General features: G+C 58.5%; 92 protein-coding genes, 1 tRNA gene, 2 rRNA genes and 2 riboswitches. Of the genes, 20 read left to right on the top strand and 75 right to left on the bottom strand.

The window, feature by feature from the left end; genetic code table 11:
• Together OS242_RS19400 and OS242_RS19395 are read left to right on the top strand one after the other, a co-directional pair.
• The coding region (locus tag OS242_RS19400) for a hypothetical protein (protein ID WP_267153355.1) at positions 1–448 on the top strand (448 nt) is incomplete at its 5' end.
• A 36-nt stretch (positions 449–484) separates the two neighbouring features.
• Positions 485–916: a hypothetical protein gene (locus OS242_RS19395; RefSeq protein ID WP_267153354.1), complete on the top strand. Its 432-nt coding sequence runs from the start codon at positions 485–487 to the stop codon at positions 914–916.
• A gap of 48 nt (positions 917–964) precedes the next feature.
• On the opposite strand, the gene OS242_RS19390 is transcribed toward OS242_RS19395, so the two are convergent.
• The gene (locus OS242_RS19390; RefSeq protein WP_267153353.1) at positions 965–1,864 is read right to left on the bottom strand and encodes an EamA family transporter; all 900 of its coding nucleotides are present in this window, start codon (positions 1,862–1,864) and stop codon (positions 965–967) included.
• 59 nt (positions 1,865–1,923) lie between these two features.
• Between OS242_RS19390 and OS242_RS19385 the strand changes: the two genes are divergently transcribed.
• Positions 1,924–2,412, top strand: coding sequence for a VanZ family protein (locus OS242_RS19385; RefSeq protein ID WP_267153352.1), 489 nt, complete (start codon positions 1,924–1,926; stop codon positions 2,410–2,412).
• Positions 2,413–2,438: 26 nt separating this feature from the next.
• On the opposite strand, the gene OS242_RS19380 is transcribed toward OS242_RS19385, so the two are convergent.
• Together OS242_RS19380 and OS242_RS19375 are read right to left on the bottom strand one after the other, a co-directional pair.
• Positions 2,439–3,353, bottom strand: a complete 915-nt coding sequence (locus OS242_RS19380) for an AlbA family DNA-binding domain-containing protein (protein WP_267153351.1) — start codon at positions 3,351–3,353, stop codon at positions 2,439–2,441.
• A 350-nt stretch (positions 3,354–3,703) separates the two neighbouring features.
• On the bottom strand, positions 3,704–5,011 hold the full coding sequence (locus OS242_RS19375) for a glucose-6-phosphate isomerase (RefSeq protein ID WP_407702135.1): 1,308 nt from the start codon (positions 5,009–5,011) through the stop codon (positions 3,704–3,706).
• A gap of 295 nt (positions 5,012–5,306) precedes the next feature.
• Between OS242_RS19375 and OS242_RS19370 the strand changes: the two genes are divergently transcribed.
• Both OS242_RS19370 and OS242_RS19365 read left to right on the top strand, forming a co-directional pair.
• Positions 5,307–7,724: a hypothetical protein gene (locus OS242_RS19370; protein WP_267153350.1), complete on the top strand. Its 2,418-nt coding sequence runs from the start codon at positions 5,307–5,309 to the stop codon at positions 7,722–7,724.
• 201 nt (positions 7,725–7,925) lie between these two features.
• Positions 7,926–10,655, top strand: coding sequence for a hypothetical protein (locus tag OS242_RS19365; protein ID WP_267153349.1), 2,730 nt, complete (start codon positions 7,926–7,928; stop codon positions 10,653–10,655).
• A 47-nt stretch (positions 10,656–10,702) separates the two neighbouring features.
• Here OS242_RS19365 and OS242_RS19360 read toward each other — a convergent pair whose 3' ends face one another.
• From OS242_RS19360 to OS242_RS19295, 14 genes are all read right to left on the bottom strand, one after another.
• Positions 10,703–12,628, bottom strand: coding sequence for a polysaccharide biosynthesis protein (locus OS242_RS19360; RefSeq protein ID WP_407702136.1), 1,926 nt, complete (start codon positions 12,626–12,628; stop codon positions 10,703–10,705).
• Between the two features lie 63 nt (positions 12,629–12,691).
• Positions 12,692–13,810 (bottom strand): DegT/DnrJ/EryC1/StrS family aminotransferase, encoded by a 1,119-nt coding sequence (locus OS242_RS19355; protein WP_267153347.1) that lies wholly within the window; start codon positions 13,808–13,810, stop codon positions 12,692–12,694.
• Positions 13,811–13,830: 20 nt separating this feature from the next.
• Positions 13,831–14,868: a lipid II:glycine glycyltransferase FemX gene (locus OS242_RS19350; protein ID WP_267153346.1), complete on the bottom strand. Its 1,038-nt coding sequence runs from the start codon at positions 14,866–14,868 to the stop codon at positions 13,831–13,833.
• Complete coding sequence (locus OS242_RS19345; protein ID WP_267153345.1) at positions 14,850–15,641, bottom strand: GNAT family N-acetyltransferase; 792 nt, start codon at positions 15,639–15,641, stop codon at positions 14,850–14,852. The genes OS242_RS19350 and OS242_RS19345 overlap by 19 nt, the downstream gene beginning before the upstream one ends.
• A complete protein-coding gene (locus OS242_RS19340) occupies positions 15,638–16,258 on the bottom strand; it encodes a sugar transferase (protein ID WP_267153344.1) in 621 nt (206 codons plus the stop codon). Before OS242_RS19340 ends, OS242_RS19345 begins: the two co-directional genes overlap by 4 nt.
• On the bottom strand, positions 16,236–17,429 hold the full coding sequence (locus OS242_RS19335) for a glycosyltransferase family 4 protein (protein ID WP_267153343.1): 1,194 nt from the start codon (positions 17,427–17,429) through the stop codon (positions 16,236–16,238). Before OS242_RS19335 ends, OS242_RS19340 begins: the two co-directional genes overlap by 23 nt.
• A gap of 4 nt (positions 17,430–17,433) precedes the next feature.
• Positions 17,434–18,711, bottom strand: a complete 1,278-nt coding sequence (locus OS242_RS19330; protein WP_267153342.1) for a nucleotide sugar dehydrogenase — start codon at positions 18,709–18,711, stop codon at positions 17,434–17,436.
• Position 18,712: 1 nt separating this feature from the next.
• Positions 18,713–19,735, bottom strand: coding sequence for an NAD-dependent epimerase (locus OS242_RS19325; RefSeq protein WP_267153341.1), 1,023 nt, complete (start codon positions 19,733–19,735; stop codon positions 18,713–18,715).
• Positions 19,723–21,681, bottom strand: coding sequence for an asparagine synthase (glutamine-hydrolyzing) (gene asnB / locus OS242_RS19320; protein WP_267153340.1), 1,959 nt, complete (start codon positions 21,679–21,681; stop codon positions 19,723–19,725). Before asnB ends, OS242_RS19325 begins: the two co-directional genes overlap by 13 nt.
• The gene (locus OS242_RS19315) at positions 21,669–22,838 is read right to left on the bottom strand and encodes a glycosyltransferase family 4 protein (protein WP_267153339.1); all 1,170 of its coding nucleotides are present in this window, start codon (positions 22,836–22,838) and stop codon (positions 21,669–21,671) included. Before OS242_RS19315 ends, asnB begins: the two co-directional genes overlap by 13 nt.
• Complete coding sequence (locus OS242_RS19310) at positions 22,839–24,248, bottom strand: O-antigen polymerase (protein ID WP_267153338.1); 1,410 nt, start codon at positions 24,246–24,248, stop codon at positions 22,839–22,841.
• 43 nt (positions 24,249–24,291) lie between these two features.
• The gene (locus OS242_RS19305; protein WP_267153337.1) at positions 24,292–25,419 is read right to left on the bottom strand and encodes a glycosyltransferase; all 1,128 of its coding nucleotides are present in this window, start codon (positions 25,417–25,419) and stop codon (positions 24,292–24,294) included.
• Positions 25,403–26,530, bottom strand: a complete 1,128-nt coding sequence (locus tag OS242_RS19300; protein ID WP_267153336.1) for a glycosyltransferase family 4 protein — start codon at positions 26,528–26,530, stop codon at positions 25,403–25,405. The genes OS242_RS19305 and OS242_RS19300 overlap by 17 nt, the downstream gene beginning before the upstream one ends.
• A gap of 28 nt (positions 26,531–26,558) precedes the next feature.
• A complete protein-coding gene (locus tag OS242_RS19295; protein ID WP_267153335.1) occupies positions 26,559–27,986 on the bottom strand; it encodes a flippase in 1,428 nt (475 codons plus the stop codon).
• Positions 27,987–28,542: 556 nt separating this feature from the next.
• Here OS242_RS19295 and OS242_RS19290 point away from each other — a divergent pair.
• Together OS242_RS19290 and OS242_RS19285 are read left to right on the top strand one after the other, a co-directional pair.
• Positions 28,543–29,643: a TIGR03943 family putative permease subunit gene (locus OS242_RS19290; RefSeq protein ID WP_267153334.1), complete on the top strand. Its 1,101-nt coding sequence runs from the start codon at positions 28,543–28,545 to the stop codon at positions 29,641–29,643.
• A gap of 18 nt (positions 29,644–29,661) precedes the next feature.
• Complete coding sequence (locus OS242_RS19285) at positions 29,662–30,609, top strand: permease (protein WP_267153333.1); 948 nt, start codon at positions 29,662–29,664, stop codon at positions 30,607–30,609.
• Between the two features lie 458 nt (positions 30,610–31,067).
• Here the strand turns inward: OS242_RS19285 and purD are convergent, their stop codons facing one another.
• The 10 genes from purD to purE form a co-directional block, all read right to left on the bottom strand.
• Complete coding sequence (gene purD, locus OS242_RS19280) at positions 31,068–32,333, bottom strand: phosphoribosylamine--glycine ligase (protein WP_267153332.1); 1,266 nt, start codon at positions 32,331–32,333, stop codon at positions 31,068–31,070.
• Positions 32,334–32,352: 19 nt separating this feature from the next.
• Positions 32,353–33,900 carry a bifunctional phosphoribosylaminoimidazolecarboxamide formyltransferase/IMP cyclohydrolase gene (purH, locus tag OS242_RS19275; RefSeq protein WP_267153358.1) on the bottom strand — a complete coding sequence of 516 codons (1,548 nt, stop codon included), beginning with the start codon at positions 33,898–33,900 and terminating at the stop codon, positions 32,353–32,355.
• Entirely contained in the window at positions 33,900–34,502 is a 603-nt protein-coding gene (purN, locus tag OS242_RS19270) for a phosphoribosylglycinamide formyltransferase (RefSeq protein WP_267153331.1), read from the bottom strand. Before purN ends, purH begins: the two co-directional genes overlap by 1 nt.
• A 15-nt stretch (positions 34,503–34,517) precedes the next feature.
• Positions 34,518–35,552, bottom strand: coding sequence for a phosphoribosylformylglycinamidine cyclo-ligase (gene purM, locus OS242_RS19265; protein WP_267153330.1), 1,035 nt, complete (start codon positions 35,550–35,552; stop codon positions 34,518–34,520).
• A gap of 21 nt (positions 35,553–35,573) precedes the next feature.
• Entirely contained in the window at positions 35,574–37,028 is a 1,455-nt protein-coding gene (gene purF, locus OS242_RS19260; RefSeq protein ID WP_267153329.1) for an amidophosphoribosyltransferase, read from the bottom strand.
• Complete coding sequence (gene purL, locus OS242_RS19255; RefSeq protein WP_407702134.1) at positions 37,013–39,325, bottom strand: phosphoribosylformylglycinamidine synthase subunit PurL; 2,313 nt, start codon at positions 39,323–39,325, stop codon at positions 37,013–37,015. The genes purF and purL overlap by 16 nt, the downstream gene beginning before the upstream one ends.
• Positions 39,246–39,926, bottom strand: a complete 681-nt coding sequence (gene purQ, locus OS242_RS19250; RefSeq protein ID WP_267153327.1) for a phosphoribosylformylglycinamidine synthase subunit PurQ — start codon at positions 39,924–39,926, stop codon at positions 39,246–39,248. Before purQ ends, purL begins: the two co-directional genes overlap by 80 nt.
• A gap of 3 nt (positions 39,927–39,929) precedes the next feature.
• Positions 39,930–40,178 (bottom strand): phosphoribosylformylglycinamidine synthase subunit PurS, encoded by a 249-nt coding sequence (gene purS, locus OS242_RS19245; RefSeq protein ID WP_267153326.1) that lies wholly within the window; start codon positions 40,176–40,178, stop codon positions 39,930–39,932.
• Complete coding sequence (purC, locus tag OS242_RS19240) at positions 40,175–40,891, bottom strand: phosphoribosylaminoimidazolesuccinocarboxamide synthase (RefSeq protein WP_267153357.1); 717 nt, start codon at positions 40,889–40,891, stop codon at positions 40,175–40,177. Before purC ends, purS begins: the two co-directional genes overlap by 4 nt.
• A gap of 140 nt (positions 40,892–41,031) precedes the next feature.
• On the bottom strand, positions 41,032–41,544 hold the full coding sequence (gene purE, locus OS242_RS19235; RefSeq protein ID WP_267153325.1) for a 5-(carboxyamino)imidazole ribonucleotide mutase: 513 nt from the start codon (positions 41,542–41,544) through the stop codon (positions 41,032–41,034).
• Between the two features lie 219 nt (positions 41,545–41,763).
• A riboswitch (purine riboswitch) is annotated at positions 41,764–41,863 on the bottom strand.
• Between the two features lie 180 nt (positions 41,864–42,043).
• Here purE and OS242_RS19230 point away from each other — a divergent pair.
• The 6 genes from OS242_RS19230 (at position 42,044) to OS242_RS19205 (ending at position 49,295) form a co-directional block, all read left to right on the top strand.
• The gene (locus OS242_RS19230; RefSeq protein ID WP_267153324.1) at positions 42,044–42,475 is read left to right on the top strand and encodes a hypothetical protein; all 432 of its coding nucleotides are present in this window, start codon (positions 42,044–42,046) and stop codon (positions 42,473–42,475) included.
• A gap of 356 nt (positions 42,476–42,831) precedes the next feature.
• The gene (locus tag OS242_RS19225) at positions 42,832–43,233 is read left to right on the top strand and encodes a hypothetical protein (protein ID WP_267153323.1); all 402 of its coding nucleotides are present in this window, start codon (positions 42,832–42,834) and stop codon (positions 43,231–43,233) included.
• A 129-nt stretch (positions 43,234–43,362) separates the two neighbouring features.
• On the top strand, positions 43,363–44,967 hold the full coding sequence (locus OS242_RS19220; RefSeq protein ID WP_267153322.1) for a gamma-glutamyltransferase family protein: 1,605 nt from the start codon (positions 43,363–43,365) through the stop codon (positions 44,965–44,967).
• A gap of 183 nt (positions 44,968–45,150) precedes the next feature.
• Positions 45,151–45,249, top strand: a complete 99-nt coding sequence (locus OS242_RS19215) for a putative holin-like toxin (protein WP_267153321.1) — start codon at positions 45,151–45,153, stop codon at positions 45,247–45,249.
• Between the two features lie 561 nt (positions 45,250–45,810).
• Positions 45,811–48,030, top strand: coding sequence for a B12-binding domain-containing radical SAM protein (locus tag OS242_RS19210; protein WP_267153320.1), 2,220 nt, complete (start codon positions 45,811–45,813; stop codon positions 48,028–48,030).
• Positions 48,027–49,295 (top strand): MFS transporter, encoded by a 1,269-nt coding sequence (locus OS242_RS19205; RefSeq protein ID WP_267153319.1) that lies wholly within the window; start codon positions 48,027–48,029, stop codon positions 49,293–49,295. Before OS242_RS19210 ends, OS242_RS19205 begins: the two co-directional genes overlap by 4 nt.
• Before the next feature lie 37 nt (positions 49,296–49,332).
• On the opposite strand, the gene OS242_RS19200 is transcribed toward OS242_RS19205, so the two are convergent.
• The 14 genes from OS242_RS19200 to OS242_RS19135 all read right to left on the bottom strand — a co-directional run bounded on the left by OS242_RS19200 (position 49,333) and on the right by OS242_RS19135 (position 68,112).
• Positions 49,333–50,724 carry an NCS2 family permease gene (locus OS242_RS19200; protein WP_267153356.1) on the bottom strand — a complete coding sequence of 464 codons (1,392 nt, stop codon included), beginning with the start codon at positions 50,722–50,724 and terminating at the stop codon, positions 49,333–49,335.
• Positions 50,725–50,778: 54 nt separating this feature from the next.
• Entirely contained in the window at positions 50,779–52,320 is a 1,542-nt protein-coding gene (gene guaA / locus OS242_RS19195; protein ID WP_407702133.1) for a glutamine-hydrolyzing GMP synthase, read from the bottom strand.
• 123 nt (positions 52,321–52,443) lie between these two features.
• Positions 52,444–52,543, bottom strand: a riboswitch (purine riboswitch).
• A 51-nt stretch (positions 52,544–52,594) separates the two neighbouring features.
• Entirely contained in the window at positions 52,595–54,766 is a 2,172-nt protein-coding gene (locus OS242_RS19190) for a DUF4129 domain-containing transglutaminase family protein (RefSeq protein ID WP_267153317.1), read from the bottom strand.
• The gene (locus OS242_RS19185; RefSeq protein ID WP_267153316.1) at positions 54,750–55,973 is read right to left on the bottom strand and encodes a DUF58 domain-containing protein; all 1,224 of its coding nucleotides are present in this window, start codon (positions 55,971–55,973) and stop codon (positions 54,750–54,752) included. Before OS242_RS19185 ends, OS242_RS19190 begins: the two co-directional genes overlap by 17 nt.
• Positions 55,974–55,987: 14 nt before the next feature.
• Positions 55,988–56,980, bottom strand: a complete 993-nt coding sequence (locus tag OS242_RS19180) for an AAA family ATPase (protein ID WP_267153315.1) — start codon at positions 56,978–56,980, stop codon at positions 55,988–55,990.
• Positions 56,981–57,434: 454 nt separating this feature from the next.
• Entirely contained in the window at positions 57,435–58,340 is a 906-nt protein-coding gene (locus OS242_RS19175; protein WP_267153314.1) for an EamA family transporter, read from the bottom strand.
• A gap of 118 nt (positions 58,341–58,458) precedes the next feature.
• A complete protein-coding gene (locus OS242_RS19170) occupies positions 58,459–59,469 on the bottom strand; it encodes a tripartite tricarboxylate transporter substrate binding protein (protein WP_267153313.1) in 1,011 nt (336 codons plus the stop codon).
• Between the two features lie 19 nt (positions 59,470–59,488).
• Complete coding sequence (locus tag OS242_RS19165) at positions 59,489–61,012, bottom strand: tripartite tricarboxylate transporter permease (RefSeq protein ID WP_267153312.1); 1,524 nt, start codon at positions 61,010–61,012, stop codon at positions 59,489–59,491.
• 28 nt (positions 61,013–61,040) lie between these two features.
• Positions 61,041–61,490 (bottom strand): tripartite tricarboxylate transporter TctB family protein, encoded by a 450-nt coding sequence (locus tag OS242_RS19160; RefSeq protein WP_267153311.1) that lies wholly within the window; start codon positions 61,488–61,490, stop codon positions 61,041–61,043.
• A 149-nt stretch (positions 61,491–61,639) separates the two neighbouring features.
• On the bottom strand, positions 61,640–62,710 hold the full coding sequence (locus OS242_RS19155; RefSeq protein ID WP_267153310.1) for a murein hydrolase activator EnvC family protein: 1,071 nt from the start codon (positions 62,708–62,710) through the stop codon (positions 61,640–61,642).
• A 222-nt stretch (positions 62,711–62,932) separates the two neighbouring features.
• On the bottom strand, positions 62,933–64,642 hold the full coding sequence (locus OS242_RS19150) for an RNA polymerase sigma factor (protein WP_267153309.1): 1,710 nt from the start codon (positions 64,640–64,642) through the stop codon (positions 62,933–62,935).
• 305 nt (positions 64,643–64,947) lie between these two features.
• Positions 64,948–66,582, bottom strand: a complete 1,635-nt coding sequence (gene groL, locus OS242_RS19145) for a chaperonin GroEL (RefSeq protein ID WP_267153308.1) — start codon at positions 66,580–66,582, stop codon at positions 64,948–64,950.
• Positions 66,583–66,661: 79 nt separating this feature from the next.
• Positions 66,662–66,946: a co-chaperone GroES gene (gene groES, locus OS242_RS19140; RefSeq protein WP_267153307.1), complete on the bottom strand. Its 285-nt coding sequence runs from the start codon at positions 66,944–66,946 to the stop codon at positions 66,662–66,664.
• 299 nt (positions 66,947–67,245) lie between these two features.
• A complete protein-coding gene (locus OS242_RS19135) occupies positions 67,246–68,112 on the bottom strand; it encodes a DUF4230 domain-containing protein (protein WP_267153306.1) in 867 nt (288 codons plus the stop codon).
• A gap of 168 nt (positions 68,113–68,280) precedes the next feature.
• Here OS242_RS19135 and OS242_RS19130 point away from each other — a divergent pair, with 168 nt between their 5' ends.
• Positions 68,281–69,306 carry a DUF4003 family protein gene (locus OS242_RS19130; protein ID WP_267153305.1) on the top strand — a complete coding sequence of 342 codons (1,026 nt, stop codon included), beginning with the start codon at positions 68,281–68,283 and terminating at the stop codon, positions 69,304–69,306.
• 50 nt (positions 69,307–69,356) lie between these two features.
• On the opposite strand, the gene tatC is transcribed toward OS242_RS19130, so the two are convergent.
• From tatC to mobA, 7 genes are read right to left on the bottom strand one after another with little or no spacing between them, the layout of a single operon-like run.
• Positions 69,357–70,139: a twin-arginine translocase subunit TatC gene (tatC, locus tag OS242_RS19125; RefSeq protein WP_267153304.1), complete on the bottom strand. Its 783-nt coding sequence runs from the start codon at positions 70,137–70,139 to the stop codon at positions 69,357–69,359.
• A 36-nt stretch (positions 70,140–70,175) separates the two neighbouring features.
• Complete coding sequence (locus tag OS242_RS19120; protein WP_267153303.1) at positions 70,176–70,376, bottom strand: twin-arginine translocase TatA/TatE family subunit; 201 nt, start codon at positions 70,374–70,376, stop codon at positions 70,176–70,178.
• A gap of 44 nt (positions 70,377–70,420) precedes the next feature.
• The gene (mobB, locus tag OS242_RS19115) at positions 70,421–70,945 is read right to left on the bottom strand and encodes a molybdopterin-guanine dinucleotide biosynthesis protein B (RefSeq protein ID WP_267153302.1); all 525 of its coding nucleotides are present in this window, start codon (positions 70,943–70,945) and stop codon (positions 70,421–70,423) included.
• Positions 70,942–72,180: a molybdopterin molybdotransferase MoeA gene (locus OS242_RS19110; RefSeq protein WP_267153301.1), complete on the bottom strand. Its 1,239-nt coding sequence runs from the start codon at positions 72,178–72,180 to the stop codon at positions 70,942–70,944. The genes mobB and OS242_RS19110 overlap by 4 nt, the downstream gene beginning before the upstream one ends.
• Positions 72,181–73,155 carry a molybdopterin-binding protein gene (locus OS242_RS19105; protein WP_267153300.1) on the bottom strand — a complete coding sequence of 325 codons (975 nt, stop codon included), beginning with the start codon at positions 73,153–73,155 and terminating at the stop codon, positions 72,181–72,183.
• A gap of 43 nt (positions 73,156–73,198) precedes the next feature.
• The gene (locus tag OS242_RS19100; RefSeq protein WP_267153299.1) at positions 73,199–73,699 is read right to left on the bottom strand and encodes a hypothetical protein; all 501 of its coding nucleotides are present in this window, start codon (positions 73,697–73,699) and stop codon (positions 73,199–73,201) included.
• 3 nt (positions 73,700–73,702) lie between these two features.
• Positions 73,703–74,320 carry a molybdenum cofactor guanylyltransferase gene (gene mobA, locus OS242_RS19095; RefSeq protein ID WP_267153298.1) on the bottom strand — a complete coding sequence of 206 codons (618 nt, stop codon included), beginning with the start codon at positions 74,318–74,320 and terminating at the stop codon, positions 73,703–73,705.
• A 159-nt stretch (positions 74,321–74,479) separates the two neighbouring features.
• Between mobA and OS242_RS19090 the strand changes: the two genes are divergently transcribed.
• Positions 74,480–75,607 (top strand): GGDEF domain-containing protein, encoded by a 1,128-nt coding sequence (locus OS242_RS19090; protein WP_267153297.1) that lies wholly within the window; start codon positions 74,480–74,482, stop codon positions 75,605–75,607.
• Positions 75,608–75,732: 125 nt separating this feature from the next.
• On the opposite strand, the gene OS242_RS19085 is transcribed toward OS242_RS19090, so the two are convergent.
• Both OS242_RS19085 and OS242_RS19080 read right to left on the bottom strand, forming a co-directional pair.
• On the bottom strand, positions 75,733–76,302 hold the full coding sequence (locus OS242_RS19085; protein WP_267153296.1) for a 5-formyltetrahydrofolate cyclo-ligase: 570 nt from the start codon (positions 76,300–76,302) through the stop codon (positions 75,733–75,735).
• A gap of 57 nt (positions 76,303–76,359) precedes the next feature.
• A complete protein-coding gene (locus tag OS242_RS19080; RefSeq protein ID WP_267153295.1) occupies positions 76,360–77,232 on the bottom strand; it encodes a phosphatase PAP2 family protein in 873 nt (290 codons plus the stop codon).
• 154 nt (positions 77,233–77,386) lie between these two features.
• On the opposite strand from OS242_RS19080, the gene OS242_RS19075 reads away from it, so the two are divergent.
• Together OS242_RS19075 and OS242_RS19070 are read left to right on the top strand one after the other, a co-directional pair.
• Complete coding sequence (locus OS242_RS19075; protein WP_267153294.1) at positions 77,387–79,348, top strand: ABC-F family ATP-binding cassette domain-containing protein; 1,962 nt, start codon at positions 77,387–77,389, stop codon at positions 79,346–79,348.
• A gap of 219 nt (positions 79,349–79,567) precedes the next feature.
• Positions 79,568–81,043, top strand: coding sequence for a methyl-accepting chemotaxis protein (locus tag OS242_RS19070; protein ID WP_267153293.1), 1,476 nt, complete (start codon positions 79,568–79,570; stop codon positions 81,041–81,043).
• A gap of 47 nt (positions 81,044–81,090) precedes the next feature.
• Here OS242_RS19070 and OS242_RS19065 read toward each other — a convergent pair whose 3' ends face one another.
• Positions 81,091–82,764 (bottom strand): thiamine pyrophosphate-binding protein, encoded by a 1,674-nt coding sequence (locus tag OS242_RS19065; protein ID WP_267153292.1) that lies wholly within the window; start codon positions 82,762–82,764, stop codon positions 81,091–81,093.
• Between the two features lie 96 nt (positions 82,765–82,860).
• Between OS242_RS19065 and OS242_RS19060 the strand changes: the two genes are divergently transcribed.
• Positions 82,861–83,190: a hypothetical protein gene (locus OS242_RS19060; protein WP_267153291.1), complete on the top strand. Its 330-nt coding sequence runs from the start codon at positions 82,861–82,863 to the stop codon at positions 83,188–83,190.
• Positions 83,191–83,306: 116 nt separating this feature from the next.
• Here OS242_RS19060 and OS242_RS19055 read toward each other — a convergent pair whose 3' ends face one another.
• The 3 genes from OS242_RS19055 to OS242_RS19045 all read right to left on the bottom strand — a co-directional run bounded on the left by OS242_RS19055 (position 83,307) and on the right by OS242_RS19045 (position 86,929).
• Positions 83,307–84,551 carry a stalk domain-containing protein gene (locus tag OS242_RS19055; protein ID WP_267153290.1) on the bottom strand — a complete coding sequence of 415 codons (1,245 nt, stop codon included), beginning with the start codon at positions 84,549–84,551 and terminating at the stop codon, positions 83,307–83,309.
• A 146-nt stretch (positions 84,552–84,697) separates the two neighbouring features.
• Positions 84,698–85,618 carry a M23 family metallopeptidase gene (locus OS242_RS19050; RefSeq protein WP_267153289.1) on the bottom strand — a complete coding sequence of 307 codons (921 nt, stop codon included), beginning with the start codon at positions 85,616–85,618 and terminating at the stop codon, positions 84,698–84,700.
• A gap of 18 nt (positions 85,619–85,636) precedes the next feature.
• Positions 85,637–86,929, bottom strand: a complete 1,293-nt coding sequence (locus tag OS242_RS19045) for a TolB-like translocation protein (protein ID WP_267153288.1) — start codon at positions 86,927–86,929, stop codon at positions 85,637–85,639.
• A 330-nt stretch (positions 86,930–87,259) separates the two neighbouring features.
• On the opposite strand from OS242_RS19045, the gene OS242_RS19040 reads away from it, so the two are divergent.
• A complete protein-coding gene (locus OS242_RS19040; protein WP_267153287.1) occupies positions 87,260–87,364 on the top strand; it encodes a putative holin-like toxin in 105 nt (34 codons plus the stop codon).
• Positions 87,365–87,536: 172 nt separating this feature from the next.
• On the opposite strand, the gene lepB is transcribed toward OS242_RS19040, so the two are convergent.
• Positions 87,537–88,070, bottom strand: coding sequence for a signal peptidase I (gene lepB, locus OS242_RS19035; protein WP_267153286.1), 534 nt, complete (start codon positions 88,068–88,070; stop codon positions 87,537–87,539).
• Between the two features lie 191 nt (positions 88,071–88,261).
• Here lepB and OS242_RS19030 point away from each other — a divergent pair, with 191 nt between their 5' ends.
• Entirely contained in the window at positions 88,262–88,684 is a 423-nt protein-coding gene (locus tag OS242_RS19030; RefSeq protein ID WP_267153285.1) for an RDD family protein, read from the top strand.
• A 66-nt stretch (positions 88,685–88,750) separates the two neighbouring features.
• On the opposite strand, the gene OS242_RS19025 is transcribed toward OS242_RS19030, so the two are convergent.
• The 20 genes from OS242_RS19025 to OS242_RS18930 form a co-directional block, all read right to left on the bottom strand.
• A complete protein-coding gene (locus tag OS242_RS19025) occupies positions 88,751–89,668 on the bottom strand; it encodes an ABC transporter permease (RefSeq protein ID WP_267153284.1) in 918 nt (305 codons plus the stop codon).
• A 10-nt stretch (positions 89,669–89,678) separates the two neighbouring features.
• Positions 89,679–90,605, bottom strand: a complete 927-nt coding sequence (locus OS242_RS19020; RefSeq protein ID WP_267153283.1) for an ABC transporter permease subunit — start codon at positions 90,603–90,605, stop codon at positions 89,679–89,681.
• The gene (locus tag OS242_RS19015) at positions 90,602–91,579 is read right to left on the bottom strand and encodes an ABC transporter ATP-binding protein (RefSeq protein WP_267153282.1); all 978 of its coding nucleotides are present in this window, start codon (positions 91,577–91,579) and stop codon (positions 90,602–90,604) included. Before OS242_RS19015 ends, OS242_RS19020 begins: the two co-directional genes overlap by 4 nt.
• Complete coding sequence (locus OS242_RS19010; RefSeq protein ID WP_267153281.1) at positions 91,576–92,589, bottom strand: ABC transporter ATP-binding protein; 1,014 nt, start codon at positions 92,587–92,589, stop codon at positions 91,576–91,578. Before OS242_RS19010 ends, OS242_RS19015 begins: the two co-directional genes overlap by 4 nt.
• Before the next feature lie 304 nt (positions 92,590–92,893).
• Positions 92,894–93,181 carry a hypothetical protein gene (locus OS242_RS19005; RefSeq protein ID WP_267153280.1) on the bottom strand — a complete coding sequence of 96 codons (288 nt, stop codon included), beginning with the start codon at positions 93,179–93,181 and terminating at the stop codon, positions 92,894–92,896.
• The gene (locus OS242_RS19000) at positions 93,165–93,923 is read right to left on the bottom strand and encodes a nucleotidyltransferase family protein (protein ID WP_267153279.1); all 759 of its coding nucleotides are present in this window, start codon (positions 93,921–93,923) and stop codon (positions 93,165–93,167) included. Before OS242_RS19000 ends, OS242_RS19005 begins: the two co-directional genes overlap by 17 nt.
• A gap of 8 nt (positions 93,924–93,931) precedes the next feature.
• Positions 93,932–94,837: a pentapeptide repeat-containing protein gene (locus tag OS242_RS18995; RefSeq protein WP_267153278.1), complete on the bottom strand. Its 906-nt coding sequence runs from the start codon at positions 94,835–94,837 to the stop codon at positions 93,932–93,934.
• Between the two features lie 138 nt (positions 94,838–94,975).
• Entirely contained in the window at positions 94,976–96,130 is a 1,155-nt protein-coding gene (locus OS242_RS18990; protein ID WP_267153277.1) for an aspartate aminotransferase family protein, read from the bottom strand.
• On the bottom strand, positions 96,127–96,930 hold the full coding sequence (gene argB / locus OS242_RS18985; protein ID WP_267153276.1) for an acetylglutamate kinase: 804 nt from the start codon (positions 96,928–96,930) through the stop codon (positions 96,127–96,129). Before argB ends, OS242_RS18990 begins: the two co-directional genes overlap by 4 nt.
• 11 nt (positions 96,931–96,941) lie before the next feature.
• Positions 96,942–98,171 carry a bifunctional glutamate N-acetyltransferase/amino-acid acetyltransferase ArgJ gene (gene argJ / locus OS242_RS18980; RefSeq protein ID WP_267153275.1) on the bottom strand — a complete coding sequence of 410 codons (1,230 nt, stop codon included), beginning with the start codon at positions 98,169–98,171 and terminating at the stop codon, positions 96,942–96,944.
• A gap of 19 nt (positions 98,172–98,190) precedes the next feature.
• On the bottom strand, positions 98,191–99,231 hold the full coding sequence (argC, locus tag OS242_RS18975) for an N-acetyl-gamma-glutamyl-phosphate reductase (RefSeq protein WP_267153274.1): 1,041 nt from the start codon (positions 99,229–99,231) through the stop codon (positions 98,191–98,193).
• A 117-nt stretch (positions 99,232–99,348) separates the two neighbouring features.
• Positions 99,349–100,089, bottom strand: coding sequence for an oxygen-insensitive NADPH nitroreductase (gene nfsA, locus OS242_RS18970; protein WP_267153273.1), 741 nt, complete (start codon positions 100,087–100,089; stop codon positions 99,349–99,351).
• A gap of 563 nt (positions 100,090–100,652) precedes the next feature.
• Positions 100,653–101,750, bottom strand: coding sequence for an ATP-binding protein (locus OS242_RS18965; protein ID WP_267153272.1), 1,098 nt, complete (start codon positions 101,748–101,750; stop codon positions 100,653–100,655).
• A gap of 300 nt (positions 101,751–102,050) precedes the next feature.
• The gene (locus OS242_RS18960; RefSeq protein WP_267153271.1) at positions 102,051–102,800 is read right to left on the bottom strand and encodes a VanW family protein; all 750 of its coding nucleotides are present in this window, start codon (positions 102,798–102,800) and stop codon (positions 102,051–102,053) included.
• A gap of 205 nt (positions 102,801–103,005) precedes the next feature.
• Positions 103,006–103,488 (bottom strand): cupredoxin domain-containing protein, encoded by a 483-nt coding sequence (locus tag OS242_RS18955; protein ID WP_267153270.1) that lies wholly within the window; start codon positions 103,486–103,488, stop codon positions 103,006–103,008.
• A 167-nt stretch (positions 103,489–103,655) separates the two neighbouring features.
• A complete protein-coding gene (gene tkt, locus OS242_RS18950; protein WP_267153269.1) occupies positions 103,656–105,674 on the bottom strand; it encodes a transketolase in 2,019 nt (672 codons plus the stop codon).
• Between the two features lie 66 nt (positions 105,675–105,740).
• Positions 105,741–106,625, bottom strand: coding sequence for a YitT family protein (locus tag OS242_RS18945; protein WP_267153268.1), 885 nt, complete (start codon positions 106,623–106,625; stop codon positions 105,741–105,743).
• Positions 106,626–106,781: 156 nt separating this feature from the next.
• Positions 106,782–106,868: transfer RNA gene (locus OS242_RS18940), tRNA-Leu, on the bottom strand.
• A 24-nt stretch (positions 106,869–106,892) separates the two neighbouring features.
• Positions 106,893–107,009: ribosomal RNA gene (gene rrf, locus OS242_RS18935) — 5S ribosomal RNA — on the bottom strand.
• A gap of 213 nt (positions 107,010–107,222) precedes the next feature.
• Positions 107,223–107,347: ribosomal RNA gene (locus tag OS242_RS18930) — 23S ribosomal RNA — on the bottom strand; the annotation flags it as partial.

The raw sequence follows: 107,347 nt of genomic DNA, 5'->3' as shown, positions 1-107,347 counted from the left end.
AGGCACGCCGCCAGCGTTCGTCCTGAGCCAGGATCAAACTCTCAATAAAAGTTTGGTTCATAGCGAACTGAATCGCTGGCTCGAAAATCGATCTCGTAACACTCGTTTAGTTTTCAAGGATCAATCATTGCTTGCATTTCCATCATTGCCCGAGGCAACGTTGTTTAGACTATCACATCAAAAGTTCATTGTCAACCCGCCAGTTTCAATCTTCTCTCGCGGCGACAGAAGTAATCTTACCACGCCCGCCTCCCGCCCTCAACCACGCCCCTCAAACAAATCAAAACAAAATACCGCCGCTCCTCTCGCCCATCCCACACAGCCACCCCCTTTCCCTCGATCTCTCCCTTATACACTCCTTCCCCGTCTCACCCTTTCACAAATTCCCATCATTCGAAAAAGACTTTCTCTCAAACAGTCTGACAAGCTCCTTTTTTGTCAAAACTAGCAAACATCCGACTCAAAAGGAGTGAAAACAACAAGAATGAAACGGCACACCCTGATTCTCAGCACAGCCGCCCTCGCAGCCGGTCTGCTCACCGGATGCGAAGAGCAACAGATCACCCCGACCGAGCAACCGGCCGCTCCCTCCCAAGCGGAGACGCCGGCCAGCGTCGATCTTTCAGCAAAACCGACGCTGAAGATGGACGTCGACGTGGCAGGCACCACCGCCACCGTACGCTTTGAAACGACTTCCTTCAAACTGTCGCCCGAGCACTACAGCGGCGCGCACATCCCCGGCGAAGGGCATATCCACCTGTTCGTCGACGGTTCTCCAAGCCGCATCGGCGTTAAAGAACACACGCACGAACTCACAGGTCTCGCCAAAGGCAAGCACACGTTGGAGGCCTCCCTGCACACCAACAACCACCAAGCCTACAACGTGCAGGACCAAATCGAATTTGAAATCAAATAGCACAAAAAGAACCCCGCCGACCTAAAGCCGCACGGGGTTCTGCTGTCCCTATCTCGCTTCCGCTTCCCGGCGTCGCGATCGCAGTTTGATCTCCGACACTGCGATCCCGAGCAGGATCAACAAGATCCCCGCCCACTGCACCGGAAACACCGCTTCACCCAAAATCAGCGCGGCTGCCACGACCGCCACCGGCAGCTCGATCGAGCCGAGCACACCGGCCAACGCGCCGCCCACTTTGGGGATCCCGATATTAAAGAACACCTGCGGGATCACCTGTCCGAGCGCCCCGATGATCAGTGCCCAGATCCACAGCCCTTCACCGAGCGCCCCGTTCCACAGAAACGTCGGCGGGAAGACAAAGAACACCGCCACCGTAGACGCCGTCCCGATCACCGACGCGTTCACCCACGGCGACACGTCGGTCTTTACATAACTGTAAAAGTACAAGAACAAGGAATACGTAATCGACGACAAAAACCCGAGAATCAACCCGGTCGCCGACACCTCGCTCCAATCGGCGGCAAACAGATCCACCGCGCATACCGTCCCGATCAGCACCAGCGCCAACGCGGTCCATTTCGCTGGAGTGGGTTTCGTGCGCGTCACGAGATAATCGATCAGCATCACCACCCAAGCAAACTGGAACAATAAAACGATGCCAAGCGACGCCGGCAGATCAGAAAGTGACACATAATAAAACACGCTCGTCCCCGTCGACAGCAATCCAAGTCCGATCAGCAGCCCGAGACTTCGAAGCGTCAATCTTCGAAAATGGGACAGCCGAGTCAACGCGAACAGCCACAGCACCACCGTCGCCATCACATACTGGCTGCTCGTCACATCACTTGGCGTAAATCCGGCCTCATACGCCATCTTCACAATCGGCGAGATCAGACCGTAACTGGCCCCGCCGATCAACACAAACAACACCGCCATCCAACGATTCATATCCACCATCCGTTCCATTCTGCTAGAATAATAGAATCCCTGTACGAGGAGGAATGTCCGTGCGTTTACTGGTTTTTTGGATGATCGTCATCTTTTCCCTCTCCGCCATCCCGGACATGAAGATCTTGTACTGGCAGTACTGGCTCGAAAACGAGCACAACCTCTTCATCTCCGACATCGACTGGAAGTTGGTCTTATCATTTAACAATCCCTTCTTTACCATTCCCGCTCCGAGCACACTCTTGCAACTCGACACCTTTTTGCACAAACTGGCCCACCTGATCTTCTACTTCATCCTCGGCTGGCTGGCCTACCGCTATGCCCGCACCGTCAAAAAGGCATTCTGGATCTGCATCTCCTATGCCCTCATTGACGAACTGCACCAAGCGGTCACACCCGGCCGCTACGCTCGCATCTCCGACGTGCTCATCGACATCGTCGCCGCCTGCTTGGCGATCCGGCTCTATCACTGGTTTACCGCACCGGGTCGCTCCAACCGTGCCTCGAAGCGTTTTGTACCGCACAAAGAAACCCGCTCCGCAAAATAGCCGGAGTCGGGTTTTTCTGCTTTCTCCTATAGAAGCCCGAGAGTCGCCGCGGTGCTGGTGCCGATGCGGCGTTTGATGTACAGTTCGGCCAGATCGTACGGATCATCGACCCACACCGATTGATTATTTTGTTTCACCGCGACACGACGCCGCGTTTGACCGCTGCCAAACGACTCCAGCACCGCAAACATCGTGTGCCCGACCGGCACGTAGATATGCAGCACTTTGCGCCCGTTCGCCGCCGTGATCACGCGCATTTCCGGGAACGGGGAGAGCAACGGATAGACCCGTTGATGAAGCAACGAGGAGATCGCGAGCAGATAGCGGTCTTCATTGCCGTAGCGGGCGATCTCATGATTGATCCCGACGATCTCTTTGTCGTTGGAGATGCCGAGATACAGATTTCCGTTGTTCGTGTTGGCGAACGCCACCACCGACTTCAGGATCTTTTCCTTCGCTTGCAAAAAATCGAGCTTGAACTCGATCTCATGATTTTCATCCACCGCCATCGCCCGGTAGACATTGTCCTCGCGACCGAGATAATGATAGCGGGAAATGGCTTGCAGGCGGTAGGTGTACGACTCAAACACATCCGGGTCGAGCACGAGATCTTTCAATTTAAATCGTGCTTCCTGCCACAGCCGATCGACCGTCCCATGAAAACACATATCAAAGTGGACCTTGCGACCGAGGGCATGGATATCGAAACCGACGGCGCAGGAACGGGGGACAGGCACATAGGCAGGGCCCTCCACTTCAAAAACACCCGCAAGAATCAGGTGATCGAAATACACGCGGGGCATCGTCATCTTTTTGCGAATGCGCTCCTTAAAGAGCGGCAGACCCTCTCGTTCCACTTCGTGGAAGAGACGTACCTGTACCTCTTCGTCGTCGGCAGCTTGGAGCACTGCGACGAACCGACAATCCAGCAGCCGATTCATAAATCCACCCCAAATTCCCTCTCATTACCCCCAGTATACGCCTACCCCCACCAAAAAGGAACAGCCCCTCATTCCACTAGTAAAGTGCTACAACCCTACTAAAACAAAGCCCGCCGCCTACCCCACCATCAAAGTGCTACAACCCCACTCAAACAAAGCCCGTCGCCTACCCCACCATCAAAGTGCTACAACCCCCACTGAAATAGCGTCCGCCACTCAGACAGGGTCAGGGGGGGGGGCGATACCTTTTCGCGTGAGATAGGAGCGCCAGCGACTTCGCGAACAAGAAAAGGTATCGCACCCCTGGCCCGGCCGCCAGAAGCACAATACCTTTGCATACTTTCCCTGCTTTAGTACCCTTCTTTCCCCAACAACCTAAACATATTCCGCTTATAAGCCTCCACCCCTGGCTGATCAAACGGATTCACTTCCAACAGATACCCGCTGATCGCACACGCCTTCTCAAAGAAGTAGAACAAATGCCCGACCATCTTCTCATTCAACTCCGGGATCTCCAAAACAAAGTTCGGCACCCCGCCATCCTGATGCGCTTCCAACGTCCCGAGCATCGCTTGTTTGTTCACATAATCGATCGACTTGCCCGCAATATAATTCAACCCGTCCAGATCTTGCTCCAGCGACGGAATGTTCAATTCATAACCGGAATCTTCCACAAACAGCACCGTCTCAAACAAATGCCGCTCACCTTCTTGAATGTACTGCCCCATCGAATGCAGATCGGTCGTAAACTGCACCGACGCCGGATAAATCCCCTTGCCCTCTTTCCCTTCGCTCTCACCAAACAGCTGCTTCCACCACTCCGCAAACGTCGCAAAGCGCGGCTCATACGACACCAGCAGCTCGACCTTCTTGCCTTGACGATACAGCGCGTTCCGGTACGCCGCATATTGGTAGCACGTGTTTTCCTCCAGCTTTGGATTGCTGTACAGGTCGCTCGCTTCCTTCGCCCCTTCGAGCATCTCCGCGATATCAAGACCTGCCACCGCCATCGGCAACAGCCCGACCGGCGTCAACACCGAATAGCGTCCGCCGATGTCGTCCGGGATCACAAACGTCGTGTACCCTTCCGTATCTGCCAACGTCCGCAACGCGCCTTTGTTCGCATCGGTCGTCGCGTAGATCCGGCGGCCTGCCTCCTCCGCACCGTACTTGCGAATCATAAACTCCCGCACCAGACGGAACGCAACGGCCGGTTCTGTCGTCGTGCCGGACTTGGAGATCACGTTTACAGACACCTCTTTGTCGGCGATCAATTGGAACAGTTGATGATAATACGCCGCGCTGAGATTGTGCCCGATGTAATACACTTCCGGGCCGCGACGTTCCGCTTCACCGAGTTGATTGCGGAAGGCGTGGGTGAGCATCTCAATGCCTGCGTGCGCACCCGCGTACGAACCGCCGATCCCGATCACGAGCAGAACGTCCGAGTTGGAGCGGATGCGTTCGGCTGCAGCTTGGACGCGCAGGGCGATGTCGCTGTCCGGAGCGAGCGGTTCGAGCCAGCCGAGGAATTCATGGCCAGGACCCGATTTTTCGTGGACCGTCCGATGGGCGGTCTGCACGTCGCCCGCCAGAGCAGCCGGGGCGTCGGTCAGCCACTTGGCTGCTGCTTGTGTATGGAGCTTCAGTTGAGGCATGTGGTTTCTCTCCTTTTTCTCTGTATGCGTGTTGGGGATATTTCCCTCTGTGTGCTGTCGGATTTACTATATCATGCCGCAGGGCTGAATGCTGTATGCAAAAAAACAGAGATTTTGTCGGAATTTTTGGGTTTGAAAAATGAAGGAACATGACTAATGCCTATATAAATATACCCCTATAATCCTTAAGTCCTACATTTTGTAAACTTATGCTATTGACGATTGCAACCAGAGTTGACAAAATAGATAGCAGGGTAGGCAAAAAATGGGGATTTATATGTGGGGGTGTAGAACAGTGAAGATTAAAAAGTGGAGCTTGGGGGCTCTAGGGATCGCTGTGGTCTCCTCCTTGCTCGTCTTCACAAACGGGGAAGCCGCGTCTTCCAACAACAATGGCATTCCCGGACAGATCGCAGCGATTCAACAGCAGATCGTGCAGTTGAGAGACGCGATCACCGGGAGTCACGAACCGTTGAAACAGGCGGTAGAAGAGCTGCAGGCCCAGTCGGCCGAGCAGAAAAAGCTGATCGAGTCGTTGCAGACGCAATCGACGACCCAGCAGACGAAGGTCGAGAGCTTGGAGCAAAAGTCGGCTGCGCAGGAGCAGACGATCCAGTCGCTGCAGACGCAGACCGGCGCACAAGCGGAAACGATCAACGCTTTGAAGGAAGAGAATTTCCAACAAGCGGAGATCATTGAAGATTTGCAAACGGAAACCACCGCCCAGCAGGAGACGATCAAGAGCTTGGAAGCCAAGACGGCTTCGCAAGAGCAAACGATCAGCGACCTGAAGACGGGCGTTGAACAAGTAGATGAGATCAAAACGCAGACTGTGGCGCTGACCGACACGGTGACCGCCCTGAAATCGGATGTCACCGCTCAAACGGGCACCGTCGCCGCCTTGGAGTCTCAGGTCGCGGCACTGCGAGATCAACACATCGCACAGGATGAACAGATGAACGCGCTCAACACCGACGTGCAAAACCAAAAGCAGCAGAACGCTGATCAGTACAACCTGATCACGGTGCTCACTCAGGATCTCACCACGTCGATGGCCGACATCATCGGCATCCGCACCGACGTGCAGGAAGAGAAGCAGCAGAGGGCCGCGCTGCAAGCCCGGCAGTCCGATCTCGAATCGCAAGTGGGCAGCGCGATGACGCTGTTCGGAAGCTTTGAAGCGAAGATCCCGCTGCTCGAACAGTCGGTGGCCGACCTGAGCACGACTGTCGGCACCTATGACGGCAAGATCGATGACATGACCGCGTCTCTGGCCAGCACGACGGCGCAGTTGTCCGCTCAACAATCGGTGCTCAGCGGCCTTGAGTCGACGCAAAATGACCAAGCCAGCCTGCTGAACTCCTTGAAGACGCAAGTGAACGGCGATGTACAACGCATCGGCGCTCTGGAATCCAAGACGGCCGCGCTGCAAGTGTCGGTGGACACTCTGGTCGACCAGCAACAGAAGATCGACACGCTGACCACCGATGTCTCGTCTCTCAAGACCGCCGTCACCGGTCAAAAGCAAGACATCGGCATCCTGCAAACTTCGACTTCCAGCCTGCAGTCGTCTGTGGACAAACTGCTTCGCCAGAACATCGACATCACCGCTCTGCAGACGCAGATCGGCAACCTGAGCAACCAGTCCAAATCGAACACGCAAAACCTGATCGACCTCAACAACCAGATGAGCACCGCTCAATACCAGATCCGACAGCTCGCTCTCAAGACCAACACCGACGTGTCCGATACGACTCCGCCGCCACCGCCGATCTCCGGCAATGTGGCCACGTATGAGGACAATGACCCGATGGCGATCTACAACGGGTACTGGGGCACGTACAACAAGTATGCGCTGTCCGGCGGCTCCGCTCGCTACACCAACATTCCGGGCACCTCGATGACCTTCGCCTTCCACGGCACAGGCATCGCCGTGACCGGCTACAAATCGCCTTACTACGGCATCGCCCGCGTCTACATCGACGGTGAAGACGCAGGCACGATCGACTACTACGCACCGACTGAAACGTTCTCGCAACTGCTGTTCATAAAGACCGGCCTTACCGATGGCCCGCACACCATCAAGATCGTGTGGACCGGCCAGATGAACCCGCTGGCAAAAGCATCGAACATCAACGTGGACACCTTCGTCATCCCGCTCGACGGGCAAACGTTTGTGAAAGTCCCGGGCGGCTACGTCACGAAACCGTTGCCGGCCGAAGCACCGCCGGTCGTCACCCCGATCCCGGGCGACAACACCCAACCGGGCGACAACACCCAACCGGGCGACAACACCACCCAACCGGACGACAACACCACCCAACCGGGCGACGGCACCACCCAACCGGGCGGCAACACTCAACCGGGCGACAACACTCAACCGGGCGACAACACTCAACCGGGCGACAACACTCAACCGGGCGACAACACATCCCAACCGGGCGACAACACCACCCAACCGGGCGACAACACATCCCAACCGGGCGACAACACATCCCAACCGGGCGACAACACCACCCAACCGGGCGACAACACATCCCAACCGGGTGACAACACATCCCAACCGGGCAACAACACATCCCAACCGGGTGACACCACCACCGAGCCAGGTGATACCATCACTCCTCCGAGGGACGACACAGAGCCGACTGGCAGCACGGCTCCGTCGTCGGACAGCAGTTCTCCTGCTTCCGACGTCCCGTCTGCTGCCTAAATCTACTACTAAATATCTGCCAAAAGACCGCTTTCTTTCCAATAGAAAGCGGTCTTTAGTTTTTTAGAAAATTTTTTCACTCTTAGAATCATAAACTTTTTTAGGAAGTTGACCGAAATCTATTGACGCTTTAATCTTCCACCCTAATAATAGACTTGGGGGAAACTATATGTGGGTCTTGGGGGGAAGGAGTACATGTAGATGAAAGCGCTCAATACTTTCTTGCTCATCGCGCCCTTAGCTGTCTCATCCGTCGCGTTGACTTACTCAGTGGGAGGGACCGATGTCTTCAAATCGGCACCGGCCTTTATGCAAAACACCCAGGAGACGAAAGCGAGCACGATGCTCGGCACCGCCGAAAACTTCAACTCGCTGGAGAAAAAGTTCAGCACGCTGAATGCGACCGTAACTGCACAACAGCAAGAAATTCAATCGCTTCGCAACAAACTGACCCAACAAGAGACGCAGTCTACATCGCAGCAAACTCAGATTGAAAAACTGTTAGCGCAAACCACCGCTCAATCCCAAGGAATTGATAAGCTGTTCTCGCAGACCAGCGCATACATGCAGACCGTGTCCGGCCTGCAGTCTCAAACCGAAACGTACCAAAAGAGTGTTGACGGTCTTCAATTCCTGTCTGCTGTTCACCAAAAAAATCTATTTGAATTCCAGACCCAACTGGGGGTTCAAGATTCGAAATTGTTCGAACTGAATGCCCTGGCCTCCGCGAACCAGACGGACGTGAAATCGTTGCAACTCCAGAATACGATGTACCAACAAAGCCTTGCCGGTCTCCAATCCGGCATGCAGCAGTACGAAGAAAACTTGAAGGCACTGCTCGCGGTGAACATCAACTACGAACGCGAGTTGGCCGATCTGCAACAAGTCGCAGCCCTGCACTCCAACCAGATCAAGCAAGCGCTGTCGAGATCGACGAGCAGCGGCTCGTCCTCTGCTGTGCGCAAGCTGCAAAAGCAACTGGCTGAGCAACAAGCGTCGCTCGGGACGCTGAAAACGCAAGTCGAGACGCTGCCGGACAACTCGACCGTCATCACCGACCTGCGTACCAAGCTGACCGACCAAGAAACCAAGATCGGCTCCCTGGAATCGGGCCTGGCCGATCAGAACACGACGCTTGGCAACCTGCTCTCAAAAGTGGACGCGCAGCAGTCGACGCTCGACACGATTGACACGAAAGTCTCCAATGTAGAGACCAAAGTCAACGCGCAGGATTCCAAGATCGATGCCATCGACTCCAAAGTCGGTTCGATGGAAACGTCGATCACCAACTACGACGCGCAGATCGGCACCCTGACCTCCAAAGTCGGCACGCTCGAGACCACCGTCTCGGAGCAAGGCACCAAGATCGGTTCTTTGGAAACCACCGTATCCAACCAAGGCACCCAGTTGAACAACCTCGACTCCAAGGTCGGCAACCTGGAGACGACGGTGACCAACCAAGGCACGCAGATCGGCAACCTGCAAACCTCGGTCAACAGCAACACCTCGGCGATCGGCTCGCTGACCACCAAGGTGGGCTCGCTGGAAACCAAGGTCGATACGCTGGAAACGTCCGCAGGTTCGAGCAACGCAGAACTGGAAGCGCTGAAGACGCAGGTGAACCAAAACACCACGAACATCGGCAGTCTGCAGACCTCGTACACGAACCTGAACAACTCGTACACCAACCTGCTGACCCAAGTGAACACCAACACGTCGGACATCAGCAACCTGAACACCAAGACTGCCGATCATGATACCCAGATCGGCAACCTGCAAACGTCCTACACCGGCCTGAACAACTCGTACACGAGCCTGCTCGGTCAGGTGAACACGAACACCTCGACGCTCGGCTCGCTGCAAACGACCGTCGGCAACCAAGGCACGCAACTGGGCAACCTGCAGACGACCGTCACCAACCAAGGCACGCAGATCGGCAACCTGCAGACCTCGGTGACCAACAACACGTCCGCCATCGGCTCCTTGCAGACCACCGTCACCAACCAAGGCACGCAGATCGGCAACCTGCAAACCTCGGTGACCAACAACACGTCCGCCATCGGCTCCTTGCAGACCACCGTCACCAACCAAGGCACGCAGATCGGCAATCTGCAAACCTCGGTGACCAACAACACGACGGCGATCAACAACAATGCGTCCGCCATCGGGTCCTTGCAGACGACCGTTTCGAACCAAGGCACGCAGATCGGCAATCTGCAGACCACCGTCACCAACCAAGGCACGCAGATCACCGACAATTCGACGGCGATCTCGGGCCTGCAAACGCAGGTCGGGCAGCACACGATCGACATCGGTGACTTGTTCACGTCGTACACGGGTCTGAACAATTCGTACACCACCCTGCTGAACCAAGTGAACACGAACACCACCAACATCGGCACGCTGCAAGGCAATGTGACGACCCTGACCAACTTGTACAATCAACTGAACGGTACGGTCTCCACTCTGAGCAACAACTCCAACAAGATGCAGGAGCAGCTCAACCGGATCAATTCTTTGGTCGCCTTCCCGGAAGGGACCCCGAAATACGTCGAAAACAACGACGCCACTGCTGTCACCTACTCCGGTGCTTGGATCACGCACACCGCTTCGGGGTCTCACTCCGGCGGTACCGCACATCACGGGACCGCGACGAACAACAGCATGACCGCAACGTACACGTTTACCGGCACCGGCGTCATCGTCGGCGGCTACAAAAACACAAACTGCGGCATCGCGGACGTCTACATCGACGGCGTTAAGGTCGGCTCCATCGACTACTATGCTTCGGGCATCCAGTATAACCAAATGCTCTTCAAGCACGATGGTTTGTCGGCAGGTAACCACATCTTGGAAATCAAGTCCACCGGCACGAAAAACGCAGCCTCTGCAGGCTACTGGATCTCGGTCGACTACTTCTTCTCGCGTTAATCGCACATGAAAAAAACCGCCTCTCATCGCGAGAGGCGGTTTTCTTTTTACTCTTTGATCGCGGCCACAGCCACTTCGTTCAACGATTTTTTGATCTCCAACGCCGCAACCTGCGCCGACGCTTTGTTCTCCTCCGGCGCCCATTGATACGTCGGCACCGCCTGCAGGAGCAATTCGCGTATCCGCAGTTCGCGGCGGGCGATCTCCGGTTGATTCGCCGTCATCTCGAGTCGTTGCACGATGCGGTGCAGTTCGTCCAGCGAGAAGTCCAGCGGCTGCCCGACAAAGATCCGGTTGTGCATCGTCGCGGTGATCCCTTCCTCGTTGGTCAGAATCTCCTCAAACAGCTTCTCCCCCGGCCGGATGCCGGTGCAGACGATGCGGATGTCTTTGTCCGGGTCGAACCCGGACAGGCGGATCAGGTCGCGGGCGAGATTCATGATCTTCACCGGCTCACCCATGTCGAGGATGAAGATCTCGCCGCCCTGCGCCAGTGCACCGGCCTGAATGACCAGTTGCACCGCTTCCGGGATCGTCATGAAGTAGCGCACCATGTCCGGGTGCGTGATCGTCACCGGGCCGCCGGCCGCGATCTGCCGCTTGAACACCGGGATCACGCTGCCCCGGCTGCCGAGCACGTTGCCAAAACGTACGGCGACAAACTTGGTTTTCGACGTGCGGCCGAGCCCTTGGACGATCATCTCGGCAACCCGCTTGGTGACCCCCATCACCGAGGTCGGGTTGACCGCTTTGTCCGAAGAGATCAGCACAAAGTGCGACGCGTGATAGCGATGCGCGCACTCGGCGACGTTGCGCGTGCCTTGCACGTTGTTGCGCACCGCTTCCGCCGGGTTGCGCTCCATCAGCGGCACGTGTTTGTGCGCCGCTGCGTGGAACACCACCGCCGGACGATAGTGATCGAACACTTCCTCCATCCGATTGCGGTCTTGCACGTCGGCGATGATCGTCTCCAGCGGCACGTCCGGGAACAGCCCCCGCAGTTCCAGTTCGATCTCGTAGATCGAATTTTCACCATGTCCGAGCAGGATCAATCGAGACGGGCGGAACGGCGAGATCTGACGGCACAGCTCCGAGCCGATCGAACCGCCTGCGCCCGTGACCAGCACCACTTGGTCGCTGACATAGTTGGCGACGCCTTCCAGGTCGACGTTGACCGGGTCGCGTCCCAGCAAGTCCTCGACCCGCACTTCGCGGATCTTCCCCATCGACACTTTGCCGGTGACAAAGTCGGAGACGGCCGGCAGGATGCGGATGTTGGCTCTGGTCGTCTTGCAGATGTCGAGCACTTTGGCGACTTCCGCCTTGGACATCGACGGCATCGCGACGAGGATCGTGCCGATGTGCAGGTCTTCCACCGCTTCATGGATCTTGTCGCGTCCCCCGACGACCGGCAAGCCCATGATCTCCCGACGCAGTTTCATCGCATCATCGTCGATAAAGGCCACCGGATACAGATCGGATTCCTGTTTGCGCAGCAATTCTTTGGCCACCAGCGCACCTGCGTAGCCCGCCCCGATGATCAGCGTGCGCTGCTGATGCGGCTGGATCTTGAGCCGCGCTTCAAAGTAGGAATCGCGGAACATGCGCCATGCAAAGCGGGAACCGCCGACGCCGAGCACCGTGAACGCCCATGCCATCATGGCGATGGAACGCGGCACGATGTACCCCGGCACAAACAAATCGATGATGAAATCAAGAAGGACAAACACGACGGCCGCTGTCGTCGTCGCTTTGAGGATCGCCATCAACTCGCGGAGACTGGCGTATTGCCACACGCGGCGATACATGTTCCAAAAGCGGTAAGTCAGCAGCGTGCAGCCCATATACAGCCAGATGATGTACGGTAAAAGTTCCACATACGGCGAGACGATCTGAAAATCGAATCGCAACAGATAGGCCAATACGACAGCCGACGCGATGATAACCCCGTCCAGAATGGCCAGCACCAACATGCGTTGACGAATCTTTACGTTCACTCCCCCATACCCCCCTGCCAAAATTCCCCTCGCACCTTCTTAGTTCTCAGCGCGATCACGCGCGATCTCTTCTTGCACCGCTTGCACCACTTCGTCGATCTGCTCTTCGGTCAAGCGATTGAAGAACGGAATCGCCAGCGTGCCGTTTGCGACGCGCTCGGTCACCGGGAAATCCCCCGGCTGGTAGCCGAACTGTTCGATATAGAACGGCTGCAGATGAATCGGCGTGAAATACGGGCGGCACCCGATGCCGCGCTCCGACAACCGCTGCATGATCCGGTCGCGGTTCAACCCCTCCGCAAAACGAATGACAAACACAAACCAGCTCATCTGTGCGCGCGGGTCGATCTCCGGCAAGATCACGCCGTCGACCGCGCGGAATTTTTCCAGATAGAGGTCGGCCACCCGCGTGCGGGCCGCCAAGATCTCGTCGATGCGCTCCAACTGTGCCACACCGAGTGCGGCCGACAGCTCGTCCATGCGATAGTTGAAGCCAAGGCGCACATGGGACAGCCAGAGGCCGTCTTCGCCGCGTCCTTGGTTGCGCAGCGAGTAGCAGAGATCTGCGATCTCGTCGTCATTGGTGACGATGATGCCGCCTTCGCCGGTGGTCATCTGCTTGTTCGGATAGAAAGCAAACACGCCGGCGTCGCCGAGGATGCCGACCGGCTCGCCGTTCCATTTGGCGCCGATCGCTTCACAGGAGTCTTCGATCACCCGCAGGTTGTGCTTGGTCGCCAAAGCGCGGATCTCGTCCATGTTGACAGGCTGACCGAACACATGCACCGGCAGGATCGCCTTGGTGCGGGGCGTGATCGCCGCTTCGATCTGCGCGATGTCCATGTTGTACGTGTTCTCGTCGATGTCGACAAAGACCGGTTTGGCCCGCTCGAACAGGATGCAGTTGCTCGACGCCACGAACGAGAACGGCGTGGTGATCACTTCATCGCCGTCTTTGATGCCCATCGCGTGGACGATCATGTGCAGGCCGCTCGTCCCGCTGTTGCAGGAGATCGCGTATTTGGCCCCGACGTAGGCGGCCATCGCTTCTTCAAATTGCTTCATCTTCGGACCCAGACCGAGAATGCCCGAATCGAGCACTTCCAGCACGAGGTCTTTTTCCCGTTGGGTCAAATCTGGTCCAGACAGCGGAATCATGTGCATACCCCTCTCGTTCGTCAGGCGGTGACGATGCCTCTGTACAGCGGGAAATATCCCTCGTTCAGCGGTCCGATCGCGCGTGCCCGTTCAGTGAGCTGCTCGTACAGCTCGCGGTCATAAATGTTTTTGCCGATGTGATACCGGTAGTGATGGCCGCCGGTGAACGACGCTTTGAAAGCAAACAGCCCGTCGTCTTCGCGGTAGCCGCCGCCCAAGTGCAACACCTCGGACCCGTGTGCCAACGCCTCGCGCACCATCCGGTCGAACAGCAAGTTGTTCGGACGCAGGTGCAGATGCGCCGTGCTCGATGCCCCGAGGTGGTAGTGCGCGAACCGCTGGCCGAGCATCAGGATCACCCCGGCGATGTACTGCCCTTCGTGGAGGACGAACAGCAGCCGACTCTCGCAGAGCGGCGTCGGAGTCATCTGCCGAACAAAATACTCGCGGTCAAAATAATACAGATCGAGCGCATCGTTACGGTCCATCGTCTCGACGTACAGTTCAAGAAACCGATCAAGATCCTCCGGGCCGCCGACGACGCATTCGAGGCCGAGCTTTTCTGCCTTTTTGATGTTGCGGTCGGTCATCGACGAGTAGTCTCGGCGGACTTCCTCATACGGACGGCCGAGTTTGACCCCGGTCGTCTTGCGGATGTAGCCGACGTCGAGCACGCGGTCGAGGTAGCGTTCGTTGCCGAGCACCGGATGCAGCCGCACCGTCTCCGTGACGATCCGCTGCGACAAGCAATAGGCGCGAAACTTTTCATAAAACGGCACGATGCTGTCGTCGTTGCCTTCCAGATGCGGGCCGCCGTAGCCGTACGGGGTGACGATGTCGTACCCGGCTCCCGCAAACAGCGGGATCTCCCGCTTGATATACGGGTAGAAAATGCGGGTCTCCTCATCCTCGTAGTACGCCGCCTCCGCCACACCCGGCTCCATCTCTGCAAACATCATCGCGTACTCGCGGGAGTAGTAGACGTCAAGGCCGGAAAATCGTTCGAGATACGGCGTCCAGTCGTCGGCAGCTGTCAAGATTACAAAGTTGCTTTCCATGCCTTCGCCTCCGGATCGTCCACTCTCATTTTCGTGCTGTGACACGCGACAGACAGATCGGTCAGTCGCAGTCCCTCTTCTTCCGGGCAGACGACGAGCAGTTGCCGCTCCGGGTCGAGAGCCTTCAGTCCCGCCAACAACGCCTCATCGCGATAGGCGGCAACGCTGTTCAGACGGTAGTAGCGGTCACTGAGCCGACCAACGCTGTAGGTGCCCTGCTCGGTGCGGATCTCCAGCATGGAAAACCCGAACGCGTCCTGATTCGACTGCGCCTGCGGGAAATTGAGCACCGTCATCCCGCCTTCTTGCGGGTCTGCGGGATTGATTCCCTTCAGCCAGATCATCTCTTGGTACGCGACAAATCCCATCTCCTCGTACCAGACGCGCGGACGCGATTTGGAGTCGAACACGTCGAGCAGCAGTTGCTCAATGCCAAATGTTCGTGCCAACTCGATCCCGGTGGCGAACAGTCGGCGGCCAAGGCCGGCGCTGCGCACCTTCGGGTCGAGGTAGATGTTGTTCCAGTAGACCGCGTCGTGATGCACGCGCCACTCGCACATGCCGATCAACTCGCCGTCCATCTCGGCCCCGAAGTACCACGCCTCGCGAAACGGCTGCGGCAGGGAGAGCAGACTTTGCAAATAAAGGGCAAATCCGCCGCTGTTGTAGATCGTCAGCGGGACGTTTTCCTCGTGCATGCCGCCAAGGATCAGGTCGTACACGCGCTCGGCTTCGTCCGGGCGAATCAAGCGAATCGTGATGTCTCCGTTCATTGCGAGAGTCCCCCTCCCCGTTCGATGTCGAGGTCATACATGTTGACCGCCGTGTCGGGCGCTTCGATCACGCCGTCGCGCTTGATCACCTTTTCCACAGTCAGCCAGAGAATTTTAATATCGAGCCACAGGCTCCAGTTCTCCACGTACTGCGCATCGTATTCCAGACGCTGGTTCCAGCCGAGCGTGTTGCGGCCGTTGACCTGTGCCAGCCCGGTGATGCCGGGACGGACGGTGTGGCGGAGCTGTTCGCGCTCGGTGTAGAACGGCATGTATTTGATCAGGAGCGGCCGCGGTCCGACGAGGCTCATCTCGCCCTTCAAGATGTTGAAGAGCTGCGGCAGTTCGTCGAGGGAGAGCTTGCGCAGCACCCGGCCGAGCGGCGTCAACCGCTCGTCGTCGGAGAGCAACTCGCCGTTTTCATCGCGGGCGTTGTTCATCGTCCGAAACTTGTAGATCGTAAACACCTGTCCCCGGTAGCCGATGCGCTGCTGGGTGAACGTCGCTTGCTCACCGGTGTTTAACCGGATCAGCACGGCGACCACCGCCATCATCGGCAGTCCGGGGATCAGCAGGACGAGCGCGACGAAGAGATCAAACAGTCGTTTTACCCACATGGGCCTGCCCTCCTTGCCGCACGTTACACAGAGCATCGAACAGGTTCAACTGCGTCTGCAACACTTTTTGCTCGTCGAAGTACTGCTCGCAGATCTCCCGGCTGCGCTGCCCGTAGCGGCGTCGCAGATCGGCGTCGTCTGCGAGACGCATCATTTTTTCAAAGAGGTCGTCCGCGTCGCCCTTTTCGTGCAGATCGCCGTTTTCCCCGGGAAATACCTCTTCGCGGCAGCCGCGAATGTTCGAGGCGATGATCGCTTTGCCCATCGCCATCGCTTCAATGATCGAGCGGGGCAAGCCTTCCCGCCACGACGGCAGGACGAACGTCTCGCACAGGGAGAGCAGTTCCGGCACGTCTTTGCGAAGTCCGGTGGCGATCACGCCGTCTTCTTGCAACAGGCGTTCCAGTCGCTGGCCGCTCTCGGTGTCGCGCTCGCTTTTGTTGCCTTCGCCGATCACCAGCAGTTTGGCGTTCGCGTGCGTCTGACGCAGGCGGTTGAACGCTTCGAGGAGTTCAAAGATGCCTTTTTCCGCGACCAATCGTCCGATAAAGGCGAAGACGAGATCGTCTTTTTCAATCCCAAACTCGGCGCGCAGGCGGTCTTGCGTCTCCGGCGCGACTTGATTCGGATGAAATTTGGTCCAGATGTCGGTGCCGTTGCTCAGATGGATCGTGCGGTCCTGGTCTTTCATAAAGGCGTCGCGCAGGCAGAGTTCGTAATCTTCGCGGCTTTGGAGCAACAACCAATCGGTGGCGAAGCGGGCAAACAGCTTTTCCAGCGTGTAAAAGAAGGAATACGCGCGTTTGGACATGCCCTCATGGAAGTAAAACCCGTGCGCCGTGTAGATGACGTGCGGCACGCGCGCCAGTTTGGCGGCGACCCGGCCGAGCAGAGCGGCGACCGGGGTATGGACGTGGACGATGTCGTAGCGCTCACGGCGCATCAGGCGGTAGAGGTGCCACACCGAGAGCAGATTGGACCTGGGCGAGATCTTGCGGGCGATGGGCACCTCTTTGAGATCGAGGCCTTGCGCGCGCAGAGTCTGCATGTTGCCCGTGTCGCTGCAGGCGGTGTGCACGGTATAGCCCGCCTCCATCGAGGCTTCGATCAGCGGACGGAGCAACGAGCCGGCCGATCCGTCGATCGCGCATACCTGCAAGATTTTTTTCATGATCTTACAGCCTCCACAGCGCGATCTCGTCCGGGCGCTCCTGCGGGTTCAGCACGCTTTTCACGTCGGTGACGATGCCGGCGCCGTCTTTGAGCAGGCGGCTCAGCAGGCTCCAGCCGTGATCGAGATAGTCGCGGTGCGGGACGGCCAGCACGACGGCGTCGGCCGGTTGCAACTCTTCGAGCGTGAGCAGGTCGAGTCCGTATTCGTGACGGGCTTCGTCAAAGTCGGCCAGCGCATCGGTGACTTGGACGTCGATGCCGTACTCTCGCAGTTCGTTGATGATGTCGATCACGCGGGAGTTGCGCAGGTCGGGCACGTTTTCTTTGAACGTCAGGCCGAGCACGGTGACGCGGGAGCCTTGGATCGGCACGCCCCGCAAGATCATCTGCTTGACCAGCGAGGTGGCGATGAACGCGCCCATGCCGTCGTTGATGCGGCGGCCGGCGAGGATCACCTGCGGGTGGTAGCCGACTTTTTCCGCTTTGTGCGTCAGATAGTACGGATCGACGCCGATGCAGTGGCCGCCGACGAGTCCGGGGGTGAATTTCAAGAAGTTCCATTTGGTGCCGGCCGCAGCCAGCACGTCGGCCGTGTCGATCTCCAGACGGTCGAAGATCAGAGCGAGCTCGTTCATCAGCGCGATGTTCAGGTCGCGCTGCGTGTTCTCGATGACCTTGGCCGCCTCCGCCACTTTGATCGAAGCGGCGCGGAAGACGCCTGCGTCGACGACCGAGCCGTAAACGTCGGCGACGACAGACAGCGTGTCCTCGTCTTGGCCGGAGACGACTTTGACGATGTTGCGGAAGGTGTGTTCGTGGTCGCCCGGGTTGATCCGCTCCGGGGAGTAGCCGACGGTGAAGTCGACGCCCGCTTTCAGACCGGAGCACGCTTCCAGAATCGGCACGCAGACTTCTTCGGTCGCGCCCGGGTAGACGGTCGATTCGTAGACGACGATGGTGCCGGCCCGCATGTGGCGGCCGACCGTCTCAGATGCCTTCACCAGCGGGGTGAAGTCCGGCTGTTTGGCGTTGTCGACCGGGGTCGGCACGGCGACGATGATAAAGTCGCAATCGGCCAGACGCTCCGGCTCATACGTATAGTCGATGTCGGCAGATTGGAGTTCTTCCGCCGTGGTTTCCCCTGTGTAGTCGATGCCTGCCAGCAGCGTTTCGATGCGGTGGCGATTGATGTCAAAGCCGACGACACGGTGTCTTTGCCCGAAAGCGACCGCGACGGGCAACCCGACGTACCCCAGTCCTACTACCCCGATTTTTCTCATGTCAGTTCACCCCGTAATAGTCTCGATACCACTGAACAAACTGGCCGATCCCGTCTTCAATCGATGTCTTCGGCGCAAATCCGACCGCCTGCATCAGATCCTCGACGTCAGCGTACGTCTCCGGGACGTCGCCCGCTTGCATCGGCAGGAACTCTTTAATCGCCTTCACGCCGAGCTTGTCTTCGAGCGTGGAGATGTAGGTCATCAGTTCGACCGGCGAGTTGTTGCCGATGTTGTAGATCTTGTAGGGTGCGTAGGACGTGCCCGGGTCGGGTGCGAAGCCGCTCCACTCCGGGTTGCCCTCCGGCTGTTTGTGCACGAGGCGGGCGATCCCTTCGACGATGTCGTCGACGAAGGTGAAGTCGCGTTTCATCTGGCCGTTGTTGAACACTTGGATCGGCTCGCCGCTGAGAATCTTTTTGGTGAACAGGAACAGCGCCATGTCCGGCCGCCCCCACGGCCCGTAGACGGTAAAGAAGCGAAGTCCGGTCGTCGGCAGTCCGAACAGGTGCGAGTAGGTGTGCGCCATCAGCTCGTTCGACTTTTTGGTCGCCGCATACAGCGAGAGCGGATGGTCGACGTTGTCGTGCACGGAGAACGGCATCGATTTGTTGGCCCCGTAGACGGAGGAGGAGGACGCGTAGATCAGGTGCTCCACTCCGTTGTGGCGGCAGGCTTCGAGGATGTTCAGGTAGCCGACCACGTTGGCGTCGATGTAGGCGCGCGGGTTTTCCAGCGAGTAGCGGACGCCCGCCTGCGCCGCGAGGTTGATCACGACCTGCGGCCGGTGTTTGGCAAAGATGTCTTTGACCGCGTCGTTGTCTTCGAGCGAAGCGCGGTAGAAGGTGAAGCCCGGTTCGCCGGTCAGTCGATTCAAGCGCGCTTCTTTGAGCGTCACTTCGTAGTAGTCGTTCAGGTTGTCGAGGCCGATGACTTCATGGCCTTCCGAAAGCAATCGCTTGCTGAGATGGGAACCGATGAAGCCGGCCGCCCCGGTGACGAGGATCTTTTTTATTTCTGCCATTGTTCTGCCCTCCACGCTTGAAACATCAGGATCGTCCACAGTTGTGCTTGCCAGTTGCGTCCGCCGCTCAAGTGCTCGGCCCACGCCCTCCGGATCGGTTCCGGATGGAAATGGCCTTCTTCTCTCAGACGGCGTTCGTCGAGCAGGTCTTCCGCCCATTCCCGCAGCGGGCCGCGCAGCCAGCCGGCGACCGGCACGCCAAAGCCCATTTTGGGCCGTTCGATCATCTCGCGCGGCACGTAGCGGTCGAGCACGCGGCGCAGCACCCATTTGTTCTGGCCGTCGCGACGCTTGATCTCGGCCGGGAGCCGCCATGCAAACTCGACGATGCGATGATCGAGCATCGGCACGCGCGTCTCCAGCGAGATCCCCATCGCCGCCCGGTCGACTTTGACCAAAATGTCGTCCGGCAGGTAGGTGAGTTGGTCGATGTTCATCATCTTGCCGACAAAGCCCTCGGCGTTTTGCCAAGCTGCCAGGTCGGTCAAGGCGGTCTGCGGCTCTTTGCTGCCGAGCACGAGTCTCTCCGGCTCTTTCCAGACGGAGATCAGACGGCGATAGAGATCGCCTTCATGCCTTGCTTCGAGCACGTCGGCCAGTTTGCGCACTTTGTCGCCGACCGGGCCTGCTTTGCCCGAGCGGGCCAAGAGCGGGCCGAGCACCGTCAGTTTATTGAGCGTGTCGACAGGGATCGCATTCATCGCTTTCGCCAGACCGGTACGGCCAAAGGCGGGGAGTTTGCCCACGCGGCCCCACAGTCCTTGAGCCAGTGAGTAGCGGGTGTAACCGGCAAACAGTTCGTCGCCGCCGTCGCCCGACAGCGCCACCGTCACCTGCTGTTTCGCAAGAGCTGCGACGAGGTGCGTCGGGATCTGCGAGGAGTCGGCGAACGGCTCGTCGTACAGAGTCGGGAGTTTGGGAATCACGTCGCGCGCCTCTTCCGGGCGGACGTAGAGCTCCGTGTGTTGCGTGCCGAGATGGCGAGCCACCTCTTTGGCAAACTCCGCTTCGTTGTAGCCTTTTTCATCAAAGCCGATGGTGAACGTGCGCACCGGCTGTCCGTTCAACGCCTGCATCACCGCGACGACGGTCGACGAATCGATGCCGCCGGAGAGAAACGCTCCGACCGGCACGTCGGCCACCATCTGCCCGGACACCGCTTGACGGAGCAGGCGGTCGAGCTCGTCGACCGCTTCCTCCGGCGAGCCGGTGAACGGATCGCGCTGTCCGGCTGCGACCGCGTCGCCGATGCTCCAGTAGGGCACCGGCTGCGGCAGACGGTCGCCGTCCGCTGCGGCAAGCGTCAGGATCGTGCCCGGCGGCAGTTTGAACACGCCCCGGTAGATCGTGCGCGGCGCCGGGATGTAGCCGTGGCGCAGGTAGAGCGTCATCGCGTCTTTGTCGATCTCATTTGCAAAGTCCGGGTGGGTGACGAGCGGCTTCAGTTCCGAGCCGAAGCAAATGCCGTTTTTCAACCGTCCGTAGTAGAGCGGCTTTTCCCCGAGGCGGTCTCGCCCCAACGTCAGCATGCGCTCGCGGCGATCCCACAGAGCAAAGGCGAACATGCCGACCAGTTTGCTCACCGCCTGCTCGATGCCGTACACTTCGAACATCTCCAAGAGCACTTCGGTGTCGGAGTGCCCTCGGAAGCGGCGTCCGTGCGCCTGTTCCAGTTCGCGGCGCAGGTCTTGGAAATTGTAGATCTCGCCGTTGAACACAAACTGGTAACGACCGCTGTGCGACGACATCGGCTGATGCCCCTCCGGCGAGAGGTCGACGATGGCGAGGCGGCGATGCCCGAGGGCGATGCCCGCCTCCGCGTCGACAAACTGGCCGCCGGAGTCAGGGCCGCGATGGAGGATCTCCAAGGCCATGTCTTGCACGACGCGATCAAGCCCTTCGGCCGAGCGGCCGGCTTTCTCCCAAAATCCGGTCAGACCACACATCGACTGCCACGCTCCTTTTCCCACACGCTCTCATACAGCGCTTGATAGCGGTCGATGATCGCGGGCAAAGAAAATTGCTCGCTCACCCGGGCACGCGCTTTTACGCCCAGTGCTTTGCGGCCTGCTGCGCCCAGTTCGATCATCTCGCCAATTGCCCCGGCCAGCGCGGCCGGATCTTGCGGCGGCACGACGAGACCTGTGTCGTCGACGATCCACGCGGAGTCGCCCGCATCGGTGACGACGCACGGCACTTCGCAGGCCATCGCCTCGCCGACGACGTTGGAAAACCCTTCGGCATACGACGAGGAGACGAGCAGGTCGAGCGCGGCTGTCAGCGTCGGCGTGTCGCGCCGCTCGCCCATCAGATGGATGCAGTCGCTGAGGTCGAGCTCGGCGATGCGGGCGGTGAGCGCGTCGTTGTTGCCGTCGACGTCGCGGCCGATCAACAGCGCGTGCACATCGCGTCCTTGCGCCCGCAGGCGTGCCATGGCGTCGAGCAGGTTGCCGTGGTCTTTCATCGGATGGTAGCGTCCGATCAGCCCGATCAGAAACGCCTGCTCCGACAGACCGAGCGCCTGCCGCACCGAGTAGCGGGCCGCTCCGTTCGGACGATAGGTGTCGAGGTCAAATCCGTTCGGGATCACCTCGCGCTTGTCGGCCGCATAGCCGAGCGCTTCATGCTGATCGGCGGAGACCCGCGCGTTGTAGATGATCCGCTGCGGGCTTTGCGAGAAGAACGCGCCGATTTTGATCACCGTCGCCGTGCTCCGCTTGACGAACTGGAGTTGGTACGGCGAATGGCGGATGTTCCAGATCACCGGCACTTTCGTCCGCAAGCGGCTCACAGCCAATTGAGCGGCGAGGTTGCCGTGATACATCCAGCCTTGGATCAGATCCGGGCGGATCTCTTTCACCTGTTTCACCAGTCGCCACACGTCGATGGGCATCGGGCGTCCCGGCCGCATGTTCAGCGTGTGCACGGGAATGCCGAGCGCTTCGATCCGCTCCCCGAACGTGCCCCGGTCGATCATCGAGAGCACGACCGGCTCATAGCGGTCGCGGTCGGTGGCGGAGAGCAATTTGTACAGCATCGACTCCGCTCCGCCGGTGCCAAGACCTGTGATCAGATGCAAAATTTTGATTTTCCCCATCGTCATCTAACCCTTCCCCAATCGTTCGCGCGCCGGAACATAGCGGCGAAACTTGATCTTTTTGGCGGCCAGGAACACGCAGCCGATACAGCCGATCCACAGCCCGTACAGATAGAGGTTCACATAGACCCGCGTGTCGCCGCCCATCATAAAACCGACGATGGTGATCGTGATCGACGCGTAGTAGATCCCGAAGATCGGATGCAGATGGACGGCACTCCCGATGAAGCGGTCGAGCCAACCGTGCAGATAGCCAAACAAGAAGCCGCCGATGGGTATCCCCGCCCACAGTGCACTGTAATAGAAAAACCCAACCAGCCCCGGCGGGACTGTCGGGGTGAAGATCCCGAGCAAAAGTTCGGTGTTGTACGCCGCCACCGTGCCCGGCAAAGCAAATCCGAGCAGTTTCTCAGGCGCGACCTGCAACACGCCCACCGGCACATCAAAGAAGAAGTTGGGCTCCACTTTTTGGGGCATGGCATCCAGCAGGACGGGCAGAGAGCCGATGGGGTGTACGAATTCTTTGGTAAAAGCGGTGAAGACGCCGGCGTCTTCATCCAGTTTCGACTTTGCGCTTTTCTCCCCGTGCATGGCGGCAAAGATCTGGGAGCCGAACACGACGATCGTGATGCCGAGCACGCCGATCAGGAGCAGTGCTCCGATGTTTGGCCGCTTGCCCGTCCACTTGAAGTAGCCGACGATCATCGGCAGGAAGAGGAACAGGAGCTGCGAGCGTCCGGCTGTCGACAGCGCTTCGACGATGCCGAGCGCCACGAGCACGATCCCGGCGGAGTACCGCCAGACCTTGTTGTGGAACCGCTCCGGCTTGATCAGCATCGCGACGCCGATCCAGACCGCCGAAAAGATAAAGGCGGACGGCGAGCGCAAAAAGACGAGCGGACTCGACGCTTTGAGAAAGCCGGAGCGGATGCGGTCGGCGTTTTTGATCAAGTTGTCGATGCCGCCGTAGACGGCGCCGAACCCCAGCAACGAGGCGATGCCGACGATGAGGAGAAACCAGAAGAGCCAAGAGAGCTTTCGATGCTCGATCCCTTCGATCTCGATGCCGCGCGGACTGTTTTTCGCCGTCAGGAAGCCAAATACGATGCAGACATACGTGGCCATCACCATCAAAAAAGGAACGAGGAAGTCCTCCTGCGAGAAATCGACGAAAAATCCGATGTCTTCCGGCACGGTGATCAACACCATCGGCACGATGCTGTAGAGCCAGATGTACAACGCGTTGATCACCGTCAGCAGATCCCAGCCTTTTTTCTCGCGCAGGAGTTCGACCGCCAGCACGACGAGGCCCATCACCGCATACAGCGAGGCGACAGGATGATGCGCGCTCATCGTGCCGACGAGCAGCACGGTCAACAATCCGAGCGGCAACATCCCCCATTTGGTGATCGCCAAGGAGCTTCCTCCTTCCTGTCCATTCTCAGTTGTCCGTTTTCTTTTATCCGTTTTCCAGCACTTTCAGATAGTGGCTGGCCGATGCCGACAGTTCAAAGCGCGACAGGGCCGAGCTTTTGCTTTTCCGCTGGCCGGTCAGCACGTCGGTGAGCGCGACAGCCATCGATTTTTCATCGCCGACCGGGACGAGCTGTCCGTTTTCGCCGTTTCGGATGATCTCGCGCGGGCCGCTCGGGCAGTCGGTCGCCAGAATCGGCGTGCCGCATGCGGACGCTTCGACCAGCACCGTCGGCAGCCCCTCCCAATGCGAGGAGAGCACCTGTACGCGGGCTTTGCTCATGTAGGCGTACGGGTTGTCCACGAAGCCCGGCATCCACAGGTCGTCCTTGACGCCGAGTTCCTCCGCGAGCCTTTCGATCTGCGCCCGGTCCGGGCCTTCGCCAAGGATCACGCAGCGGCAGGGGATCGATTGGCGGATGATCGCAAAGGAGCGGAGCAAAGTGGCGAAGTCTTTCGGATATTCCAACCGCCCCACCGAAAGGATCACCGGCAGCGAACCTGTTTGGAACCACGGATGATCGACCGGTTCTTGCGAGCGGGCCAGCAGGTCGGCGTCGATGATCGGATTGTAGATCACCTCGACCTTTTTCTTGGCGAGGCCGAGCGTCTGCACCAGATCGTCCGCCACGCCTCTTGAAACAGCGATCACACGGTCGACGAGCGGATAGAGCATCCGCATGAACAGATGCATCGTACGCGCCCGCACCGAGACGGCGTCCGCCTGTGCACTGGAGAGCGTGCAATGCTCGACGACGAGCAGCCGTGTCGGCGACATGGCGGCCAGACGGGCGAGGATCGCCGTCACGTTGGCATGCGAGATGCCGGAGATCAGCGCCCACGGGCGTTCGGTGCGCAGATAGGCGATCAGCGGGCGCATCGCTTTGAACACGCGACCGGTGCCGAGGTCGACGACGCGCACCCCTTCCGGCACCTGCTTGAGATACGGGCCTTCCGCTTTGGCGAGCACGATGTCGACTTGAAAGCCTTTTTCCAAGAAACCTTTGGCCAGATTGACCGTGACTTTCTCCGCTCCGCCGCCTCGCAGCGACGGGAGGAAGAGCGCGATCTTACGCGCGTTGACGGGCGGCTGTGCGTTAGAGGACTCGTTCATAGACGGAGATCACTTTCTTGATCCAGACTTCGCTGCTGTGTTCCGCGAGCACCGCGTCGCGGGCGTTTTGCCCGATCCGGCGGCAGAGGTCGGCGTCGGTGCTGGCTTGACGGATCACGTCGGCCAGCGCATTTGCGTCCCCCGCTTCAAAATGCAGACCGGTCACGCCGTGTTCGATGATCTCTGCGAGACCGCCGATCTTCGACGCGAGCACCGGCTTGCCGACGCTCATGCCTTCGAGAGCGGAGATCGAGGACGCTTCGACGACGCCTTCCACCGGGACGGACGGTACGATCACGCCGGTCGATTGGTTGACCAGTTCAACCATGCGGTCGCTGTCGACCGAGCCGATAAACTTCACCCGATCCTGCAGTCCGTTTGCCGCCACGTACGATTCCAGTCGCGGCAGGTCCGGGCCTTCGCCTGCGATCCAGAGCTTTTCTTTGATGTCGCCGAGCTTTTCAAACGCTTCGACGGCGGTCAGCACGCCGTTTTTCGGAACGAGTCGACGCGGGACGAGGAAAAAGGGCTCTGCGGGTGCCGGGATCTCGTCCTGCGATTTCGGAGCAAAGCGGTTCGCGTCGACCGCGTTCAGGATCACCGTGATCTTGGCCGGGTCGATGCCGTAGTCTTCCACGACGATGTCGCGCTGGCCGGTGTCGACGGCGATGATATGCGTCGCCCGTTCGTAGGCGATCCGCTCGCGCTCGACGAGGTAGTCAAAATAGTGCGTGCCGCCTTTGCCGAGCATCTTCGCTTCCCGGGAGACCGGGCCGTGCACCGTCAGCACCACCGGCAGACCGAGGTCGGGCGCCATCGAGCCGTAGTTGACCTCCTGCGCGTGGATCAGGTCAAATCCGGATGTTTTGTGCATCGCGCGGCTTTTTTGCACCGCGTTTTGCGAGATCAGACGGGTCAGTTCCCGCCGCGCCTTGTCGCGATCCCCCATCGCTTTCAAGGCTGCTTTTGCTTTCATCCCGGTGGTCACATCGTCCGGGAAAGCCAACTCCGCTCCCACGCCCGCACCGATCAGCGCGTCGCGCAGGGTCATGATGTACGATCTCACACCGCCCGTGCCGGTTCCCCCGGCCGTTCCGATCAACACGTCCATCCCCATTTATCCCCCTCTGCCCTTTCAATCAGGCATTCAACGTCTTCTTCTGACGCGCCCGGACGATCCCGAGCGCTTTTGTGCGCAGTTCGCGGTCGAGACCGGCTGCCAGTCCAATAAGCAACAGTCCGAGCAGCGGCGCCCCGATCAACGGATGCGCGTCGCGCAGCACCGTGAACCCGAGCAGCGCCACGATGGCAAACGCAGGCAGATTGACTGCGAGGCCTCGCCACAGGAGTTGCACGCCGGTGCGATTCATGGCGAGATTTCCGATCAAGAGTACGCCCTCCGTCGCCAGCGCTGCATACGCGCCGCCCGTCGCTCCGTAGCGGGAGCCGAGGACGGCGTACAGCGCGGTCCCGACGACGACCGCTGCGATCAACACCATCGTACGGCGGAACTGCTGGCCTTTGGTGGTCAGGCTGTCTGCGAGCGGGAAGTTGATCGACTGCAGGATCACGATCACCGCCAGCATGGCGAGCAGTCCGCTCGCTTGAGCAAACTCGACGCCGTAGAGCAGTTCGACCCACCAATCGGCGTAAAACAGAAACGGCACCGCCATCAACATGCCCATCAAACTCATCATCTTGAGTTGCAACACGTTCAAGCGCAGATGCTCGTCCAGCCGCTTTTCATTGCCGTACTGGAACAAAAGCGGGTAAAACGCGGCAGCCAAGATGCCTGGAAATTGGTACAAGACCACCGGGATCCGGTACGCGGCGGCGAAATACCCGACCTGCGTCAGATCGGCGACCCGTTCGAGCACCAGCGGACCCAGTTGCGGCAACAGCATCACGACCAGCCCGCCGAGCATGAACGACCCGAGCCCTTGCAGCAACGCCTTTGCATCGCCGCCTTTCGTGAGTCGGACCTTTTTCAGTACCAGCCACAGGGACAGCACCCCGCCGAGCAGACTGGAGCAACCGTACACGGCGGCCAGCAGCAAGAGCGGCCACTGGAATACGATACCAAGGCAAAGCGTCGCCGCCGTGGCGAGCCCGGCAACCGTCCGGATCAAAGCGGTGAATTTCATCTGTTGCGTCAGTTGAAAGTAGGCCGCGCCGATGCCGACCAGATTGGCCCCAAGCACGGTCGGCATCACCATCCAGTAGAGGACAGGGCGCAGGTCCGACCCGCTGTACAGCACTTCGATCAGCAAAGCCGAGGCGACCGCCGTCAGCACAGCAAACCCCATCCGCCATTTGGCAAACGCGCCCATCAGAGCGGGGATGTCGGCGTTTGGCTTCGTGCCTTCGCGGATCAGCGTGTGCGTGATGCCCATGTCGGTGAAGTAGCCGGCCACCCCGGAAAATGCCAGGCCGACGGCGAGCATGCCGTAGTCCTCGACCCCGAGGTAGCGCGCCACCCAGATCGACGCCAGAGCGGTGATCACGCGGACGAGCAGATTGCTGGATAAAAGATAAGAAGCGTTTTTAAGTATCAGTCCGATATTCATAGGTGACGGAAACCATCCATTCTAAAGAAACATTCTATTTTCGTTAGCCGATTCCTTGATCTGGAAAGAAAATTTACGAGCCGATTCCCGTCATTTCGACAATTTTTTTACATGTTGATCTCACCCTCATTTTGAAGGGTGGGGAACCACATTTTGTAAGGGATCAGGTTGTCCAGAGTAAATATTGCTTCACTCATTTTATCACAGATTCAGCGGGCTTGCCCCTGCTTTTCGCTCTGTGTAAATCTACCTAGGCATCCCAGGTGATAAAGAGTGATCAATGGGTAATTAGACACATTTCCCCGTTTCTATTTTACACTTTATTACGGCCTAACAGAAGCATTTTCTTTTAAATAGGACTCTGTACATAGACCTAAATCACTATGAAAACGAAGACAAGCAGGCACTCGAATCGATTTAGTAAATGATTGGAGTATCAACTAGGATGATTTACTAAACTCTGTTTTTTGGTATACTATCCATCAGAGTTTGAATTATCTGATTGTTGTTCTTTCTAAAGAGAATGCACACAGAGAAAGAAAAGGGAGGCTTTGCTATGAAGACACGAAAATGGGAAGCCGGAAAAGTGGTGCAAGGAATCATCTTGTTCGGATTTGCCCTGTACCTGATCAAACTGTTGGTCACCGGCGAAGTGTACAATCTGCTCTCGCCGCTGGCTGCCAATCTGCTCGGGGTCACAGCAGGCGTGCTGGTACTGATGAGCGGATATTGTCTCATCCCGGCCAAGTCGGAGCACGAGCACGACTGCAGGCACGATCACGGGCACGGACATGATCATCATCACGACCACGACCACGATCATGCATCCTGCGGCCACCACCATGACCACAACCTCGACTGCGGGCACGATCACGACCACAACCCGCGCCCCAAACTGTCGTGGGTGATCCTGGCGGTTCCGCTGGTGATCGGGGTGACCATGCCGACCCAATCACTTGGCGCCTCGATGATCAACAGCGGCCTGCAGGTCGCACCGATCACCGTCGAGTTGGAAAATACGGTGACAACTGCGGATCCCGAAACGGCGGCTGAGACAACGCCCGCCGCGACGACGGAGAACAAACCGACGGAGACGGCCGCTGCACAACCGGCCTCCACGCCTGCCCCCGCTCAAGCCGGGCAAAAGAAGGACGCGGCGCCGCTCGCCTCTGCCACCGCTTCGAAAAACAAGACAGATATGTCGAAAGTCCCGCGCGCCAAAACGGAACTGCCCGGACAACAGCCGGTCGTCCCGACGCCCGGTGAAGAACTAAGGCTCAACGACATGGTGTCGAGCATCGCATTCGTGCCGGAATCTTACTACGACAAACGCTTCAAAATCGTCGGCTTTGTCGTCAAACCGGAAGGCTGGCCGGATAACCGCTTCCTGCTGATGCGCTATATGATCGCTCACTGTTCGGCAGACTCCACCGCCGTCGCCCTGCTCGTCGAGTCGGACGCAGCCAAAGATCTGCAAAACGACCAATGGGTCGAAGTCTACGGCACCGTCGGTCTGCAAAAACTGCCGCACCTCGATTCGATCCCGGCTGCCGCGTGGTTCCAAGGCTATCCGTACAAACCGTTCCTGACCGGCCACGAAGTCAAGCCGATCGACGCGCCGAAACATCCGTACCTCTACTCGCAATTCTCGCTCTAGATCGGAGGAACTGTCACCATGTGGCAATCTGCACAAACCATCTTTTTATCCATCATTCTTGAAGCACTTCCCTTCGTCGTGCTCGGTGTCATGATCTCCTCGCTGATTCAAGCGCTGGTCTCGCAGGAACGCATGATGAAACTGCTCCCGAAGAGCGGCGCGCTGTCTGTCGTCGGTGCGACGTTTATCGGGATGGTGCTGCCTGTCTGTGATTGCGGCACCATTCCGGTCGCCCGCTCCTTGATTCGCAAAGGCATGCCGGTCTCTGCTGCGATGGCGTTTACGCTCTCCGCTCCGGTCATCAATCCGCTGACGATGATCGCCACGTTCGTCGCGTTCGGGTTTAATGCGACGATGATGTGGGCGCGCGTCGCGGCTACGTTTGGCATCGCCGTGACGATCGGCTGGGTGCTGCTCGCCGCGGAAAACAAGCGCAAAGCGGCCGGTGCACCGGCTCTGGCCGGCGCTTCCGCCGGTCCGATGGGGCTGGAACTGCCGATGCTGGAAACGGCCGCGACGGTTGAAGAAACAGCTCCGACCCCGCGCCGCACGCCTCGTGAAGTATTCAACTACGTGATCAACCACGCAGTGATCGAGTTCTTCGAAGTCGGCATCTTTGTCGTCATCTCGGCGGCCGTCGCCGCCCTGCTGCAAACGTTTATGCCGGCATCGGTCACGCAAGCGATCGGTGACCATCCGATCCTGTCGGTGCTCGTGATGATGGCGCTGGCGGTCATCCTCTCGCTCTGCTCCGAAGCGGACGCCTTCGTCGCCCGCTCCCTCGCCTCGCTGACCACCGGCGGAGGCGTGCTGAGTTTCCTCGTCATCGGCCAGATGATCGACATCCGCAACATCCTGTTGCTGCCGCGCGTCTATGACAAATGGGTCATCGTCCGCACCTTCTCGCTGGCGATTGTCCTCACGTTTGCGGTCGGTGTCGGCGTGAACTTGATGGGTTGGCTGTAGAGACGTATCGACATGAAAAAAAAAGACCGCCGGGATCAGCCCCGGCGGTCTATCTTTTTGCGTGCGCATTTGCTAGAATTCGAATTGCACAATTGAAGAATTGTTCTCCCAGGAGGTCGGCTCATCCCCGTTTGAAAGGGGGTGGGTGAATGACAGTCTTTCAGAAACTGCTCGTAGTGATACTTGTCACAGGTTTGATCGTGATGGTCCAGTACGGGATCTTTCAGATATGGCTGGCATTTAAGAAAGAAAGATAGACCTTCCTAAGCAGTGACGTGCGCAGGGAAGGTCTATTTCAACAAAGTAGATCGAGCCGACACTCTCGATGAGCATCAATTGTTGCAAAACTGGACTGTGGATGTTGACGCATCAACAGTCCTTTTTCTTATTTTAGCATACGCACTTGTGTAATCACAAGCAAACGAAAAGCGCACTTCCGGTTTGGAAGTGCGCTTTTTTTATTGGCGAAACGCCTTTTCTGCGATATCCGTGCGGTAGTGCATGCCCTCGAACTTGACTTGCTCGACGGCGCGGTAGGCGGCTGCTTGGGCCGCTTTGAGGTCGGTGCCGAAGCCGGTGACGCCGAGGACGCGGCCGCCGTTTGTGACGGTGCCGGCGTCGGTGGTCTTGGTGCCGGCGTGGAAGATGATGCTGTCATCGCCTGCCGTGTCGAGGCCGGTGATCACGTCGCCTTTGCGGTAGTCGGCCGGGTAGCCGCCCGCTGCGAGGATGACGCAGACAGCCGCTTGGTCGGACCAGCGGAGTTCGAGATCAGCGAGTCGACCGTCGGCAACGCTTTGGAAGACGGTGAGCAGGTCGGTCTCCAGACGCGGCAGCACGACTTGAGTCTCCGGGTCGCCGAAACGGGCGTTGAACTCGATCACTTTCGGGCCTTGCTCGGTGAGCATGAGCCCCGCGTAGAGCACGCCTTTGTACGGGGTGCCTTCCGCCTTCAGATGATCGATGACCGGGCGGATGACCTCCGCTTCTACGCGAGTCAGCAGAGCCTCGTCGACGACCGGCACCGGGGAGTAGGTGCCCATGCCGCCGGTGTTCGGGCCTTTGTCGCCGTCGTACGCCGGTTTGTGATCCTGAGCCGGAACCATCAGGCGGACGGTGTCGCCGTCGACGAACGCCATGACGGTCGCTTCTTGGCCGGTAAGGAATTCTTCGATGACGACTTTGCTGCCCGAGTCGCCGAACGCTTTGTCTTTCATCATCATGTCGAGCGCCGACTCCGCCTCTTCCAGCGTCATCGCGACGACGACGCCTTTGCCGGCGGCGAGGCCGTCCGCTTTGATGACGATCGGTGCGCCTTGCTCACGGACGTAGCTGCGCGCCGCTTCCAGATCGGTGAAGTCCGCGTAGCGGGCGGTCGGCACGTTTGCTTGTTCCATCAGGGCTTTGGCAAACGCTTTGGAACCTTCCACCATCGCCGCCGCTTTTTTCGGTCCGAAGACTTTCAGGCCACGCTCTTCAAAATGATCGACGATCCCGGCGAGCAAGGGAGCTTCCGGGCCGACGACGGTCAGGTCGATGCCTTCTTGCTCGGCAAAGTCGGCCAGTGCCGACACCTCTTCGCCGCCGATGTTGACACAGGTGGCGAGCTGGGCGATGCCGGGGTTGCCCGGTGCGCAGTAGAGGGTCGGCTTCTGCGACGACTGAGCCAGTTTCCAAACGATGGCGTGTTCACGGCCGCCGCCGCCGATGACGAGAACTTTCATCTGTCCGATACCTCCCGCTCTAGTGTTTGAAGTGACGCACGCCGGTGAAGACCATCGCGATGCCCGCTTCATCCGCTGCGGCGATCGAGTCTGCGTCTTTGATCGAGCCGCCCGGCTGGATGATCGCGGTGATGCCGGCCGCTGCCGCCGCTTGCACGGTGTCGGCCATCGGGAAGAAGGCATCCGACGCGAGCACGGCGCCTTTGGCAAGGTCGCCCGCTTGTTCAAAAGCGATCTTGGCAGCGCCGACGCGGTTCATCTGGCCTGCGCCCACGCCGACGGTGCGGTCTTCGCGCGCGACGACGATGGCGTTCGATTTGACGTGCTTGACGACTTTCCAAGAGAAGAGCAGTTGCTTCAGCTCGTCCTCAGTCGGCTGACGCTTGGTCACGACTTTGATGTCTTCGTCGCCCAGTTGGCGAACGTCGAGGTCTTGGATCAAGAGACCGCCTTGGACTTTCAGCGTGGTGCGCGGTGCACCCAACACTTCGATGCCGCCTTGCGGAGTCATCGAGACGGTGAGCAGGCGCAGGTTTTTCTTTTGGGTGAGGATCGCCATCGCTTCTTCCGAGAAGGAAGGAGCCAGGATGATCTCAAGGAACAGCTCGCTCATCTTTTGCGCGGTCGCTGCGTCCACTTCGCGGTTGAGCGCGACGATGCCGCCAAAGATCGAGACCGGGTCCGCTTCGTACGCTTTCATGTAGGCGTCGTAGATGTTTTCCGCCACGCCCACGCCGCACGGATTGGTATGTTTGATCGCGACGACTGCCGGTTCGTTGAACTCTTGAACGATGGAGAGCGAAGCGTTGGCGTCGTTGATGTTGTTGTAGGACAGTTCCTTGCCGTGCAGTTGCTTCGCGCCTGCGATGGTGTGCAGGGCCGCGCCCGGCTCTTGGTAGAACGCCGCACCTTGGTGCGGGTTTTCGCCGTAGCGCAGGTCTTGGACTTTTTCGTAGGTGACGGTGAGACGCTCCGGGTATTCAACGCCGGTGACGCGGGTCAGGTACTGCGAGATCAACGCGTCGTACGCGGCGGTGTGACGGAATACTTTGGCTGCCAGAGCGAGCTTTTCATCGCGGGTCAGCGGGGTGCCGTTGTCCAGCGCGTCGATGACGCGGGCATAGTCACCGGAATCGACGACGACCGCGACGTCCTGCCAGTTTTTCGCAGCTGCGCGGAGCATCGAGGGACCGCCGATGTCGATGTTTTCAATCGCGTCTTCGAAATCGACGCCCGGTTTTTCAATCGTCGCTTGGAACGGGTAGAGGTTGACGATCACGTAGTCGATCGGTCGGATGTTCAGCCCTTCAATCGCCGCCATATGCTCTTCGTTGCCGCGAATCGCCAGCAAGCCGCCAAATACGTTCGGATGCAGGGTCTTCACACGGCCGTCCATGATCTCCGGGAATCCGGTGACGTCCGAGATGTTGGTGACCGGGATGCCCGCATCGGCCAGCAGTTTGTGCGTGCCGCCCGTGGAGACGACTTCGATGTCGTGGCGCACCAATGCTTGAGCCAGTTCGACGACTCCGGTCTTGTCCGATACGCTGATCAGTGCTCGTTTCATCATTTCTCTGTTCTCCCCTCAAAATGAATCCGTCCTGCGATGAGATCTGCTGTCACGGCCGGCAACAGTCGGTGTTCCGCCGCGTGAATCTTCGGTGCGAGCGTCTCGCGGGTGTCGTCCGGGTCGATCATCACCGTCTCTTGTCGGATGATCGGGCCGGTGTCCATGCCTTCGTCGATGAAATGCACGGTGACGCCGGTGTATTTCACGCCCGCTGCCAACGCGTCGCCGATGGCGTCCTTGCCCGGGAACAGCGGCAACAGCGACGGGTGCAAGTTGATCGTCCGGCCGCTGTACACGGCGAGGAAGGTCGGTCCGCACAGGCGCATGTACCCGGCGAGGACGACGTATTCCACGCCTCGTGCCTGCAGTTCGCGCACGACTTCCGCCTCGTACGCGTCTTTGCCGCCCATCTCCTTGACGTCGAAGACGAGCGTTTCGATCCCCGCCTGCGCCGCCCGCTCAATCACTTTCGCGCCGGGACGGTCGCAGATCACGCAGGCGATCTCGCCGTCGATGGTGCCGTCCGCCACTCGATCAAAGAGGGTCTGGGCATTCGACCCGGACCCTGATGCAAAGATAGCAAATTTTGTTTTCCTCATTTTTCCCATCGTACCCTACAATCCCTTCAACTGCACGTCATGCGGCCCTTCGATGATGCGGCCGATCACATGTGCCCGCTCACCGAGCGCTTCTGCCGCCGCCCGAATCTCTTCTGCCTGCGCAGCCGGGACGACCAACACCATGCCGATGCCCATGTTGAAGGTGCGATAGAGGTCGAACGCATCGATGTTGCCGAGGCGTTGCATCACCTGGAAGACACCGTGCACCGGCCACGAGCCGACTTCGATCTCTGCCGACACGCCTTCCGGGAGCGCGCGCGGGATGTTTTCCAAGAAGCCGCCGCCGGTGATGTGCGCCATCGCACGGATGTCAAAGCGTTCGAGCAGCGCGAGGATCGATTTGACGTAGATGCGCGTCGGGGTGAGCAATTCTTCGCCAAGCGGTCGACCGATCTCCGGGAAGACGTGGTCAAGCGCGTACTCATGATCGCCAAAGAACAGTTTGCGCACCAGCGAATAGCCGTTCGAGTGAATGCCGCTGGAGGACAGGCCGACGATCACGTCGCCCGCTTGCACGTTGCGGATGTCGATCATCTTGTCTTTTTCCGCGACGCCGACTGTAAATCCGGCGATGTCATACTCGCCGTCCTGATACATCCCCGGCATCTCCGCCGTCTCGCCGCCGATCAGCGCGCAGCCCGATTGCTCACAGCCGTCCGCGACGCCTTTGATGATCGCTTCAATCGTTTCCGGCACGACTTTGCCGGTCGCGAGGTAGTCGAGGAAGAACAGCGGTTCCGCCCCCATCACGACGATGTCGTTCACGCACATCGCCACCGCGTCGATGCCGATGGTGTCGTGACGGTCCATCGCAAACGCGAGCTTCAGCTTGGTGCCGACGCCGTCCGTACCGGAGACGAGGATCGGTTGTTTGTATTTCGACGTGTCGAGCGCAAATCCGCCGCCAAAACCGCCGAGCAGCGTCGCGACTTCCGGACGCTTGGTGCGAGCCACGTGCGATTTCATCCGGTTGACCGCTTCGTTGCCTGCGTCGATGTCTACACCCGCCGCTTTGTACAATTCACTCATCGCTGTGTCTCCTCCACCCTGTTAGCGTTCAAAATGAGATTTCGTAAATTCCTCGTGGATCTCCACCGGATAACGGCCGGTGAAGCACGCGTTGCAATGCCCGTGATCGCCGCTGCCGTCAAAGCCGAACGCTTTCATCATGCCCTCTTCGCTGAGGAACGACAGCGAATCGGCGCCGATGTACTCGCGGATCTGCGGCACCGTTTTATTGGCTGCGATCAGTTCGTCGCGGGACGATGTGTCGATGCCGTAGAAGCAGGAGTGCGTAACCGGCGGCGATGCGATCAAGACGTGGACTTCGGTCGCCCCCGCGTCGCGCAGCATCGAGACGATCCGGCCGGACGTGGTGCCGCGCACGATGGAGTCGTCGATCATGATCACGCGCTTGCCTTCGACGATCTTGCGCACCGCGCTGAGCTTGAGCTTGACGCCTTGGGCGCGCAGCTCTTGCGACGGCTGGATGAACGTGCGTCCGATGTAGCGGTTTTTGATCAGGCCGATCTCATACGGGAGATGAGCCGCCTCCGCATAGCCGATCGCCGACGAGATCGACGAGTCGGGCACGCCGATGACGACGTCCGCCTCCACCGGAGCTTCTCGGTACAGCTGGCGGCCAAACTCTTTGCGCACCATGTGGACGTTGTAGCCGTCGATGTCCGAGTCCGGACGGGCGAAGTAGATGTATTCAAACGTGCAGAGCGACTGTTTGCCCGCCGAGGAGAAACGGGTCGACTCTACGCCTTCTGCGGAGATGATCAGCATCTCGCCCGGCTCCACATCGCGGATCAACTCCGCGCCGATGGTGTCAAACGCGCAAGACTCCGACGCCACGCAGTACGCGTCGCCGATTTTGCCGAGCACCATCGGGCGCAGACCGTTCGGGTCGCGCATCGCGAACATCTTGTCATCGGTGAGGATGACAAACGCGTACGCCCCTTTGACGATGGAGAGAGCCTCGCGGATGTTCGCTTCCATCTCCTGATTGCCCGCACGGGCGATCAGATGTGCCATGACCTCCGTGTCGGAGGTGGACTGGAAGATCGCACCGCGACGTTCGAGGAAACCGTGCAGTTGCAACGCGTTGGTCAGGTTGCCGTTGTGAGCCAAAGCCAGATTGCCGCGCTGGAAATTGAAGACGAGCGGCTGCGCGTTGATCAGTTGCGAGACGCCGGTCGTGGAATAGCGGACATGGCCGATGGACGCATGGCCTTTGGACAGACGCGGGAGGGTGTCTTTCGGAATCGCGTCAGACACCAGCCCCATGCCTTTGTGGTGATACAGTTTTACGCCGTCGACGGTGGCGATCCCCGCCGACTCCTGGCCGCGATGTTGCAGCGCGACCAGGGCAAAGTAGGTGAGTTCTGCGGCGTTCGGATGCCCGAAGACACCGAACACGCCGCATTCCTCATGAAATTTATCAAAGATCTCGTCGTCGAGTTCGCAGCCGAAGTCTCGGGGGGTTACTTCATGAGACATGGGATCGCTCCTCTCCAAGTCGCCTCCAGATGTTCCACTGCTTCGTCGATGGCCGCTTCGCCGTTGATCTTGATCGTCAGGCGGTCACCGCCGGTTTCACCGATTACGGCGAACGGCACACCATTTTCGTTGAAAATGCGTTCCAATGCGTCGAGGTTCGCCTGATCTGCTTCGATCACGATGCGGGAGCCCGCTTCGCCAAACAGCGCTTCGTCGAGGCGCTGGCCGGATGCGAAGTTGATCGTCGCGCCGAGCTTGCCGCCGATTGCAGACTCTGCCAGTGCGACGGCGAGGCCGCCTTCCGCCAAGTCGTGAGCTGCGAGGACGAGGCCGGATTGGATCGCGGTCAGCACCGCGTCTTGCAGCGCTTTTTCCACGGTCAGGTCGAGTGCCGGAGCATCGCCTGCCACTTTGCCGTGCACGACTTTCAGGTATTCGGAGCCGCCGATCGCACCGGTCGTCTGCGGGCCGACGAGCAATACAGGATGACCCGCGCCTTTAAACTCTTGGGTGGTGATGTGATCGGTGTCTTCGATCAGGCCGACCATGCCGATGATCGGGGTCGGGTAGATGTCGATGTCGTTGGTCTGGTTGTACAAGGACACGTTGCCGGAGATGACCGGCGTGCCGAGAGCGACGCACGCTTCCGAGATGCCGGCGCAGGATTCTTCGAATTGGTAGAAGATCTCCGGCTTCTCCGGCGAGGAGTAGTTGAGGCAATCGGTGACCGCCAGCGGTTTCGCGCCGGAGCAGACCAGGTTGCGCGCCGACTCGGCGATGGTGTGCTGACCGCCGACGCGCGGGTTCAGGTACACGTAACGGCCGTTGCCGTCGGTGCTCATCGCCAGCGCTTTGCGGGTGCCGCGGATCGAGACGACCGCAGCGTCGGAGCCCGGGCGGACGATGGTCGAGGTGCGGACCATGTAGTCGTATTGCTGGTAGACGTATTCCTTGGAGGCGATGGTCGGCGTGCGCAGCAGTTGGTGCAGTGTCTCGGTCAGGTCGGACGGAACTGCGACGGCAGCCGGGTCAAACGCCAGCGTCTCGTCGAGGTAGGCCGGACGAGCGGACGGACGGTGATAGACCGGCGCATCGTCGACGAGCGTGGAGACGTTGATCTCGCAAACCGTCTCGTCGCCTTCTTTCAGACGGAGCATGCCGTCGTCGGTGACGCGGCCGATGACAGCCGCTTCGAGGCCCCATTTGGAGAGGATCTCTTCGGCGATGTGTTCGCGGCCTTTTTTCATGACGACGAGCATGCGCTCTTGCGACTCGGACAGCATCAGCTCATACGAAGTCATGCCTTCTTCGCGGCGCGGCACTTTCAGCATGTCCAGCTCGATGCCGGAACCGGCGCGGGCTGCCATCTCCGAGGAGGAGGAGGTCAGACCTGCAGCGCCCATGTCTTGGATGCCGACGACTTCGCCGGTCGCGATCAGTTCGAGGCAGGCTTCGAGCAGCAGTTTTTCCATGAACGGGTCGCCGACTTGGACAGCGGAACGCTCTTTGCTGTGCGGGTCTTCCGTCGAGGCGAACGTTGCGCCGTGGATGCCGTCGCGGCCGGTGCGGGCACCGACGGCGAGGACCGGGTTGCCAACGCCCGATGCGAAGCCTTTTGCGATCTCGTCGTGGGTCATGATGCCGACGCACATCGCGTTGACCAGCGGGTTGTGCGTATAGCGCTCGTCGAACACCACTTCGCCGCCGACCGTCGGGATGCCGATGCAGTTGCCGTAGCCTGCGATGCCGGCGACGACGTTGCCAAACAGGTAGCGGTTGCGGACGTTCTCTGCCCCGTCGCCTTCGATGGAGCCAAAGCGCAGCGAGTTGAGCAGCGCGATCGGACGCGCGCCCATCGTGAAGACGTCGCGGATGATGCCGCCGACGCCGGTGGCCGCGCCTTGGTACGGTTCGATGGCGGACGGATGGTTGTGCGATTCGATCTTAAAGGAAACGGCGAGGTTGTCGCCGATATCGATGATCCCGGCGTTTTCACCCGGCCCTTGCAGAACGTGCGGGCCGCTGGTCGGGAACTTTTTCAAAACAGGGCGAGACGATTTATAGGAGCAATGCTCGGACCACATGACCGAGTAGATGCCCGTTTCCACGTAGTTCGGCTGACGGCCCATCAGTTCGAGGATGCGCGCGTATTCTTCATCGTTCAGACCGAACGTGCGATAAATTTTTTCTTCGGCGATTTGTTGCGGAGTCGGTTCGTTACGCACCGTGCTTCTCCCCCCAGGTCCGGAAAATAGAAGTGAACATCGCTTTGCCGTCGGCCGAGCCGAGCAGTTCATGCACGGCGCGCTCCGGATGCGGCATCATGCCGAGCACGTTGCCTTGTTCATTGCAGATCCCGGCAATATTTTCAATCGAGCCGTTCGGGTTGGTGCCATGGTACGTGAAGACGATCTGGTTGTTTGCCTTCAGTTGGTCGATCGTCGCTTGATCGGCAAAATAGTTCCCTTCGCCGTGCGCGATCGGGATGCGGATCACTTGACCCTTTTCGTAGTCGTTCGTGAAGGCGGTGTCGGTGTTCTCCACGCGCAGTTCCGAGATCTCGCAGCGGAACTGCAAGTGGTCGTTATGGCGGAGCACACCCGGCAGCAGACCGGTCTCGGTGAGGATTTGGAAGCCGTTGCAGATGCCGATGACCAGCTTGCCGGCAGCCGCGTGCTCTTTAACAGCGCCCATCACCGGCGAGAGCGAAGCGACCGCGCCGCTGCGCAGGTAGTCGCCATAGGAGAACCCGCCCGGCACGATCACACAGTCGTATTGGGAAAGATCGGTCTCGGTGTGCCAGACGCTGTCGACCGGTTCGCCGAGCACGTCTTCCACCGCTTTCACCGCGTCGATGTCACAGTTTGAACCCGGGAATACCAGTACGGCGAATCTCATCTCTTACGCCTCCACCAGTTCAAATTCGTATTTCTCGATGACGGTGTTCGCCAGCAGCTTTTCGCACATCTCGGTGACGCGCTCTTCTGCGATCTTGCGGTCGGTGGTGTCGATCTTGACTTCCATATATTTGCCGATGCGCACGTCGCGCACTTCGTCGTAGCCCAGCGAGTTCAGGGATTTCGTGATCGTGGTGCCTTGCGGGTCGAGGACAGAACCTTTCAGGGTGACGTGAATTTTTGCGATCATCATGCTTCGACTCCTCCCAGACGGCGCAGCATCTCTTGGTACGCCTCTTCTACATTGCCCATATCGCGGCGGAAACGGTCTTTGTCCAATTTTTCCTTGGTGTCGGCATCCCAGAAGCGGCAGGTGTCCGGCGAGATCTCGTCAGCGAGGATCACGTCGCCTTGCGGGGTGATGCCAAACTCCAGTTTGAAGTCGACCAAGGTCACGTTGCGGGACTTCAGGTACTCGACCAAAATGTCGTTGATCTGGCGGCCGTATTGCTCCAGCAGTTTAACCGTCTCCGGCGTTGCCAGCTCCAGCACGTCGATGTGCGAGTCGTTGATCAGCGGATCGCCGAGGTCGTCGTTTTTGTAGTAGAACTCGACGACCGTCTTCGGCAGTACGGTGCCTTCCGCCATGCCCAGGCGCTTGGCCAGGGATCCGGCTGCGATGTTGCGAACGACTACTTCGAGCAGGATGATCTCGACTTTTTTGACCAGTTGTTCACGGTCGTTCAGCTGTTCGACGAAGTGGGTCGGGATGCCGCGCTCGTTTAGCATCTCCATAAAGATCTTGGAGATCGCGTTGTTCAGCTGGCCTTTGCCGGTGATCGTGCCTTTTTTCTCGCCGTTGAACGCGGTTGCGTCGTCTTTGTATTCCACGATGTACAGGTTCGGGTCGTTGGTGACGTAGACTTTCTTTGCTTTGCCTTCGTACAGCATCTGCTCTTTGGAAATCATCGAAAGTTCCCTCCTGGAGGAAAAATTTTTGAAAGATAAAGTTTAGGGGCTCGCTCCCCGCCTCTCCTTATCCACGGTCAAATGAACGGTGAGAGACGGACGGCAGAAAAGCCCCAACGGTATATTTAAGGAAAGAGTTAGTTGCTCAGGTAGGCGTCCACGCCGATTTCTTGCAGCTTGGCGTCTTTCGCTTCCACTTCGGCTGCGAGTTGCTCCCGGTAACGGACCATGCGCTCAGCCAATGCTTCGTCGCCGGTGGCGAGGATCTGTGCGCCGAGGAGTCCGGCGTTGAATGCACCGTTGATCGCGACGGTCGCGACCGGGATGCCTTTGGGCATCTGGACGATCGCGTGGAGCGCGTCGACACCTTGGAGTGCGCCGCCTTGCAGCGGCACGCCGATCACCGGCAGCGTCGTGCAAGCTGCGACGACACCCGGCAGATGAGCTGCGAGGCCCGCACCGGCAATGATGACGCCAAAGCCGTTATCTTTCGCCTCACGAGCAAAGTTCATCGTGCGATCCGGCACGCGGTGAGCCGAGGATACGTGAATTTCCGTTTCGACTTCCAATGCGTGCAGTGCTTTCGCCGCTTCGTTCATCACTTTCAAGTCAGAATCGCTACCCATCAGGATCAATGCTTTTTTCGCCATTTTGTTTCTCACTCCCGGTTTTTTATAGGACCTCGCTTATTTTAACCAAATTCATAAAAAAGCCCAGGCGGGTAGAAGTACTCAGTCCAAAACTGCAAACCAGTTTCCTGAGTGAAACCTACCCGCCTGGGCTTTTGTCCCTTCGGTGTCATGTCCGCACACAGCGGACATGTGAATCGCTCGGACCTACACGTCGCCAAGGTGGGCGTCGCTGGAACCCTAGATTCACTTTCAACTCGTAGTCCGGCGATTCCGGTCGCCTGGTAGAAACGCCCGGGCCAATCCCCGGGTATATACGAGACTATGAAGTTGGAAATCTTTTTTACATACTGTCTACTGTAAGAATACCAAACAGGCAGGGGGGCGTCAACCAAAATCCGAACATTATCACCGGAATATACTGCATCGTTCGAATTTCATTCAAAAGAACAAAATCGTCATGGTTCGGCAAAGCGGGGCATAGAGTGGATGGAGAAACGAATTCTTGGAGTGATCGCACATGTCGCGCATCTACCGCGTACGAGACGCTCAACGCTTTGTCTTTTTCTTTTTGCTGTGCCCGCTGATCCCCCTGTTGCTCCAATTGCTCCGTCCGTCGTGGACGTTGGCGCTGCTTGGCGGGGTAGGGGCTTTCTTGGCTTTCTTGGCGATTTCGCTGTTTGCCCAGCGCGAGTTTGAGGTCGGAGTCGAGTACATCCGCATCGACAGCGGAGATCGGGCTCAGATGATTTTCCATGCGGAGATCGAGGAGATCTTGCTGACCAAAGGCAACTTCGTCGAGTTCCGGCTGGAAGGACGCCGCCGCCGCGTCCGCCTGGCAACGGAAGACTGTCCCTCGGCGACCGCTGCACTCGCGACGTTTGCCAGTCGGCACGGGATTCCGATCACCGACAATCGAAGAAAACAGAAAGACCGTCGAGCTCCGGCTTGACGGTCTTTTTCTCGAATGGTCTATAAAAAGACAAGATATGTGGAAAATGATTATTTATACCTAGTGGTTGGGTGTTGATAATCCAGCAAAGGGATGGTATGATGTAAGTACTCGATGGTAATAAGTACAGCATTCACTTTAGTCACTCGGACTTTTTTTCACAACCCGTGTGCAGCGCTGTCTGCAGACCCCTGATCCCCAATCAGCTGCTCTGTCTGCTTCATCGAGTGTTTCTGAGATCCTTGCCTTTATCGGAAGCTGAGAGTCCCCCCTCGGCTTCTCTTTTTTTGTCTTTTTTCGGGGGCCGGTTCATATGATGAGACACACAGAATGACCGAATTTTGGAGGTGTGCCTCATGCTGTTGGCCGATACCCTGCTTCTGCTGTCCCGACACACGCTCGCCGACATCCACGACACCCTTTTTCCAAACGATACCCCCGTCGCACCGCTCTCCGAGGAGCAGATGCGTGCGGAGATCTGCGCCTACTGGAACACCAAAGCACACTGGGAGGATCTGCTGAACGCCCTCTCCCCGTCGGAACGTCGTCAGATGACCCGCCTCGCGTTGCAAGAACGCTGCCCCATCGACGCCTTTTTGGAGGAGCTGGCGAGCCTTGGCGTGGTGATGCTGCACCGGGAGCAGAACCGGTGCGAGTTGTCCGATGATGTCCGGTTTCACCTGTTGGAGCGGCTCCCGAGTCTGCACGATCGCCTGCAGGCGACAGAGGACGGAGAGGATGGGATGGCGCCGGTGTAAGAGGTAGGAGGAGTACCCGCTCTCGACGGAGAGCGGGTTTTTGTTGTTCGCTCCGGCAGGATCAGACCGGTATATATGGAAATAAGAGTAAACCATATGTCCCGATCCAAGCAAAGGAGTGCTCCTTTCATGAACTTTAACCCCTTGCACCACCCGTATCCCTCCCAGCGGATGACCGCCTATGCCAAAAACGGCATGGTCGCCACCTCGCAGCCGCTCGCCGCTCAAGCCGGGCTCGATCTATTGAAACGGGGCGGCAATGCGATCGACGCAGCCATCGCCACCGCCGCTGCTCTGACGGTGGTCGAGCCGACGTCGAACGGCATCGGCGGCGACGCGTTTGCCCTCGTCTGGACGGAGGGCAAGCTGCACGGGCTGAACTCCTCCGGCCCGGCCCCTCAGTCGATCTCCATCGAAGCGTTGCAAAAGCGCGGCCTCACCGAGATGCCCAAATTCGGCGCGATCCCCGTCACCGTCCCCGGTGCACCCGGTGCATGGGCGGAGTTGTCGGCACGATTTGGCCGTCTGCCGCTGACCGAAGTGCTGCGTCCGGCGATTGAATACGCGGAGCAAGGCTACCCCGTGTCACCAACGCTCGGCTATTACTGGGAGCGGGCGTCGAAAACGTATGCCGGGCTCCAAGGCGAGGAGTTCCACCCTTGGTTCAACACTTTCACGACGGACGGACGAGTGCCGCGCATCGGCGAGATGTGGCGGTCGGAGGATCCTGCCCGCACGTTGCAGTTGATCGCGGAGACGAACGGCAAGGCGTTTTACCAGGGCGAGCTGGCGGAGAAGATCGCGGCGTTTGTGCAGGCAAATGGCGGCTATCTGTCTGTCGAGGACCTCGCCGCATTCCGCCCGGAATGGGTGGACCCGATCTCGGTCAATTACCGGGGCTACGACGTGTGGGAGATCCCGCCGAACGGGCAAGGTCTGGTCGCCCTGATCGCGTTGAACCTGCTCAAAGGGTTTGATTTCACGGAAAAGGACACGTTCGACACCTACCACAAGTCCATCGAGGCGATCAAACTGGCATTTGCCGACGGCCAGCGGTTTATCACAGACGCCGGGCAGATGAAAGTCGCCGTGCGCGACCTGCTCTCCGAGGCGTACGCGGCGGAGCGTCGCCGGTTGATCGGCACCGAAGCACTGCTCCCGACGCCGGGTGAACCGCCAAAGGGCGGCACCGTCTATCTGGCGACGGCAGACGGCGAAGGCAACATGGTCTCGTTCATCCAAAGCAACTACATGGGCTTCGGCTCCGGTCTCGTCGTGCCCGGCACCGGCATCGCCCTGCAAAATCGCGGGCACAACTTCTCGCTCGATCCGACGCACGACAACGCGCTCGCCGGCGGCAAAAAAACGTACCACACGATCATCCCCGGCTTCCTCACCCGGGGCGGTGAAGCGGTCGGCCCGTTTGGCGTGATGGGCGGCTTCATGCAGCCGCAGGGGCATGTGCAGGTCGTGATGAACACCGTCGATTTTCACCTCAACCCGCAAGCGGCGCTCGATGCTCCCCGCTGGCAGTGGCTGAAAGGCAAGACGGTCGAGCTCGAACACACCGTCCCCGCCCTCATCGCAGCCACCCTCGCCGCCCGCGGCCACGACATCCGCTGGGCCCTCGGCTCGGGATCGTTCGGTCGCGGCCAGATCATCTGGCGCGGTGAGCAAGGCGTGCTGGCAGGCGGCACGGAGCCGAGAACGGATGGCTCGGTGGCCGCTTGGTAAAACGAACAGCCCCGCTCTTCCGGATACAGAAGAGCGGGGCTTTTTATTAGTCATATTTCATCGATTTTAAAACACTCATGTCCCTAGGCAACCATTTACGAGATTGCTATACTGGGATCAGTGACAACTGAATAGCGAAACCTTGGGTGCCGTCTTTCCTCCGCAAAAGGAGGTGAGGCGTAGATGAAAGGTAAGGATCTCTTGAGTATCCTGTCGTTGCTTTTCCAATTCGGCATGTTTCTCATCGCCTTGCTGACGTTCGTGTTTTTAATCACGAAATAAAGAAATAGCCACCCACGGTTTGGCGACCTTGGTGGTGGCTACTTCCCCCGCTTTTCGATAACTCAGGCGGCGGAATCGACACCCAAGTCAGTTGTTACTGTTGGAGCCGAGCAGCCACTCGGCTCCTTTTGTTATGTATATGCTAACACACTCCGCCTCATACATGCAACTCCGCTCCGCTCGTCCTACCATCTGTTCTGTTACAGTTCAACCAAATAAAACTTTTTACTTCTTCACCTTTTAGTTATATCCCCATACTTCCATCCGTATAGTGAATCTGTGAAATCCAACTCGGTTTCACAAGAAATGTTTTCCGTATCCATTACAAAAGGAGGTCTGTCACATGGATCTGAACAACCTGCTCAGCGAAGTTGAGGGCATCACATCCGAGATCGAGCAAGTACAATTGATCGACGACACGAACAACAACAACAATAACAACTGATCCCGTCACAACGCCTGTTGTTTCCTTCCTCGTGCGCCACACGCGTACATACACAGAGGGAGGAGACAACAGGCGTCTCCCTATTCTCTCTTGACCCCGTAGAGGAGGTTTGTTCATTGACCACGCTCTTGCTGTACCCGCCGATCACCGACCCGACATCCGGCTATCACAGTCTGTGCTATCTGGAGACGTACGCCAGACAGCATGGATTTGACGATATCGATATCCTCGACACCAACATTGAATCGTTTCTGTATACCATTCGTCCCGACCAGATCGAGCGCATCCGCTCCCACATCGAGAACCGATTCCAGGAATTGACCGCACAACCGGAACTCAACGCCGCAGACCAACTTGAGCTGTTCCACCTGTGGAAAGCACAAAGCTTCGACTTTGACCGACTGCCCGCCGCTGTACAGGCTATGCGTGTGGAAGAGACGTTTTACGACTACTCCACCTACCGCCCGGCCACCGAACTGATCCTCAGTTGGCTCGGTGTGCTCTCCCTCTTCGGCTACCCCGGCCAGTTCAGCGGATTTTCACTGCCGGTGCACGGCCAGTTTAACCTGATGAGCTCCCAAGATATGAGCGACCCGGACATCTGCGCCAAAATCGCCGCACCGTTTGAGCCGTACATGCGTGACGTCCTGCTGCCTCAGATCGCCGAAAAAGGGTATCGCACCGTCGGCATCAATGTCACCTACTGCGCCCAACTCCCGTTCGCCTTGACGATCGGCCGGATGATCCGAGCCGCATTTCCCGACATCATCCTGCTCTACGGGGGCACGGAAGTGGCGGACGTCTGGAAGTATTTGCAACGCAAATCCCGCTATTTCGAGATCTTTGACATGGCGGACGCTTGTGTCGTCGGAGAAGGCGAGATCGCGTTCACCTCCCTGCTTGAGACGATCCGCGACGGCGGCTCTTTCACGCCGATCGCCAACACCCTGTTCCATCCCAAATACGGCCACACCCTGCTCGAACCGATCATCGAATACGGCGGCATCGCCGAACTGCCCACACCCAACTACGACAAATTGAACTGGGACCTCTACCTCTCGCCGCACAACTACGTCTACTACTCCCCCTCACGCGGTTGCTACTGGAACAAATGCACGTTCTGCGATTACGGACTCAACTTTGAATCCCCGACCTCCCCGTGGCGGCAAAATCCTGTCGAAAAGATCATCGAAGACCTGCGTGTCATCTCGCAAAAGCACAAATACGTCTATTTCTCCGTCGACGTCCTCTCCCCGGCCCTGCTGCTGAGTCTGGCCGAGCGGCTGATCGAGGAACAGATCGACATCCGTTGGGGGGCTGAGATCCGCTTGGAGAAATACTGGTCACCCGAGCGGTGCATGCTTTTAAAAGCGAGCGGCTGCACGGACATCTCCGTCGGCTTTGAATCGGGCAACCAGCGCATTCTCAACCTGATCAACAAAGGCACACAGGTCGGCAAGATTCGGGAAACGATCCAAAACTTCCATGATGCCAACATCGGTGTGCAGGTGATGGGCTTCACCGGATTCCCGACCGAGAGCCTGCAAGACGGTCTTGACTCCATCGAGTTCCTGTACGAAACCAAAGACCGGTGGACGTTCGGCGGCCTCGGCACCTTCGTGCTCACCCCCGGTGCCATTGTCGCCAAACAACCGGAGTCGTTCGGTCTGCAAAACGTGAAAGCGTATGAAAATGAAGACATCGCCCGCTCCCTGTACTTCGAGGACCCGACAGGTGTCTCCCGTGATGAGGATCGCGAAAAACTGAAAAAGGCGAAAGGCAAGCTGTCCAAAAGCCACTTCGACCGGCCTTGGGTGGGGGGCATCGATACCGGGCACACCATGTTCTATCACGACCGGTTTGGAGTCGGCATCATCGACGAGTTGGACGCTTCTCGGAAATTTTCAGATCCGCAAACGGTTTGGAAGCTGAACGGCACCGTCCAATCGGACATCGCCTTGTACCCGATCGACCGCCTGTACAACAAATCGGATCTGGCAAATCTGCACAACGCCGACAACAAGCAAGGCAGGGGCGTTCCGGGTCGCGAGATCCACACCCGTCTCGCCCAACAAAAGATCGCCCGCGCCGATGCGCCTTCGCTCAAACGCTTCTTTCTGCGCTCGGACGGCACGCTCTATCCGTTCCCCGAGACGATGCTGGAGTTCCTGCTGAGTTTCGCCGACGGCCGTTCCCTGCAAGACGTGCTGGACAGCGTGGCCGCCGATCAGCGCAAAGCGTGCAAGGGGCTGTTTGATCACAGCGTCAAACACCATTTCCTCCGTCCCGTGTCGGTGGCAGCCGATGCGCGCGTCCCGCAGTTGCAGGCCGAATGAAACAGAACGGCACTCGTGACTGGCAACTGCTTTTTGCCTCACAACCATACCGTAATCTCTGGCTCGGGCAGACCGTCTCCTATTTTGGAAATTCGGTCTACTCGCTCGCGATCTCGTGGCAAGTCTACACCCTGACCGGATCGTCCGTCCAAGTCGCGCTGTTGCTGATCTCCGCCTTCCTGCCGCAAATGCTGCTCGGTCTGTTTCTCGGCGCGGCGGCCGACCGGTGGAACCGCAAACTCCTGATGATGCTGTCCGACTGGGTGCGCGCTCTCGCCACAGCGGCGTTGGCTCTGTCGTTTGCTCTCGATTGGTTTGCGCTGTGGCAGATCTATCTCGTCACGATCTGTCTGTCTCTGTCCGATCTGCTGTTTTCCACCTCGCAAAACGCCATGCTCCCGGATTTGGTCGCCAAAGAACACCTGCTGCGTGCCAATTCACTGATGGCGACCTCGCGCCAACTGAACCGCTTGATCGGCGCGACGGCGGGCGGGCTGCTCGTCGCAACGTTCGGCGCCGTCTGGGCGATCGGCATCAACTCGCTGACGTTCCTCGTCTCGCTCTTTTTCCTGTACCGGTTGATTCTGCCGCACTCGGAACAAGAGCGACCCTCGTCCGAACGGCCGGCCAAACCGCCCCTCTGGTCGGAAGCCAAAGCCGGGATCGCTTGGTTGAAAACGCAGCAGATCCTGGTCGTGCTTATCTTGATCGGCATGATCTCCAACATCGCCCTCGGCCCGACCAACGTCCTGCCTTCGATGTACATCCAAGACGAACTGGGAGCCGACTCCCACGCACTCGGTCTGTTTGACGGAGCCATCGCACTCGGACTGATCGCGGGCGGTCTGCTCGTCTCCTTGCTGGCTCCAAAGCGCATCGGACTCTGGTTCTTGACCGGGCTGGGACTGCAAGGCATCGGCATGCTGTTCGTCGCCGTCGCCGACCACCTTTACATCGCCTGTCTGGGCAATCTCCTCCTCGGCCTCGCCGTCATGCTCGCCTCGCTGCCGATGTCCACTCTGCTCCAACTGTTGACCCCGTCCGACATGCGCGGCCGCGTCAACAGCGTCATGACGATGGGGCTGAACCTCGCGATCCCGGTGACCTACGGCGGGATCGGCATCATCGGCGAATGGCTCGGCTCGCGAAACACATACGGACTCGGAGCCACCCTATTGTTTGCTTGCGTGCTGGTCGGGCTGTGCTTCTCCCGTTTGCGGCACTATCACATCCACAACGAAACAAAGCCCGTTTCCCAGAGTTGAATCTCTTGGAAACGGGCTTTGTTCTTTTTACCTATGATTACTCCCCAGCCAGGAAGATGTAACGTGCGAGAGCCAGCACGGCGATCACGTACATCAGCCAGTGCACTTTTACCTTCGCGTTTTTGTCCACGAGGTTGCGGACGCCGTTCAGGATTACGAAGGAGATGATCCCCGCCGAGACGCCGTTGGCGATGGAATAGGTGAACGGCATCAGCGCAATCGTCAGGAAGGCCGGCATCGCGATGCCGAAGTCATCCCAGTCGATGTTGCGAACCGAACCCATCATCAGCACGCCGACGATGATCAGCGCCGGAGACGTCGCCGCATCCGGGATGATCGCGACGAACGGAGCGAGCAGGAAGATCGAGAGCAGGAACAGCACGCCGGTTGTGACAGCCGTCAGACCGGTGCGGCCGCCGGACTCGATGCCGGCAGCCGACTCGATGTAGGCGGTCATCGGCGTGACGCCGATCAATGCGCCGATGGAGACGCCTGAACCGTCGACGAACATCGCGCGTCCGAGGCGCTTTTCGCCGTCCGGGCGGTTGAGCAGGCCCGCGCGGTTAGCCGTGCCGACCAACGTGCCGAAGGAGTCAAACAGCGTGACGAAGACGAAGATGATGACGATTTCCCAGAACACGCCGGACGCGATCTGGCCGAAGTCGAGCTGGCCGAGCGTCAGGTTGGAGAAGTCCGGCACGAACGACATCGAGCCAAACTTGGACACGTCGGTGACACCCATCGGAATGCCGATCAAGGTGGTGAGCACGATGCCGATCAGCAGAGCGCCGCGAATGCGCAGGGTGGTCAGTACGCCGGCGATCAGCAGGCCGATCATGGTCAACGCAGCCACTTTATTGTCCACGAAGTTTGCGATGCCGATGTTCCATTCGAAGAAGAGCAGGTTGACGGCAGGTGCGCCGCCTTTGATCGCTTCGGTCGACGGGCCGCTGAGGAAGGTCATGCCCATCACCTGACCGAGTTTGAGACCGATCAAGGTGATAAAGAGACCGATCCCGACGGTGATCGCAAATTTCAGCGAATCAGGCAACGCACGGACGAGCAACTGACGGAAGCCGGTGACGGTGAGCAAGATGAAGATCAGACCGGAAACAAACACCGCCGCCAACGCTTGTTGCCACGTCAGCGCACCGCCTTGCGAAGCGGCAACGACTGCAAAGTACGCATTGAGGCCCATGCCCGGTGCGAGACCGACCGGGAAGTTGACGAACAGGCCCATCATCAGCGTGACGATGCCCGCCCCAAGCGCCGTCGCGATAAAGACGGCGTTTTCCGGCATCCCGGTCCCCTTGAGGATGACCGGGTTCAAGAACAGAATGTAGGCCATCGTGACGAACGTCGTGATCCCCGCGATGATCTCGGTACGGGGGTTGGTCCCAAATTCACCGAGTTTAAAATAGCGTTCCAACATGGTAAGCTCTCCCCCTAGTTGCTTCGACTGTTCTAAGTCGAGGTGACTGCCTTATTCCCACTCAATCGTCGCCGGCGGTTTGGACGTGATGTCGTACACCACGCGGTTGACGTCTTTCACTTCGTTGACCAGACGGGTCGACAGCCGTTCCAGCGCATCGTACGGAATCCGTGCCCAGTCGGCCGTCATCCCGTCGCTCGACGTCACCGCGCGGATCGCGATGGTGTACGCATACGTGCGCTCGTCGCCCATGACGCCGACGGAGCGAATGTCCGGCAGCACCGCGAAGTATTGCCAGATCTCTTTGTCGAGGCCCGAGCGGCGGATCTCGTCGCGCACCACGAAGTCTGCGTCTTGGAGGATCTCCAGCTTTTCTTTCGTGATGTCACCGATGATGCGGATCGCAAGACCCGGACCCGGGAACGGTTGACGCCACACGATCTCGTCTTTGATGCCGAGCTCCGTGCCGGCCGCGCGCACTTCGTCCTTGAACAGCGTGTTCAGCGGCTCGACCAGTTGGAACTGCATGTCCTCCGGCAGCCCGCCGACGTTGTGGTGGGACTTGATCGTCGCCGCCGTCGCCGTGCCGGACTCGATGATGTCGGTGTACAGCGTGCCTTGCGCGAGGAAATCAAAGTGACCCAGCGACTTCGACTCTTCTTCGAACACGCGGATAAACTCTTCGCCGATGATCTTGCGTTTGCGCTCCGGATCGGTCACGCCTTCGAGACGGCCGAGGAAGCGGTCGCGCACGTCGACTTTGACCACGTTCATTTTAAACTCGCCGGCAAACATCTCCATGACTTGCTCCGCTTCGTTTTTGCGCAGCAGCCCGTGGTCGACGAACATGCAGGTCAGGTTGTCCCCGATCGCCCGGTGCACCAGCACCGCCGCAACGGACGAATCCACGCCGCCGGATAGCGCGCAGAGCACTTTCTTGTCGCCGACCTGCTCTTTGATCTTCGCAATCGCGTCTTCCACAAAGTTGGCAGACGTCCAGGTGCCTTCGCACTCGCACACGTCGTACAGGAAGCGGCGCAGTTGCTCCTGGCCGTAGAGGGAGTGATTGACTTCCGGGTGGTACTGCACCGCGTAAAACTTGCGGCTCGCATCGCTCATCGCCGCCACCGGGCAGGTCTCCGTCGAAGCGTTGACCGTAAATCCGGCCGGCACCGCCACCACTTTGTCGGTGTGGCTCATCCACACCTGCTGGGAAACCGGTTGCTCGCGGAACATCGGCGAATCGCCGGTCACATCGATCATCGCTTTGCCGTACTCACGGATGTCGGCCCGCTCGACTTTTGCTTCAAAATGATCGGCCATCAATTGCATCCCGTAGCAGATCCCAAAGATCGGCAGCCCCATCTCAAACACGGCCGGGTCGACCTTCGGCGCCCCTTCGCCATAGACGCTGTTCGGGCCGCCGGAGAAGATGATGCCTTTCAAATTAGGATACTTCTCTTTCAATTCCGCTGCCGTGGTCTTCGGCGACAACAGTTCAGCATATACGTTTAATTCCCGGATGCGGCGGGTGATCAATTGGTTGTATTGACCGCCAAAATCGAGAACGATGACAATTTCACGGTTTTCCATTCTCTTCATTCCTTCCAAACTGGAGTAAAAACGGAGTCAAACAAAAAACACCCCGTCTTCCATGCATGCCTTAGTATGGGAAATCCCTACCAAGGACATACGAGGAAAACAGGGTGCACCGATTCCGCACAGTGTCGACCTCGTAGTCGGCCCTTTACGGCGGCCGGTAGAAACTGCCGGGCCCTATCCCCGACAATATACGAGCGCTTGCTTCGACACCATTCTACTGTAAAACACGAACATTCGTCAACGATAAATCTGGCATCGTTCGTCGTTAACGTTTTTGACGACCTGCTTTGCGAATGATCCGCGTCCAAAGGTCGCGGATTTGCCCCTTCTCTTTGTCCGATACGGAGCGTTCTTTGCCGTAGAACACCCGCTCGAAGATCTTCGCCAGCGAGACCATCTCCCGGCCCCGCAGCGACGGGTCTGCCGAGAGGCTGACCGCGTACTCGCGCAACGTCATGTCGGCCTGCCGCTTGTACCCGAGCTTGCCGAGCACATAGAGCAGGCGGCGCAGCGCGTGGTCGGCCACTTCGCCGTCGGAGCGGTAGGCCCGTCGCAGATACCACGCGGTGACCAGTTGACGGCGGAAGAAGAACGCCAACAAGAGCGCGATCCCGGCGATCCACAGCGACCCTTTGCCGAGCGCTTTCCAATCGATCTCAAACGAGGACGCGGTTGTGGTCGCCGTTTCGTTTTCCAGATCTTTCTCCTGCTTCGGCGCCTCCTCTGTCGGGACGGGCAGCGGCACAGACGTCTCTTCATCCGGCTTGAACAAATGCGGCATCGAGAACGTCGACGTCGGTTCGAACGCCACCCAGCCGATCTCTTCAAAGTAAATCTCCGGCCAGGAGTGCGCGTTGCGATTTTTCACGACGTAGAGATACTCGCCTTCCTTCTCACCGCGGTACGTCAGATCGACGTCGCCTTTGGTGAAGCCTTTCACCCAACGGGCCGGCAGCCCGACCGAGCGCGCCATCACGACCATCGACGACGAGAAGTGGTCGCAGTAGCCGCGCAACGAATCAAACAGGAACTGATCGACAAAGTCTTGCTCTTCGTCCGGCACCGGCACGTCCTTGGTCTCATAGGAGTAGGTGTTGCGCAGGTACGTTTCGATCGCCTCCGCCCGTTGATACGGCGTCTTGGCATCGGCGGTGATCTCCCGCGCCAGATCTTTGACCCGCTGCGGCAACGTCACCGGCAGCGACAGATACGGACGGGTCATCGGGTTTGGCGACGGCACGTTCGCGCCGTTGTATTTCTTTTCATCAAAATACGGAATCAGCGAGGACACGCGGTAGCTGTCCCCTTCGTTCAAGGAGTTGAGCGACAGCCGGCTGTCGAGATCGCTGTACAACAGCGTCGTCTGCGCCGGATTGATCAGCTCGACCCCGGTCATCCGATACTGGTTAAATACGACCGGCACCATATCGGACTTGAACTGATACTCCTGCACGACTTGCTCGCCTTCCATCACGACCGGCTCCATGCGTTGCAGGTGCCGCATGTCTCGCAGGTCGCTCACGACCTCGCCGACGGAAGAAGACAGCCAGCCTTTGCCGGTGTACGTGGTTTTGGCCTCGCCGCGGTAGTACTGCTCGACGCTGGTCTTGACGGTGAACACGACTTGTTCATCCATCTGGAACGGCCCGCCGAGCCTCGTGTCGTCGTTGCCGTAGCCGATTTTTTGCACCGTCGCGCCCGATCCCTTTTTCGACTGAAGGAACGCGACCGGGTCCGGCCAGTTGGGCTCTTTGATCTTCGGCGCGGCCGAGGACGTCCCGACGACGATCACAGACAGCACCAGCGTCCAGACCAGCCACTCGGTCGGCCAGCCACTCATCCGGCGCGGCATGCGGGCGATGCGCTCGATGGCCGGCAACTGCATGAACGAGAGGATCAACAGGCCGAGGAACAGGAACAGCACGATGTTCCACTTGGCATCTTTGACAAAAAACGAATCCAGCACGCCAAGCCCGATCGAACCGATCAACAGAAACACAAACATCCACATCCGGGAGTTCAAGCTCTGGCGGAAAAACGTCTGGAACATCCACAACGTCAGGAAGAACACGGTCGTCCGCCCCGACTCAGGCAACAGATCGAGATCAGAGGAGAACGCCGCTCGGACCGTGTAATACAGATCGCTCAACCAGTGCGTCATCCAGGTCATCTCAATAAAGGCATAGTGTTTGTAATACCCGCTGTACATAAAGAGGATCAGCACCAGCGCCTTCAGGAGCAAGCGGGGAATCCATCCGCCGACGATCAGGTCGCTGACGAACAGCAGCCCGATAAACGTCGTGAACAACGTCACGCTCGGAATGTTCGTCGCTTCCCCGAACGGCACCAGCAACTGGTGGAGCCACAGCGTGACCAGCGCAAACAGCACCGCGTCGCGCAAGAAACTGCCCGTGATCCATCTAGCTGTTCGAAGCATAAGCAGCCGGCCCCCTTACTGCGTCTTCCAGATCATTTTCCTCATGGAGGAGATACGTGTGCACCCCGAGCGTCGACAGTTTGCCGATGCGCGCATGATCGGTCTCGTCCACCGTACGGCCACCGACGACGTAAAACAACTCCGCCTTGACCTTGCGATATTCGAGGAAGCCGATCAGTTTGACGATCTCGTCATCGAGCACCGGCGTGACCAGCACCACCGTGCTTCCTCGCTGCAAGTAGTTGACCTCGCGCAGGATCGCGTCGCGAAACTCCGAGTCGCCGTCCGGCTGCACCACCGCCAGATGCTCGATGATGCGGAAATAATGTTCTTCGTTGCGACTCTGCGGGATCGTCATCCGGTCGCGGCCGTAGGAGACGAGCCCGGCAGAAAATTTCCGTTGCAGCGCGTATTTGGACAGGGACGCGCACGTCGTCACCGCCAGCTCAAACAATTGCTGGCTCGCCCCCATATAGTCGCGGGCGGTGCGGTTCAGGAAAAACATCATGTCGTTGGTGACGTGCAACTCGAACTCTTTCGTCTTCAGCGAACCGGTGCGGGCAGACGCCCGCCAGTGAATGCGCGACAGACGATCTCCCGGTGCATAGTCGCGCACGCCGATGACGTTGGCCGAGTCTTCGGTCATCCGGTTTTGTGCATAGGAGTTGCCCGTGTTGAATTTGTGCACCGAATGCCAGTATTTGATCGGCATCACGCGCGGATACACCGTCACCTCATCGCTTCGGCGGTGCACCGCCTCTTTGCGGTACAGGCCGAACACATCCCCGGTGACCAGGTGTGTGTCGCCGATGGTGTATTTGCCGCGCGGCATGTTTTGCAGGTGATACGTCACCCGCAGTTTGCGGTCAAAGCCGGGGAAATGCAGTTCGCGGTTCGAGCCGCTCTGCAGCAAGAGGCGGGTCGGCAGCGAGTCTTCCACCACCACCCACGGCAGAGGAAATTTTCCCTGCACCTCCACCAGCACATCGACCTCCAGCGTCTGCCCGGCCGTCAGCCGGTGCGAGGAGAGTCGGCGGGTGGAGGTCGAACTGCGCAGCGCGTACCGCTCGGTCAGCCATTCGTACAGGGCGATCAAGAACGTGGCGTAAAAAAGAAACCACGCGGCGAACCCGCCCTGAAAGTTCCCGTACGAGAAAGCGACGAGCACGAGCGCCGCCCAGAGCATGATCCGTCCAAAGCGTTTCATCGGGACCCCACCCCTTACTTCGCCCGTTCGCGGATGACCGGAACCGGGATCGCCTTGAGGATGTCCTGAAGGATCTGCTCCGTCGTCTGACCGTTCAGGCGGGCTTCGCTTTTCAAAATGATGCGGTGCGTCAGCGTCGTCGGCACCAGTTCCTTCACATCATCCGGTACCACATAATCGCGGCCGAGGATGTAGGCCAGCGCCTGTGCCGCCCGGAAGAGAGCCAGCGAGCCGCGCGGCGATGCACCGAGATAGACCGCTTGATGGTTGCGGGTCTCCGTGGCGATCTTGACGATGTACTCGCGGATGCTCTCTTCCACATAGACTTCGCGCGCCTGTTTCTGCATCGTCTGAAGCATTTCAAGGTCGGTCACTTGATCGATCGTCTCAATCGGATGCTGGAGTTGCTGACGGGCGAGCATCGCGATCTCATCTTCCTGATTCGGATAGCCCAGGTTCATTTTCAGCAGGAAGCGGTCGAGTTGAGCTTCCGGCAGCGGGAACGTGCCTTCGTACTCAATCGGGTTTTGCGTCGCCATGACGAGGAACGGGGACGGCAGTTTGTAGGTCGTGCCGTCGACGGTGATGTTGCCCTCCTCCATCGCTTCGAGCAGCGCCGACTGCGTTTTGGGCGACGTGCGGTTGATCTCGTCGGCCAGCACCACGTTGGCGAGGATCGGACCCGGGCGGAATTCAAACTCGGTCGTCTTTTGATTGTAGATCGACACGCCGGTTACGTCGGACGGGAGCAGGTCGGGAGTGAACTGAATGCGCTTGAACGAGCAGCCGAGCGACTTGGAGATCGCGCGCACCAGCATCGTTTTGCCGACGCCCGGCACGTCCTCCAGCAACACATGGCCGCCGCAGAGCAACGCGACCAGGCACAGTTGCACCGCTTTCGATTTGCCGACGATCACGCGTTCTACATTATTTACAACTTCCACCAACACATCGCGGGGATTATCAAATTCACGATTCACAAGATCACGATCTTGAGTCAACATCATCCAGCCTCCAATTCGGTCGTCCTCATAAGTATTCCAAACATTCTATACTTCTCCAGCCTAGAGAAGAAGACCTGCCTTATCAGGGAAAGAATCCCATTTTGTGGTGATTGAAGTAGACATAACACTGCGAATTCTCTTTTCAGCATACCAAATCCTATGCCCACTTTCCCTCTACAAGTATTGGAACCCGCCAATGGGAAATTGATTACATGAGAAAGCTGAATATTTAGACGAATGTTTCGGCCACATCGTCTGGTCTGTCAACTCACGCAACAACGCACGCTTATCTATCGCGGCATTCAATGCCACGTCCATTTTGTATCACCTCGTAAAAGTAGACGATGGAGGGAGAGAAAGTGTTTGACTGCCACTGCCTCCAAAATAAAAAAACTCCTTCGCATGGTGGGAAATGAAAGGACCTGAGCCGGTGGAACACCGGACTCAGGTCTATGCTTCACTTTGCAGGTTGCGGCCTCTGCAACGAAAGCAACACAACCGTCAGGAGAATAAAACCGGCCCCTCCCATTTCAAACAGCCCCATCGGGCTTTGCAACCACATGACCGAGGCACAAACAGCGACCAGCGGCTCGATGCTGGACAGCAAACTCGCTTCTGTCGCGCTGATAAACCGCAGGCTGTCGATATATAAGAAGAACGGTACCAGCGTTCCCAGCAGGATCACGAAGCACAGGGAGAATACAGAAGGCAAGGTCCATATGATCTGCTCGGTCATCGTCCAAGGCCGGGTGATGACCGCAAGCAGCAGACTGCCGATCAGCATCCCCCACCCGATCACCGCACTGGAGCCCCACGTTTCCAACATCCGCTTCGGTTGAATGCTGTTAAAGGCAATGCAAACAGCCGTCAACAATCCCCAGAACACAGCAGCTGCTGAGATCGACAGCCGATTCATCGATCCGTTTGTCACCAGCAGATAGACACCCAAGCAAGCAAACAGCAACGCGATGATTTCACGCCCCGAAGGAATCTTTCGAACTCGAAACGCAAGGTAGATCATGACCACCATCGGACCGAGCGACTGCAGCAGGGTGGCCGTCGCAGCATTGCCGGCATAAATGCTGGCGAAGAAAGTATATTGCGCGCCCAGCATACCAACGGCTGAAAACAGCAACAGGGACTGCCGGCTCTCGTTTTGTTTCCAGATATGTAAAACACTCTGTCCCGCTCTGAACTGTGCGATCAACAAAAATAGCAAACCTGAGACAAACATCCGAGCAGACACCAACCACTCCGTGGCAAATCCATACTGATGAAACATCGTCTGCGCCACCACCCCGGAGATCCCCCACAGCGAAGCGCCTGTAATCGCCATCACATAGCCCTTGTACCGTACCGACATGATCCTTCTCCTCCCTGAAGTCACAACCTTTCAAATCATACCATAACAGGTGCACGATACGTAAAAAAGGCTCGCATCCATGCGAACCTTTACTTAACTTATTTATTTGCATTCCCGTTTACTTCCTCATCCCTCTCGCTTCCGCCAGCTCGGTGTAGTACTTTGCTTCATCCAGTACGAAGCCGGTGAACGTCTGCGCGTCCTGATAGCTGACTTCCATGTGCAGGGTCTTCATTTTTTCCAAAAACGCCGGGTCCTTGACCATTTTTTGCAAGGTGCTCTCCCACTTCTTCACCACTGCATCCGGCGCACCTTTGGGGACGGTCAGCCCCGTCCACCATTTTACGTTGACGCCTTCGATCCCGAGCTCTTTCAGTGTCGGCACGTTCGGCAGATACGGGCTGCGCTCCTCCGCTTGCACACCGAGGATCTTCACTTTACCCGCCGAAGCCAGCGGGTACACCTCCGCCACCGTGTGCACGGCAAGCGTCGCGTGGCCGCCTGCCACTTTCGGCAGCGAGTCGGCCGCGCCGGTGGTGGCGACCATCCGGGTCTTGCTGAAATCGACGCCGACCGCACTCAGCCAGTCGGCCACGCCAAACGCCGACGTGCCTGCCGGTCCCACGCTGGTCCACGTCAACTGATCCGGATGCGCCTTCACCCACTCGGTGAACTCCTTCATGTCCTTCCACGGTGCATCCGCCTTCACCGCAAACGCGATCGGATCGAGCACGATCCGCGACGTCAACTGCCGGTCCTCCAGCGTGACCGGCGGTTGTTTCATGCCGCTGACCAGCATCGAAGTGCTCGACACATTGTCTGCCAGCACCGTATAACCGTCCTTCTTCGCCTGCTTCAGCGCATACTCCGCCCCGACAGCCCCGCCGCCGCCCGTCTTGTTCACGACGTTGACGGGGACGCCCCACTCCTTGCTCGCGTACTCGCTCACCGCCCGCGCCACAAGGTCCACACCTCCGCCCGGGGCAAACGGGACGACGTATTCGATCCCCTTCGTCGGGTATCCGTCCCCGTTCCCGCCCCCGGCACCTCCGTCAAACGAACAGCCTGCCGCGATCAACGGGACGAGCAACAGCGCTGCGAGCCCGGCACGAACCGCATCTCTCTTCATCGCGCATCCCCTGCCTTTCCTAGTGTTCGTGCAGATCAACGTCTTCCCCGACCTCCTGCACCACGCGCCGCTCCGTGCGCCGTTTCAGACGCCATGCAAAGAACAGCAACAGGACCGACAGAATCATCAACGTCAGCGAGATCGGCCGCTGGAAGAAAATCCACGGACTACCTGCCGACATCGCCATCGATTGGATCAGCGATTGCTCCAGCAAGGGGCCGAGGATGAAGCACAGCACAAACGGGATGACCGGCCAGCGAAATTTGTGAAACAGCCAGCCCAGCCCGCCAAACACCACCGCCACCGTCACATCGAACAGCGAGGCCCGCACCGAATACGCCCCGATCACGCTGAGCAACAAGATGATCGGAGCCAGAATGCCGTAGGGCACCTGCGTCAGTTTCGCCCACATCCGCACCAAGGGCAGATTGAGCACGAGCAGCATCGCATTACCGATGAACATCGACGCGATCACCGTCCACACAAACTCCCCGTGCTGGGCAAACAGCGTCGGCCCCGGTGCGAGTCCGTAGATCATCAAGCCCCCGAGCAAGATCGCCAGCGGCGGCGAGGCCGGGATGCCAAGGGCGAGCAGCGGGATAAATCCGGCCGAAGACGTGGCGTTGTTGGCCGACTCCGGGGCGGCCACCCCTTCGATGGCGCCTTGACCAAATTTCTCCGGATGCTTGGAGACCCTTTTTTCCAAGTCATACGACAGAAACGTGCTCACCGCAGGAGAACAGCCGGGCAACAGGCCCATGAAAAATCCCAGCACCCCGCCGCGCAGCATCGGTTTGAAACTTTGCTTGAGATCGGCACGCGACGGGTAGACGCTCTTGATCTTCGCCGAGACGATCGCCGTTTTTTTCTCCTCCAGACCTTTCAATACTTCCGTGATCGCAAACAGACCGATGATCAGCGACACCAGCTCAAATCCGCCCGTCCACGCCGAGTTGTCAACATTCATTCGGGGCATCCCCGACGACGGTCCGATCCCGACGAGCGACAGCAGATAGCCGAACACGCCCATCGTCAACGCTTTGAGCAACGAACTCCCCGCCAGATTGACGATCACCGTCAACGCCATCACCATCAGGGCAAAATACTCAGGCGGACCAAACTTGATCGCCTGATCTGCCAGAAACGGCGCAAACAGCACCAGCCCGACGACCGCCAGCGACCCGGCGACAAACGAGCCGACCGCCGCCACCCCGAGCGCCGCTCCGCCGCGTCCTTGCCGGGCCAGCGGGTAGCCGTCCAGACAGGTCGGCACCGACGACACCTCGCCCGGTATGTTCAGCAAAATCGCCGTCGTCGACCCGCCGTACATCGCACCATAGTAGATCCCGGCCAGCATGATGATCCCCTGCGTCGGCGGCAGGACGGTCGTCAGCGGCAACAGGATCGCAATCGCCGACGTCGGCCCGAGGCCGGGCAGGACGCCGACCAGCGTCCCGACCAACGCCCCGAGAGCGACGACGAGCAGATTGGGCCACGTCAACGCTTCCGCAAATCCCGAGAGGAGCAATCCCAACGTTTCCACCGCTCTCCCCTCCTCCTCGATCTCCCCTTCAACCTCCAGGCAACGACAGGCCGAGCCACAGCAGAAACACCACATACAACACCGCCGTCGTCAGCGCACCGGCAGCCAAACAGATAAGAATACGATAAGAGCCAAACCAGCGGTACAACAGCACCGAGATCAAAAATGTGCTGACGGGATACCCGAGCACTGGCAACAGCAGTCGGTACGCGAGCAACGATCCGAGCGTGAGCACCAGCGCCCGCAGCGTTTGCCGCTCCGGCCAATCGACCTCACCGCCGCCCGGCTGGCGAACGAAGATCAGCAGCACGCCAAAGACGATCAAAAGGCCGCCGAGCACGGCAAACAGCAGATGATCGCCGACCACTGTGCCCAGTCGGTACGGATAGAGCCGCACCGCCTCGCGGATCGCCGTGATCCCGACCAAGATCGCCAGCACGCCGCCGACCTGATCGGCGCGCACGCGTTTTAGGTCCATCCGATCACCTCCCACTTTCAGGCTGGGTGCAGGATCATGCAGGCTCATGCACAGACTGTATTCAGACGCTCTCGTCCGCTTTCCCCTTTCCCCAAAAGAAAAAACCGACCCCCGTTTTCCGGGAATCGGTTTGACGCGTCACACGATATTTATTGAAGGTACCCCATCGGGTTCACATACGCTCCTGCGCTGTTTGTGATCGACAAATGCAGGTGCGGACCCGTCGAACGGCCGTCGTTGCCGACCGCGCCGATCACCTGTCCGCGCTGGACCTGCTGGCCGACGGAGACGTTGACCCCGTTGGCGTACATGTGGCCGTAGATCGAACTCATCGAGTTGCCGTGCGCGATGATGATCCAGTGCCCGTACCCGGACGCAGGTCCCGCCGCCACGACCGTGCCGCTCTCGATGGCGACGATCGGCGTGCCGACCGGCGCCGTGATGTCGATGCCCTTGTGGAACTCGCCCCAGCGTGGGCCGAACGGCGAGGAGACGTTGTGCGACGCCGGCACCGGCCAGGCAAACACGCCGCCACCCGACGACTGGATGATTTGCGGCTCGCTGGAGGACTGTGCCGCTTGGAAACTTGCAAACAGTTGCTGCGCCTCTTGCTCCGCCGCCGCGATGTCCGCTTCCTTGGTCTGCAACTTTTGAGCGAGCACCTCATACTCGCCCGCCATCTCTTTTTCCAGAGCGAGCAGTTGCTCTTGTTTGGCTTGGCGGCCTGCCTGCTCCGCTTTCAACTGCTCTTGGTCGCGCTTGAGCTTCTCTTGGTTGGCTTTCAACTCGTCGACGAGCTTTTTGTCTTGGTCGACGATCATCGTCAGCAGCGAGAACCGCTCCACAAAGTCGCTGAACGACGTCGCGTCAAACAGCACTTCCCACAGCGACACATCGCCGCCTTCGTACATCACTTTCACGCGGTCTTTTAGTTTCTCTTTTTGTTCCGCGATCTTGATCTCCGTATCGGCTATCTCTTTTTCGAGGGCGGTACTCTTTTGCATCGCCTCGTTGATTTGTGATTCCAATGCTTGGATCTGATTCAGCATCTCTTGATGCTCTTTGTCCAAATCGGCGATCTGACCGCGCAGATCGGCCGCCTCTTGGCGATCTTGGTCCAAACGATCGGCACCGTTCGCCAGTGCATCCGAAGGAACCACGGTCGTGAAGAGCAAGCCCGCCAAGATGCCCGAGTACAATTTCTGTTTCCCCGATAACAAGGCCTTTCACACCTCTCCGTAAATTCCCATACCCCATCTGTCGAACATTGTCGATTTAAAATTCTACCGTCCAATAGGTTCGCGAACAAGAGGGAGGTTCCTGCCAATCAGACAAGCTTGTAACCAAATCGACAAGAAATTGGCGGGTCTAGGAAGAATTTTTAGGGAATTTGACGAAAAAAAGAGCCCGGCATCCCCAAAAGGAACCGAGCCTATTTGTATTCACGACTTCACACACTCATACATGGACTCCAACACGGCCACCCCTTGCTCCTCCGCCGCCTTCGCCTCCGCGAGCAGGGTGATCGCCTTCTCCCGCACATCCACCGTGATCTCATCTTGCGCCGCCGGGAAGGGGAACAGCGCCTCGATCCCGAGCCACGCCGCCGACACCCGCGCATAATGCGCCGCCGCGAGAGCCGCGAGCTGCTGGAACTGGTAGTGATGCGGCTGCAGCGTGCGGAAATGGCGATAGGGTCGGCTGAGCCGCGTCAAAAACTCCGCCGCAGATTTGCGCGCCTCCCCGACCACCGCCGCCGTGTATGCGCTCCCGAACGGATGCGCCGCCCCTTGCAGCAGCGCATCGGCAAACACGTCATACGCCGCCAGCCCGACGGCATAGCCTGGCAACGCCGCTCTCTCCTCGCCGCGCGCATGCCGGATCGCCATCTCCAGCGCGAGCCGCAACGTCTCGCGGTAGTTGCGCAGTTTCAGCTCCGTCTGCGGAGAGATCGGCACGAGGTCCACCGTGCGATGCGCCTCTTCCGTGCGTTTGCCAAGAGCGAGCACGAACAGCTCCGGATACTGCCCCCGGCCGAGTTGGTCGTACGCCAACTCCTTCCCCGGCGCGGACACATCCCAGCCATGAAACACCTGCCGCTCATCGTCATATCCGTAAATCAGACCAAACCCTGCACTGTCAAGATTCCACGCGATCACCGGCACTCCGTCGTCAATCGAATCCTGCACGAGCGCGAGACCTTCAGCGAGATCTTCGGGCGTCGGCTCGGTCATCCTCGTCCCGGTACTCACCGCCTTGCCGCTGAACCCGAGCGCCTTCAGCCCCTGCACGGCCACGCTCTTCCAATCAAATGCCGTCGGCCCGGCCGGACTCATCTCCGGCCCGGCTTGGAACCGGAACGCGTGAGAAGTGAGGCCCATCACTTCGGTGAGCGACAGGTCATCTTTTTCCGTATATCGCAACGCCGCGTGCATCATCAACGGCATGGCCGCGTAACTGCCTTCCTTCTGATATAAAAACGACGGTTCCTCCAACACCTTGCGACTCAAACAGCCCATCCCCTTCCGCTTCTCGATCTGGAATTTCAAATACACCCGATACCGCTCCTTCTGAACCTTTTGTTTCGCCCGGTGCAGTGCGGTGTAGACATTCCCGGTGGAGGTGGCATAGAGGTCGGCGATCTCCTGCGGGGTGAGCTGCCGGAAAAAGTACGCGATAAAAATCTCCCGCTCCCGCTTGGACAGGCACCCGATCAGATGCTGCAACACATCGAACACCTCACGCCGCTCCACCCGCTCCCCGGGGTCTTCCTCCCCTTCGCGCTTGGCAACAGACCGACGCAGGTGGAACAGAATACTGTCGAGATCCCGCGCATCCCACTCCGCCGCCGTCTCCTCAAAGCTGGAGAACGGCCGCTCTTTCCCATATACACCCCCGCGCCGCAACTTCATCAATGCCTGCCGCCGCACGATCTGCTGAAGCCAGGGGATAAAGCGTTTGCCGTCGACAAGGGTGCCAAGGTGCATAAATGCCCGAATTAACGCCTCCTGCACAATGTCGTCTGCCAGATGCGGATCGCGCACCATCGCCTGCGCCATACCAACTGCACGCGCCCGATGCCGCCGCACCAGTTCGCTAAAAGCGGATGGTTCGCCAGTGCGGGCGGCTTCGACTAATTCGTGATCTTCCATGCCACCTCTCACCTCCTTATTTTTTCGGGTCTACTCTCCAGATGCCGGGGGAGAGCTGAATCTTACATTGCCAAACGAAAAACCACCTGCAAAAGAACAGGTGGTCTTATATAGATCGCATCGGCTGCGTTCGATATCAACGAGTAACTTACGAGCCTCGTCACTTGCTTTTCTGCGATTTTCATTCAGCCCGTGTCTGAGCGATCCTGTTGGTTTATTATACCACTTCAAGGGCCGTCTTCTAACCGCACAAAAAAACCACTCCCCAAACTCGGGAGTGGTTTTCGCCTTTTGCAAGGCTTTTCTTACATCATGCCGCCCATACCGCCCATGCCGCCCATGTCCGGCATGCCGCCGCCAGCGCCCTTCGGCTCCGGCTTGTCAGCGATGACCGCTTCGGTGGTGAGGAACAGTGCTGCGACAGATGCCGCGTTTTGCAGAGCGGAACGAGTGACTTTCGCCGGGTCGACGATGCCCGCTTCCAGCATGTTGACCCATTGGCCGTTCGCTGCGTTGAAGCCGACGCCGACTTCTTCTTTCTTCAGACGCTCGACGATGACCGCGCCTTCGAGACCTGCGTTGGTCGCGATTTGGCGGATCGGAGCTTCGAGAGCAGCGCGAACGATGGACAGGCCGGTCGCTTCGTCGCCTTCGAGGGAGACTGCGTCGAGTGCGCGGATCACGTTGACCAGCGCGGTGCCGCCGCCCGGGACGATGCCTTCTTCAACCGCTGCACGGGTTGCGTTCAGGGCGTCTTCGATGCGGAGTTTCTTTTCTTTCAGTTCGGTCTCGGTCGCAGCGCCGACTTTGATGACCGCTACGCCGCCGGACAGTTTTGCCAGGCGCTCTTGCAGCTTCTCTTTGTCGAACTCGGAAGTGGTTTCTTCCAGTTGCGCTTTGATCTGGTTGACGCGAGCTTGGATCTCGTTTTTGTCGCCAAAGCCGTCGACGACGATGGTGTTCTCTTTGGAGACGCGGATCTGACGGGCACGGCCCAGTTGCTCGACGGTGGTCGATTTCAGGTCGAGGCCCAGCTCTTCGGTGATCACTTGACCGCCGGTCAGAGCTGCGATGTCAGCCAGCATCGCCTTGCGACGATCGCCAAAGCCCGGAGCTTTGACAGCGACTGCGGTGAAGGTGCCGCGCAGTTTGTTGACGATCAGGGTCGCTTGCGCTTCGCCTTCCACGTCTTCTGCGATCACGAGCAGCGGACGGCCGGATTGGACGACGCGCTCGAGCACCGGCAGGATCTCTTGGATGTTGCCGATCTTCTTGTCGGTGATCAGGATGTACGGCTCGTCGAGAACCGCTTCCATTTTATCCGGGTCGGTGACCATGTACGGGGAGATGTAGCCGCGGTCGAACTGCATGCCTTCAACCACTTCGACTTCGGTTTGGAAGCCGCGGGATTCTTCGACGGTGATGACGCCGTCTTTGCCGACTTTCTCCATCGCTTCGGCGATTTGTGCGCCGATTTCTTCGTCGCCAGCGGAGATCGAAGCTACGTTTGCAATCGACTCTTTGCCGGAGATCGGGGTGGAGATGCGCTCGATCTCAGCAACAGCCGCACGGGTTGCTTTCTCGATGCCACGGCGCAGGCCGATCGGGTTTGCGCCTGCGGTGACGTTTTTCAGGCCTTCGCGGATCAGCGCTTGAGCCAGAACGGTCGCGGTGGTGGTGCCATCGCCCGCTACGTCGTTCGTTTTGGTCGCGACTTCTTTGACCAGCTGCGCGCCCATGTTTTCAAACGCGTCTTCCAGCTCGATCTCTTTCGCGATGGTCACGCCGTCGTTGGTGATCAACGGGGAGCCGAATTTCTTTTCGAGCACCACGTTGCGACCGCGCGGGCCGAGGGTTACCTTTACTGCATCAGCCAATACGTCCACACCGCGCAGCATCGCGCGGCGAGCATCTTCTTGGAAACGAATCTCTTTTGCCATGTTCGTACAACCTCCTGTATGTGTCGGTTTTACGGATATTTACAACTCTTCAAAACAAGTCTTCTATGTGTGAGGGATCTTACTTCTCGACGATTGCGAGAATGTCGGACTCACGCAGGATCAGGTATTCCACACCTTCGTATTTCACTTCGGTGCCTGCGTATTTGGAGTAGATCACGCGGTCGCCCGCTGCTACGTCCAGAGCGACGATCTTGTCGCCAACCAGCTTGCCGGTGCCTACTGCTACGATTTCGCCCTCTTGCGGCTTTTCTTTCGCAGTATCCGGCAGGAACAGACCAGACGCTGTTTTTTCTTCACGTTCCACAACTTTGAGGACCACACGGTCACCAATCGGCTTGATCATGCAAAAACCCTCCTTGAATGTCGGTTTTTGTTAGCACTCAGCAACCCCGAGTGCTAATTCCAATTCTTATGATAATCGTTTGAAAACCCCTTTTCAAGAGCGGTGGTGCCATTTTCTTTGGCGATTTTGTAAAAATTCTCGCCCTAAAATCACGATCATCTCCTGCAGTCTCACATTTTCAGCGGTTTTCAAAGGATTTCCCGTGATTCCACCCAAGGAATCAGGTTGTCCAACACTCTTCCCTACTATACGCGGGGGTGATAGAAAAAAGCCCTGTTTCTTTTCGAACAGGACTTTTTCTATCTGAAGTTCACTTTCACCTGATATCCAAACTCCCGATACAGACTCCGCAGCACATTCTCCGCGTTTCGCTCCGCCGTTTCGAGCAGCCCGGAGGCGGACGCTTCCTTGCGAAGCCGTTCGATGACGCCGTGCTGCGCGAGGATGTCGATGCTCTCCTGCGCGTTCAACGAGGAGCGCAACAGCCCGTCGCTGGTGAACAATTTGACCTGCTCCATCTGGATCGATTCCTGCAGAAACGCCGCGTGCGGCAGGGTGATCTGGATCGTCTTGGTCCCGTGGTCGATGAGCAGATCGTCCTCGCCGACCTGTTGCAGATCGACGCCGGCCAGCATTTTCGCCGGGATCAGCATCAGATAGTGCCGCTTCGTGCCTGGCAGATCAATCGGAATCTCCATCCCGAGCAGTTTGTTGTCCTGTCCCTCCACCGTCGTCGTCACATACGCTTCGGCCGTCGCGAGCTGCGCGATGTCCTTGACGCCGGTGATAAACGTCGCCGCAGTCGGTCGCGCAAAGTAGGCCTGATACGTCGACCAGCCCCCAAATGAGAGCGAAGCCGCCACCAGCACCGTCACGAACAGCCGCGTGCGAAACGTGCGCCAACGTGTGTCAAGGGCCGAACTTTTGGTCAACTTCTCCTTGGCCATGCCCTCGCCTTGCAAAGCATTCTGGCCTTGCAGACCTTGCAGACCTTGCAGACCTTGCTCGCCTTGACGACCTTGCTCTCCTTGCAGGCCTTGCGCCCCTCGCGTTCCTTGCCCGCCTTCGAACATCGGCAGCGTCCGCGAGTCCAACGCCATCGTCGCCGACGTTTCCTCTTGTGCCTCTCGCATTTGTCGGATCACTTCTTCCCGTTCCGTCTTCATGCGGCATCCCTTCCTTACATCCATATCTTGTGAAACGAATTTTCATGTCTAGTTACCATAATTCTATCACGATCCCGACACTTGTACAGAAAAATCGTCAGTCATCGACGGTTTCCTTCGTTTCCAGTAAAATATAGGTGGGGTATACCGTATGGGGTGGTGAAAGCAATGATCGAGAGTGTAATTCGTAAATACCAAGAATTAAAAACACATCCCGACACCATGAACAAACTCACCGACAACAAGCGCCTGTTCCTGGCGACGATGATCGCCGGCATGAGCCCGGAACAGGAGAAGAGATATTGGGAGACGGCGGCCGAGATCGACCGCACCGCCTCCTCCGATTCGGAGCTGAAGCGGATGCGTCACATCGCCGCTGCGTTTTTGACGCGCGGCCGCTACTCTCCGAACCAAACGATCGGCATCTATCAGGAAGTGGAGCAGACGGTCAAGGAACACCGCCTCTCCCGCTTCCTGTCCTCGACGCAGGTGGTGATCACCGTGCTCCTCACCTTGCAACAGATGTCGTCCGACACCGGGATCGATCCCGACGACCGCGTGACCAGGCTGCTCGCTGTCTACCGCGAGTGGCGCAAACGGCATCGCTTCCTCACCTCCGGCCGCCTGCTGCCGTTGATGACGATCGCCGTCGGCCTCCATCCGAACAAGCGTCCCGCCGATCTGGTCGACGATGTCGAAAACGGCTACCGGCAGCTCGTCGGGCTCGGCATGCCGAAAACGGAAGACACCGTCCGCTTTGCCTGGGCCCTGCTGTGGAGCCGCCGCGAACCGGTCGAGGTGCAGCGGCTGCATGGATTGTGGCTTCAATCATTTAAAGAAAACAAATTCCTGAAAAGCGGCGTGATCAAACAAGCCCAGACCTTGAGCTTGCTCGGCATCGAGCCGGACCACGCCCTCGACGTGATCCTCTACCGCTTCCACCTGCTCAACCGCGACTCGCAGTTTCGCTGGCACTCACGGTATGCGTTGCTCCATCCGGCGGTGCAGTCCTTCCTGCGCGACTACCGCAACGAGCAGCAACACAGCGAGTTGCAACTGACGCTCTACGCCGAAGCCTCCCAGTACCAAGGCCTCGAAACGTTCGACCTGATCCTGCTCGAAGGCGCGCTCGCCGGCATCTCCTCCTCCGGCTTTGACAGCAGCGACGGCAGTGACGGGGGCGGCGGAGAATAAACGCAAAAAAAGACGAGTCCCGAGGGGCTCGTCCTTTTTTATGTTGCGTATTATTCCTGCTCCTCCGCCGCATAGCGGGCTTCCGCTTCGGCGAGGGATTGTTGACGTTTCTTCCAGCTCCATTTGGCGATCAGGATCGACACCTCATAGAGCACGAACATCGGAGCCGCGACGGAGAGATGCGAGATAAAGTCGGGCGGCGAAATCATCGACGCGATGACGATGATGCCAAAGTACGCGTATTTGCGCACCTTGATCAGCGTCTGCGGCGTGAGGATGCCGATGCGGGTCAAGAACATCACCGCGACCGGCATTTCAAAGATAAAGCCGAACGGGATGACGATGTTCGACATAAAACCAAAGTAGTTCGCCGCCGTGTATTGCAACGTGAACGTCTGGCTCCCGAGTTGGTACAAAAACTTGTACAAGAGCGGGAAGACGAAATAGTACCCGAACAGGATACCAAACACGAACATCCCGAGCACAAGCGGCAAAAAGCGCAACGCCATCTGCGCCTCGCGCTCCTCCAGCGCCGGACGGATGAACGCCCAGATCTGGAACAGAAGCACCGGCAGGGTAAATCCGAGCGCTGTCAGCCCCGCGACGGTGAAATACACGCGCAACACTTCGCCCGGCCCCAGCGCGACCAATCGGTCCATCTTCATATCCGGGAACAGCCGGGTGGCGTCGCTCACGAGAAACTCGTAGATCGGCTGCACCCAGATGAAGGTGACAGCCAAGAACACGATAAAGACGACCAGCGTCCAGATGATCCGCTTGCGCAGTTCGGCGAGATGTGAGACTAAATGTTGATCTTGGGTCTGCTCGCTCAAAGGCTGCACTCCTCTCTGGCTCCGTGCAAATCTCGATTACTGTTTGTCAGCGGATGCCAGAGCGGGCTTTTCCTTCTTGTCTTCGTCGTCGTCAGCCAGACCTTTGGTCGCCGATTTGAATTCTTTCAACGTGCGGCCAAACGCGCGGCCGACCTCCGGCAGTTTGTTCGGACCAAATACGATCAGAGCGATGATCAAGATGAGGATCAAGCCCGGAAAACCGATATTGGACAGCATGTGTATTCCTCCCGATAGTCGATAGTCGATATACAAGGAACCGCTCAACGCTTGCCGAGCACCTGCTCCTTGATCAATTGAACGAATGAATCGATGTCTTCTCTATCATACACCTGCCGCCCATCGTCTGCAATTGAAGAGCCTTTACAATCGGCGGCGTACGCGAGAACGTTCGTGATTCGTTCAATTTTCTCGGGACCGAGCAGGACGATCTTGGGCAGATCGGACCTTTTCCAGCCTTCGACGAGGATCAGGTCCAGCCCGTGCTCGGGAGCGGACAGCAGATCGAGCCACGTCTCCAACTCCGGCTCCGGCTGTCCTTGCTCGCCGTAGAACATTCCCAGCACCGCCTTCGTACGGGAGGCGAGCAACGTCACAGCCGCTCCGGCCTCGCGATGTTGCTGCGAGTCGGTGCCGGGTCGGTCGTATTCGAAGTCGTGGCCGCCGTCGTGCTTGCACGTGCCGACGCGGCAGCCCTCCTGCTGGAAAGCGGCGACGAGGCGGGCGACCAGCGTGGTCTTGCCCGTATTTTTATAGCCGACCACCGCCACGGCGGGCACGCGGCTCATCGCGAGAACTCCGGCAACAGATACACGTCGACCAACTGCCCCTGTCCCGGTTCCTGATGGGCCGGGATGCGCACCAGTCCCTGCACGCCGAGCAGCGAGGTGAGGATGCCCGCCTTTTGCCCTTTGCCTGGCACCGATACGGTGACGACCCCGTCTTTGACCCCTACATACGCCCGCAAGAATCGGTCGAGGCCGATCGGACGTGCTTCGATCTGCGAGTCGAGCACCGCCCGAAGCGGCCGATGCAAAGGCTCGGGATCGCCCGCCAGCTTATTCAAGAGCGGGACGACGAGCAGCACGTAATTGACAAATGCCGCAGCCGGATTGCCCGACAGCCCGACCATCGGCGTCCCGCCGATCCCGGCAAACGTGACCGGCGTGCCCGGGCGGATCTTCACTTTCCAGAAATACAGTTCCCCGCCCGCCTGCACATACGCCTCGCGCATCAAGTCATAGTCGCCGACCGACACCCCGCCGGTGGTGAGCACGAGGTCGCACTCCTCGGCCGCCCGCCGCACGGTATCCGCCGTGCCGGCGAGATCGTCGCCGACCTGCCCGTACAGCACCGGCTCACAGCCGCTGTCCCGCACGAGCGCGGCCAGCATCGGTCCGTTGCTGTCGTAGATCTGGCCGGGATCGAGCGTCGATCCGAGCGGCCGCACCTCTTCGCCGGACACGAGGATCCCCACGCGGGGACGGCGGTAGACGGAGACGGTGCCTTCGCCGTTTGTCGCCAGCACCGCTGTCTCCGCTGCGCCGATGCGCACTCCCGGCGTGAGCAGCAACGTGCCCGCAGGCGCGTCCTCGCCTTGGACGGAGATCGCTTCGCCGCGCGGGACGGCGAGCATCACTTTGACCCGCCCGCCGTCCGCATCGCGCTCCGTGCCTTCCAATCGCACAACCGCATCGGCACCGACCGGGATCGGTGCTCCCGTCATGATCCGAACGGCCTGTCCGGGACCGACGACCCGCTCCGGGACGCGTCCCGCGCCGACCTCCTCGATCACATCCAGCCAGACCGGCGCATCGGGGGCCGCTCCCGCCACATCGTCTGCCAGCACCGCATACCCGTCCAACGCAGAACGGTCGAACGGCGGAAATGCCATCTTGCTTTGCACGGGCGACGCGAGCCGCCGACCGTACGCGTCGTGCAACGCCACCAGCTCCGTGCCAAGCGTTGTCGTCCGTGCCCCGATCTCCTCCCACGCTTCTTCCAGCGAGAGAAACAGCCTCATCTAGATCAGACCTCCATGACCGAGCTCCGCGATCTCGATCCGAGTCACTTTTTCCCCGGCCAACACGCGCGGCAGGAGCACGTCAAACGACGTGAACGGATCAAAGATCACGCAGCCCGGCAGCCCGAAGATCGGCATGCCCTCGCGATAGGCCAGCATCATCATCGAGCCTGGCAACATCGGGATGCCGTACGACACCACCTCATCCGCCACGCGGCGGATCGCCCCCGGCGTGCGGTCATCCGGGTCGACCGACATGCCGCCGGTGCAGATCACCATGTCCGCCCCCTGCGCTTGAAAATCGAGCACCGCGTTTTGAATGTCTTCCATCAGATCGCCGACGATCTTCTGCTCGATCACCTCCGAGCCGAAATGAGCCAGTTTCGCCCGCACGACCGGGCCAAATTTATCCTCGATCCGCCCTTTCAGCACTTCCGAGCCGGTGGTGACGATGCCGACGCGGAGCTTGCGAAACGGTTTCACGGTAAACACGTTACTTTCCCGGGAAATTTTTTCGACATCCGCGACTTTTTCTTCGGCGATCGTCAGCGGGATGGCACGCAGTCCCGCGATCTTGTCACCCGGCTCCAGGACGGTGTTGTTTTCCTTCGCCACGACGGCGATCTCGTCGATCATGTTGATGCGCAGCAGTCGCTCTTTGTCGATTTTTAACAGCCCTTGCACCGACGACTTCAGCACCACTTTGCCTTCGTGCGGCTCGTCGTACGTCATGTGTTCGCCCGCGAGCACGCCCGCCATGCGCAGAGCCGCGTCGTTTTCGTGCAGTTCGCCCTCTTCCAACTCCAGCACGTAGATGTGCTCTTTGCCGATGTTGAGCAGGCCTGGAATGTCTGCCTCGGTGATCACATGACCTTTCGTAAACGCGCGACCTTTAAATTCCCCCGGCACGATCCTCGTCAGATCATGCGCGAGCCGCATGCCAATCGCTTCTTCCACCCGGACTTCCTTTTTCATCTTCTCTGGCCTCCTCTGTCTGGTGATTGCCTCTTACTGCCTCTTACTGGATCATCGGCAGTTCTTCCGGCCCTTTTGCCGGAAATTCGACCATCATCTCTTCGCGGTCTTCCGTGATGTAAAACCGGCAACCGACCTTCTCCTGCATCCAGACCAGACCGTCACGCGGCACGTCAAAGCCGTCGCAGTAGATCTGGTGGTCGTCGAGGATCGACTCCGGGTCGTCTTTTTTCAAATAGATCTTGAACTGCTTTTCGGTCATCGCGTCTTCGAGGATGTAAAAGACAAAGAGGTCCGCGTGCTCCTCCAGCGCGTGCTTGGCATACTCGCCAAACGTGCGGACATAGTCCGCGCTCGGGTCTTCCACCGGGATCGCGTACTCCTGCCCGTTTTCGGTCACCGCCGCGAATTGCTCGATAAACGCCTCGCGACCTGCCGCGTCATCCGCCCGCTCCGCGCCGATTCGCACGCGAAACTCCCATTCAAACGCAGCCGCCGCTTTGCGGTCGCCGCCATAACCCAGTGCCAACAGATAGGGTTCCATCTATCAAAAACCTTCTTTCTTCCATAGAATGCACGCCTCGCGATAGTCATCCGGCGTGTTCACATTTGCAAAGGGCGACGGGGCATGTCGTTCCCACTCGGTCGCCTCCACATACTTCGTCCGCACGGCCTCTAAAAAACGGCGCATGCGGTTTTCTTCGTTTTGCAAAAGCGCCGCTGCGATCTCCCGTACGTCCGCCCGGTACACCGCGCAGACCGGGTGGATCTTGTCCGAGAGACGCGGCACCGCTGCCTGCACCTTTGCGTCGAGCATCAGTTCCCGCTCCAGATCCTGCAACACCTCACCGCGCAAAAACGGCAGGTCGCAGCCGACCAGACAGACCGCCTCTTCCTCACGCAGAGCGGGAAACCCCGCGCTCAAACCCGCGTGCAGCCCCGCCAACGGACCTTGTCCGGCATAGACGTCCCGCACGGTGCGCAGCCCGCTCTCCCGGAGCCGCCGCTCGTCGTCGGGGTCGTTTGCGACCACCACCACATCCTCGCAGACCGCAGTGAGCAGCCGGTGGAGATGGAGGATCATCGGTTGACCGCCCCATTCCAGCCACGCCTTTTTTTGTCCCATGCGACGGGACAGACCACCGGCAGTTAAAATTCCTTTCATATGTATCAAGTCCTCACATCTTATCATCGGGCTTACACTTTTTCAATTTTGAAATAATACTCCAAGACAGGACTGTTGTTCGGCGCTGGAGATGTGATACACTACTATCATCACTCGATTTCTTTGAAATTGCAAACCCGTCTGGAAGGAGCGGTTGCTGTGTCGTTCCTCTTTCGTTTTCTGACGCATTATGAGGCGTCCTTGATCACTGTGCGATTCTTCCTGGCGACATTGCTGCCGTTGTTTGCGTGGCAGCCGGATACACGTGCCTTTGACCCATATGTGATGTCCGCGTTTTGGTACTACCTCTCCACGTCCCTCGTGCTGATCGCGCTGTTTCAACGCTCCGAGTGGCGATGGAAGGTCTGGAACCTGTTCATGATGCTCGACGTGGCGGTGATCTCCGCTCTGCTCTGGTTGCAGAGCGGAGTCGCGAGCGATCTGTACTTCTATTACTTCCTCTCGATGACGATGAGCGCCTATCTGTTCAAATTTGGCCGTTCCGTGCTCACTGTGTTGTCGATTGACGCCCTGTACGGTGCGATCCTGTTCTTGGCACCGGGAGCGGCGGAACTGCGCGATGTGGTGTTGAGACTGAGCGTCTTTACGTTGACCTCGTTGGCGTTTCCTTTGCTTTCCTTGATGGAAAACCTGCGCCAGAACGAGTCGAGCCGGCTCTTGCAGGAAAAAGAGCAGCTGATCTCCGAGATGGAGCAGATCAACCGCCAAGTGGCGGAGTATGCGTTTGACCTGCACACCCTCGCCGTCACCGACCAACTGACCGGCCTGCACAACCACACGTACCTGCACAGCCGGATCATCATCGAAGTGGAAAAGTCCAAGCAGACCGGCAAAGACCTGTCCTTGATGCTGCTCGACATCGACAATTTCAAGCGGGTCAACGACACGTACGGCCATCTGATCGGCGACGAGGTGTTGATGGCGATCTCCAAGCGCCTGTCCGATCTGTTGCGCGGCACCTACCACGTCCCCTGCCGAGCCGGGGGGGAGGAGCTGGCGATCTTGATGCCGGACACCGACCTCGACGAAGCGTACGAACTGGCCGACTACCTGCGCCGCGAGATCGCCAAAGTCGCCGTCCCGCTGCAAAATCAGGACCACCTGCGCGTATCCGTCTCTGTCGGCGTCGCCTCGTTCCCGTCGCAGTGCGGCAACCACCAACAGCTGATCGACTGCGCCGACCAAGCGATGTACATCGCCAAGAGCACCGGCAAGAACAGAACCTGCCGATATAATGCGGCGTTGACAGAAGATCATTGCGGATGATATTGGCCTGCCCGGTTACGAAGGGGCAGGCTTTTCTTTGTAAATCATGCGAACCAAAGACCGTTCATGCGATTCTCTCTGGCTCCGCAAGATTCGATTCCTGTCTCTCAAGTCGGGCCTTGTTCTTAATCTCGCCTCCAAACCCCCGTCTCCGTCACCAATGCATCCAAGATCGTATCATGCTCCTCCATCGGCACCGCCTCGATCACCTGCACCTCATACGCCACCGCGATCTTGTTCGCGTCCGGGCGCAGGCGCGGCAGAAATCGGTCATAGTAGCCGCCGCCGTACCCGAGCCGCCCCCCTTTTCGGTCAAATCCCACACCCGGCAAGATCACCGCGTCGATCGCCTCGACGCCGACCACCCGATCCTCCCGCATCTTCGGCTCGCGGATGCCGTATGCGCCGACGTCGTACTCTCCCGCCGCCTCGATTCGCACCGGGATCAGCCGCCGTTCGTCGACCACCGTCACCGGGGCGCACACCGTCTTGCCCTGCGCGATCCCCCAGCGGATCATTCCCTCGCTGCTCACTTCCCCGCGAAAATCGAGATACAAGAGCAGCACCTTTGCCTCCTGCACCTCCGGCATCGCCGTCAACTGCCGCAGGATCGCCTCCTCATACTCCCGCCGTTGCACCTCCGTCAACGCCTTTCGCTTCGCCAACAGTTCCTGCCGCATCGCTTTCTTGTCCACTCCGACACTCCCCTTCCTGTTGCTCCCAGTATAAAACAAAATCCACCCCGACCAAAGTCAGGATGGATGCTGAGTCCCTTTCCCCGGATACCAGCCCACTTTCACAAACAGCCACGGTGCCACCCACGCGCCCCAGAATCCGATGATCACATAGCGGAGCATGTCAAACGGCGCTTCCTCCGGCAGCACAGACTTCAGCAGCGCACGCAGCAGAAACACCCCGCCCACACCGACCAGCACCGGCAGGATGCGTCGCGTCCACCGCTTGGCCAGACGCATCCCGACCGTCTCTTTCTCGATCAGATAGGCCACGCCAAACCCGATCAAAAACCCGACCATCTTGCGCCCGTCCGGCTCTTGATACACCAGCAACAGCCCGAGCGGCACCAACACCGCTCCCGCCACCATCACCCAAAGCGGCAGTCCGCGCGCTTTCTGCCAAGCATCCACCCACACAAACGCAGACACCGCCAAGAGCCCGAACACCAGCCCGCCGAGCACGTCAATCGGCCAATGCACCCCGAGGTACATCCGCGACAACATGATCAGCAGCACCAACACCGCCGCACACACAGTAAACCACCCGCGCTTGACCTGCGTCGCCAAATAAAACCAAAACGTCGCCGATCCTTGCGAATGCCCGCTCGGGAACGAATACCCCGGAGCCGATTCCACGTACAGATTGCGAATGCCCTCGACCCCAATCGGCCGCGGCGTGGCAAAAAACCATTTCATCGCCTCATTGGCAAACGTCGAAAACGCCAGCACCATGCCAAGGCGCACCCCGACCTGCTTGTGCACGCCGAGGAAGATCAGCGGCACGACCGCCATGTAAAACTCCTCATCCCCGATGAACGACAAGGCGATAAACATCATGTCCAAAAAACCATTGGCAAAACTCTGGATAAACAGCAAGAGATCCATTTGCATGGAGTCTGTTCCTCCTCGTTGCTCAACATTACGCTCTTTCATCTATATGAACGAACGGACAAGTTGACGACCAAAGAATGTAAAAGTTTGCCGAACCTCCTCCCCCTCATGTAAACTAGGGGAAACAATTGCAGGAATTAGGTGACACGAAAACATGATCCTCGTAAACGCGACCGACATAAAAAAAGCATACGGCACCGACGTCATCCTCGACGGCGCGACGCTGGTGGTCCAAGACCGCGAGCGGGTCGGCCTGATCGGGATCAACGGCGCAGGCAAATCGACCCTGCTGAAAATCATCGCCGGGGAGATCACGCCCGACTCCGGCTCTGTCCATATTTCCAAAGAGACCAGCGTCGGCTATCTCGCGCAGACGTCGAAGATCGACTCCGAGCGCACGATCTGGGACGAGATGATCTCCGTCTACGAAAACGTCCGCCGGATCGAGCAGAAGATGCGCGACCTCGAAACGCGCATGGCCGAGCCGTCCGTCTATGAAAATGAAGCCCTCTTCACCCAGCTCTCCGAAGAGTACGCGCGACACCAGCAGGACTTTACCGACCGCGAAGGCTTTGCCATCGAAGCGAAAGTTCGCTCGCTGCTGCACGGGCTTGATTTCCCGGAAGCGATGCACAGCCGCACCGTCAACTCGCTCTCCGGCGGCCAAAAGACCCGCCTCGGCCTTGGTAAACTGCTGCTCACCCAGCCGGATCTCCTGATCCTCGACGAGCCGACCAACTACCTCGACATCCGCACTGTGACCTGGCTCGAAGGCTATTTAAAGTCCTATCCGGGCGCCGTTCTGCTCGTCTCCCATGACCGCTATTTCCTTGACTCGCTGATCAACGTGATCTTTGAGATGGATCGTGGCAAAACGAAGCGCTGGCGGGGCAACTACTCCGAATTTTTGGAGCAAAAGGCGGCCGACCTCGAACAGCAGACCAAACGCTACGAACAGCAGCAGTCGGAGATCGCCAAAATGGAAGACTTCATCCGCCGCAACATCGTGCGCGCCACCACTACCAAGCGCGCTCAGAGCCGCCGCAAGATGCTGGAGAAGATCGAGCGCATCGACCGCCCGATCCTCTCGCAGGAGCAGGCCCATTTCTCCTTCAACATCGAAAAGCAGTCCGGCCATGAAGTGTTGCAGGTGCAGGACGTCTCGCTCGGCTATCCGGGCAAAAAGCTGGCCGAGCATGTCGACCTCAACCTCTACCGGGGCGAGCGCGTCGCCTTGATCGGCCCGAACGGCATCGGCAAAACGACGCTGCTCAAAGCGATCACCGGTCGCAACCAGCCGCTGGACGGTCGGATCAAACTCGGCACGCACGTCTCCGTCGGTTACTACACGCAGGAGCAGGAAGACCTCAACTTGGCGAAAAACGTGCTCGACGAAGTCTGGGATCAGTATCGCCATCTGGAGCAGACCCGCGTGCGCACCGTGCTCGGCAACTTCCTCTTCTCCGGCGACGACGTGATGAAGCCGGTCTCCGCCCTCTCCGGCGGTGAAAAAGCCCGCGTCGCGCTGGCGAAACTGATGCTGCAAAACGCTAACCTGCTCATCCTCGACGAGCCGACCAACCATCTCGATCTGCTTTCCAAAGAAGTATTGGAAAATGCACTCGAAGATTATCCGGGCACGCTGTTCTTCATCTCCCATGACCGCTACTTCCTGAACCGACTCGCCACGCGGATCATCGAGATGACGGCAGACGGCGTCACGTCCTACATGGGCAACTACGACGACTACATCGAGAAATTGGAAGAGATCGAAGCGGAAAAACGCGCCGCCGAAGCGAACGCACCCGCCTCCGCCGCAAAAGCGACCGCCAAATCGGACACCCCGACCGGCGACGCGGGCCTGCGCCGCCAGCAAGAGAAAGAGCGCCAACGCATCGAACGCCGCCGCCTCGACCGCCTGAACAAAGTCGAGACGCGCATCAACGAGCTCGAAGAGATCATCTCCCGCGTCGAAGCGGAACTCTGCGAGCCGGACGTCTTCTCCAACCACGAACTCGCCGCTCAAAAAACGGACGAGGTCGCCGCCGCCAAGACGGAGCTCGAAGCCCTGATGGAAGAATGGGCCGAGTTGGAAGCGGCTGGAGAGGAAGAGTAAGCCCTTAACTAAATGCCAAACTGAGTAAGCCCTCTGTCACGTGACAGAGGGCTTCTTTTAGCACTTTAACAATATTGACAACACTCGATCTGGTGCGCTTTGCCGCGATAATGCGACCTCTTGCCCGCCAGTGGCCGTCAAATCGCCTATTGCACCATTTGAAACGTTTTAAATAATCCATTATCTTTGATCCAACACTATCTTTTGGAGGAATCTCCTATGGAACGCCTGACAGTCCTGCATCAAAGAAATCGTCTTCTGCTCACAATCTGTTGGTTCCTCTTTTTCTTGGGATTGGGCTCTTACTTCCTGCTCGATTCTTATCTCTCCACCATCCTCAAATTTGTGGCGGCCGCCGGCACGACCCTGCTGATCGCTCAAATCTTGCATGTGCGAAACTCTTGGCCGAAGTTTAACTCCTACCTGATCCTGATCGGGATGAGCATCTCGAACATCAGCGTGATCGAACATGCTCCCAGTGTCGTGGTGTGCATGTTGTTGTACATGTGCTTGGTGGCAGCTTCCTTATACGACGACTACCGCCCGGTCGTGATGCAAGGCCTGATCGGGACAGGCTATCTCTTTTGGCTGTTCTTCATGCATCGCGAAGAAATGTTCGTCGGGGACGAAGCGGTCTTCCAATTCGTCTTGATGGTGCAATTTTACCTGTACATCGTCGCCATGCTGCTCGTACGCGCCTCTCTGTCGCGCAAGAGCCAGCTGGAACTCGAACGCCAGCGCCTCGACGCATTGGCGTCCCAATCGAAGGCAGAGTCTGTTCTCGAACAGATCCTGCTGGCGACGGAAAATCTGCAACGCTTCAACCGCGAACAACGGGAAAATGCGGCGATGACCGGCGAACTGTCGACCGAGTTGACCGTCTCCTTTACCGAGATGGCATCCGGCCTCTCCCACCAGACGCACAACGTCACCGGTATCTCCGAGCAGGTGCAGGTCGTCGATGACAGCATCCAGTCGGTCGCCCGTTCCTCCTCGCAGGTGCGGGAGATCTCCGGCGAAAACGCGCAAGTCACCGCGCAAGGCTCCCGCGAGATCGAGACGATGACAAATGCGATGGACATCGTGAACACCGGCATCGGCCAGACGGCCGCCTTGATCCGGGAGCTGAACGAACAGACCCGGCAGATCGGCGAGATCCTCGATTCGATCACCGCCATCGCCGGTCAGACCAACCTGCTCGCGCTCAACGCCGCCATCGAAGCGGCCCGCGCCGGGGAGCATGGGCGCGGATTTGCGGTGGTCGCCGACGAAGTGCGGAAACTGGCGGAGAACTCCAGCCGCTCCGCCGAGCATGTCGCGACGATCCTGAGCGACATCCAAGTCAAATCCGAACAGGTCGCCCGCCAGATCGGCAGCGGCCAGACGGCGATGCAACAGTCGTTGGCGGTCGTCGACCGCGTGCGTGACGTCTTCGACCGCTTCGCCCGCAACACCGACTCGGTCGTCCGCCACGCAGGCGATCTGGACGCGCTCGTCCACCATCTCCAGTCTGCCTCCCGCCACATCGTGGAAGAGACGACGTCCGTCTCCGCCATCTCCCAGCAAGCGACCGCCGCCATCGAGCAAGTGCTCGGCAACGTGGAAGCCCAAGGCGAACGTGTAGCGCAGATGGTCGACGCCTTTGCCGAACTGGATGACCTGACGAACCGCCTGAAAGAATTGGCAGATGAATAGTTCCAGCAGAAAAACGCCGTCCATGACATGGACGGCGTTTCCTAAAATTACGCTTCCTTCGGCTCCGTGACCGGGAACACCACCGCGTCGGTCGACACATCGACCAGCACGGGACCTGGCAGGGAGAACGCTTGCGAGAGGATCTGGTCGAGCTCCGAGGAGTCGGTGACTTTAAACCCGGCCAGTCCGCAGGCTTCGGCGATCTTGACAAAATCGGGGTTGGTCAACTCCGACCCGATCCGGCTGTGACGGCCGACGATCTGGCGGTCGGTTTCCATCTGGAGTTGGCCGTTGTTGACGATGACCAATTTCACCGGCAGATCGTATCTGGCCGCCGTCGAGAGATCGGCCAGCGACATGCCGAGGCAGCCGTCGCCGATCAGCGCGACCACTTGTCGCTTTGGCTGAGCCAGTTGGGCGGCCATCGCGGCGGGCAGCGCAAAGCCCATCGAGCGCCATTGCCCGGAGAACAGCACGTCCTGCTCCGGCTGCGCTTGGAAGATGCGGTTGAACCAGACCGTGTGATCCCCCGTGTCCACGCAGATCACCGCATCCTGTGCCGCCGCTCGTTGCAACCCGCGCACGAGGCGGGCCGGATGCACCGGAGAGCCTTCTGTCGACGCTTCGCTCTCAACGGTCGCGTTCCATTGCTGGCGGGCTTGCCGGACCTCTTGCAGCCATTGCGGGTCGGGCTTGTGACCTTGCAGGTTCTGCACCAGCGCCGGGAGTACCTTTTCCGTCGAGCCGATCACGCCGAGTTCCACTTGGAATGCGGAGCCGATGTTGGCCCCCTGCACGTCGATCTGTACGATGCGGGTGTTTTCCGGCACATACCCTTCCGGCCACCACATGTCTCCGGCGAGGAGGACGACGTCCGCTTTTTTCAATACGTGCGACGCCTGCGGGCTGCCCGCTTTGCCAAGGCCGCCGAGGAGGTTTGGGTAGCTCTCGTCGACCGTGCCCCGCGCGCCCATCGAGAGGATCAGCCCGGCCCCGAGCGCGTCGCACAGCGCGGTGAGGTGCGCGGCGGCAGGCTTGCTGCCGACGCCTGCGACGACGACCGGCCGCTGCGCCTGTTTCAAGATCGCAACCGCCTGCTCGATCTCCGTCGGGTCCACCTGCATCTCGCCGGCGATCAACTGCGGCGACGTGCGCACCGGCTTCGTCTGCTGCATGGCAAACAGGTCTTTGGGCACCGAGATGTGCGTCACCTTGCTCCACTGCAACGCCGTCTGAATCGCCTTCGCAAACAGATCGACCGTCGCTTGCGGCGACGACAGTTGGGCGGAGTAGGCGGCGAGGGGCTGAATCAACACTTGCTGGTCGATGTATTGTTTCGCGTCTGTGCCGATCTTGTTTGTCGGCACTTGGCCGGTGATGGCGAGCACCGGAGCTTTGTCCATATAGGCGTCGCCAAGGCCGTTGAGCAGATTGGCGATGCCAGGGCCGGACTGGGCGAGACAGACGCCGAGGCGGCGCGTGAGCTTTGCTTCAGCGGAGGCCATGAAGGCGGCGGTGGACTCGTGTTTGACGGCGATGAACTCGATTTGTTTGGAGCGGTCAATGGCGTCCATCAGATCCAAAAACGTATCGCCGAGCACCCCGTAGATCCGCTGCACCCCGTAGGCGGCCAGTTGCTCGACAATCGTGTCGGCGACGGTGGAAATTTGATTAACAGGCAATTTATGGGTTTGACTTTGGTTCTTTGTGTCCTGTACCATTTAGGTACACACGCCCTTTCATTCGAAATTTATCAGGGTTAGCGTGTCCCGAACCAGGTCTTCCATACCATTTATAACCGGAGAGGCGAGAGAGACATGATAAAATCACTTCGCGACACGATAAGCCAGGTCGAGTCGAAGATCTTGCCTGTCAACCAAGTCGAACATCGCTTCCGCTTGGAACACCTGACCTTCACCATGAACGGCATTTCCCTTCACGCCGCCCTGCTGACCAGCAACGGCCAAGACTTTAGCATCCAAGGGCTCTACTCCTACAGCGAAAAGAAATTCACCGAATGGATCTTAGTCGACCACCTCGGCTCCGAATACCAAGTCGTCGGCATCGTCTCGAAGACACTGTTCTACTTCGCTCGCCGCTCGACGATCGTCATCTTAGAAGCGCTTGGCTATGAAGTGATGGAATAGGAAAAACGGCAGCCTCTCTGTTGAGGGGCTGCCGTTTTTTCTTATCATTCCGCCGTCATCCGAGGACAAATGCAACAAAACGCAGTCTCACAGAGACTGCGTTTCGTGTTTGATTCCTATTTCCCCATCAGCAACTGCTTTTCCACGCCTTGCATGAACGGGTCGTCGAACAGTTTCAAGATCCAGAATCCGACGCCGTCCAAGTTATGCCGCTTCGCCAGTCCGATCTTCTGCCCCACCGTTTCCGGGGTTTCGCTGAAGGCGGAGATGCCGAGAAGGAGTTTTTGCGGAGCGACTTCGGCGGTCGCCAGTTCGATCGCTTCGTTGATGCGGTCGAGCGGTTGCGGGAGTTTGTCGTCGATGTAGGAGTAGGCCATCACGAACAGGTGGTCTGCGTGGGCCGCGATCGCTCTGTAGTCGTAGCCTCGGTAGGCCCCGTTCAGCGGCGAGACGACGACGGTCAGTTTGCGGTCGTGTTCGTGCAGGGCCTCGGCGACACGCTCAACGAACGCGGCGTATTGGACCTGCACCGCTTCGATGTCATCGCCGTACCTGCCGAGCGTTTCGAAGTCGAGCACCGCGCTCTCGATGCCCTCGCTCAACAGTTTGGCCGTCAAAGTATGGATAAACTGCTCCTGCAACTGTTTATCTTCCAACAAGCGCGTCAATTCTCCCGACGCATTTTCCGAAAAGACCATCAGCGAGGTGCCGACTTTGGCTTCGCGGACTTCGCGCAGAAGATCGGCGGCCCCTTCCTGCGGCCATTGGTATTCGCTTTCGTCGAACACCAGATCCCCCGTTGCGTTCAGGCGCGACCAAGTGAAGGACGCTTCATCAAATTTCGGCAGGTAGCCGCGCTTGTCATACGAGCCGAGGCCGTAGAAGACCAATGTGTTCAGATCTCGCGGCTGCGAGGCGATCTCCACCGTGGCGTTGGCCGCGTCCCACGAGACTTTGGCACCGACCGATTCGCTCAAAAAGCGGGCCGGGACAAAGGTGCGGTCTTGCAGGATCATCGGCGGCACATCCAGTGCGACCGGCTGACCGTTGACGGTGGCGGTGTGTCGGCCGATCTGCATGCGGATGTCCATCTGTCCGTTGGCCGCGTGCACGGTGTCTGTCCCCGCGTCAAATCCGACCGTCAGACCGAGCGACTCGGCGAGGGCTCGGAACGGTACGAGGGTGCGTCCTTCATAAATCAACGGTTCCGGGTTCACCTGCAACGGGTACCCGTCCAATTCTATTTTCACGCGGGGCGAGGGCGTTGTGGTGTCTGTCACGCCCAGTGCAGATGCCGGTTCGGCGATGAGCGCCAACAGAAGGGCAACGGCGGTTGTCAGGCTGGCAAAGGATCGTTTCACTCTGCAACTCTCCCAATCTCAGAATAGTAGATTTATAACCTTCCTATATCTTACCATACAAATTTATGAGACAAGATGAAGATCCCATGACAAAAAAATAAGAAAACCCCGAATCAGATCGGGGTTTGTCGTCGTTTTGCCGAATCTTACTGCACCGTGTTGGTGAAGTAGTCGTACGCGTACGCCGTCGCGTTCGGGTCGTAGTCCGGCTGAGCAAATTTGGGATTGTGAAACGCCCAATAAGGCTTGCCGGTGCTGATGACAGACGGGCGGTTGGCACGAACCATCCAGTGAATCGAGGTGCCGGCCGGGTATTTGCCTGTGAAGTTCAGCGTAAATTGGTTGCCGTTCTTGGTCGGCGTCGAAGCGGTCCATGTTGCCGTGCCCGCTTTGCGATGGAAGAAGGTGACGTCGGTCGCCGCCAACGTTTCCGCACCGCCGGAGTCATGCGCGTACGCATAGACCGAGCCCGTGTTGCTGTTGTACGTCGAGTAGGAGATAAAGTCGAGCTCCTTCCCGTAATCCCACGCCGCCACCGTGCGGTAATACGGCTCATTGCGCACCCAATAATCGGGCGTGCCGTCCGCGCCGGAGTCCTTCATCACGCCAAAGTGCGTATGTGCTGCATAGACCCCGCCTTCGTTGCCGGTCGACGCGATGCGCTGCCCTTTGGTGATCGCCGCTCCGTTCGCGACGTGAATGGCGGAGATGTGGTCGTATTTGATGTAGGCATTGTCATTTTTCAGCCCGTCGTTGTTGATGTCGAGGTAGACGATCAGGTCGTACGCGCCGATATTCGTATAGGTCACCCAGCCGTTCCAACTCGCATAGATCGACTCGCCGTAAGGAGCCCCGAGGTCGGTGCCGCGATGCGGGTTGGTGCCGTTGACGTTGCGCGGCTGGTTGAATTTCGAAGTGACGGTGAAATAGGTGCTGTGCGGGTTGCCGAGGTTGATCGTTCCGGCCCCCGTGGTCGTGCCGGTGAAGACAATCGAGTAGTCAGCCGCCAAAACGGTCGTCGGCGCGATGACAGTCAGAGCCAGTACTGAGGCGATCAGCTTTTTCATCTCTTCCATCCTCCCTTTTTAATTGACCGACATGAGCAGCGTCTCCGCCGTCAGATCTTTCAGGCTCTCCACCGGAACTACCAGTTGGTCGCCAGCAAACACGACTTGGCCGGTGAGCTGTTTGCCTGCCGGGATCGTCAGACGTTGCTCCGATTTGGAGGTGAGATCATAGACGACCAGCGACTGCGCGGCATCGTCGTTGCGCTGCACGTCGAACACGACGCGGGTGCCGTCTGCGGAGAAGTCCGCCATGTAGGAGCGCAGCACTTCGCCGTTCGACGCTTTGTAGAGCAGCTCCGATTTGCCGGTGAGGAGGGAGTGGGCGTAGAGTTTCACGTTTTCGCCTTGGCCCGTGGTGTAGAGCAGGGTCGCTTTGTCATCGGACAGCGCGACGTACTCGCCTTTTGCCGTCTCCTGACGCTGTTTGGTCTGCGGGTTGTAGCGGACCAGCGTCGCGTCGGGCGCGTTGTTGATCCAGCGGTACTCGGTCAGCAGGATCTCTCCGTCAGCCGTCCAGCCAAACGGTCTGGCCGCTGCCAGATCGCCGCCGCCGAGGACTTTGGTTTCCACGCCGGTCGCAACGTCGAGGACGTAGAGCGACTCCAGGCCCGGCTTGTCCGTCTCGTACGCGTCGCGGTTGGAGACAAACGCGACCTGTTTGCCGTCAGCCGACCAGACCGGCTGGGCGGCGAAGTAGAGCAGACGCTCGTGCTGGTGATCGTTGTGGTCGGTGGCGGCGTGCTGTTCTTTCATCAGTTGCACGCGCTTTTGATGATCGCCGACCGGTTTGACTTTCATCGTCTTGGTGTCGAGCAGGTAGAGGCCCGAGTTTTTCTCAAAGAGGAACTGCCCCTCCACCTGCGGGTTTTTGTGCAGTTTCGGCGTGGCCGAGCCCGGCTCTTCGGCGAACTTCTTGCCGTTTTGCGTGTCGTAGGACATGAGGTCGAGCACGACTTCTTCGCCGGACAGCTCTTCCGTGAAGGAGACGGAGTGGCGTTTGAGCGCCTTGTCCGCTTTGTTTTTTTGCTGGTCGAGACCCTTTGCTTTCACCTCAAACACTTTGCGATACGCATGGCGGTCTTCGGTGAGCGTCGGATTTCCCGCGAGCAGGCGGTTGAGTTCGTTCAGTTGCTTTTGCGTCGGCTGCGTGAGGACGACCATCTCTTGCCCCTCCTCCACCACCGTCACCGACGCCATTGCGAGCACGTTCCCGTACGACGACGTGGAAGCGCTCTGGCCCAAGCTCCCGAGCAATGCCCCGGCTGCCAGCACAGAGCCCGTCAAGACAACCCAAGTTTTCTTGCGCGACATGTTGGATGTACCTCCTGTTTTATCTAATATTTTCTGTTGTGGTGTAAATTTATAATGAAATATATGCGTCTGTCAATTATAATCTTTCAACATTAGTTGTACTTACATAGACAATGTAGGTGATGTACAAAATCACGCAAAAGGAAAATCAAAGAGAGCCCTCTTCATCTTAAGAAGAGGGCTCTATTCTATGAATGTATTTCCACTTTACTTAAAACTATAAAACTACTGGGCAAGCATAAACACGATTGCTATACTGATGCTTGTAACAACCAACAACTGAACACATTGGGTGCTCGTCTTTCCTCCGCATAAGGAGGTGAGGCACAGATGAAGAAGACTGACAACACCGTGTTGACCGTCTTGGCTCTCATGCTGCAATTCGGCATGTTTTTGATTGCCTTGCTCACGTTCGTCTTCGTCGTCTTGAAATAAAAAAGTAGCCACCCAATGGTTTCCTAGGCCCTTGGTGGCTACTTTCTCCCGATTGTACAACAGACGCGGAGGAATGCCCCAGGTCAGTTGTTACATGTGGAGCCGAGTATCACCCTCGGCTCCATTTGTTATTTTTATGCTATCACAACTCCGTCTATCCACGCAAGCGATCCTACTCCGAAAAACCCGATCCGATCTCGTCAAACGGGTACATTTTAAACTGCGCCTTGCCGACGATCTTTTCCTCTTCGACGAACGGGGTCGGCCAGAGGTGGGAGTCGAGGCTTTCGTTGCGGTTGTCACCGAGGAAGAAGAACTTGCCTTCCGGGACGGTGATCGGGCCGTATTGGTAGTTCATCTTTTCCTCGCGCAGGTACGGCTCGACGACCGGCTCTCCGTTGCGGATCAGCACGCCGTCGCGGATCTCGATGGTGTCGCCGCCTTTGCCGATCAACCGTTTGATGAACAGTTCCTCCGATCGTTCGTTCAGCGGCGGGTAGAAGACTACCACGTCGCCCACAGCCAAATCCTCTTGCGGATCGATCGCTTTGTTGACGCCGACGACATCGTGGACGTGCAAGGTCGGCACCATCGACTCCGACGGGATGTAGGCGGCGTTGCCAACGTATGTGCTGAACAGCAGCACAAAGACGATGACGCAAATCACAGACATCCATTCTTTCAAAAAGGTCCCCAGACGTTTCAAGGCTCTTCACTCCTTTGCTCACGTAACACACCCTTATACCCCCATCGTAACACAAACCGCCTCTTCAAAACTATGAATTATCTGTTACTTTCCGCACTTTTTGTTAAAACTTGTAATTCCCAATTGCTGGATAGTACTGTATTGTGCTATACTTATCCATGAAATAAATCTTTATTAATTTGGAGGCAAATATGACTAAGGCATCTTTTGGCATCCGTTTGGGTGCCCTGCTGATCGACTCGATCCTCGTGGGGATCATCGCCAGCATCCTGATCGGCATCTTCATGGTCGGCGCTCTGTCGGTCGACGGCACGGAAGAGGAACAACTGGTCGTGTTCCTGATCGGCTACCTGTTCGTCTTTGTCGCGGCTGCTCTGTACTCGGTGGTTCTGCCGGCGATCATGAACGGGCAGACGCTCGGCAAAAAAATCCTCGGCATCCGCATCGTCCGCAAAGACGGCGCACGCGTCTCCTTCGGACGTCTCCTGCTGCGTGAAGTCATCGGCCGTTGGGTCAACAGCATCACCTTCCTGATCGGCTACCTGATCGCGCTCGGCGAAGACAAGCGCGGTCTGCACGACTACATCGGCGGCACCATCGTCGTCAAGGCGTAGTGCAGAGAAGAAAAAGACCAACTTCCTTTCGCGAAGTTGGTCTTTTTTTCATGACTGTGTTTGCGTTTACCGGATCCCCCAGCGAGCGTCGTTGCGCTGGCGGATGCCTTCTGCCAGCAGATTGAAGGAGAGGATCGCAAACGACATCGCCAGCACCGGATAGAGCACCACCATCGTGCTCGTGCGGATGGCGCGGATCTGCGTCGCCATGTTGCCCGCCCATTCCTGCGCATATCTCATGCTCGGCGGACCGGCCTCGTTAAAGATCGCACCGCCGATAAAGATGTAGAGAAATCCGAGCTGCGTCACCAGCCATAACACCTGCGCGATCTCGCTGACGAACAGCACCAGCGTGTACGAAGACAGATGCGGCAGGAGGTGTTTGCGCAAGATGCGCCATCTGCCGCTGCCGATGGCCCGCTGCCCTTCCAGAAACGGAGACTGCATCAGCGTCTCCATCTTTTTGTGCAGGACGTTGGCCGACGGGAACAGCCCGACCAGCGCGGTCAGCAGGGCGAGCATGACGATGTTTTGCATCGGGGTCAGCGCGTCCGACAGGTTGAAGATCCCGGCCAGCAAGGCGACGAACATCACGGCCGGCACGGTGGTAAACGCCGTGGACAGCTTTTCGTTTGCCCAGCCGACGGTGCGCGGGAACATCGCGCACAGATACCCCAGCGGAAACCCGAACACGATGCGCACCAAAGCCACGACGACAGCAAACGTGACGGTCACTCTCGCGCCGAGCAAGAGGATCGAGAGGATGTCGCGGCCGGTGAGATCGGTGCCGAGGGGATAGTCTTTGGACGGCGGGAAGGGAGCCGACGCCATCTTCGGCGTGCCGTCCGGCATGGTGATCGTTTGAAACAAACCGAAGTGCTCCATCGTGTAGGGAGCCAGCAGCGGACCGAACAGGATGACGAACAGCAGGACCAGTGTCCCGCCGACGCCAAGGATCAGCGAACGATTCCAAGTCTGAGTCATTTGTCTCCCCTCACTTTCTCAAGGCCGGATTGATCCACAGCCGCAGGAGCCCTGTGGTGATATTGGTGAGAAACACGACGGCTGCCAGCACGATCAGCACGGTGGCCAGCATTTTGGCGATAAAGGGCACGCGCACGCTGTGCGTGAACAGGTTAGTGATGCCGACGATGTTGAACAGCCGCTCGACGATCAGGAGCGAAGAGGCGGCCACGGCGACCATCTTCGGCGTGACGGCGAGGATCGAGTCGCAGGCCGGACGCAGAATGTGCTTGAAAAAGAGGATCGAGTTGGGCAATCCTTTGGCCCGGGCGGTGCGCACGTATTCCTGAGAAGCGGCTTCCGCGCAGGCTTGCACCGTGTAGCGGTAGATGTAAGCGGCGATCGGCGTCGCCACGCAGGCGATCGGCAGGACCAGCGCGGGTCGGCCGGCGATCTCGACGACCTGAATGATCGGCGAACCGGCCCATTTGTCCAGTTGGATCGCCAGGTATTGGAGGACGAAGATGATCAGCAGGTCGGGCACGGAGAAGAGGATCTGATTGGACGTGCCGAGCACCCGTTTGGCCCACGCGGGCAAAAAGGCGGTGGCAGCCGCCAGCAGCACGCCGACACCGACGCCAAAGATCACGGCGGGGATCAAGGTGCGCACGGAGCGCTCGACCAGATTTTGCACGACGGAGAGCAGTCCGTTCGGCTGCGTCTCCATCCAGCGCAACCGCTGCGGGACCTCGCCGAGATCGCCTTTGACAAGACCGGTGACAAAGGAGGCGACCTCGCGTTGGTAGAGGCTCGCGTTAAAGCTCCAGGTGTCCTGCAGGCCCGGCTTGATATCCACCGCCATCGGCACAAAGGCGATCAAGGAGATCAACAGCGAGATCACCAGAAAGCCGATCAGATTGCGGCCGAGGGTCCAGCCGATCTTTGCCAGCGTTCTCATGCCGACACCCCCTTTTCGACGTAGTGGCAGGCGGTGAAATGCCCCTCCGTGATCTCGTCCAAAGCGGGCACCGACACGCGGCACAGCTCGGTGGCAACCGGGCAGCGGGTATGGAACGCACACCCGCTCGGCGGTTGGATCGGGCTCGGGACCTCGCCCTGCAGCACGATCCGCTCGCGGGCGACGGCCACCTCATGCTGCGGCACGGCGGACAGCAGCGCCTTGGTGTAGGGATGCGCCGTCTCGCCAAACACCTGCTCGGCGGTGCCCAGTTCGACGATTTTGCCGAGATACATCACGGCCACTCGGTCGGCGACGTGGCGGACGACAGACAGGTCGTGGGAGATGAAGAGATAGGACAGGCCAAATCGCTCCTTGAGGTCTTGAAACAGATTGAGCACCTGCGACTGCACCGACACGTCGAGCGCGGACACCGGCTCATCGGCGACGATCAGCTTGGGCTGCAACGTCAGCGCACGGGCGATGCCGAGACGCTGGCGTTGGCCGCCGGAGCACTCGTGCGGGTAGCGTTTGGCATAGGCGGGGCTCAGCCCGACGATGTCGAGCAGCTCCTCGACGCGGCGGGCGCGTTCGGCGCGGTCATAGAGGCCGTGAACTTCCATCGGCTCGGCGATCGCCTCTCCGATCGTCAGGCGCGGGTTGAGAAATGAATACGCGTCTTGAAAGACGATCTGCATGTCGCGGCGCAAAGTGAACAGCTCTTTTTTGGACAGGGCACGCACGTCGCGACCTTCAAAGCGGATCGAACCGGCCGTCGCTTCTTCGAGGCGGAGCACGGTGCGGCCGGTCGTCGATTTGCCGCAGCCGGACTCGCCGACGAGGGCGAGCGTCTCCCCTTTGCGGAGGTCAAAGGAGACGCCGTCGACCGCATAGACCGTGCCGGTGCGGCGAAACCCTTTTTTCAGTGGAAAATGCATCTTCAGATCGCGAACGGACAACAGCGGCTCGGTCATGCGCGTCGCGCCTCCTCTCGCCCGGTGGAGGTGTCGCCTGCGTACCAGCAGCGAGCCTGACGTCCGCCGCCGAGGGTGAGCAGGCTCGGCGCGTGTTGGCACTCGTGCGTCGCCTTCGGGCAGCGGGCCAGGAAGCGGCAGGCCGCGCCCCACTCGGACGGCGGCGGCACTTGGCCGGGGATCTGGTAAAATCGCTCCTGCTTGGTATCGAGGCGCGGCGTGGCGGCGAGCAGAGCCTGCGTGTACGGATGCGCCGGGTCGTGGAACAGCTCGCGGGTGCGGCCTTCTTCGATCACTTGGCCCGCGTACATCACGATGACCCGCTGGCACATCTCGGCGATCACTCCGAGATCGTGAGAGATCAGGATCATCGCCATGCCGTTTTCTTTTTGCAAATGGTGTAACAGTTCCAAGATCTGCGCCTGCGTCGTCACGTCGAGCGCGGTGGTCGGCTCGTCGGCGATCAGCAGGTCCGGCTCACAGGAGATCGCGATGGCGATCATCACCCGTTGGCGCATGCCGCCGGACAGTTGGCTCGGATATTCATCAAAGACGCGCTCGGGCGCCGGGATGCCGACTTTTTGCAGCAGTTCCAGGCCGCGCTTGCGAGCCTGTTTTTTCGAGAGGGCGAGATGGTAGCGCATGCCCTCCATGATCTGGTTGCCGACCGTGTAGTACGGCGACAGCGAGGTCATCGGGTCTTGAAAGATCATGCCGATCCGTGCCCCGCGCACTTTGTTGCGGTCGCGCTCCGGCAGTTCGAGCAGGTCCTCCCCGTCAAAGCCGATCCGCCCCCCGGTCACCGCCGCGCTGTCGGGCAAAAGTCCCATCACCGCCAGCGACGACAGCGTTTTGCCGCAGCCCGACTCACCGACGAGACCGAGCGTCTCCCCTTTTTGCAGCGTGATCGACACGTTGTCGATCCCCGGAGTGAGCGGGAGATCTTTGCTCTTTTTCTCTAGTTTGCGAAACGCGATGCTCAGATCGCGCACTTCCAACAGATGCCCCACATCGTCCCCCACCTTTTTTGTGTCTCTATTCTCGTTATTTTCTAATGTTTCTGACACTATGGTCGCCACGATGGTTACAGCCGTTTCAGGGACAGAAAAAAATCCCTCAAGCAGTGACTTGAGGGATTAGACTTAACAATCGAATAACACATCTTCACAATCCCGTTTGAGGTATACCCCGATTATCACGCAACCACCTTCATCATTCCTAATGGAAAAAGCGTGTAGGAATAATCTACACACTTTACCTTCAGGAATGTTTATTTAGAAACGAAACATTCATTATCTATGCAATGTAGAGAACCTACTTCACCATTTGTTTGAGCGACTCAATTTCACCTTTTAGGAAAATGTAACTGTTCAGAGTGCCATCGGGAGTTTGGTTGCTCTTATCAGAGATGTAGTTAAGTTTTCTCCTGATATCATTGCATTTGCTTACTACCTCTGCCTTTTTATTGTTATCCTCCAATAATGCAGTGATTCTAACCAAGACTCTTTCTAATCTTGTTCTAAAAACATATGGTCTTAGATTACCCGACTCAAGAACAGTATCGATTTCATTCAGGACAACTTCTCTATCTTTGATCATCATTCCCAACTCCCCTTTCTTTTTCGATTTTCAATGCAACATTGAGCAGTGATTCGATCTTCAACAACCACTCTCTTACATAAAGCTCTTTATCGATATCCGAAATATGGGTCACCACTCCATATCCCCTTGTTTCCATTATACGATATTTATAAAGTTCCTCATACTCCCCCAAACTAAACGGAAATTGGGCTCCGAGGAATTTCAAACATTTTTCCACACATGTAATTCTTCCAAAATCCAACTCGCCAAACAAATAACTAATCGCAATACATGTGTTTCGGGCTATTGAAGCAAGAATTGATAAATCATATCCCAAAGTAAGCGAATCTCTTTCCAAGGAGCTTTCTATATCTCTACACACCTCTAGATAATCAGTAAGGTTTTCTCTTGTTTTATTATATGGTGGGAGGTCCGTAAAGACCTTCTCTAAGAAACCATTTTTCGAAAAAAGAATCTTGCCCTCTGTTTTCACATGCCAAAGAAAATAGGAGCCATATCGGTGCATGTCTATTATTGATGACTTTCGATACAAAGAAACCCAATGATACGGTACGTTGAGTTCCTCGATTATTTTTGCTTTGTAGTCAATTAGGCTCTGCTCATCACAATCTTCAACAACGATAAGCAAGTCAATGTCACTATTTTCATCATTGTCACCTCTTGCAACCGAGCCAAACAAACAAATCGCCTCAATATCAGTTGCCAAACGATACGTTTCACCTAACACCGAAAACTGTATCATTTTAACCACTACCTCCTATTGATAAATCTGAACAAGGCAGCAACAAAGAACCCCATCAAAACCACTCCTAAGACTCCTTCTATAGCGGTGATTAATCGGACAAATGCATTGTTAGTTGTGAAGTCAGAAGTAATCGTTATGAAGTTGCAGAAGCTTAGATATAAACTTTCTGAGAAGTCTAGAGATTTTGCAGCAGCGGTTGAACTATTAGCTTCTTTAAAAACATCCACTTGAGCATAATAAATTACCGAAAAAATAAGTATAACTGAAAGTATCACAATAACAAGGTGGCTAATTTTTTCACCATACCCCCAAAGATACTTTGACATTTTGCTTTTTGTGAACTTAAATAGGCCAAGGAACCGATCTACCGTGTCATACTTGTCCTTGTACCACTTCCCCCTCTGTATTACCATGTCCCAATAATGCTCTTCGCTCGATTTCATTTCTTCAAAAAAATATTTCCTATATTGTTCTGAATCGCCAGAACGCAAACTTTCAAGCGCAAGGTTTGTACACATTTTCCACCTAATATTAGACGGAACCGGGAGAGAGCCAATAAGTACATCATAATCAATGTAGCAATTCTCAAACGTTGAATACCTCATATCGCACCCAACCAAGGTAATATCATCAAAAACACAATCAATAAATTTGCATCCAGTAAAGAGTGTTGCCTCAAAGTAAGTTCTTCTGAAATAGCATCCAATAAAAACACAGAATGATAGGTTGCTTGCAATAAAACTAGATGATTTAAACGACATGTTTGCAAATGTCGAATGGTTAATTACGAAACGCTTTGCTTTTAAATCCTTATCCGGTCTCTGGTCAACAAACAACTTTCCTGATATTGGAGTATCTTTTTCTACAGATAAAATATCAAAATTATGACGACCCGCAAGGTATTGTTGCACTTTTTCTCCCTCGTTTCTTCAAGAAACTCCTTGAGTTGTTCGGTCAGGCGCACCCTTTAGACTCTATTATACAGAATTTCTAAAAAAGGTTCTCTCGATAGTATTTTTCGAGAGAACCTTTTTTGAAATCCTACTACCTTAATCCGCAAGCGCTTCCTGCAACAGTTGCATCATCAGATCGATATCCGCCTCCGTCACCGTCAGCGGCGGCAGGAAACGCAGGGTCTTTTCGCCGGCGGTGAGGACGAGCAGGCCGTATTCGAGGCACTTGCTCACCAAAGGGCCCGCCGGACGATCAAAGAGCAGGCCGCGGATCAGGCCGTGTCCGCGTTGCGACAGGATGAAGTCGTGGGCAGCGACCAGCTCGTCGAGGCGCGATTCCAAATAGGCGGCCATCTGCTGCACGTGCTCCAGCAGGCCCTCCTCGGCGATGGTGTCGAGCACGGCGTTGGCCGCCGCCATCGCCAGCGGGTTGCCGCCAAATGTGGAGCCGTGCGTCCCGGGCGTGAACGCGGCGGCGACGTGCTCTTTGGCGAGGATCGCGCCGACCGGGACGCCGTTGCCGAGCGCTTTGGCCAGCGAGACGATGTCAGGCAGGATGCCCGCTTGCTCGAAAGCGAACAGCGTGCCGGTCCGCCCGATGCCGGTCTGCACCTCGTCGATGAGCAGCAGGATGCCCTTTTCATCGCAGAGCGCGCGCAGCCCTTGCAGGAATTCACGACCCAGCGGCAGGACGCCGCCTTCGCCTTGCACCGTCTCGACGAGGATCGCGCAGGTCTGGTCGGACAGCGCCGCTTTGATGGCGTCGAGGTCTTTCTCCACATAGCGGAAACCCGGCATCAGCGGGGCGTATCCCTCTTGAAATTTTGGTCTTGGCGTCGCCGTCAGCGTCGCCATCGTGCGACCGTGGAAGCTCTCGTGGAGGGTGAGGATCTCGTATTTGTGCGAGCCGTATGTCTCCGTGCTGTATTTGCGAGCCAGTTTGATCGCCGCTTCGTTGGCCTCCGCGCCGGAGTTGCAGAAAAAGGCGCGGTCGAGCCCGGAGAGCGCAGTCAGTTTACCAGCGACTTGCTCCTGCAGCGGGATCTCGTACAGGTTGGACGTGTGCAAAAGCGTCGCCGCTTGCTCCGCGATGGCGCGGGTCACGTTCGGATGCGCGTGGCCGAGCGACGTGACGGCGATGCCGCTGGTGAAATCGAGATAGGCGCGGCCGTCCGCGTCGTAGAGGTGAATGCCCTCCCCTTTGACAAACGCAACAGGAAACCGTCCGTATGTCTGCATCAAGTGTGTCATCTCGCCAACTCTCCCCCTCGAATGATCGTGCCGCCGCCCCGCCCATCCAACGCTTCGTGGAGCAAGGCGTGCGGGTCGTTGCCGTCGATGATGTGTACGTGCGCCGCCCCGTGCCGGAGCGCTTCGAGGCAGGCCTCGACCTTCGGGATCATTCCCCCGGAAATGGTGCCGTCGGCGATCAGGTCGGCGATCAGCGCCGGAGTCGCTCCCGGCAACAGTTCCCTGCCTGCCTCCGTCTCGTGCAGGATGCCGGGCACGTCGGTGAGCAGATACAATTTTTCCGCTTCCAGTGCCCCCGCGATGGCTCCTGCCGCGCTGTCGGCGTTGATGTTGTAGATCTGGCCCTGTGCATCGACGCCAAGCGGTGCGATCACCGGAATGAAACCGGCGGCGACGAGCGCGTGGATCAGCGTGACGTTGACCGCTTCCACCTCGCCGACAAAGCCGAGGTCACCTCCTGAGTGGTGCTTTTTCTGCACCGTCAGCAGGCCGCCGTCGACGCCGGTGATCCCGACAGCCGCAGAGCCTGCCGCTTGAAACGCCGCGACGAGCCGTTTGTTCATGTCGCCGCCCAGCACCATCGCCGCCACTTTCAGCGTCACGTCGTCCGTGACCCGGTAGCCGTCGAGAAACTGTGAGCGGTGCCCGAGCTGTTCCAGCAGCGAGGACATCGCCTTGCCGCCGCCGTGGACGACGACCGGCTGCAATCCTTTTTTGTGCAGCTCGATGATATCGCCGATCACCGGATCGGGTGATCCGTCGGTGCGGATCGTCGAGCCGCCGTATTTAATGACGAGCATGTTCTCTCACCTCACGTCCGGTAGCTGGCGTTGATCCGCACATAATCATACGTCAGGTCGCAGCCGTATGCGGTCGCCGCATGATCGCCTTGGTGCAGATCGACGGTGATCGTCACCGGATCGCCGAGCAGATATTCTTTCGCCGCTTCTTCGTCGAAGAGGAGGCCCATGCCGCCTTCCGCCACTTGGATCGAGCCGAGCCAGATGTCGACGCGTGCCGGGTCGAACGGCGCGCCGGAGTAGCCGGCCGCCGCGAGGATGCGACCCCAGTTGGCATCGGCGCCGTAGACGGCCGTTTTCACCAGAGAAGAGCCGATGATCGATTTGGCGATCTGCGACGCGATCCGTTCGCTGGCCGCGCCTTGCACGATCACTTCGATCAGCTTGGTCGCGCCTTCGCCGTCGCGGGCGATGTCTTTCGCCAGCTTTTCCGAGACATAGCGGAACGCAGCGGCAAATTCCTCCCATTGCGGATGTTGTTCGCCAAGCGGCGCATTTCCCGCCAGTCCGTTCGCCATCACCAGCACCATGTCGTTGGTCGACGTGTCGCCGTCGACGGTGATGCGGTTGTAGGTCTGGTCGGTCGTGCGGCGCAGGAGCGTTTGCAGCGCGGCCGGTTCGACGGCCGCGTCGGTGGTGACAAACGCCAGCATCGTCGCCATGTTCGGATGGATCATCCCCGAGCCTTTCGCCGCGCCGCCGAGCGTGACGAGGCGGCCGTCGACGGTCAGTTGGACGGCGATCTCTTTGGAGCCGGTGTCGGTGGTGAGGATCGCTTGGGCAAAGTCCTCGCCGCCCGCCACGCTCAGTTCCTCCGTTGCCTGGGAAATGCCCGCCAACAGCGGCACCATCGGCATCTGCACCCCGATCACGCCGGTCGACGCGATGGCGACCCCATGCTCCGGCAGGCCGAGTTCTTGGGCGGTGTGGTTGCGCATCGTCAGCGCGTCCGCCTCTCCTTGTGCGCCCGTGCAGGCGTTGGCGTTGCCCGAGTTGATGACGATCGCCTGCAGGTACGGGACCTCTTTCAGTTGCGCCTCATTTTGCGTAACACACGCGGCCCGCACGAGGTTGGTGGTAAATACGCCTGCCGCAGCGGCCGGCACTTCCGAGACGATCAGGGCGATGTCTTTGCGTTTCTTCTTGATCCCGGCGTGCAGACCGGCCGCTTTGTATCCTTGCGGTGCGGTGACGGTGCCTTTTTCCAGGACGGTGAAGGTCTGTTGAATGATCAGGCTCATGCTGGGCTTTCCTCCTCCACTATAGGTACACGGGCACGGAACGCAGTCCGGTCGTCTGGTCGATGCCCGCGAGAATGTTTACATTTTGCACCGCTTGCCCGGCCGCGCCTTTGACGAGGTTGTCGATGGCGGCGAGCACCGTCACGCGACGGGTGCGCGGGTCGACGTGCAGGCCGATGTCGCAGTAGTTGCTCGCCGACACATCGCGCGTCTGCGGATAGCGGCCCACCGGATGCACGCGCACAAACGGCGCATCCCGATAGAAATCTGCATACAGGGCCAGCAGATCGTCGGTGGTCTGCTCCACTGTCAAGTTGGCGTAGGAAGTCGTCAGGATGCCCCGGTTCATCGGCACCAGATGGGTCGTGAACGTCATCGTGACCTCCTTCCCCGTCCGGCTCTCACGGGTGAGAATGCGCTCGATCTCCGGGGTGTGCTGATGAGCACCGACTTTGTACGCTTTGAAATTTTCGTTCACTTCCGCGAAATGAATGCTCGGGTGCATCGCCTTGCCCGCACCGGTCACTCCCGATTTGCCGTCGACGATCAAGGTCGCCGGGTCGATCCATCCGTTTTGCATCAAAGGCACGAGCGAGAGCAGCGTCGCTGTCGGGTAACAGCCCGGATTGGCGACCAGTTGCGCGTTTGCGATCTCGGCCGCGTACAGTTCCGGCAGTCCGTAGACCGCGCTCGCCAGCAGATCGTCTGCCGGCGGTGTTTTTTTATACCACTCTGCGTATAGGTCCGACGGCAGACGATGATCGCCCGCCAGATCGATTACGCGCAGCCCGGCCTGCAACAGCGACGGCACGATCTCCCGCGACAGCCCGGCCGGAAGCGCCGTCAGCGCCACGTCGGCCACCTCCGCGATTCGCTCCGCCTCCACACGCTCCAAAACGTGCGGCACGATGTCGGTCAAATGCGGATACACATCCGCGATCTGCACATCCGCCTGCGAGTCTGACGTCACAGCGGTCAATTCCAACTCCGGGTGCTGCGCCAACAGCCGCACCAGTTCCAATCCTGTATATCCGGTCGCTCCCAAAACAGCGATTTTCATCTCTATGCTCACCTCTGTGTATCGATATCCACAAGATATGAATGATTATACATGCATATGTATGAACTTGCAATCAAAAAAAAGAGAGCCATCTCGTCGATGACTCTCCATGCGGCTTTATTTGTCAAATTCGAATCCTTGCTCCCGTAAAAAGGCGGCCATATGCTCGCGAAGGGGCTGTTTAAATTTGTCTGCGATCCCTTTCGACCAATTGGTATCGACTTTGCCGCCTGTCCGCTCCCGATAATACTGCCGGGTGATCTCATCGTATGCCTCGATCTCCTGACGGGTCTTGGCCGCGTCATATGTATGTTCATGATACACGGCGCTGGTGGCGAGACGCGGGCGGATGTCCGGCTCTTGGTCCGGGTAGCCGACGCACATGCCAAACACCGGGTACACCAGTTCCGGCAGACCGAGCAGATCGCGGATCTCCCGGGGGTTATTGCGCACGCCGCCGATGTAGACGATGCCAAGCCCCAGCGACTCGGCGGCCACCGCTGCGTTTTGGCTGGCAAGGGCAACGTCGATGGTGGCGACGAGCAGGTTTTCCATCGTGCCGGAGACCATGTCCGCGCCCTGCATCTCGCAGGCTTGTTTGTTGCGGTTCAGGTCGGCGCACCAGACGAGAAACAGCGGGCATTGCTCGATATAGACTTGGTGTCCCGACAGCGCGGCCGCCTGTTTTTTCTGATCCGGGTCGGTCACGCCGATCACGCTGTACGCCTGCACGTTGCTGGACGTGGACGCCATCTGAGCGGAGAGCAGGATCGCGTCGAGAGCGTCCTGCGGGATCGGATCGGGCTTGTATTTGCGAATCGATCGGTGCCGGGTGAGTTGTTGGATGGTTGGATTCATGCGGTACACCTCCTGCTCCCTATTGTAGCCGATCGGCTGGCAAAAGTATGGTACTTTAGAGGGAAACGAAGAAGGAGGGGAATACGGATGAATGTGAAAATTCGTCGCGCAAGGCCGGATGAATGGCTGGCGTTGCACGCGCTCGCCATGCGCTCGAAAGCGCACTGGGGCTACGATGCGGACTTTCTGGCGATGTGCGAGGAAGACCTCAAGCCGACGCCCGCACGGATCGAGGACTCGCTCACGTTTGTGCTGGAGGCGGACGGCGAGCTGGCCGGGTATTATTTGCTGACCCCAAACGGTGAGCAGAGCGTCCTCGATGCGCTCTTTCTCGATCCGGCGAAGAATCGGGAAGGGACATGGCAAACGGTTATTTGCCCATCTGCTCGACGAGGTCTGCTCGCTTGGCATCACGCGGTTTCCGTTCGATGCCGATCCGTACGCGGAGGCCTTTTACGCCAAAATGGGCGCTGTCCGCATCGGAACCGCTCCTTCGAGCGCGATCCCCGGTCGCCTGCTGCCCTTGATGGAGATGCGGGTGCCCCCGCGTGCGCAGAGCTGATCTACCGCACCGGCAACCGGACTTCAATCGTCGTGCCGACGTTCAGTTCACTTTGGACGCGCAGTTCGCCACCGTGGTTTTCGATGATCTTTCTGCTGACCAGCGATCCGAGCCCCGTCCCTTTTTCCTTGGTCGTGTAAAACGGTTCGCCAAATGCGGCGACGCGCTCTTTCGACATCCCGCAGCCGGTGTCGGCAAAGCGCAGGAGCACCGCATCCGATCCGTCTTGCCTGATGTCGACAGCGATCCGGCCGCCTTTTGGCATCGCTTCGATGGCGTTTTTCAGGAAGTTGTGAAACACCTGTTTGATCTGCGCCGGATCGCAGAAGAGCAACGGCAAGTCGGACGCCGTCGTGACGACGATCTCGATGTTGTAGAGCACCGCCTGTGTGTTCAGCAACGAAACCGCTTCGTCGAGAAGCAGCGTCAGGTCGTACGTGGCAAACCGGTCCGCTTGCGGCTTGGCGAGCATGAGCAGTTCGCCGAGGATCACTTCGATCCGGCCCAGTTCGGCCATCATGATCGACAGGTACTCCTCGCTCTCCCGCTTGTTGACCGCCATCAGCTGCAGAAACCCTTTCAGCGAGGTGAGCGGGTTGCGGATCTCATGGGCGAGACCGGCCGCCACTTGACCGGCGATGGAGAGCTTTTCCGAGCGGAGCAACCGTTGCTCCGCCTGTTTGATCTCAGTGATGTCCTTGGCGATGCCGTGCGCCCCGACGATCTCGCCGTCGATCCAGATCGGCAGGCAGATCATCTGCAGATGCACGACGCGGCCGTCGCGGCGGAGGATGCTCGTCTCGAACTCCTGCGACTTCCCTTGCAAGCCTTCCGCAAAATATCCGTCCACGCGCTCCAGTTCGTCCGGCATAATCAGCATCCGGTACGTCATCCGGGTGTATTGCGCTTCGCTCCAGCCGGTCAGCCGCTCAAACCCGGCGTTGGCGCACAGAAAGAACCCTTCCGGATCCATCGCATAGATCGCATCCGGATGCATCTTGAATAATGATTTATAAAAATCAAAGCTGGTCTCCAAATGCTCTTTCAACCGGAGACGGTTCGCCTGTTTGTCAGAAGACGAAATGTCAAAACGTTCCACGTTGACCTCCTGTTTCTTTAGAGTTTCAACACTCTTTGACTATTTCGCCATAGTTGTTTGATTCCCTTGGAACAACTCGCAAAAGAGAAAGACTCGCCGTCAGCCCCGCCTCCGCTGACGGCCGTGACAACCACATGTGTTGCCTCCATCCTGAGTCTTGCGCAATCGCCCGCTCGGACACGCCGCCGACCGACAGACCGCTCAGCCGACAGCGGCGCTGTCAGGCGCGTCTTCCCGCTGTTGTGGGTTGCAAGAAGGAGACTATTCGGGCGGCTTGCACCGTATGCGAGACAGGCGTTGTTACTGGGGCGGGGCCGGCAGCGCGTGCAGTTTGGCGAAAACGAGACCCTTGTCGATATAGGTCTGGATGCGCACCGGCACCTCGCGCGAATTGACAAAGCGGAAGTCAAGCTCCGGATACGACACGGTCGCATCCATCCCCGGCGCGACATAGCCGACCGGCAGGGAGTGCGTGTAGCGTTCGGTCACTTGCAGACCGGCGCGCAACACGCTGTTATACAGTGTCGAAGAAACCTGACAGATCCCGCCGCCGTAGCCTTGTTGATATTCTTTGCCGACGATGACGGTCGCCAATTGCCAGCCGCCGCTCGGCAGGTTGGAGTCCCCGAGCGTTTCATTAAAGGAGATCTCCTCCCCTGGCATCAGGATGCGACCGTTCAGTTTTTCGTTGGCGAGCTGAATGTTTTTCACCCGCCCCTCTGCGCTGTGTCCGGCCAGTGACGTTTGGAACGAGCCGATCTCCGTCCCCGGCGCGGTCGGCAAGGTGGCGAGGTATTCCTGATAGCGCTTGATTCTCTCCAGCCGCAGCTCTTCTTGATGCGCCAGCCGCTGTTCCCGCAGTTTGGCAGGCTCCAGATTGGGGTCTGCCTTGAGCGGTTGCACCGCGCTTGGAGCCGGAGCGCTCGCCGCTTTCGCCGGCAACGAATCCAGCACCCCGCTCTGGACCAGCGCATACCCGACGACCAGACCCGCGACAAACAAACAGATCATGCTGAAGAGTCCGATCAAAATTTTGCTCATTTTCCCCATGTGTTGCCCCTCCATCCCCATTCCACATCTTCAACATCTTATTCATATGGAAAGACGTGGAAGAACTTGTCTATGTTTCATGGGTCGAAGAAAAAGGGCGGGAAAAGAAAAAACATGCGAATCGGACCCGACGCGGGATCGGCGATTCGCATGTTTGGCGTTGTTTTCTGTCGTGGTGCTGTCGTACTGTTGATGCGAAAGTCGATTACTCGACGACTTTCAGCGTGGTCTTCATTTTCATGTGACCGGTGCCGCACGCCAGGGAGCACTCGAGGGTGAGGTCGCCCGCTTTGTCCGGGGTGAAGGTCACGGTTTCTTCTTTGCCAGCCATCGCGTGGACGTTCTTCACGCTGGTACCCGGGATGGTGACGCCGTGCATGCCCGCGCCTTCCGCTGCGGAGACGACCAGTTTAACCGGTTGGCCGACTTTGACTTCGGTCTTGTCCAGTTCCCATTTGAAGTCTTTGAGCGCGGTCAGTTTGACCACTTGCTCGGTGCCGGTCGCAGCCGGGGTTTCGGTTTTAGCCTTATCGGTGCTGGTCGAAGTCGAACCAGAGTTGGTGTTGGTGTTGGAAGACGTGGTTTCGGTCGCCTTGTCGGTGGTCGCTTCCTTGTCGGAACCACAGCCGGTGACGATCATGCCTACAGCGACAGCAGTCGCGGTGAGAAGAGCAAACGATTTTTTCATCTTGTTTCCGCCTCCTTCTTTATATTTCTATCTTACACCCGATTTCGCCGCTTCGAAACGTGAAAATCGCACCAAGAATGAACGATTTGTGAAGGAAATCACATATCAGTAAAAACGTAAAAAAAGCCCCCGGAAATGGGGGCCTTTCTTTTATCGATCTGTCTGACTCATGCGTTTGCGTGGAGCGTTTGGTGCGCCAGTGCGACCACATTTTCGGTGGTAAATCCGTACTCGGCCATGACCTTCTCCCCCGGTGCGGAGGCGCCGAACGTGGAGATGCCAAGGATCGCGCCTTTGTCTCCGGTGTAGCGTTCCCAGCCGAACGGGACGCCCATTTCGATGGCGAGACGCGCTTTGACGTCCGGCAGCAGCACGGAGTCTTTGTAGTCTTGCGATTGGCGTTCGAAGAGGTCCATGCTCGGCATCGAGACGACGCGGACGGCGATGCCTTTGTCGCTGAGCTCGTGGTACGCCTTGACTGCGAGGGAAACCTCGGAGCCGGTCGCGATGAGGATCAGTTGCGGTTTGGCGCCGTTTTGCGGATCGAGCAGGACGTACGCGCCTTTGCGGACGCCGTCACGCGCTTTTTCAGCGGAGCCCGGCAGGACCGGCAGTTTTTGACGGGTCAACACCATTGCGACCGGCAGCTGGCCTTGCTCGATGGCGAAGCGATACGCTTCCGACGTTTCGTTGCCGTCGGCCGGGCGGATCACGTGAACGTCCGGCATGACGCGCAAGGCGGCCAGATGCTCGACCGGCTCGTGAGTCGGGCCGTCTTCGCCGACGGCGATCGAGTCGTGGGTGAGCACGTAGATCACCGGCTGCTTCATCAGCGCGGAAAGTCGCAAGGACGGGCGCAGGTAGTCGGAGAAGACGAAGAAGGTGCCGCCGAACGGGATCAGACCGCCGTGCAGAGAGATGCCGTTCATCGCAGCTGCCATCGCGTGTTCGCGGACGCCGTACCAGATGTTGCGGCCGCTGTAGTCCTCTTTGTGGAACACGTCGAATCCTTTGAGGTTGGTGTTGTTCGACGACGCGAGGTCAGCCGAGCCGCCAAACAGGGTCGGCAGGTTTTTCGCGATGCCGTTCAGAGCCGCGCCGGACGTTTCGCGGGTGGCTTGAGCAGCGGAATCAGTGGTGTAGGTCGGGATGTCTTTGTCCCAGCCCTCCGGCAATTCCCCTTTCATCGCGCGGGAGAACTGAGCGGCCAGTTCCGGATATTCGTTTTGATACACAGCGAAGCGGTCGTTCCACTGCGCTTCTGCTTGCGCGCCTTTTTCTTGAACGGAGGCAAAGTGTCGGGTCGCCTCTTCCGGTACGTGGAACGGTTCGTGCTCCCAGCCGTACGCTTGCTTGGTCAGGGTGGTTTCCTCTGCACCCAGCGGCGAGCCGTGCGCGTCTTTTTTGCCCGATTTGTTCGGGGAGCCGTAGCCGATGATCGTGCGTACTTCGATCAGGGTCGGGCGGGAGGTTTCCGCTTTGGCTTCGGCGATGGCGTTGTTGATCGCTTCGACGTCGTTTCCGTCCTCGACGCGCAGGTAGTGCCAGCCGTATGATTCAAAGCGCTTGTGGACGCTCTCGGTGAAGGCGAAGGAGAGTTGGCCGTCGAGGGAGATGTCGTTGCTGTCGTAGAGGACGACCAGTTTGCCAAGGCCCATGTGACCGGCCATGGAAGCCGCCTCGGCTGCCACGCCTTCCATCAGGTCGCCGTCGCCGCAGAGGGCGTACGTGTAGTGGTCGACGATGTTATGGCCATCGCGGTTGTAGGTCGCCGCGAGATGAGCTTCTGCCATCGCCATGCCGACTGCCATCGCAATGCCTTGTCCGAGCGGACCTGTGGTCGCTTCGACGCCTTCGGTGTGACCGTATTCCGGGTGGCCCGGGGTTTTGCTGCCCCATTGGCGGAATCGCTTCAGTTCGTCGATCGGCAGGTTGTAGCCGTAGACGTGAAGCATGGAGTAGAGCAGGGCCGATCCATGACCCGCAGAGAGCACAAAGCGGTCGCGGTCCACCCATTTCGGGTTGGCCGGGTTGTGGTTCATCTGTTTGGTCCACAGGGTGTAGGCCATCGGAGCCGCGCCCATCGGCAGGCCGGGGTGACCGGATTTTGCCTGTTCGATCATGTCGATCGACAGGGTGCGGATGGTGTTAATGGCGAGTTGATCTACCGGGTGATTGGCGGTCATGCGTAACTACCTCGTTTCCATGTAAGATATTGTCGCGAACAGGTGTGATTCAGTGAGACACATTCATTATGTATGGGTTTGCTCAGGAGTCATTTCTCCCTGTGCACGGGAAAATCCTTCGCCGAGCACTTCTTGAACATCGGAGACGATGACAAAAGCGCGTGGGTCAAGGGCGCGGACGAGCTCTTTTAATCGCGAGACTTCGCTCTGGGCGACGACGGTCATCAACATGGGGCGTTCGGCGCCGGTATAGCCGCCAAATGCAGGCAGTTCGGTGCAGCCCCGGTTGAGATGGTGCAGGATGGCGTCGCGCACGACGGTGCGGTCGGCGGTGATGATATAGGCGATTTTGTTGGTGCCGACGCCCTGTTGGACGAGGTCGATCGTTTTGCCGGTGATATACAGCGAGATCAAGGCGTACAGGACGCGCTCGATGCCAAAGATCAGACCCGCTCCGGCGATGATCGCGCCGTCGATGAAGAGCAGCGTTTGTCCGGCCGTGACGCCGGTGACGCTCTGCAAGAGTCGGGCGGCAAGATCGGTTCCCCCGGTGGTTCCCCGGCCCCGGAACACGATGCCAAGCCCTGCGCCGAGCAGCAGTCCGCCGTAGATGCAGGCGAGCAACGGGTTCTCGGTGAGGGGATGGAGTTGCAGCGGAGCGGTGAGTTGGAGGAACAAGGTGACGGCGATGATGCCGTACAGGGTTTTGATCGCAAATTCGTGGCCGCCGAGATAGCGGTAGCCCGCCCAGAAGAGCGGGATGTTGATCACAAGTGAGGTGATCGAGATCGGGAATTGGAACAGGTGATACAGTAAGATGGCGATGCCTGATACGCCGCCGGTCACCATTTTGTTGGGGACGAAGACCCAAGTGATGGCGAAGGCGACGAGGAGGGAGCCGATCGTGATGAACAGATAGTCGAGGATGAGGCGTTTTTGATGCTGGGTCATGGTTCCACCTTTTCTGGGCTGTCTGGTACTAGTATGTGCAGGGGGGTCTTAATGATGAAGTATATCACAAAAAATTGTGTGGGTGTGGAGATAAGAAAACCGCCCATGCGACGGGTTGGGTCACGTGGGCGGTTTTCTTTGTGCTGTTTGGTTGGTTGGTGCGGTCAAGAGGACTTGAACCTCCACAGGGTTGCCCCTACAAGAACCTGAATCTTGCGCGTCTGCCAATTCCGCCATGACCGCATGCTGCTTGTGCAGGTACTGCACGCCCCGCGACGACCTACTCTCCCAGGACCCTGCGGTCCAAGTACCATCGGCGCTGGAGAGCTTAACTTCCGTGTTCGGGATGGGAACGGGTGTGACCTCTCCGCCATTGTCACGAGACGTTTTTTGATTGCTGGGTGGTCCGAGCGGCCGGGGTATCCCTTGCCCCGCTCAAACACGTTTTGGCAAAACCGACCAAAACAACTCGCTCCTCCAAGGGACACCCCAACCGCTCGGGCGGGCGTCAGGTGCAGGACGGGTTGGTTTGGGAGTTTGGTGTTCCCTGAAAACTGGATGCGAATGTTATATGAGGCGGGCTTGCGCCCATTGGCTTAGGATAAGCCCTCGACCTATTAGTACTGGTCAGCTGAACGCCTCACGGCGCGTACACCTCCAGCCTATCAACCTTGTCGTCTACAAGGGGTCTTACCACGTTGACCGTGTGGGAAGTCTTATCT

The sequence above is a fragment of the Tumebacillus lacus genome (genome assembly GCF_026410385.1).
Classification (GTDB): Bacteria; Bacillota; Bacilli; order Tumebacillales; family Tumebacillaceae; genus Tumebacillus; species Tumebacillus lacus.
Note: the sequence above shows the minus strand (reverse complement) of the source record. Positions and strands in the feature narration are given on the sequence as shown.

Coding starts and splice junctions, on each gene's coding strand:
- OS242_RS19395 (WP_267153354.1), top strand. CDS start 485: ATGAAACGGCACACCCTGATTCTCAGCACAGCCGCCCTCGCAGCCGGT.
- OS242_RS19390 (WP_267153353.1), bottom strand. CDS start 1,864: ATGAATCGTTGGATGGCGGTGTTGTTTGTGTTGATCGGCGGGGCCAGT.
- OS242_RS19380 (WP_267153351.1), bottom strand. CDS start 3,353: ATGAATCGGCTGCTGGATTGTCGGTTCGTCGCAGTGCTCCAAGCTGCC.
- OS242_RS19375 (WP_407702135.1), bottom strand. CDS start 5,011: ATGCCTCAACTGAAGCTCCATACACAAGCAGCAGCCAAGTGGCTGACC.
- OS242_RS19365 (WP_267153349.1), top strand. CDS start 7,926: ATGAAAGCGCTCAATACTTTCTTGCTCATCGCGCCCTTAGCTGTCTCA.
- OS242_RS19360 (WP_407702136.1), bottom strand. CDS start 12,628: ATGTTGGTGCTGGCCATTCTGGACGGGGTTATCATCGCGTCGGCTGTC.
- OS242_RS19355 (WP_267153347.1), bottom strand. CDS start 13,810: ATGATTCCGCTGTCTGGACCAGATTTGACCCAACGGGAAAAAGACCTC.
- OS242_RS19350 (WP_267153346.1), bottom strand. CDS start 14,868: ATGGAAAGCAACTTTGTAATCTTGACAGCTGCCGACGACTGGACGCCG.
- OS242_RS19345 (WP_267153345.1), bottom strand. CDS start 15,641: ATGAACGGAGACATCACGATTCGCTTGATTCGCCCGGACGAAGCCGAG.
- OS242_RS19340 (WP_267153344.1), bottom strand. CDS start 16,258: ATGTGGGTAAAACGACTGTTTGATCTCTTCGTCGCGCTCGTCCTGCTG.
- OS242_RS19335 (WP_267153343.1), bottom strand. CDS start 17,429: ATGAAAAAAATCTTGCAGGTATGCGCGATCGACGGATCGGCCGGCTCG.
- OS242_RS19330 (WP_267153342.1), bottom strand. CDS start 18,711: ATGAGAAAAATCGGGGTAGTAGGACTGGGGTACGTCGGGTTGCCCGTC.
- OS242_RS19325 (WP_267153341.1), bottom strand. CDS start 19,735: ATGGCAGAAATAAAAAAGATCCTCGTCACCGGGGCGGCCGGCTTCATC.
- asnB (WP_267153340.1), bottom strand. CDS start 21,681: ATGTGTGGTCTGACCGGATTTTGGGAGAAAGCCGGCCGCTCGGCCGAA.
- OS242_RS19315 (WP_267153339.1), bottom strand. CDS start 22,838: ATGACGATGGGGAAAATCAAAATTTTGCATCTGATCACAGGTCTTGGC.
- OS242_RS19305 (WP_267153337.1), bottom strand. CDS start 25,419: ATGAACGAGTCCTCTAACGCACAGCCGCCCGTCAACGCGCGTAAGATC.
- OS242_RS19300 (WP_267153336.1), bottom strand. CDS start 26,530: ATGGACGTGTTGATCGGAACGGCCGGGGGAACCGGCACGGGCGGTGTG.
- OS242_RS19295 (WP_267153335.1), bottom strand. CDS start 27,986: ATGAATATCGGACTGATACTTAAAAACGCTTCTTATCTTTTATCCAGC.
- OS242_RS19290 (WP_267153334.1), top strand. CDS start 28,543: ATGAAGACACGAAAATGGGAAGCCGGAAAAGTGGTGCAAGGAATCATC.
- OS242_RS19285 (WP_267153333.1), top strand. CDS start 29,662: ATGTGGCAATCTGCACAAACCATCTTTTTATCCATCATTCTTGAAGCA.
- purD (WP_267153332.1), bottom strand. CDS start 32,333: ATGAAAGTTCTCGTCATCGGCGGCGGCGGCCGTGAACACGCCATCGTT.
- purH (WP_267153358.1), bottom strand. CDS start 33,900: ATGAAACGAGCACTGATCAGCGTATCGGACAAGACCGGAGTCGTCGAA.
- purN (WP_267153331.1), bottom strand. CDS start 34,502: ATGAGGAAAACAAAATTTGCTATCTTTGCATCAGGGTCCGGGTCGAAT.
- purM (WP_267153330.1), bottom strand. CDS start 35,552: ATGAGTGAATTGTACAAAGCGGCGGGTGTAGACATCGACGCAGGCAAC.
- purF (WP_267153329.1), bottom strand. CDS start 37,028: ATGTCTCATGAAGTAACCCCCCGAGACTTCGGCTGCGAACTCGACGAC.
- purL (WP_407702134.1), bottom strand. CDS start 39,325: ATGAACTGCTCGGCTCGGCCGACGGCAAAGCGATGTTCACTTCTATTT.
- purQ (WP_267153327.1), bottom strand. CDS start 39,926: ATGAGATTCGCCGTACTGGTATTCCCGGGTTCAAACTGTGACATCGAC.
- purS (WP_267153326.1), bottom strand. CDS start 40,178: ATGATGATCGCAAAAATTCACGTCACCCTGAAAGGTTCTGTCCTCGAC.
- purE (WP_267153325.1), bottom strand. CDS start 41,544: ATGGCGAAAAAAGCATTGATCCTGATGGGTAGCGATTCTGACTTGAAA.
- OS242_RS19230 (WP_267153324.1), top strand. CDS start 42,044: ATGTCGCGCATCTACCGCGTACGAGACGCTCAACGCTTTGTCTTTTTC.
- OS242_RS19225 (WP_267153323.1), top strand. CDS start 42,832: ATGCTGTTGGCCGATACCCTGCTTCTGCTGTCCCGACACACGCTCGCC.
- OS242_RS19220 (WP_267153322.1), top strand. CDS start 43,363: ATGAACTTTAACCCCTTGCACCACCCGTATCCCTCCCAGCGGATGACC.
- OS242_RS19215 (WP_267153321.1), top strand. CDS start 45,151: ATGAAAGGTAAGGATCTCTTGAGTATCCTGTCGTTGCTTTTCCAATTC.
- OS242_RS19205 (WP_267153319.1), top strand. CDS start 48,027: ATGAAACAGAACGGCACTCGTGACTGGCAACTGCTTTTTGCCTCACAA.
- guaA (WP_407702133.1), bottom strand. CDS start 52,320: ATGGAAAACCGTGAAATTGTCATCGTTCTCGATTTTGGCGGTCAATAC.
- OS242_RS19190 (WP_267153317.1), bottom strand. CDS start 54,766: ATGCTTCGAACAGCTAGATGGATCACGGGCAGTTTCTTGCGCGACGCG.
- OS242_RS19185 (WP_267153316.1), bottom strand. CDS start 55,973: ATGAAACGCTTTGGACGGATCATGCTCTGGGCGGCGCTCGTGCTCGTC.
- OS242_RS19180 (WP_267153315.1), bottom strand. CDS start 56,980: ATGATGTTGACTCAAGATCGTGATCTTGTGAATCGTGAATTTGATAAT.
- OS242_RS19175 (WP_267153314.1), bottom strand. CDS start 58,340: ATGTCGGTACGGTACAAGGGCTATGTGATGGCGATTACAGGCGCTTCG.
- OS242_RS19170 (WP_267153313.1), bottom strand. CDS start 59,469: ATGAAGAGAGATGCGGTTCGTGCCGGGCTCGCAGCGCTGTTGCTCGTC.
- OS242_RS19160 (WP_267153311.1), bottom strand. CDS start 61,490: ATGGACCTAAAACGCGTGCGCGCCGATCAGGTCGGCGGCGTGCTGGCG.
- OS242_RS19150 (WP_267153309.1), bottom strand. CDS start 64,642: ATGGAAGATCACGAATTAGTCGAAGCCGCCCGCACTGGCGAACCATCC.
- groL (WP_267153308.1), bottom strand. CDS start 66,582: ATGGCAAAAGAGATTCGTTTCCAAGAAGATGCTCGCCGCGCGATGCTG.
- groES (WP_267153307.1), bottom strand. CDS start 66,946: ATGATCAAGCCGATTGGTGACCGTGTGGTCCTCAAAGTTGTGGAACGT.
- OS242_RS19135 (WP_267153306.1), bottom strand. CDS start 68,112: ATGAAGACGGAACGGGAAGAAGTGATCCGACAAATGCGAGAGGCACAA.
- OS242_RS19130 (WP_267153305.1), top strand. CDS start 68,281: ATGATCGAGAGTGTAATTCGTAAATACCAAGAATTAAAAACACATCCC.
- OS242_RS19120 (WP_267153303.1), bottom strand. CDS start 70,376: ATGCTGTCCAATATCGGTTTTCCGGGCTTGATCCTCATCTTGATCATC.
- mobB (WP_267153302.1), bottom strand. CDS start 70,945: ATGAGCCGCGTGCCCGCCGTGGCGGTGGTCGGCTATAAAAATACGGGC.
- OS242_RS19110 (WP_267153301.1), bottom strand. CDS start 72,180: ATGAGGCTGTTTCTCTCGCTGGAAGAAGCGTGGGAGGAGATCGGGGCA.
- OS242_RS19105 (WP_267153300.1), bottom strand. CDS start 73,155: ATGAAAAAGGAAGTCCGGGTGGAAGAAGCGATTGGCATGCGGCTCGCG.
- OS242_RS19100 (WP_267153299.1), bottom strand. CDS start 73,699: ATGGAACCCTATCTGTTGGCACTGGGTTATGGCGGCGACCGCAAAGCG.
- mobA (WP_267153298.1), bottom strand. CDS start 74,320: ATGAAAGGAATTTTAACTGCCGGTGGTCTGTCCCGTCGCATGGGACAA.
- OS242_RS19080 (WP_267153295.1), bottom strand. CDS start 77,232: ATGCAAATGGATCTCTTGCTGTTTATCCAGAGTTTTGCCAATGGTTTT.
- OS242_RS19075 (WP_267153294.1), top strand. CDS start 77,387: ATGATCCTCGTAAACGCGACCGACATAAAAAAAGCATACGGCACCGAC.
- OS242_RS19070 (WP_267153293.1), top strand. CDS start 79,568: ATGGAACGCCTGACAGTCCTGCATCAAAGAAATCGTCTTCTGCTCACA.
- OS242_RS19065 (WP_267153292.1), bottom strand. CDS start 82,764: ATGGTACAGGACACAAAGAACCAAAGTCAAACCCATAAATTGCCTGTT.
- OS242_RS19060 (WP_267153291.1), top strand. CDS start 82,861: ATGATAAAATCACTTCGCGACACGATAAGCCAGGTCGAGTCGAAGATC.
- OS242_RS19050 (WP_267153289.1), bottom strand. CDS start 85,618: ATGAAAAAGCTGATCGCCTCAGTACTGGCTCTGACTGTCATCGCGCCG.
- OS242_RS19045 (WP_267153288.1), bottom strand. CDS start 86,929: ATGTCGCGCAAGAAAACTTGGGTTGTCTTGACGGGCTCTGTGCTGGCA.
- OS242_RS19040 (WP_267153287.1), top strand. CDS start 87,260: ATGAAGAAGACTGACAACACCGTGTTGACCGTCTTGGCTCTCATGCTG.
- OS242_RS19030 (WP_267153285.1), top strand. CDS start 88,262: ATGACTAAGGCATCTTTTGGCATCCGTTTGGGTGCCCTGCTGATCGAC.
- OS242_RS19025 (WP_267153284.1), bottom strand. CDS start 89,668: ATGACTCAGACTTGGAATCGTTCGCTGATCCTTGGCGTCGGCGGGACA.
- OS242_RS19020 (WP_267153283.1), bottom strand. CDS start 90,605: ATGAGAACGCTGGCAAAGATCGGCTGGACCCTCGGCCGCAATCTGATC.
- OS242_RS19015 (WP_267153282.1), bottom strand. CDS start 91,579: ATGACCGAGCCGCTGTTGTCCGTTCGCGATCTGAAGATGCATTTTCCA.
- OS242_RS19005 (WP_267153280.1), bottom strand. CDS start 93,181: ATGATGATCAAAGATAGAGAAGTTGTCCTGAATGAAATCGATACTGTT.
- OS242_RS19000 (WP_267153279.1), bottom strand. CDS start 93,923: ATGATACAGTTTTCGGTGTTAGGTGAAACGTATCGTTTGGCAACTGAT.
- OS242_RS18990 (WP_267153277.1), bottom strand. CDS start 96,130: ATGACACACTTGATGCAGACATACGGACGGTTTCCTGTTGCGTTTGTC.
- argB (WP_267153276.1), bottom strand. CDS start 96,930: ATGCTCGTCATTAAATACGGCGGCTCGACGATCCGCACCGACGGATCA.
- argJ (WP_267153275.1), bottom strand. CDS start 98,171: ATGAGCCTGATCATTCAACAGACCTTCACCGTCCTGGAAAAAGGCACC.
- argC (WP_267153274.1), bottom strand. CDS start 99,231: ATGAAAATCGCTGTTTTGGGAGCGACCGGATATACAGGATTGGAACTG.
- nfsA (WP_267153273.1), bottom strand. CDS start 100,089: ATGAATCCAACCATCCAACAACTCACCCGGCACCGATCGATTCGCAAA.
- OS242_RS18960 (WP_267153271.1), bottom strand. CDS start 102,800: ATGGGGAAAATGAGCAAAATTTTGATCGGACTCTTCAGCATGATCTGT.
- OS242_RS18955 (WP_267153270.1), bottom strand. CDS start 103,488: ATGAAAAAATCGTTTGCTCTTCTCACCGCGACTGCTGTCGCTGTAGGC.
- tkt (WP_267153269.1), bottom strand. CDS start 105,674: ATGACCGCCAATCACCCGGTAGATCAACTCGCCATTAACACCATCCGC.
- OS242_RS18945 (WP_267153268.1), bottom strand. CDS start 106,625: ATGACCCAGCATCAAAAACGCCTCATCCTCGACTATCTGTTCATCACG.